The 114,532-nt window shown below is 74.4% G+C and carries 103 protein-coding genes, 1 rRNA gene and 2 pseudogenes; 19 read left to right on the forward strand and 87 right to left on the reverse strand.

Annotated elements, in window-relative coordinates:
* The 13 genes from A3CO_RS0128130 to A3CO_RS34695 form a co-directional block, all read right to left on the reverse strand.
* Positions 1 to 173 (reverse strand): 16S ribosomal RNA (locus A3CO_RS0128130); the annotation flags it as partial.
* A gap of 354 nt (positions 174 to 527) precedes the next feature.
* A complete protein-coding gene (gene tyrS, locus A3CO_RS0128135; protein WP_018335602.1) occupies positions 528 to 1,811 on the reverse strand; it encodes a tyrosine--tRNA ligase in 1,284 nt (427 codons plus the stop codon).
* A gap of 23 nt (positions 1,812 to 1,834) precedes the next feature.
* A complete protein-coding gene (locus tag A3CO_RS0128140) occupies positions 1,835 to 2,464 on the reverse strand; it encodes a DNA-3-methyladenine glycosylase (protein WP_018335603.1) in 630 nt (209 codons plus the stop codon).
* A complete protein-coding gene (gene argH, locus A3CO_RS0128145) occupies positions 2,461 to 3,927 on the reverse strand; it encodes an argininosuccinate lyase (protein WP_084682241.1) in 1,467 nt (488 codons plus the stop codon). Before argH ends, A3CO_RS0128140 begins: the two co-directional genes overlap by 4 nt.
* On the reverse strand, positions 3,924 to 4,541 hold the full coding sequence (locus A3CO_RS34685; RefSeq protein ID WP_018335605.1) for an arginine repressor: 618 nt from the start codon (positions 4,539 to 4,541) through the stop codon (positions 3,924 to 3,926). Before A3CO_RS34685 ends, argH begins: the two co-directional genes overlap by 4 nt.
* Complete coding sequence (gene argF, locus A3CO_RS0128155) at positions 4,538 to 5,527, reverse strand: ornithine carbamoyltransferase (RefSeq protein WP_018335606.1); 990 nt, start codon at positions 5,525 to 5,527, stop codon at positions 4,538 to 4,540. The genes A3CO_RS34685 and argF overlap by 4 nt, the downstream gene beginning before the upstream one ends.
* The gene (locus tag A3CO_RS0128160; protein WP_018335607.1) at positions 5,524 to 6,735 is read right to left on the reverse strand and encodes an acetylornithine transaminase; all 1,212 of its coding nucleotides are present in this window, start codon (positions 6,733 to 6,735) and stop codon (positions 5,524 to 5,526) included. Before A3CO_RS0128160 ends, argF begins: the two co-directional genes overlap by 4 nt.
* Positions 6,732 to 7,676 (reverse strand): acetylglutamate kinase, encoded by a 945-nt coding sequence (gene argB, locus A3CO_RS0128165; RefSeq protein ID WP_018335608.1) that lies wholly within the window; start codon positions 7,674 to 7,676, stop codon positions 6,732 to 6,734. The genes A3CO_RS0128160 and argB overlap by 4 nt, the downstream gene beginning before the upstream one ends.
* Positions 7,673 to 8,833, reverse strand: coding sequence for a bifunctional glutamate N-acetyltransferase/amino-acid acetyltransferase ArgJ (gene argJ, locus A3CO_RS0128170; protein ID WP_018335609.1), 1,161 nt, complete (start codon positions 8,831 to 8,833; stop codon positions 7,673 to 7,675). Before argJ ends, argB begins: the two co-directional genes overlap by 4 nt.
* Positions 8,834 to 8,873: 40 nt before the next feature.
* A complete protein-coding gene (argC, locus tag A3CO_RS0128175) occupies positions 8,874 to 9,905 on the reverse strand; it encodes an N-acetyl-gamma-glutamyl-phosphate reductase (protein ID WP_018335610.1) in 1,032 nt (343 codons plus the stop codon).
* Between the two features lie 35 nt (positions 9,906 to 9,940).
* Entirely contained in the window at positions 9,941 to 11,875 is a 1,935-nt protein-coding gene (locus tag A3CO_RS34690; protein ID WP_018335611.1) for an NAD(P)/FAD-dependent oxidoreductase, read from the reverse strand.
* Between the two features lie 227 nt (positions 11,876 to 12,102).
* Entirely contained in the window at positions 12,103 to 13,746 is a 1,644-nt protein-coding gene (locus tag A3CO_RS0128185; protein ID WP_018335612.1) for a class I adenylate-forming enzyme family protein, read from the reverse strand.
* A gap of 78 nt (positions 13,747 to 13,824) precedes the next feature.
* Positions 13,825 to 14,799 carry a winged helix DNA-binding domain-containing protein gene (locus tag A3CO_RS34695; RefSeq protein ID WP_051086130.1) on the reverse strand — a complete coding sequence of 325 codons (975 nt, stop codon included), beginning with the start codon at positions 14,797 to 14,799 and terminating at the stop codon, positions 13,825 to 13,827.
* Positions 14,800 to 14,837: 38 nt separating this feature from the next.
* Here A3CO_RS34695 and A3CO_RS0128195 point away from each other — a divergent pair, with 38 nt between their 5' ends.
* Complete coding sequence (locus A3CO_RS0128195; RefSeq protein WP_018335614.1) at positions 14,838 to 16,523, forward strand: alpha-keto acid decarboxylase family protein; 1,686 nt, start codon at positions 14,838 to 14,840, stop codon at positions 16,521 to 16,523.
* Here A3CO_RS0128195 and A3CO_RS0128200 read toward each other — a convergent pair.
* Positions 16,496 to 17,305 carry a hypothetical protein gene (locus A3CO_RS0128200; RefSeq protein WP_018335615.1) on the reverse strand — a complete coding sequence of 270 codons (810 nt, stop codon included), beginning with the start codon at positions 17,303 to 17,305 and terminating at the stop codon, positions 16,496 to 16,498. The genes A3CO_RS0128195 and A3CO_RS0128200 overlap by 28 nt on opposite strands.
* A 39-nt stretch (positions 17,306 to 17,344) precedes the next feature.
* On the opposite strand from A3CO_RS0128200, the gene A3CO_RS0128205 reads away from it, so the two are divergent.
* Positions 17,345 to 17,929 carry a TetR family transcriptional regulator gene (locus tag A3CO_RS0128205; protein WP_157647891.1) on the forward strand — a complete coding sequence of 195 codons (585 nt, stop codon included), beginning with the start codon at positions 17,345 to 17,347 and terminating at the stop codon, positions 17,927 to 17,929.
* A gap of 104 nt (positions 17,930 to 18,033) precedes the next feature.
* Here the strand turns inward: A3CO_RS0128205 and pheT are convergent, their stop codons facing one another.
* The 7 genes from pheT to uvrA all read right to left on the reverse strand — a co-directional run bounded on the left by pheT (position 18,034) and on the right by uvrA (position 27,198).
* Positions 18,034 to 20,544, reverse strand: coding sequence for a phenylalanine--tRNA ligase subunit beta (gene pheT / locus A3CO_RS0128210; RefSeq protein ID WP_018335617.1), 2,511 nt, complete (start codon positions 20,542 to 20,544; stop codon positions 18,034 to 18,036).
* Between the two features lie 36 nt (positions 20,545 to 20,580).
* Complete coding sequence (gene pheS, locus A3CO_RS0128215; protein WP_018335618.1) at positions 20,581 to 21,648, reverse strand: phenylalanine--tRNA ligase subunit alpha; 1,068 nt, start codon at positions 21,646 to 21,648, stop codon at positions 20,581 to 20,583.
* A gap of 45 nt (positions 21,649 to 21,693) precedes the next feature.
* Positions 21,694 to 22,542 (reverse strand): TrmH family RNA methyltransferase, encoded by an 849-nt coding sequence (locus A3CO_RS0128220; RefSeq protein WP_026205090.1) that lies wholly within the window; start codon positions 22,540 to 22,542, stop codon positions 21,694 to 21,696.
* Positions 22,539 to 22,934, reverse strand: coding sequence for a 50S ribosomal protein L20 (rplT, locus tag A3CO_RS0128225; RefSeq protein ID WP_018335620.1), 396 nt, complete (start codon positions 22,932 to 22,934; stop codon positions 22,539 to 22,541). Before rplT ends, A3CO_RS0128220 begins: the two co-directional genes overlap by 4 nt.
* A gap of 70 nt (positions 22,935 to 23,004) precedes the next feature.
* Entirely contained in the window at positions 23,005 to 23,196 is a 192-nt protein-coding gene (gene rpmI / locus A3CO_RS0128230; RefSeq protein ID WP_018335621.1) for a 50S ribosomal protein L35, read from the reverse strand.
* Positions 23,197 to 23,312: 116 nt separating this feature from the next.
* The gene (gene infC / locus A3CO_RS0128235) at positions 23,313 to 23,900 is read right to left on the reverse strand and encodes a translation initiation factor IF-3 (RefSeq protein WP_085942421.1); all 588 of its coding nucleotides are present in this window, start codon (positions 23,898 to 23,900) and stop codon (positions 23,313 to 23,315) included.
* A 400-nt stretch (positions 23,901 to 24,300) separates the two neighbouring features.
* Positions 24,301 to 27,198 (reverse strand): excinuclease ABC subunit UvrA, encoded by a 2,898-nt coding sequence (gene uvrA, locus A3CO_RS0128240; protein WP_018335623.1) that lies wholly within the window; start codon positions 27,196 to 27,198, stop codon positions 24,301 to 24,303.
* A gap of 358 nt (positions 27,199 to 27,556) precedes the next feature.
* On the opposite strand from uvrA, the gene A3CO_RS0128245 reads away from it, so the two are divergent.
* Positions 27,557 to 28,234: an MBL fold metallo-hydrolase gene (locus tag A3CO_RS0128245; RefSeq protein WP_018335624.1), complete on the forward strand. Its 678-nt coding sequence runs from the start codon at positions 27,557 to 27,559 to the stop codon at positions 28,232 to 28,234.
* A 51-nt stretch (positions 28,235 to 28,285) separates the two neighbouring features.
* Here A3CO_RS0128245 and A3CO_RS0128250 read toward each other — a convergent pair whose 3' ends face one another.
* Together A3CO_RS0128250 and A3CO_RS34700 are read right to left on the reverse strand one after the other, a co-directional pair.
* Entirely contained in the window at positions 28,286 to 29,551 is a 1,266-nt protein-coding gene (locus A3CO_RS0128250) for an EAL domain-containing protein (protein WP_018335625.1), read from the reverse strand.
* 69 nt (positions 29,552 to 29,620) lie between these two features.
* Positions 29,621 to 30,958 (reverse strand): sensor domain-containing phosphodiesterase, encoded by a 1,338-nt coding sequence (locus tag A3CO_RS34700; RefSeq protein ID WP_018335626.1) that lies wholly within the window; start codon positions 30,956 to 30,958, stop codon positions 29,621 to 29,623.
* Between the two features lie 151 nt (positions 30,959 to 31,109).
* Here A3CO_RS34700 and A3CO_RS0128260 point away from each other — a divergent pair, with 151 nt between their 5' ends.
* The gene (locus A3CO_RS0128260; RefSeq protein ID WP_018335627.1) at positions 31,110 to 31,517 is read left to right on the forward strand and encodes an RNA-binding S4 domain-containing protein; all 408 of its coding nucleotides are present in this window, start codon (positions 31,110 to 31,112) and stop codon (positions 31,515 to 31,517) included.
* Between the two features lie 4 nt (positions 31,518 to 31,521).
* Here the strand turns inward: A3CO_RS0128260 and A3CO_RS34705 are convergent, their stop codons facing one another.
* From A3CO_RS34705 to nadA, 6 genes are all read right to left on the reverse strand, one after another.
* On the reverse strand, positions 31,522 to 32,532 hold the full coding sequence (locus A3CO_RS34705) for a GH12 family glycosyl hydrolase domain-containing protein (RefSeq protein ID WP_018335628.1): 1,011 nt from the start codon (positions 32,530 to 32,532) through the stop codon (positions 31,522 to 31,524).
* A gap of 127 nt (positions 32,533 to 32,659) precedes the next feature.
* Positions 32,660 to 33,586 carry a GH12 family glycosyl hydrolase domain-containing protein gene (locus A3CO_RS34710; RefSeq protein WP_018335629.1) on the reverse strand — a complete coding sequence of 309 codons (927 nt, stop codon included), beginning with the start codon at positions 33,584 to 33,586 and terminating at the stop codon, positions 32,660 to 32,662.
* 10 nt (positions 33,587 to 33,596) lie between these two features.
* Positions 33,597 to 34,700: an NAD(P)/FAD-dependent oxidoreductase gene (locus A3CO_RS0128275; protein WP_018335630.1), complete on the reverse strand. Its 1,104-nt coding sequence runs from the start codon at positions 34,698 to 34,700 to the stop codon at positions 33,597 to 33,599.
* Positions 34,701 to 34,806: 106 nt separating this feature from the next.
* On the reverse strand, positions 34,807 to 35,679 hold the full coding sequence (nadC, locus tag A3CO_RS0128285) for a carboxylating nicotinate-nucleotide diphosphorylase (protein ID WP_018335632.1): 873 nt from the start codon (positions 35,677 to 35,679) through the stop codon (positions 34,807 to 34,809).
* Positions 35,680 to 35,761: 82 nt separating this feature from the next.
* Positions 35,762 to 37,420, reverse strand: coding sequence for an L-aspartate oxidase (gene nadB, locus A3CO_RS0128290; protein WP_018335633.1), 1,659 nt, complete (start codon positions 37,418 to 37,420; stop codon positions 35,762 to 35,764).
* Complete coding sequence (gene nadA / locus A3CO_RS0128295) at positions 37,417 to 38,469, reverse strand: quinolinate synthase NadA (RefSeq protein WP_018335634.1); 1,053 nt, start codon at positions 38,467 to 38,469, stop codon at positions 37,417 to 37,419. The genes nadB and nadA overlap by 4 nt, the downstream gene beginning before the upstream one ends.
* A 256-nt stretch (positions 38,470 to 38,725) precedes the next feature.
* Here nadA and A3CO_RS0128300 point away from each other — a divergent pair, with 256 nt between their 5' ends.
* Positions 38,726 to 39,370: an NUDIX hydrolase gene (locus A3CO_RS0128300; RefSeq protein WP_084682250.1), complete on the forward strand. Its 645-nt coding sequence runs from the start codon at positions 38,726 to 38,728 to the stop codon at positions 39,368 to 39,370.
* 71 nt (positions 39,371 to 39,441) lie between these two features.
* Positions 39,442 to 40,233 (forward strand): LON peptidase substrate-binding domain-containing protein, encoded by a 792-nt coding sequence (locus A3CO_RS0128305; protein WP_018335636.1) that lies wholly within the window; start codon positions 39,442 to 39,444, stop codon positions 40,231 to 40,233.
* A gap of 40 nt (positions 40,234 to 40,273) precedes the next feature.
* Here A3CO_RS0128305 and A3CO_RS36410 read toward each other — a convergent pair whose 3' ends face one another.
* The 9 genes and pseudogenes from A3CO_RS36410 to A3CO_RS0128355 all read right to left on the reverse strand — a co-directional run bounded on the left by A3CO_RS36410 (position 40,274) and on the right by A3CO_RS0128355 (position 49,455).
* A complete protein-coding gene (locus A3CO_RS36410; protein WP_018335637.1) occupies positions 40,274 to 40,927 on the reverse strand; it encodes a DUF2567 domain-containing protein in 654 nt (217 codons plus the stop codon).
* Entirely contained in the window at positions 40,924 to 41,166 is a 243-nt protein-coding gene (gene bsaP, locus A3CO_RS0128315) for a biotin synthase auxiliary protein BsaP (RefSeq protein ID WP_018335638.1), read from the reverse strand. Before bsaP ends, A3CO_RS36410 begins: the two co-directional genes overlap by 4 nt.
* Positions 41,163 to 42,203: a biotin synthase BioB gene (gene bioB / locus A3CO_RS0128320; protein ID WP_018335639.1), complete on the reverse strand. Its 1,041-nt coding sequence runs from the start codon at positions 42,201 to 42,203 to the stop codon at positions 41,163 to 41,165. The genes bsaP and bioB overlap by 4 nt, the downstream gene beginning before the upstream one ends.
* Complete coding sequence (gene bioD, locus A3CO_RS0128325) at positions 42,200 to 42,946, reverse strand: dethiobiotin synthase (protein WP_018335640.1); 747 nt, start codon at positions 42,944 to 42,946, stop codon at positions 42,200 to 42,202. Before bioD ends, bioB begins: the two co-directional genes overlap by 4 nt.
* Positions 42,947 to 43,438: 492 nt before the next feature.
* A pseudogene (locus A3CO_RS39880) lies at positions 43,439 to 43,582 on the reverse strand (diaminopimelate decarboxylase); the annotation flags it as partial.
* Between the two features lie 99 nt (positions 43,583 to 43,681).
* Entirely contained in the window at positions 43,682 to 43,885 is a 204-nt protein-coding gene (locus A3CO_RS0128335; protein ID WP_157647894.1) for a hypothetical protein, read from the reverse strand.
* A 22-nt stretch (positions 43,886 to 43,907) separates the two neighbouring features.
* Positions 43,908 to 45,116, reverse strand: a complete 1,209-nt coding sequence (locus tag A3CO_RS0128340; RefSeq protein ID WP_018335643.1) for an 8-amino-7-oxononanoate synthase — start codon at positions 45,114 to 45,116, stop codon at positions 43,908 to 43,910.
* 112 nt (positions 45,117 to 45,228) lie between these two features.
* A complete protein-coding gene (locus A3CO_RS0128345) occupies positions 45,229 to 47,685 on the reverse strand; it encodes a SulP family inorganic anion transporter (protein WP_018335644.1) in 2,457 nt (818 codons plus the stop codon).
* Between the two features lie 462 nt (positions 47,686 to 48,147).
* Positions 48,148 to 49,455 (reverse strand): adenosylmethionine--8-amino-7-oxononanoate transaminase, encoded by a 1,308-nt coding sequence (locus A3CO_RS0128355; RefSeq protein ID WP_018335646.1) that lies wholly within the window; start codon positions 49,453 to 49,455, stop codon positions 48,148 to 48,150.
* 36 nt (positions 49,456 to 49,491) lie between these two features.
* Here A3CO_RS0128355 and A3CO_RS0128360 point away from each other — a divergent pair, with 36 nt between their 5' ends.
* Positions 49,492 to 50,334: a PaaX family transcriptional regulator gene (locus A3CO_RS0128360; protein ID WP_018335647.1), complete on the forward strand. Its 843-nt coding sequence runs from the start codon at positions 49,492 to 49,494 to the stop codon at positions 50,332 to 50,334.
* A 101-nt stretch (positions 50,335 to 50,435) separates the two neighbouring features.
* On the opposite strand, the gene A3CO_RS38520 is transcribed toward A3CO_RS0128360, so the two are convergent.
* The 9 genes from A3CO_RS38520 to A3CO_RS34725 form a co-directional block, all read right to left on the reverse strand.
* Positions 50,436 to 51,137, reverse strand: coding sequence for a (2Fe-2S)-binding protein (locus tag A3CO_RS38520; RefSeq protein WP_157647895.1), 702 nt, complete (start codon positions 51,135 to 51,137; stop codon positions 50,436 to 50,438).
* The gene (locus tag A3CO_RS38525; protein ID WP_018335649.1) at positions 51,134 to 51,661 is read right to left on the reverse strand and encodes a hypothetical protein; all 528 of its coding nucleotides are present in this window, start codon (positions 51,659 to 51,661) and stop codon (positions 51,134 to 51,136) included. Before A3CO_RS38525 ends, A3CO_RS38520 begins: the two co-directional genes overlap by 4 nt.
* A complete protein-coding gene (locus tag A3CO_RS0128380; protein ID WP_026205096.1) occupies positions 51,658 to 51,957 on the reverse strand; it encodes a hypothetical protein in 300 nt (99 codons plus the stop codon). Before A3CO_RS0128380 ends, A3CO_RS38525 begins: the two co-directional genes overlap by 4 nt.
* 5 nt (positions 51,958 to 51,962) lie before the next feature.
* Complete coding sequence (locus A3CO_RS0128385) at positions 51,963 to 52,433, reverse strand: hypothetical protein (protein WP_157647896.1); 471 nt, start codon at positions 52,431 to 52,433, stop codon at positions 51,963 to 51,965.
* 168 nt (positions 52,434 to 52,601) lie between these two features.
* A complete protein-coding gene (locus A3CO_RS0128395; RefSeq protein WP_026205097.1) occupies positions 52,602 to 54,257 on the reverse strand; it encodes an FtsZ/tubulin family protein in 1,656 nt (551 codons plus the stop codon).
* 153 nt (positions 54,258 to 54,410) lie between these two features.
* Positions 54,411 to 54,710, reverse strand: a complete 300-nt coding sequence (locus tag A3CO_RS0128400) for a hypothetical protein (RefSeq protein ID WP_018335654.1) — start codon at positions 54,708 to 54,710, stop codon at positions 54,411 to 54,413.
* Between the two features lie 7 nt (positions 54,711 to 54,717).
* Entirely contained in the window at positions 54,718 to 56,295 is a 1,578-nt protein-coding gene (locus tag A3CO_RS0128405) for an FtsZ/tubulin family protein (protein ID WP_018335655.1), read from the reverse strand.
* A gap of 127 nt (positions 56,296 to 56,422) precedes the next feature.
* Positions 56,423 to 57,448 (reverse strand): aliphatic amidase, encoded by a 1,026-nt coding sequence (locus tag A3CO_RS0128410; RefSeq protein ID WP_018335656.1) that lies wholly within the window; start codon positions 57,446 to 57,448, stop codon positions 56,423 to 56,425.
* 134 nt (positions 57,449 to 57,582) lie between these two features.
* Entirely contained in the window at positions 57,583 to 58,065 is a 483-nt protein-coding gene (locus A3CO_RS34725; RefSeq protein ID WP_018335657.1) for a MarR family winged helix-turn-helix transcriptional regulator, read from the reverse strand.
* Between the two features lie 96 nt (positions 58,066 to 58,161).
* Here A3CO_RS34725 and A3CO_RS0128420 point away from each other — a divergent pair, with 96 nt between their 5' ends.
* Positions 58,162 to 59,289, forward strand: coding sequence for a substrate-binding domain-containing protein (locus A3CO_RS0128420; protein WP_018335658.1), 1,128 nt, complete (start codon positions 58,162 to 58,164; stop codon positions 59,287 to 59,289).
* On the opposite strand, the gene A3CO_RS0128425 is transcribed toward A3CO_RS0128420, so the two are convergent.
* Positions 59,276 to 59,629: a hypothetical protein gene (locus tag A3CO_RS0128425; RefSeq protein WP_018335659.1), complete on the reverse strand. Its 354-nt coding sequence runs from the start codon at positions 59,627 to 59,629 to the stop codon at positions 59,276 to 59,278. The two genes, A3CO_RS0128420 and A3CO_RS0128425, sit on opposite strands and share 14 nt — an antisense overlap.
* A 145-nt stretch (positions 59,630 to 59,774) precedes the next feature.
* Here A3CO_RS0128425 and A3CO_RS0128430 point away from each other — a divergent pair, with 145 nt between their 5' ends.
* Positions 59,775 to 60,191: a group I truncated hemoglobin gene (locus A3CO_RS0128430; protein WP_018335660.1), complete on the forward strand. Its 417-nt coding sequence runs from the start codon at positions 59,775 to 59,777 to the stop codon at positions 60,189 to 60,191.
* A 2-nt stretch (positions 60,192 to 60,193) separates the two neighbouring features.
* Here the strand turns inward: A3CO_RS0128430 and A3CO_RS34730 are convergent, their stop codons facing one another.
* From A3CO_RS34730 to A3CO_RS0128445, 3 genes are all read right to left on the reverse strand, one after another.
* A complete protein-coding gene (locus tag A3CO_RS34730; protein WP_018335661.1) occupies positions 60,194 to 60,598 on the reverse strand; it encodes a VOC family protein in 405 nt (134 codons plus the stop codon).
* A 10-nt stretch (positions 60,599 to 60,608) separates the two neighbouring features.
* Positions 60,609 to 61,448, reverse strand: coding sequence for an amidohydrolase family protein (locus tag A3CO_RS0128440; RefSeq protein WP_018335662.1), 840 nt, complete (start codon positions 61,446 to 61,448; stop codon positions 60,609 to 60,611).
* A gap of 71 nt (positions 61,449 to 61,519) precedes the next feature.
* On the reverse strand, positions 61,520 to 62,344 hold the full coding sequence (locus tag A3CO_RS0128445; protein ID WP_018335663.1) for a class II aldolase/adducin family protein: 825 nt from the start codon (positions 62,342 to 62,344) through the stop codon (positions 61,520 to 61,522).
* A gap of 57 nt (positions 62,345 to 62,401) precedes the next feature.
* Here A3CO_RS0128445 and A3CO_RS0128450 point away from each other — a divergent pair, with 57 nt between their 5' ends.
* Genes A3CO_RS0128450 through A3CO_RS0128460 form a run of 3 tightly spaced genes read left to right on the forward strand, consistent with a single transcriptional unit; the run spans position 62,402 to position 65,290 of the window.
* Positions 62,402 to 63,457, forward strand: coding sequence for an LLM class flavin-dependent oxidoreductase (locus A3CO_RS0128450; RefSeq protein ID WP_051086137.1), 1,056 nt, complete (start codon positions 62,402 to 62,404; stop codon positions 63,455 to 63,457).
* Positions 63,458 to 63,464: 7 nt separating this feature from the next.
* Positions 63,465 to 64,502, forward strand: coding sequence for an LLM class flavin-dependent oxidoreductase (locus A3CO_RS0128455; RefSeq protein WP_026205100.1), 1,038 nt, complete (start codon positions 63,465 to 63,467; stop codon positions 64,500 to 64,502).
* Positions 64,499 to 65,290 (forward strand): crotonase/enoyl-CoA hydratase family protein, encoded by a 792-nt coding sequence (locus A3CO_RS0128460; RefSeq protein ID WP_018335666.1) that lies wholly within the window; start codon positions 64,499 to 64,501, stop codon positions 65,288 to 65,290. Before A3CO_RS0128455 ends, A3CO_RS0128460 begins: the two co-directional genes overlap by 4 nt.
* Positions 65,291 to 65,449: 159 nt before the next feature.
* Here A3CO_RS0128460 and dnaE read toward each other — a convergent pair whose 3' ends face one another.
* From dnaE to A3CO_RS0128620, 32 genes and pseudogenes are all read right to left on the reverse strand, one after another.
* The gene (dnaE, locus tag A3CO_RS0128465; protein WP_018335667.1) at positions 65,450 to 68,992 is read right to left on the reverse strand and encodes a DNA polymerase III subunit alpha; all 3,543 of its coding nucleotides are present in this window, start codon (positions 68,990 to 68,992) and stop codon (positions 65,450 to 65,452) included.
* 289 nt (positions 68,993 to 69,281) lie between these two features.
* On the reverse strand, positions 69,282 to 70,124 hold the full coding sequence (gene dapA, locus A3CO_RS0128470; protein WP_018335668.1) for a 4-hydroxy-tetrahydrodipicolinate synthase: 843 nt from the start codon (positions 70,122 to 70,124) through the stop codon (positions 69,282 to 69,284).
* A gap of 52 nt (positions 70,125 to 70,176) precedes the next feature.
* Positions 70,177 to 71,154 carry a malate dehydrogenase gene (locus A3CO_RS0128475; protein ID WP_018335669.1) on the reverse strand — a complete coding sequence of 326 codons (978 nt, stop codon included), beginning with the start codon at positions 71,152 to 71,154 and terminating at the stop codon, positions 70,177 to 70,179.
* A gap of 106 nt (positions 71,155 to 71,260) precedes the next feature.
* The gene (locus A3CO_RS0128480) at positions 71,261 to 72,535 is read right to left on the reverse strand and encodes an NAD(P)/FAD-dependent oxidoreductase (RefSeq protein WP_018335670.1); all 1,275 of its coding nucleotides are present in this window, start codon (positions 72,533 to 72,535) and stop codon (positions 71,261 to 71,263) included.
* A 169-nt stretch (positions 72,536 to 72,704) separates the two neighbouring features.
* Positions 72,705 to 73,388 (reverse strand): hypothetical protein, encoded by a 684-nt coding sequence (locus tag A3CO_RS34735; RefSeq protein ID WP_018335671.1) that lies wholly within the window; start codon positions 73,386 to 73,388, stop codon positions 72,705 to 72,707.
* Positions 73,389 to 73,504: 116 nt separating this feature from the next.
* Positions 73,505 to 74,440, reverse strand: a complete 936-nt coding sequence (locus tag A3CO_RS0128490; protein WP_018335672.1) for an RluA family pseudouridine synthase — start codon at positions 74,438 to 74,440, stop codon at positions 73,505 to 73,507.
* Positions 74,440 to 75,060: a signal peptidase II gene (lspA, locus tag A3CO_RS0128495; RefSeq protein WP_018335673.1), complete on the reverse strand. Its 621-nt coding sequence runs from the start codon at positions 75,058 to 75,060 to the stop codon at positions 74,440 to 74,442. Before lspA ends, A3CO_RS0128490 begins: the two co-directional genes overlap by 1 nt.
* Positions 75,061 to 75,109: 49 nt before the next feature.
* Positions 75,110 to 76,597 carry a potassium/proton antiporter gene (locus A3CO_RS0128500; RefSeq protein ID WP_018335674.1) on the reverse strand — a complete coding sequence of 496 codons (1,488 nt, stop codon included), beginning with the start codon at positions 76,595 to 76,597 and terminating at the stop codon, positions 75,110 to 75,112.
* A gap of 69 nt (positions 76,598 to 76,666) precedes the next feature.
* On the reverse strand, positions 76,667 to 77,476 hold the full coding sequence (locus tag A3CO_RS34740) for a class I SAM-dependent methyltransferase (protein WP_157647897.1): 810 nt from the start codon (positions 77,474 to 77,476) through the stop codon (positions 76,667 to 76,669).
* Positions 77,477 to 77,520: 44 nt separating this feature from the next.
* On the reverse strand, positions 77,521 to 79,500 hold the full coding sequence (locus A3CO_RS0128510) for a hypothetical protein (RefSeq protein WP_026205101.1): 1,980 nt from the start codon (positions 79,498 to 79,500) through the stop codon (positions 77,521 to 77,523).
* A 71-nt stretch (positions 79,501 to 79,571) separates the two neighbouring features.
* The gene (gene wag31 / locus A3CO_RS0128515; RefSeq protein WP_018335676.1) at positions 79,572 to 80,510 is read right to left on the reverse strand and encodes a DivIVA-like cell division protein Wag31; all 939 of its coding nucleotides are present in this window, start codon (positions 80,508 to 80,510) and stop codon (positions 79,572 to 79,574) included.
* Positions 80,511 to 80,895: 385 nt separating this feature from the next.
* A pseudogene (locus A3CO_RS39240) lies at positions 80,896 to 81,249 on the reverse strand (cell division protein SepF); the annotation flags it as partial.
* A gap of 703 nt (positions 81,250 to 81,952) precedes the next feature.
* Positions 81,953 to 82,702 (reverse strand): YggS family pyridoxal phosphate-dependent enzyme, encoded by a 750-nt coding sequence (locus tag A3CO_RS0128525; protein WP_018335678.1) that lies wholly within the window; start codon positions 82,700 to 82,702, stop codon positions 81,953 to 81,955.
* A complete protein-coding gene (pgeF, locus tag A3CO_RS0128530) occupies positions 82,699 to 83,409 on the reverse strand; it encodes a peptidoglycan editing factor PgeF (RefSeq protein ID WP_018335679.1) in 711 nt (236 codons plus the stop codon). The genes A3CO_RS0128525 and pgeF overlap by 4 nt, the downstream gene beginning before the upstream one ends.
* Positions 83,410 to 83,448: 39 nt before the next feature.
* Positions 83,449 to 84,699 (reverse strand): cell division protein FtsZ, encoded by a 1,251-nt coding sequence (ftsZ, locus tag A3CO_RS34750; protein ID WP_018335680.1) that lies wholly within the window; start codon positions 84,697 to 84,699, stop codon positions 83,449 to 83,451.
* Positions 84,700 to 84,943: 244 nt separating this feature from the next.
* Positions 84,944 to 86,425, reverse strand: a complete 1,482-nt coding sequence (locus tag A3CO_RS36415; protein ID WP_018335681.1) for a polysaccharide lyase family 20 protein — start codon at positions 86,423 to 86,425, stop codon at positions 84,944 to 84,946.
* Complete coding sequence (locus tag A3CO_RS0128545; RefSeq protein ID WP_018335682.1) at positions 86,409 to 87,710, reverse strand: hypothetical protein; 1,302 nt, start codon at positions 87,708 to 87,710, stop codon at positions 86,409 to 86,411. The genes A3CO_RS36415 and A3CO_RS0128545 overlap by 17 nt, the downstream gene beginning before the upstream one ends.
* Before the next feature lie 351 nt (positions 87,711 to 88,061).
* On the reverse strand, positions 88,062 to 88,730 hold the full coding sequence (locus A3CO_RS0128550) for a cell division protein FtsQ/DivIB (RefSeq protein WP_018335683.1): 669 nt from the start codon (positions 88,728 to 88,730) through the stop codon (positions 88,062 to 88,064).
* Between the two features lie 209 nt (positions 88,731 to 88,939).
* Complete coding sequence (gene murC, locus A3CO_RS0128555) at positions 88,940 to 90,406, reverse strand: UDP-N-acetylmuramate--L-alanine ligase (protein WP_026205104.1); 1,467 nt, start codon at positions 90,404 to 90,406, stop codon at positions 88,940 to 88,942.
* 11 nt (positions 90,407 to 90,417) lie between these two features.
* Positions 90,418 to 91,581 carry an undecaprenyldiphospho-muramoylpentapeptide beta-N-acetylglucosaminyltransferase gene (gene murG, locus A3CO_RS0128560; RefSeq protein WP_018335686.1) on the reverse strand — a complete coding sequence of 388 codons (1,164 nt, stop codon included), beginning with the start codon at positions 91,579 to 91,581 and terminating at the stop codon, positions 90,418 to 90,420.
* Between the two features lie 7 nt (positions 91,582 to 91,588).
* Positions 91,589 to 92,812, reverse strand: a complete 1,224-nt coding sequence (ftsW, locus tag A3CO_RS0128565; protein ID WP_245561628.1) for a putative lipid II flippase FtsW — start codon at positions 92,810 to 92,812, stop codon at positions 91,589 to 91,591.
* A gap of 110 nt (positions 92,813 to 92,922) precedes the next feature.
* Positions 92,923 to 94,497 (reverse strand): UDP-N-acetylmuramoyl-L-alanine--D-glutamate ligase, encoded by a 1,575-nt coding sequence (gene murD / locus A3CO_RS0128570; RefSeq protein WP_425393431.1) that lies wholly within the window; start codon positions 94,495 to 94,497, stop codon positions 92,923 to 92,925.
* Positions 94,490 to 95,557, reverse strand: coding sequence for a phospho-N-acetylmuramoyl-pentapeptide-transferase (gene mraY / locus A3CO_RS0128575; protein WP_018335689.1), 1,068 nt, complete (start codon positions 95,555 to 95,557; stop codon positions 94,490 to 94,492). Before mraY ends, murD begins: the two co-directional genes overlap by 8 nt.
* A complete protein-coding gene (locus A3CO_RS0128580; protein ID WP_018335690.1) occupies positions 95,554 to 97,008 on the reverse strand; it encodes a UDP-N-acetylmuramoyl-tripeptide--D-alanyl-D-alanine ligase in 1,455 nt (484 codons plus the stop codon). The genes mraY and A3CO_RS0128580 overlap by 4 nt, the downstream gene beginning before the upstream one ends.
* Positions 97,005 to 98,465 carry a UDP-N-acetylmuramoyl-L-alanyl-D-glutamate--2,6-diaminopimelate ligase gene (locus A3CO_RS0128585; protein WP_157647912.1) on the reverse strand — a complete coding sequence of 487 codons (1,461 nt, stop codon included), beginning with the start codon at positions 98,463 to 98,465 and terminating at the stop codon, positions 97,005 to 97,007. The genes A3CO_RS0128580 and A3CO_RS0128585 overlap by 4 nt, the downstream gene beginning before the upstream one ends.
* 262 nt (positions 98,466 to 98,727) lie before the next feature.
* On the reverse strand, positions 98,728 to 99,300 hold the full coding sequence (locus tag A3CO_RS0128590) for a hypothetical protein (RefSeq protein WP_018335692.1): 573 nt from the start codon (positions 99,298 to 99,300) through the stop codon (positions 98,728 to 98,730).
* A gap of 50 nt (positions 99,301 to 99,350) precedes the next feature.
* Positions 99,351 to 101,261, reverse strand: coding sequence for a peptidoglycan D,D-transpeptidase FtsI family protein (locus A3CO_RS0128595; RefSeq protein ID WP_084682252.1), 1,911 nt, complete (start codon positions 101,259 to 101,261; stop codon positions 99,351 to 99,353).
* Positions 101,261 to 102,028, reverse strand: a complete 768-nt coding sequence (gene ftsL, locus A3CO_RS37745) for a cell division protein FtsL (RefSeq protein ID WP_157647899.1) — start codon at positions 102,026 to 102,028, stop codon at positions 101,261 to 101,263. Before ftsL ends, A3CO_RS0128595 begins: the two co-directional genes overlap by 1 nt.
* A complete protein-coding gene (gene rsmH, locus A3CO_RS0128605) occupies positions 102,025 to 102,984 on the reverse strand; it encodes a 16S rRNA (cytosine(1402)-N(4))-methyltransferase RsmH (protein WP_026205105.1) in 960 nt (319 codons plus the stop codon). The genes ftsL and rsmH overlap by 4 nt, the downstream gene beginning before the upstream one ends.
* Before the next feature lie 301 nt (positions 102,985 to 103,285).
* Positions 103,286 to 103,717, reverse strand: a complete 432-nt coding sequence (mraZ, locus tag A3CO_RS0128610; protein ID WP_018335696.1) for a division/cell wall cluster transcriptional repressor MraZ — start codon at positions 103,715 to 103,717, stop codon at positions 103,286 to 103,288.
* A gap of 502 nt (positions 103,718 to 104,219) precedes the next feature.
* Entirely contained in the window at positions 104,220 to 104,624 is a 405-nt protein-coding gene (locus A3CO_RS0128615) for a DUF3040 domain-containing protein (RefSeq protein WP_018335697.1), read from the reverse strand.
* A 258-nt stretch (positions 104,625 to 104,882) separates the two neighbouring features.
* Complete coding sequence (locus A3CO_RS0128620) at positions 104,883 to 105,650, reverse strand: class I SAM-dependent methyltransferase (protein WP_245561629.1); 768 nt, start codon at positions 105,648 to 105,650, stop codon at positions 104,883 to 104,885.
* 59 nt (positions 105,651 to 105,709) lie between these two features.
* Between A3CO_RS0128620 and A3CO_RS0128625 the strand changes: the two genes are divergently transcribed.
* Complete coding sequence (locus A3CO_RS0128625; RefSeq protein ID WP_157647900.1) at positions 105,710 to 106,576, forward strand: ParA family protein; 867 nt, start codon at positions 105,710 to 105,712, stop codon at positions 106,574 to 106,576.
* A 2-nt stretch (positions 106,577 to 106,578) separates the two neighbouring features.
* Here the strand turns inward: A3CO_RS0128625 and A3CO_RS34765 are convergent, their stop codons facing one another.
* Both A3CO_RS34765 and A3CO_RS0128635 read right to left on the reverse strand, forming a co-directional pair.
* On the reverse strand, positions 106,579 to 107,127 hold the full coding sequence (locus A3CO_RS34765; RefSeq protein ID WP_018335700.1) for an SAV_6107 family HEPN domain-containing protein: 549 nt from the start codon (positions 107,125 to 107,127) through the stop codon (positions 106,579 to 106,581).
* A 26-nt stretch (positions 107,128 to 107,153) separates the two neighbouring features.
* Entirely contained in the window at positions 107,154 to 107,444 is a 291-nt protein-coding gene (locus tag A3CO_RS0128635; protein ID WP_026205106.1) for a hypothetical protein, read from the reverse strand.
* Positions 107,445 to 107,745: 301 nt separating this feature from the next.
* On the opposite strand from A3CO_RS0128635, the gene A3CO_RS0128640 reads away from it, so the two are divergent.
* Entirely contained in the window at positions 107,746 to 108,444 is a 699-nt protein-coding gene (locus tag A3CO_RS0128640) for a GNAT family N-acetyltransferase (RefSeq protein ID WP_018335702.1), read from the forward strand.
* 47 nt (positions 108,445 to 108,491) lie between these two features.
* Positions 108,492 to 109,163 carry a DUF3153 domain-containing protein gene (locus A3CO_RS0128645; protein ID WP_018335703.1) on the forward strand — a complete coding sequence of 224 codons (672 nt, stop codon included), beginning with the start codon at positions 108,492 to 108,494 and terminating at the stop codon, positions 109,161 to 109,163.
* A gap of 6 nt (positions 109,164 to 109,169) precedes the next feature.
* Here the strand turns inward: A3CO_RS0128645 and metF are convergent, their stop codons facing one another.
* Positions 109,170 to 110,057, reverse strand: coding sequence for a methylenetetrahydrofolate reductase [NAD(P)H] (gene metF / locus A3CO_RS0128650; protein ID WP_026205108.1), 888 nt, complete (start codon positions 110,055 to 110,057; stop codon positions 109,170 to 109,172).
* A gap of 132 nt (positions 110,058 to 110,189) precedes the next feature.
* On the opposite strand from metF, the gene A3CO_RS0128655 reads away from it, so the two are divergent.
* From A3CO_RS0128655 to A3CO_RS0128670, 4 genes are read left to right on the forward strand one after another with little or no spacing between them, the layout of a single operon-like run.
* Positions 110,190 to 111,317 (forward strand): polyprenyl synthetase family protein, encoded by a 1,128-nt coding sequence (locus tag A3CO_RS0128655; RefSeq protein ID WP_018335705.1) that lies wholly within the window; start codon positions 110,190 to 110,192, stop codon positions 111,315 to 111,317.
* Positions 111,317 to 112,795, forward strand: coding sequence for a phytoene desaturase family protein (gene crtI, locus A3CO_RS0128660; RefSeq protein WP_018335706.1), 1,479 nt, complete (start codon positions 111,317 to 111,319; stop codon positions 112,793 to 112,795). Before A3CO_RS0128655 ends, crtI begins: the two co-directional genes overlap by 1 nt.
* Positions 112,796 to 112,826: 31 nt before the next feature.
* On the forward strand, positions 112,827 to 113,846 hold the full coding sequence (locus tag A3CO_RS0128665) for a phytoene/squalene synthase family protein (protein WP_033415150.1): 1,020 nt from the start codon (positions 112,827 to 112,829) through the stop codon (positions 113,844 to 113,846).
* 5 nt (positions 113,847 to 113,851) lie between these two features.
* On the forward strand, positions 113,852 to 114,202 hold the full coding sequence (locus tag A3CO_RS0128670) for a hypothetical protein (RefSeq protein WP_157647901.1): 351 nt from the start codon (positions 113,852 to 113,854) through the stop codon (positions 114,200 to 114,202).
* On the opposite strand, the gene A3CO_RS0128675 is transcribed toward A3CO_RS0128670, so the two are convergent.
* Positions 114,171 to 114,530, reverse strand: coding sequence for an Rv2175c family DNA-binding protein (locus A3CO_RS0128675; RefSeq protein WP_018335709.1), 360 nt, complete (start codon positions 114,528 to 114,530; stop codon positions 114,171 to 114,173). The two genes, A3CO_RS0128670 and A3CO_RS0128675, sit on opposite strands and share 32 nt — an antisense overlap.
* Positions 114,531 to 114,532 lie beyond the last annotated feature (2 nt).

The raw sequence follows: 114,532 nt of genomic DNA on the forward strand, positions 1-114,532 counted from the left end.
ATATCCGGTATTAGACCCAGTTTCCCAGGCTTATCCCAGAGTGGAGGGCAGGTCACCCACGTGTTACTCACCCGTTCGCCGCTCGTGTACCCCGAAGGGCCTTACCGCTCGACTTGCATGTGTTAAGCACGCCGCCAGCGTTCGTCCTGAGCCAGGATCAAACTCTCCAACAAAAAACGTTAGAGACAACCAAGTCCCTGACAAAAACTAGCTACTCAAAGAAACCCCAACAAAATTGGGGCCAGAACACACAAAACGTCAGCACACTGTTGAGTTCTCAAAGGACGACCACACGAACCCGCCCACACCCACCAGATGCGGCACCGCTCGGTGTCCCGATCGAGTCACACCCTACCAGACCGACTGGAGGGCAACCTCTCGAACCTATCCCGCCGCCCGGCCCGGAGGCAACCCCCTCGCCCTGGCGACATCGAGAACATTACACGGGCCCTGAACGCCCTCTCGAGGGGGGTCCCCCTTCGACGTTCCCGCAGGTCGGGCGGTGTTCCCCGCCCGACCCACGGTCGTCACCCCGCGGACACGAGCTCCACGCCCGCCGTCGTCCGCTTCCCGCGACGGACCACGAGCCAGCGGCCGTGCAGCAGATCGGTCTCCGCCGGCGTCCAGTCCTCGGCCTCGACCTTGGCGTTGTTGACGTAGGCGCCGCCCTCGGCGACCGTCCGGCGGGCCGCGCCACGACCGGTGGCGAGGCCGGTGCCCACGAGCAGGTCCACGATCGTCGGGTTGTCGCTGCGGGGCACCGTCGTCGACGGCACCTCGGCCAGCGCCGCCGCGAGGGTGGCCGCATCGAGCTCCCGGAGCTCCCCCCGCCCGAACAGCGCCTGGCTGGCGGCCTCGACCCGGGCGACCTCCTCGGGCCCGTGGACGAGTGCCGTCACGGACTCCGCGAGGGCCCGCTGAGCGGCCCGCGCCTGTGGCTTCTCGACCGTCAGCCGCTCGAGGTCCTCGATCTCCTCGTGGGAGAGCCACGTGAAGGCCCGCAGGTACTCCCCCACCTTCGCGTCCTCGGCGTTGATCCAGAACTGGTAGAAGGCGTACGGACTCGTCAGGGAGGGGTCGAGCCAGACGGTGCCCGCCTCGGTCTTGCCGAACTTCGAGCCGTCGGCCTTGGTGATGAGCGGCGTCCCGAGCGCGTGGACCGAGCGGCCCTCCACCCGGTGGATGAGGTCGATCCCCGCGGTCAGGTTGCCCCACTGGTCGCTGCCGCCGGTCTGCATCGTGCAGCCGTAGCGGCGGTACAGCTCGAGGAAGTCGTAGGACTGCAGGATCTGGTAGGAGAACTCGGCGTAGCTGATGCCCTCGTCGGACTCCATGCGCCGGCTCACGGCCTCCTTGGCGAGCATCCGGCCGACCCGGAAGTGCTTGCCGAGGTCGCGGAGGAAGTCCAGGGCCGAGACGCCCTCGGTCCAGTCCAGGTTGTTCACCAGGAGCGCGCCGTTGCTGCCGTCGAAGTCGAGGAAGGGCCGCAGCTGTGCGCCGATCTTGTCCACCCAGCCGGCGACGAGGTCCCGGTCGTTGAGCGTCCGCTCCGACGTCGGCTTCGGGTCGCCGATGAGCCCGGTGGCCCCACCCACGAGTGCGATGGGCCGGTGTCCGGCCTGCTGGAACCGCGCGAGGGTCAGCCACTGCAGCAGGTGCCCGATGTGCGCACTCGGCGCCGTGGGGTCGATGCCGGAATAGAGGGTGACCGTCCCCGCGTCGAGGTCGCGGCGCAGGGCGTCGAGGTCGGTGCTCTGGGCGATCAGACCCCGCCAGGCGAGGTCGTCGAGGATGTGCGGTGCGGTCACCACCCCATTGTCCCCGGTACGCCGCGCTACCAGTCGGGACCGTCCGCCCGGGCGCGTCCGGCCTTGTACGGCGTGACCGCGGGCGACCCGGCCACCCACAGCCGCCAGGGCCGCTGCTGGGCTGCCGCCACGCCGACCCGCGGGCCGGTGCGGACCGACCCGTCGGGCACGCCGGTCCCCCGCTCCAGCCGCACCGGCGACGCCGGGTCGAGGACGTCGAGGCCGTTGTGTTCCCGAGCCAGGCCGAGCAGCGTGCACAGCCGGGCGGGACCCCGGGCGAGCTCGGCGTCGCGCCCACGGGCGGTCGGCCGACGGACGTGGGCCACGGCCGGGTCGGAGAGCACCTCCCCCGCCCGGAGCAGCACCGCGCCCGGTCGGCCGTCGACGAGCGCGACGACGTTGGCGCAGAAGTGCATTCCGTAGACGAAGTAGACGTAGAGATGTCCGGCCGGACCCCACATCACGTCGTTGCGGGGGGTGCGGCCGCGGTAGCAGTGCGAGCCCGGGTCGTCCTCCCCGCGGTACGCCTCGACCTCGACGATCCGGACGCGCACCTCGCCCTCCGGCACCCGGGCCACGAGCTCGGTCCCGAGCAGGTGCCGGGCCGCCGCCAGCGGGTCGACGGCGAGCTCGGCACGGTCGAGCGGTGCGGTCACCGCCGGTCGATCGGCCGGGCCGCCCAGGCGCGCGCCTCGATCACGGCGCCGACGATCCGGTCGTACTGCTCGGCGACCCGCTTCGGGGCCGTCCCGCCGTGGGCGTCGCGGGAGGCGATCGACCCCTCAACGGTGAGCACGGTCCGGACGTCGGGGGTGAGGGCCGGGTCGCAGGCCTGCAGCTCGTCGTCGGTGAGCTCGTCCAGCCCGACTCCGCGCCCCTCGGCCGTGCGCACGCACGCGCCGGCGGCCTCGTGGGCCCGGCGGAACGGGACGCCCTGCCGGACCAGCCACTCCGCGATGTCGGTGGCCAGGCTGAACCCGGCGGGCGCGAGCTCGGCGAGCCGGTCGGTGTGCACCGTCAGCGTGCGGATCATGCCGGCCATCGCGGGCAGCACCATCGCCAGCTGCGCCGCCGAGTCGAACAGCGGCTCCTTGTCCTCCTGCAGGTCGCGGTTGTACGCGAGCGGCAGCGCCTTCAGCGTCGTCATCAGGCCCGCGAGGTTCCCGACGAGACGCCCGGCCTTCCCCCGCGCCAGCTCCGCGACGTCGGGGTTCTTCTTCTGCGGCATGATCGACGACCCGGTGGACCACGCGTCGTCGAGCGTCACGTAGCCGAACTCCGCGGTGGCCCAGAGGATCACCTCCTCCGCGATCCGGGAGAGGTCGACCGCCACCATCGCCAGGACGAAGGCGCCCTCCGCGGCGAGGTCGCGCGAAGCGGTGCCGTCGATGGAGTTGTCCACGGCGTCGCGGAAGCCGAGGTCCCGGGCGACGGCCGCGGGGTCCAGGCCCAGCGAGGTCCCCGCGAGCGCGCCGGAGCCGTACGGGGAGAGCCCGAGTCGGCGGTCGAGGTCGCGACAGCGCTCGACGTCACGCAGCAGCGCCTGGGCGTGCGCCCCGAGGTGGTGGGCGAGCAGCACCGGCTGGGCGTGCTGCAGATGGGTCCGCCCGGGCATCACGGCGTCCGGGTGGGCGCGGCCCTGTCCGACGAGGGCGTCCACCACGTCGCACACGCCCCGGGCGAGCTCCCGGAGGCGGTCGCGCAGCCACATCCGCAGCTGCGTCGCAATCTGGTCGTTGCGCGAGCGCCCCGCGCGCAGCTTGCCGCCGAGCTCGGGTCCGACGCGCTCGATGAGGCCGCGCTCCAGCGCGGTGTGCACGTCCTCGTCGGCCTCGGCCGCCACGAAGGCGCCGGAGGCCACGTCGGTCTCGAGCCGGTCGAGGCCGTCGAGCATCCCCCGGAGCTCGTCGTCGTCGAGCAGGCCGGCGCCGTGGAGGACCCGGGCGTGCGCCCGGGACCCCGCGATGTCGTACGGCGCGAGTACCCAGTCGAAGTGCGTCGACTTCGACAGTGCCGCCATCACCGCGTCCGGCCCCGAGGAGAAGCGTCCACCCCAGAGGGCCGCTGAACCGCCGGTCGAGCTCCGCTGCGCTGCGTCTCTGCCCGATCCCGCCGTCACCGCAGTCCCTCTCCCTCGTCCTGTCGTGTCCGCGCCGTCCGCGGCGTCGGTCTCGTCGCCAGCCCGACCAGGACCGCGGCCAGACCGGCCCCGTCGAGCGGCTCCCGTGCCACCACCACGACCGTGTCGTCCCCCGCGATCGTGCCCACCACCTCGGCGAGCGCGGCCCGGTCCAGGGCGCTCGCCAGGTAGTGCGCCCCGCCGGGCGGGGTGCGCAGCACGGCGAGGTTGCCGGAGTGGTCGGCCGAGACCAGCAGCTCCGCGAGCAGCCGAGACAGTCTGTCGGTCCCGCCGGTGACGCCGCGTACCGGGCTGCCGTCGTCGGGCACCACGTACCGCCCGACGCCGCCGTCCGCGCCCCGCAGCTTCACCGCCCCGAGCTCGTCGAGGTCCCGCGACAGCGTCGCCTGCGTGACCTCGACGCCCTCGCGCGCGAGCATCGCGGCGAGCTCGCCCTGGCTGTGCACCTCGACGCTGCTGATCAGCTCGACGATGCGGGCCTGCCGTGCGGCCCGGCTGGTCCCCGGACGCAGCCGCTCGAGCCGTTCCCGGGCCACCCGGGGATCGGGTGCGGCTCCGTGGTCGGTGTCGAGCGCCTCGTCCGGGTGCGTCATCGGCCGAGCAGCCAGGTCAGCAGCGCCTTCTGGGCGTGCAGCCGGTTCTCGGCCTCGTCCCAGACGGCCGAGGCCGGGTCGTCGAGGATCTCGGCCGTGATCTCGTCGCCCCGGTGGGCGGGCAGGCAGTGCAGGACCGTGGCACCGGGCGCGGCCCGTGCGAGCAGCTCCCCGTCGATGCGGCACGGCCGGAACGGGGCGACCCGGTCGAGCCCGTCGTCCTCCTGCCCCATCGAGATCCAGGTGTCGGTGACGAGCACGTCCGCGTCGGCCGCGGCGGCCAGAGCCGACGCCCGGCCGTCGACCCCGACGACCGCCGCCGACCCGCCGGTCTCCTTCGCCCGGGCCTGCGCGTCGGCGACCACCGTCGCGTCGGGCTGGAAGCCCGCGGGGGCCGCAATCCGCACGTGCATGCCGGCGGTGACACCGCCGAGCAGCAGTGACTGCGCCATGTTGTTGGCCCCGTCGCCGAGGTAGGTGAGCGTCAGACCTGCCGCCCGACCGTGCCGCTCGACGACGGTCTGCAGGTCGGCCAGGACCTGACACGGGTGGAAGCCGTCGGTCAGCGCGTTCACCACCGGGACGCCCGCGTGGGCGGCCATCTCCTCGATGCGTTCGTCTGCACTGGTGCGCCACACGATCGCGTCGACGTAGCGCGACAGCACCCGGGCGGTGTCGGCGATGGTCTCGCCGCGACCGAACTGCGCGTCGCGGCCGTCGATCATGACCGGCATGCCGCCGAGGGCGGCGATCCCGACCTGGAACGACACGCGCGTCCGGGTGGACGGCTTGTCGAAGATGACCGCGACCGCGCGCGGGCCGGCGAGCGGCCGGTGGCCGTACGGGTCGGCCTTGATCGCGGCGGCGAGCTCGAGCACCTCCGCCTGCTCGGCCGCCGTGAGGTCGTCGTCGCGGAGCAGGTGGCGCGGGCGCCGCGCGGTCGCGGACGCCGCACCGGTCGCCGTGCGCGGCGGGGCGGCGGTCACGACGTCCCCTCCGCGCTCGCGGCACCCTGCGACAGGATCTCGGGGAAGGCCGTCAGGAACCCCTCGAGCTGCTGGTCGGTGACGACGGCGGGCGGGGCCAGCCGCACCCGGGCGGGGACCGCCCCGTTGATCAGGTACCCGGCCTCCAGCGCGGCCGCCGTGACCTGCGGCGAGGCGGGTGCGGTGAGCGCCACCCCGACGAGCAGACCGGCGGCGTCGACGTGGTCGACCAGCGGGTGGTCGAGCCCCTCGATGCGGGTGCCCAGGTCCTTGCCGAGCGCGTCCGCGCGGTCGAGCAGGCCGTCGGCGACGATCGTGTCGAGCACCGCCAGGGCCGCCGCGCAGCACACCGGGTTGCCGCCGAAGGTGGTGCCGTGCTGCCCGGCGCCGAGCAGCTCGGCCGCCGCGCCGATGCCGATGCAGCACCCGAGCGGGAGGCCCCCACCGAGGCCCTTGGCCAGCGTGATGACGTCCGGGACGATCCCCGCCCGCTGGTGGGCGAACCACACGCCGGTGCGGCCGATCCCGGTCTGCACCTCGTCGATCACCAGCAGCGTGCCGGACGCCGAGGTGATCTCGCGGGCGGCCTGCAGGTAGCCCTCGGGCGGGATGATGACGCCGGCCTCACCCTGGATGGGCTCGAGCACGACCGCGGCCGTGTCGGTGTCGACCGCGGTCCGCAGCGCCTCGACGTCGCCGTAGGGCACGAACTCCACCCCGGGCGGCATCGGCTCGAACGGCTCGCGCTTGGCGGGCTGCCCGGTGAGTGCGAGGGCGCCCATGGTGCGGCCGTGGAAGCCGCCCTGGGCGGACACGATCTTCGGTCGGCCCGTCCGCCGGGCGATCTTGAAGGCCGCCTCGTTCGCCTCGGCGCCGGAGTTGCACATCAGCACGCGGCCTCCGGACACGCCGAGCAGCGACAGGAGGCGCTCGGCGAGCTCGACGGTCAGCGGGTTGATGACGAGGTTCGAGGTGTGGCCGAGCGTCGCGACCTGCCGGGACACGGCCTCGACCACCGCCGGGTGGGCGTGACCGAGCAGGTTCACGGCGATGCCGCCCAGCAGGTCGAGGTACTCGCGGCCGTCGGCGTCCCAGACGCGGGCCCCCTCGCCCCGCACGAGGCTGACCGGCGGGGTGCCGTAGTTGCCCATCATGGCGTCGGACCAGCGACGACGGAGGTCCTCACCGGTCGGTGCAGTGGTGGTCATGCGGGGGGACCTCCTTCGTGTGGGTGCGGGAGCGGAGCCGGGGCGAGCGGAGCGACGGGGGAAGGGACGACCATCGTCCCGACGCCCGTGCTGGTGAAGACCTCGAGCAGCACCGAGTGCGCGACCCGCCCGTCGATGACGTGGGCGCGCGGGACGCCGCCCTCGACCGCCCGCAGGCAGGCCTCCATCTTCGGGATCATGCCGCTCGACAGACCGGGCAGGAGCTCGGCGAGCTCCGTCGCGTCGATCTCGGACCGCAGGCTGGAGCGGTCCGGCCAGTCGGTGTAGAGCCCCTCGACGTCGGTGAGGACGACGAGCTTGCGGGCCCCGAGTGCCACGGCGAGCGCTCCGGCGGCGGTGTCGGCGTTGACGTTGTGCACCACGCCGTCGACGTCGGGCGCGACGGTGGAGATGACCGGGATGCGACCGCCCGCCACGAGGTCGAGCACGGCGGCGGGGTTGACGTCGACGACGTCCCCGACGAGTCCGACGTCGACCTGCTCCCCGTTCACCGAGGCGGTGCGGCGCGCGGCGGTGAACAGCTGCGCGTCCTCCCCGGACATGCCGACCGCGAGCGGTCCGTGGGCGTTCACCAGGCCGACGAGCTCGCGCCCGACCTGGCCGACGAGCACCATCCGGACGACGTCCATGGTCTCGGGAGTGGTGACGCGCAGACCGCCACGGAACTCCCCGGTCATGCCCAACCGGTCGAGCATCGCCGTGATCTGCGGGCCGCCCCCGTGCACCACGACGGGACGGATCCCGGCGAGGCGCAGGAAGACCATGTCCTCCGCGAAGGCGCGCCGCAGCTCGTCGTCGACCATGGCGTTCCCGCCGTACTTGACGACCACGACCGCGTCCTGGAACTCCCGCAGCCACGGCAGGGCCTCGGCGAGGACGGCCGCCTTGGCCTGCGCGTCCTCGTGCACGGTGCTGGTCATGACGAGTAGGCGCTGTTCTCTTCGACGTAGGCGTGGGACAGGTCGGTGGTCAGCACCGTCGCGGTGCCGGCGCCGAGCCCGAGGTCGACCTCGACGGTGACGTCGCGGCCGGAGAGATCGGCCTTCGACCGGTCCCCCACCGCGGCCGCCGCGGCGCACAGCAGCACGTTGTTGACCGTCACCGACAGCGTCTCGGGCTCCACCCGGGCCTCGCTGGCCCCGACGGCGGCCGCGATCCGTCCCCAGTTCGGGTCGGAGCCGAAGAGCGCCGTCTTCACCAGGCTGTCCCGCGCGACGGCCCGTGCACCGACGAGGGCGTCGGCATCCGAGGCCGCGCCGGTCACGGTGACGACGATGCGCTTCGTGACCCCCTCGGCGTCGGCCTGCAGACCGCGCGCGAGCTCGGCGCACACCTCGCGCAGCTCGGCGGCGAAGGTCGCCTCGTCGGGGGCCACCCCGGAGGCGCCGGAGGCGAGCAGCAGCACGGTGTCGTTGGTGCTGGTGGACCCGTCGATGTCGAGCCGGTCGAACGTCATGGCCGTGGCCGCCCGCAGTGCGCGGTCGGCGACGCCGGCGTCGAGCTCCGCGTCGGTGGTGACGACGACGAGCATCGTGGCGAGGCTGGGCGCCATCATCCCGGCGCCCTTGGCGAACCCGCCGACGGTCCAGTCGTCGCGGGAGCGGACGGCCTGCTTGTCGACGGTGTCGGTGGTGAGGACCGCGGTGGCGGCGAGGGACCCGGCCTCGGCGTCGGCGCCGAGCGACCCCGCGGCGTCGTCCACCCCGGCGAGCAGGGAGGGCATCGGGAGGCGCTCCCCGATCAGCCCCGTGGAGCAGACGGCGACCTCGATCGCACCGCACCCGAGGACCTCGGCGACCTTCTCGGCGGTGCGGTGGGTGTCGCCGAACCCGTCCGGACCGGTGCACGCGTTGGCGCCGCCGGAGTTGAGCACGACCGCCCGCAGCGCGTGCTCCCGCAGCACCTGCTGCGACCACAGGACCGGGGCCGCCTTGACCTGGTTGCGGGTGAACACCCCGGCCGCGGTGTGTGACGGCCCGTCGTTCACCACGAGGGCCAGATCGGGACGGTCGCCGTGGGCGCGCAGGCCGGCACGGACTCCGGCGGCGCGGAAGCCGGCGGCGGCGGTGACGCTCACGACGTGCTCCGGGGATGGTCGGCGGACGGGACGGGGACGGTCACGGGGCGAGCCCCGCGGTGGGCAGACCGAGGGTCTCCTCGAGGCCGACGGCGACGTTCACCGATTGGAAGGCCCCGCCGGCGGTGCCCTTCGTCAGGTTGTCGATCACCGCGGTGGCCACGAGCCGGCCCGCGTCGGCGTCCACCTCGACCTGCACCTGGACCGAGTTCGACCCCAGGACGCTCTTGGTGGCGGGCTGGACGCCCTCGGGCAGCAGGTGCACGAACGGCTCGTCGTCGTACGCCTTGGCGTAGACCCGCCGGGCCTCCGCGGCGTCGATCGCGGGGTCGGCCAGCGGGGCGCTGACGACCGCGAGGATGCCGCGCGGCATCGGGGCGAGGACCGGGGTGAACGACACACGCACCGCCCCCGCCCCGAGGTCGGAGAGGTTCTGGACGATCTCGGGCGTGTGCCGGTGAGCGCCGCCGACGCCGTAGGCCGTCGCGGAGCCCATGACCTCCGACCCGAGCAGGTGGGCCTTCGCGGCGCGGCCGGCGCCGGAGGTGCCGGAGAAGGCGACGACGCTGATCTCGGGCGCCACGATCCCGCCGGCGACGGCCGGCAGCGCGGCGAGCGTCGCCGTGGTCGGGTAGCAGCCCGGGACGGCGACCCGGCGGCTGTCCCGCAGCGCATCCCGCGCCCCGGGGAGTTCCGGCAGGCCGTAGGGCCAGTGCCCCGCGTGCTCGCCGCCGTACCAGCGCTGCCACGCCGCCGCGTCCCGCAGCCGGTGGTCCGCCCCGCAGTCGACCACGAGGACGTCGTCCGGCAGCTGCGCGGCGAGCTCCGCCGAGCGACCGTGCGGCAGGGCGAGGAACACCACGTCGTGCCCCGCGAGGGCGTCCACCGTGGTCTCGACGATCGGCCGGTCGGCCAGGGGGGTGAGGTGGGGCTGGTGGGCACCGAGCAGACTGCCCGCGGAGTCCCCCGCGGTCAGCGCGCCGACCTCGAGCTCCGGATGGCCCAGCGCGAGCCGCAGGAGCTCACCTCCGACGTAGCCGCTGGCTCCGGCCACCGCGATCCGCATGCGCATGACTATGCACGATCACGGAATTCCATGCAACGTGGTCAGCGGAACTCGTGTCGCCCCGGCGTCAGCCAGGTGAGCGCCGGCTGGTCCCCGGTCGCGGGTGCCCGGACGACCTCCGGTCCACCCGTGCCGGCGGGTGCGGGCGTGGGCGTGGGCGTCGGGAACGACGGGTGCGGCTCGCGCAGGGTAGGGCCGTCGATGACGGCCGGGTCGACCACGGTGGGGGTCGGCGCGGCGGGCGCCGCCGCACCCGTCGTCGGGACCTCGCCGCAGGCAGCGACCGGAGAGGCCACCGGGGCCACCGGGGCCACCGGGTCCCCGTCGCCGCGACGGGGCGAGGGCGCCACGGCGCCCGCCGCCACCGGGTCCCGGCCGAGCAGGGCGGTCGCGACCCAGTCGAGGACGATCCGCGCCTTGCGTTCGGCGGTCGGCATGGCCCAGAGGTGGTAGGCGCGGTGCAGCGCGTAGGCGGGCCAGCCCATGAGGCGCACCCCGCGGATCTCCGCGACGCCCCGGCGGCGGCCGAGTCCGGCGACGACCCCGGCCGAGGCGTGCTGGTAGGGCTGCAGCGGGCGGCCGCCGAGGTGGGCGACGACGTTGCCCGCCAGCACCCGCGCCTGACGCACCGCGTGCTGGGCGGTCGGCGCGGTGAGCACCTGCGGGTTCTCGTCGGCGAGCAGGGCGCCGCGGGCGAGGTCCGGCACCGCGGCGCCGTCCCCGGCCGCGAACACGTGCGTCCGGCCGATGACCTGCAGCATCGCGGTGCACCGCACCTTGCCGGTGCGCTCGAGCGGCAGGTCGGTGCGCTCGAGCAGCGGGTGCGGCCGGGTGCCGGCGGCCACGACGACCGTGTCCGTCGGGACCGTGGTCCCGTCCGCGAGCCGGACCACGCCGCCCTCGGCGGACACCAGACCGGCGCCGACGCGGACCTCGACGCCGCGCCGGGCGAGCCGGCCGTGGACGCGGGCCGCGGTCGGCTCGCTCACCTCGGGCATGATCCGCTTCGCGGCCTCGACGAGCACCCACCGCAGCTCGTCGGGGTCGATCCCGACCTGGCGTCCCGCGCGCCGGGCGAGGTCCTCGAGCTCGCCGAGGGCCTCCACCCCCGCGAAGCCGCCCCCGACGACGACGAAGGTGAGCAGCCGCGCCCGCCGTGCGGCCTCGGCCGGGGTGGTCGGCACGACGGAGGCGGCGGCGTCGAGCCGGGAGAGCACCTGGTCGCGCAGCGCCGCGGCGTCCGACACGCTGCGGAAGGTGAACGCGCACTCGGCGAGCCCGGGCACCGGCAGCTCCCGCGCCACGGCGCCCGGCGCGATCACGAGCACGTCGTAGGGGATCTCCTTCGAGAGCCCGTCGGGCAGCGAGACCACGGCACGACGGCGGGCGTCGTCGATCGCGACGACCGACCCGGTGACCACGTCGCAGCGGTCGAGCACCCGGCGCAGCGACACGGTGAGGTGCCGCGGGGCGATCGAGCCGCCCGCCGCCTCGGGCAGGAACGGCTGGTAGGTCATGTGCGGCTGCGGGTCGACCACCGTGATCGAGCCGACGGGGGTCGACGCGCGGTCCCGCGGGCCTCGGCGCCGACCGCGGTGCCGCCCGTCGCCGGAACGCCCGAGACGCGCCTGCAGGGCCCGGGCCGCGACGAGCCCGACGTACCCGCCGCCGACCACCAGGACCCGGGCGCCCGGCACGAAGTCCCCGGTGTCGGGGTGGCCGGGCAGGACGCCCGGCGACCGCAGCACGGTGCCGCCGGCGAGCGCCGCGCCGCCGCCCAGCGCGACGACGGCGAGCCCCGCGGCGAGCCACCAGCCGACGAGGCCCGCCGCCCACAGCCCGAGGATCAGCGCCGGCCCGGTGAGTACGCCGAGGAGGGCGACGAGCCGGGTCGGCGTGCGGGGGCGGCGGCCCGTCGGGGACCACTGGGTCGGCACATCGGGCACGCCCGGGTACTGCGCCGGGTACTGCGGCATCGCGTGGGCTCCTGTCGGGGGCAGGACGGGGTGGCTGTCGTCCACCGACCGGGCGGACCCGGGGGGAGCCGGTGGACGACTGCTCACGCTAGGCACACGGACGCGTGCGGAGCGCGCAGCTGAGAAGGGCTCGGGCCCTCGCCGCCCGACGCCGTCCGGCCCGCGCTCAACTGCGCCGGATTGGTCCGCGCGGAGCAGTGCCCTGCAGCGAACGCGCGTTCGACCTCTCAGGAAGCGGCGTCACTCCACGCCGGACCGCCGGCCGCGCCGAGGAGCGTGTCGCGGAGATCCCGCTTGAGGACCTTGCCCGCCGCCGACATCGGCAGCGCGTCCACCACGAAGATCCGTCGGAGCCGCTCGTAGGGCCGGACGGCTCCGTTGATCGCGGCCGCGAGGTCGGCGACCACGTCGGGACCCGACCCCGCCGAGAGGACCACGGCCGCCGTCGGGAACTCACCCACGGCGTCGTCGGGCAGGCCGACCACCGCCGCCGTCAGGACCTCCGGGCGGGCGACGAGACGCTCCTCGAGCTCGCGCGGGTAGACGTTGTAGCCCTTGAACAGCAGCATGTCCTTGACGCGGTCGACCACGGACACGAGCCCGTCGGCGTCGACGATGCCGATGTCCCCGGTCCGCAGCCAGCCATCGACGAGCGTCTCGGCCGTCTCGTCGGGACGGTCGTGGTAGCAGCGCATCACCTGCGGCCCGCGCGCCCAGATCTCGCCGCGCTCCCCCACGCCGACCGGGTCGTCGCCGGGGCGCCCGGAGCCCACCTCGAGCAACGCGAGCTCGGTGTCGGCGATCGGGACGCCGACGGTGCCGATGCGCCGGTGCGCGGACCGCGCCGACGGCGAGGTGCAGAGCGCCATCGTCGCCTCGGTGAGCCCGTAGCCCTCGAGGACGATCGCGTCGGGCATCAGGGCCGCGATGCGTTCGGCCTGCGCGACCGCCATCGGGCTCGCGCCGGAGGTCACGGACCGGACGCTGGAGAGGTCGCGGGTGCGGGCGTCGGGGTGCGCGAGCAGCGCGTGGTACATCGCGGGCGCCCCGGACAGGGTGGTCGCGCGGTGCCGCTCGACGTCGGCCAGGTAGACGGCGGGGTCGAAGCGGTCCTGGACGACGGCCGTGGTTCCGGTGACCAGACCGATGGTGAGCCCGTTGGTGCCCATGGCGTGGAACCACGGCGCGACGGCGAGGGCGACGCCCTGCCCGAGCCGCACCGGGTGCTCCTCGGGCGGCGAGGTCTGCTCGACGGTGATGCCGCCGTGGACGTCGGGGGCGGGGACCGTGCCGGAGCCCGACGCCGCGTACTGCAGGACGTTCGCGACGACGTTGGCGTGGGTGAGCTCCACGCCCTTCGACCGCCCCGTCGTCCCGCCGGTGTAGGCGAGGTGGGCCAGCGCGACGGTGGGGTCGAGCTCGACGTCGGGCGGGGCGTCGGCCGGGCCGGTGGGCAGGTCGAGGTGCCGGCCGTCGGTCCCGATGACGTTCGTGAGGGTGGTGTCGCGACTGACGACCGCGACGGCCCCGGCGTCCTCGAGCTGGGCCCGCAGCAGGTCCGGCGGGAGGGCCAGGCTCGCGAGCGCGACGGTGGCACCGGCCAGCAGGATGCCGTGGTAGGCGACCGGCCAGACCAGCGAGTTCGGCAGGTGCAGCCCGACGACGTCGCCCGGCCGGATCCCGCGCGCCACGAGCGCGTGGGCGACGGCGCACGCCTCGGCCCACAGGTCGCGGAACGTCAGCGCGTCGTCGTGGTGCACGAGGGCGGCGCGGTCGCCGTACCGCCGGGCGGCGCCGTCGAGCAGGGCCCCGACGGGGACCACGGGGAGGTCGATGGAGATCGGGGAGCGCAGCGTCGAGCCCGTCGTCATGAACCGGGAGTCTGCTCCTCCACGACGTGGATTTCCTGCCACTGGACGCCAGCAACGACGCTTCGCTGCCACGACGGATCAGAACAGCGCCCGCTCCACCCGACGGTTGCGGCCGCTCCCCTTCCACGCCCAGGTCCCGACGATCCGGCCGTCGCGCACCACCGTCGGGCGGAACACCCCGTTGCCCCCGGGGACGATCGCGTCGGCGTGCGCCGGGTCCAGCACCTGCGAGCGATCGGCGTAGCCGAGGACGAACTCGTCGAAGCCGGGCAGCAGGAGCTCGTCGGGGACCTCCGCGGCCGCGAGGCGGTCAGGCGTCCCCGGGTCGTGGAGCAGGCCGTCGGTCTCGGCGAGGTCGGGGCGGGCGCCGTCGATCGCGGTCGTGACGTCGGCCGCGGGCAGCCCCGTCCACCGGGCGAAGTCCTTCCGGTCCGCCGGGCCGTGGGAGCGGAAGTAGCGGCGGGCCCACTCGACGAGGGCCTCGTCGCGGTCGAGCCGCCGGGGCGTCGGCACCCACTCGTCGAGCAGCACGAAGGCCTGCTCCTTCGGTCCGGCGAACGGCCCCTGGACGAGCAGGCCACGCTGGCAGAGGACGCTCAGCGCGTGGTAGGCGCGCGAGCCGGAGAGGTCGAGCCCGGCGTCGGCCCAGCGCGCGGCCATCTCGGCCCGGGTCCGCCGCCCACCGCCGCGCAGCACCTCGGCCGCGACCTCCCCGGCCCGCTCGAGGGTGTCCTCCGCGAGCCCGAGCCCAGCGCGCCGCTTCGCCGCCGCGGCCAGGGGGCGGGGCGTGCCGAGCGGCAGCATCCAGGCGAGGTCCTCGGCCGCGACCACGTGCAGGGTGCCGCGCATCGGCCACGACCGGACGATCCGTCCGTCGTCGAACGCCCGACGGACCGCGTCGACGTCGCCCGCCGTCGTCCGCAGCGCGATCGACTCCAGGACACCCGGCAGGTCCTGCCCCTGGGCGCAGCCCAGCCAGGCCGCGGCGTCCGCGGGTGTGACGCACCGCTCGCCCACCAGACGCAGGGCGGCGAGCCGGAGGAGTCCGACCATGTTCTTCACGACCCCGGATCCTGGCAGCATCGGCCGACATGACCTACTGCGTCGCCGACTACCTGGCCGACCGCCTCGCCGAGGTCGGGGTCGAGCACGTCTTCGGCGTGCCCGGCGACTACAACCTCGCGATGCTCGACCACGTCGTCGGGCACGATCGGCTGCAGTGGGTCGGGTGCGCCAACGAGCTCGACGCCGGGTACGCCGCCGACGGGTACGGGCGGCTGCGCGGGATGGCGGCCCTGGCCACCGCGTTCGGCGTCGGCGAGCTGTCGGCGATCAACGCGGTGGCGGGGAGCTTCGCCGAGCACGTGCCCGTGGTGCACGTCGTGGGCGCGCCGTCGACCGACCACCAGTCGGCGCACCGGATGGTCCACCACTCGCTCGGCGACGGGGTCTTCACCCACTTCATGACGATGCACGAGGGCATCACCTGCGCGCGGGCGGCGCTCACCGTGGAGTCGGCCCGCGCGGAGATCGACCGGGTGCTCGTCGAGGTGCGCGACCGGCACCTCCCCGGCTACCTCCTCATCCCGACCGACGTCTCCGCCGCCGCGGTCGACCCGCCGTCGGGAAGCCTCCCCGCGCCGGTGGACCACACCGACCCGGAGGCGCTGGCGGGCTTCGTCGAGAGCGCCCGCGCGCTGCTGGAGAAGGCGGGCTCGGTGGACCGGGTCGGCGTGCTCGCGGGCCTGCTCACCCACCGCGTGGGCGGGCGGGAGGTGCTGCGGGACCTGCTGGACGCCGGGCCGCTGCGCCACGCCACCGACGTGTGGTCGAAGAGCCTGGTGGACGAGAGCGTCGAGCACTTCGTCGGCACCTACGCGGGCGCGGCGAGCGCCGAGGAGGTCCGGGCAGCGGTGGAGGACGCGGCCGCACTCATCGTGGCCGGGGTCTACTTCACCGACCTGACCAGCGGGTTCTTCACCCAGCGGATCACGCGCTCGCGGACGATCGAGCTCGGCGCGCGGACGGCGAGCGTGGGCGCCGCGACGTTCTCGCCGGTCGAGCTGCCGACCGCCCTCGCCGCGCTGGTCCCCCTGGTCGCGGAGCTCGCGGCCCGGGGCGGGGTCACCGCGCCGCGTCCCGCGCCGGCCCCGGTCCTCACGGCCTCCGACGCCTCCGAGCCGCTCTCGCAGGACGCGCTGTGGGCCGAGGTGGCGGACTTCCTGCGCGAGGGCGACGTGGTGCTGGCCGACCAGGGCACGTCGTTCTACGGGGCGAGCACCCACCGGCTGCCGCGCGGCGTGGACTTCCTCGGGCAGCCGCTGTGGGCGTCGATCGGCTACACGCTGCCGGCGACGCTCGGGGCCTGCCTCGCGCAGCCCGACTCGCGCGGCGTCCTGCTCATCGGCGACGGCGCCGCGCAGCTGACGGTGGCCGAGCTCGGCACGATCGTCCGCGAGGGGCTCGCGCCGGTGATCGTGGTGGTCGACAACGACGGCTACACCGTCGAGCGCGCGATCCACGGCCCGGCCGAGCCGTACAACGACATCGTCCGCTGGGACTGGACGGCCGCCCCCGCGATGTTCGCCCCCGGCGGCGGGGCCACGGCCCGGCGCGCGAGCACCGTCGGCGAGCTCCGGGCCGCTCTACGCGCGGCGCGGGAGGACCCGACGACGACGGCGATCGTGCAGGCGGTGGTGCCGCGCGACGACGTGCCGCAGCTGCTCGCCGACCTCACCAAGGCGCTGGGTCAGGCCAACTCCGACGCCAGCTCCTGAGCGAGGAACTCCACGGTCATCGCGTCGACCTGCCGCGCGGCGTCGGTCTGCGGGGCGGGCTCGACGCCGGGCTCGTCCGCGAGGGCGTGCCCCATGTCGTTGACGACCCGCAGGTCGGCCCGGACCCCCTGCTCGCGGCGCATGTCGCGCAGGCGCCCGGCCGGGTAGAGCACCGCGTCGAGGTCGTCGTCGCCGCCGACGATGCACCGCACGGCGGTGGCGCCGAACTCGTGGGACCGCCACACCAGGTCCATCCGGTCGGCCACCGCCTCGGACTCCGGCGTCCACCGGTAGTCCACGCCGAACTCGCGCGCCAGGACGTCGACCAGCGGCCGCAGCTGGACCAGGGGGCTGATCAGGACCGCGGCCCGTGCCTCGACGACCTTCCCGACGACGACCCCTCCCGCGACCCCCGCCCCCGCCGAGCCGCCGACCACGGCGACCGGTCCGTCGCCGATCCCCTGCGCGGCGCGGACCTCGTCGAGCAGGCCGGGGAGCTCGGCGACCGCCTCCTCGTTGATGCGGCCGTGCAGGTTCAGCACCGGCTCCTCGTAGCCGAGCCGCATGACCTCCTCCTGACCCGGCGAACGCTCGCCGCACAGCGGCAGGCCGGGGTAGAGCCGCCACACGTCCAGCCCTGCGAGCGGCAACGCGGCCGCGAAGGCCCGTTCCGTGCGCGGCGCGTCCATGAGGTGCCAGGCGATGACGAGCGGCGCGTCTGCCCGTCCCGACGACGGCGGCTCGAGCACGTACGGGACTCCGGCGGCGGAGGTGCTGTACATAGTCCAATACCGTAGCTGGACGCTGTACAGTTGGGAAGCGTGAGAACCCCCGGGCAGCGGGCCGGTCTGACCCGACCCACCGTCGTGACCGCGGCGCGCGAGGTCCTCGACGACGGCGCATCGTTCTCCATGCGCGCCGTGGCCGGACGCCTGGGGGTCGCCCCGAACGCCCTGTACAGCCACGTCGCCGGCCGGGACGCCCTGCTCGACGCCGTGCTCGACGACCTGCTCGCCGCCCTGCCGTCGCCGGTCGTCGGGGATCCACGGGCCGGGCTGGTGGACCTGATGACCGCCACCCACGACCTGCTCCTCGCCCACCCGGGCCTGGTCCCCCACTTCGTGGCCCGGCAGGGTTCGCGCGGCCCGAACGCCCAGCGGCTCGGCGAGAGCATGCGCTCCTGTCTGGCGGCGGCGGGCGTGCTCGACCGCGCCGCGCAGGACACCGCGATCCGTGTCCTCGTGGTGCACGCGATCGGCAACGCCGCCCTCGGGGTGACCGCGGACGGTGCCCCGCTGCCGCCGGACGTCCTGCGCGCCACCTACGCCGCGGGGTTGTCGTGGCTGGTCGACGGGGCGCTGGGGTCGGCGGCGGCCGTCGAGCGAAGGGCACCGTCGGTCGGGTAGACCGACCGTGGGCGCCCTTCGCCACCGGGGTCCGCCCTGGCCGAAGGGGCCCTTCGCTCGATCTATCCGACCGGAGGTGCCCTTCGCTCGACCGCGGGAAGCGCTCAGGCGCGCAACGTCGCCCCGTGCCGCTCCCCGGCGAGCGCGATCGCCGCGTCCCGGGCGGCGCCGGCCTCCTCGAGGGTCAGCGTCCGGTCGGGCGCGCGGAGCCGCAGCGCGAACGCCAGCGACCGCCGGCCCTCCCCCACCTGGGCACCCGAGTAGACGTCGAAGAGCCGCACGTCCTCGATCAGCTCGCCGCCGCCCTCGACGAGGTCGGCCTCGATCGCGGCGACCGGGACGTCCTGCGCCACGACGAGCGCGACGTCGAGCAGCACCGGCGGGAAGGGCGACACCTCCGGGCGCGCGAGCACCTCGCGCACCGGCAGCCGGTCGAGCTCCAGCTCCATCGCGCACGTCCGCGGCGGCAGCCCTAGCGCCTCCAGCACCTTCGGGTGCAGCTCGCCGGCGTGCCCGACGAGAACGCCGTCGACGTGCAGCGCCGCGCAGCGCCCGGGGTGCCACGGCGCGTGGCGGTCGTTCGACACCGTGGGCGTCGCCCCGTACACCGCGGCGACGGTGCGGGCGGCCTCGACCGCGTCCGCCCACGTCGACGGCCGGCCCTCGCCCCACCAGCCCTTGGGCTCCCACGCGCCCGTGAGCACCGCGCCGACCCGCAGCGGCTGCGCCGGCAGCGCCTCGAGCAGGGCGGCGATCTCCGCGTCGGAGGGTCGCGCGTCGGTCCCGACGACGGGTGCGTCCGCCGGCTCCCCGTCGGGGCGGGCCACCTGGCCGACGTGGAAGAGCGCGAGGTCGCGCAGGCCGCGCGAGACGTTGCGGACGACCGCGTCGAGCAGGCCCGGCAGCAGCGTCGTCGCCATGAGCGAGCGGTCGGCGTCGAGCGGGTTCGCGAGCCGGACCGCGGTGCGGCGCGAGTCGTCGTCGTCCAGGCCGAAGGCGTCGAGCACGGCCGGCGACATGAACGGCGAGGGCAGGACCTCCTGGAAGCCCGCGTCGGCGAGCGCGTGGGAGACCTGCCGACGCCGGCGCTGCGCCATCGTCAGCCCGGTGCCGCCCGCGAACACCGGGAGCACCGACGGGATGACGTCGTAGCCCTCGAGGCGCAGGACCTCCTCGACGAGGTCGGCGGGGCGGGTCAGGTCGGGCCGCCAGGTCGGCGGGACCACGGCGACGCCGTCACCCCCGACGTCGACCCCGCAGCCCACCTGGACGAGGCGCCGCACGCTCGCGCCGCGCGGGTAGGTCACGCCGGCGACGCGGTCGGGCAGGTCGAGCGGCATCGTGATCGTCGGGGTCGGCGCCTCGATGCCCGCCGCGAACGGGCCGACGTCGGTGACGCCGCCCTCGATCGTCGCGCCCCCGTGGTGCGCGAGCAGCGCGGCGGCGCGGTCCGTGGCGGCCCGCGCCACGGCAGGGTCGACCGCCCGCTCGAAGCGGCGCGCGGCCTCGCTCGGGAGCTTGTGACGCCGGGCCGTGCGCGCCACCGACGCCGGGTCCCAGGTGGCCGCCTCGAGCAGCACGTCGGTGGTGGTCGGGGTGACCTCGGTCGACGCCCCGCCCATGACGCCCGCGAGCCCGATCGGGCCGGAGTCGTCGCTCACCACGACGTCGTCCGGGTCGAGGGCGCGGCTGACGTCGTCGAGCGTCGTGATCTTCTCGTCGGCGCGGGCCCGCCGGACCACGACGTCGCCGGTCACCCGCGTGGCGTCGTAGGCGTGCATCGGCTGGCCGAGCTCGAGCATCACGTAGTTCGTCACGTCGACCGCGAGCGAGATCGGACGGATGCCCGCGAGCAGCAGCCGGCGGATCATCCACCACGGCGACGGCGCCGTCGGGTCGAGGTCGGTGACCCGGCGGGCGACGAAACGACGGCAGCCCGACGACGGGTCGACGACGACCGGGTAGCCGGCCTCCCCCGTCGTCGGGACCCCGTGGTCGATGGCGGCGGGGTCGCCGAAGGGTGCGTCGTACGCGCCCGCGAGCTCCCGGCCCATGCCGCGGATCGACAGCGCGTACCCGCGGTCGGGGTTGACCGCGATGTCGAGGACCGCGTCGGCGTCGCCCTCCGCGAGCCCGAGCAGGGGCGCGGCGTCGGTGCCGGGCTCCGCCGTGTCCGGGGGCAGCACGAGGATGCCGGCGTGGTCGTCGCCGAGGCCGAGCTCGTCGAGGGCGCACAGCATGCCGTCGGAGACGCGGCCGTAGGTCTTGCGGGCGGCGATGGCGAAGTCGCCGGGCAGCGTCGTGCCGGGCAGCGCCGCGACCACGAGGTCGCCGACGGCGAAGTTCGTGGCGCCGCAGACGATGCCCTGGGGCGCCGCCGGGTCGCTCCCCCGCGTCCCGACGTCGACCCGGCAGAACCGGATCGGCTTCTTGAACTCGGTCAGCTCCTCGATCTCGAGGACCTTCCCGACGACGAGCGGGCCGGGGACGGCCTCGAGCGCCACGACGTCCTCGACCTCGAACCCGACGCGGATCAGGGCCTCGGCGAGGTCGTCGGCCGAGGGCTGCTCGGTCAGACCGACGTGCTCGGTGAGCCACGAGACGGGGACGCGCACGGGAGAATCAGACCTTCCGGTGTCGGGCGGGGACGATCAGGGCTCGACGGCGAACGCGCTGGTGAAGCGGACGTCGCCCTCGACCATGTCGCGCATGTCGGGCAGCCCGTTGCGGAACATCAGCGTCCGCTCGAGGCCCATGCCGAACGCGAAGCCGGAGTAGACCTCGGGGTCGACCCCGCAGGCGCGCAGGACGTTCGGGTCGACCATGCCGCAGCCGCCCCACTCGACCCAGCCGGCGCCGCCCTTCTTCTGCGGGAACCAGACGTCGGGCTCCGCGGAGGGCTCGGTGAACGGGAAGTAGGACGGCCGCATCCGGATGCGGGAGTCCGGCCCGAACATGGCGCGGGCGAACGCGTCGAGCGTGCCCTTGAGGTGGGCCATCGTCAGGCCCTTGTCGACGGCGAGGCCCTCGATCTGGTGGAAGACCGGCGTGTGGGTCGCGTCGAGCTCGTCGGTGCGGAACGTGCGGCCCGGGCACACCACGTAGACCGGCAGGTCCCGCTCCAGCAGGGTGCGGATCTGGACCGGCGAGGTGTGGGTGCGCAGCACCTGCTTCGCCCCGGGGGGCTGCACGTGGAAGGTGTCCTGCATCGTGCGCGCCGGGTGGTCGGGCAGGAAGTTCAGGGCGTCGAAGTTGAACCACTCCGACTCGACCTCGGGGCCCTCGGCGACCTCCCAGCCCATCGCGACGAAGACGTCGGCGATGCGCTCCGAGGTCTGGGTGAGGGGATGGCGGCTGCCGCGGGCGTGGCGCGTGGTCGGCAGCGTGACGTCGACGGCCTCCTCGCCGAGGACCCGCTCGTCGCGCTCGGCCAGGAGCACCGCGTGCCGCGCGTCGTAGGCGCCCTGCACCGCCACGCGCGTCTCGTTGACCCGCTTGCCGGCGTCGGCCTTGGCCTGCGGTGGCAGCGACCCGATCTCGCGCCGGGCCAGCAGCACCGGCGACCGGTCGCCCAGGTGGGCGGGCTTCAGCGCGGTGAGGGCCTCGAGCGTGCTCGCGCCGGCGAAGGCACTGGTCGCCTCGTCGCGCGCGGCCTCGAGGGACTCGGGGGCCAGCGCGGAGACCTGCTTGGGGTCGAACGAGTCGTTGGTGCCGGACATGCTCGGCGGACGCTCCTGCTCTGGGACGGTCGGTGCGATCCGAGTCTATCGAGGGGGTCCGACAGGGTTCGCAACCTGCGTCCCGCTGCGCTCCGTCTCCTGCGCCCGCACCGACGCGTAGAGGCAGACCGCGGCGGCCGTGGCGAGGTTGAGGCTCTCGGCGTGGCCCCGGATCGGGACGCGGACCCGGTGGTCGGCCTGCGCGGCGACCTCGGCCGGGACCCCGTGGGCCTCGCTCCCGAAGACCCAGGCGGTCGGACGTGCCAGCAGGTCGTCCGTGTCCGGGCCCAGCACGGTCTCCCCGCCACCGTCGGCGACGACGAGGGCGAGCCCGGCTTCGCGGAGCCGGGAGAACCCGACGTCGGGAAAGCGCTCGCGCAGCACCGGGAGGTGGAAGAGGCTCCCCATGCTGGCGCGGACGCACTTGGGGTTGTAAGGGTCGACGGAGTCGCCCACGAGGAGGACCGCGTCGGCACCCGCGGCGTCGGCCGTGCGGATGACGGTGCCCGCGTTGCCCGGGTCGGCGACGTCGACGAGGACGGCGACCAGGCGTGGCTGCGGCGGGAACTCGGCCCGCGGCTGCCGGCACACCAGGACGAGGCCCTGCGGGCGCACGGTGTCGGTGAGGCCCGCGATCGCCTTCTCGCTGACGAGGGCGATCCGGATCCCGGCCTCCCGGGCCCGGATCAGCAGGTCGCGCTCGCGGTCGGCGACGTGCTCGGTGACGAAGAGGTCGGTCACGGCGCCCGGGTCGGTCTCCGCCCGGGTCACCGCGTCGTACGCCGGCCGGACCCCCTCGAGGAGGAAGCGGCCGGTGTCCTCACGCGCCGCGCGCCGCAGCAGCTTGCGGGCTGCGGCGACGCGCGGGGTGCGTTCGGTGAGGAGCTCGGTCAGGCGGCGTCCTCGGTCTTCTCCGCGCCCTTGGGCACGTCGGCCACCGCGGCGCGGGCGGTCTCGACCAGCGCCGCGAAGGCGGTCGGGTCGGAGACGGCGATCTCGGCGAGGACCTTGCGGTCCGCCTCGATGCCCGCGAGCTTGAGGCCCTGCATGAACCGGTTGTAGGTCATGTCGTTGGCCCGGGCCGCCGCGTTGATGCGGGTGATCCAGAGCTGCCGGAAGTCGCCCTTGCGCTGCTTGCGGTCGCGGTAGGCGTAGGTCAGCGAGTGGAGCTGCTGCTCCTTGGCCTTGCGGTAGAGCCGGGAACGCTGCCCGCGGTAGCCGCTGGCGTCCGCGAGAACGGTACGGCGCTTCTTCTGGGCGTTGACTGCGCGCTTGACGCGTGCCACGTCGTCCTGCCTTCGATCGTGTCGGGAACGGTCACCGGGGCGTCACGGCGACCGGGTGGTCAGGGGCTGCTCAGATACCGAGCATCTTGCGGATGCGGCGGTCGTCCGACTTGGCGACCTCCGTCTGACCCGCGAGGCGGCGCGTGTGCTCGCTGGACTTCTTCTCCAGCAGGTGGCGCTTGCCGGCCTTCTCGCGCAGCAGCTTGCCGGTGCCCGACACCTTGATGCGCTTCTTGGTCCCGGAGTGGGTCTTGTTCTTCATCCGTCCTCGTCCTGGTCGTCCTGCCGTCCCGGTGTCCTCGAGTGCGACCCGGGCGGGGGCGGCTCCCGCGTCCGCGGTGCGGGCCGTACCGGAGGGTACGGCCCGCCTCCGCGACGTCAGGAGGTCGGCGTGGGCTCCGCGGCGGCCTCGTTCTCCGCCTGGGCCGCAGCCTGCTGCTTGGGCGTCTTCGCGACCTTCTTGTTGGGCGCGAGCACCATGGTCATGTTGCGGCCGTCCTGCTTCGGTGAAGCCTCGACGAACGCGAGATCGCCGACGTCCTCGGCGAGCCGCTGGAGCAGCCGGAAGCCCAGCTCCGGGCGGGACTGCTCGCGACCACGGAACATGATCGTGACCTTGACCTTGTGCCCCTGACCGAGGAAGCGGGTGACGTGACCCTTCTTCGTCTCGTAGTCGTGCGGGTCGATCTTCGGCCGGAGCTTCTGCTCCTTGATCACGGTCTGCTGCTGGTTGCGACGCGACTCGCGGGCCTTCTGCGCGCTCTCGTACTTGAACTTGCCGAAGTCCATGAGCTTGCAGACCGGCGGGCGCGCCTGCGCCGCGACCTCGACGAGGTCGAGGTCGGCCTCCCGGGCCAGCCGCAGGGCGTCCTCGATGCGGACGATCCCCACCTGCTCGCCGTTCGGACCGACCAGACGGACCTCGGGCACGCGGATGCGCTCGTTGATGCGCGTCTCTGCGCTGATGAGTTCTCCTCGGGTTCGACAGTGTTTCCGGCCGCAACCCGGCGAGAGGTGTCCTTGTTCCCTCACGACGCCGGGCCCCGCGCCGTCGTGCTCGTGGCGGGGGCCCTGACTCGTACCGATCGGACTCGTTGTCGGATCTTTCCCGACGACGGGTCTTGTTTCGGCCGTCCCTCGCGGGACGGCTGAAGACCGGGACCCGGCCACCGGGGGCGGCTCGGGTGGGAGACGGGCTCCACTTGCCGCTCGACGGACACGCAAGCACCCGTCGAGCTGGTCGCTCACCGGGACTCTACCACCGGGCGCGTGTCGGACTCCCACGGCGCGTCCCGGCCTCCGCCGAGACTCACCTCAGGCAGGTTCGACGGCGTCCCGGGATGCCTGGCGTCACGCTCGTGCCGGGTCAGCCCGCCTTCGCGCGCGTGCGCTTGGCCGGCGCCTTCTCCGGGGTGACCAGCTCGGCGAGGAACTGGCCGGTGTAGCTCTCCGGCACGGCCGCGATCTGCTCGGGCGTGCCCTCCGCGACCACCGTGCCGCCGCCGTTGCCGCCCTCCGGGCCCATGTCGACGACCCAGTCGGACACCTTGATGACGTCGAGGTTGTGCTCGATCACCAGCACGGTGTTGCCCTTGTCGACCAGCCCGTTGATGACGCCCAGGAGCTTGCGGATGTCCTCGAAGTGCAGCCCGGTGGTGGGCTCGTCGAGGATGTAGATCGTCCGGCCCATCGAGCGCTTCTGCAGCTCGGACGCCAGCTTCACGCGCTGCGCCTCACCGCCGGAGAGGGTGGGCGCCGGCTGCCCGAGACGGACGTAGCCCAGCCCCACCTCGGTCAGCGTCTTGAGGTGCCGGTGGATCGCCGTGATCGGCTCGAAGAACGCCGCGGCCTCCTCGATCGGCATGTCGAGGACCTCGGCGACCGTCTTGCCCTTGTAGTGCACCTCGAGCGTCTCGCGGTTGTAGCGGGCGCCCTTGCACACCTCGCACGGGACGTAGACGTCCGGGAGGAAGTTCATCTCGATCTTGATCGTGCCGTCGCCGGCGCACGCCTCGCAGCGGCCGCCCTTGACGTTGAACGAGAACCGGCCGGGCCCGTAGCCACGCACCTTCGCCTCGTTCGTCGAGGCGAACAGCTTGCGCATGTGGTCCCACACGCCGGTGTAGGTCGCCGGGTTGGAGCGCGGCGTGCGCCCGATCGGCGACTGGTCGACGCGGACCAGCTTGTCGAGGTGCTCGAGCCCCGTCACGCGGGTGTGCCGGCCCGGCACCTGCCGCGCCCCGTTGAGCTTGTTCGCGAGCACCGTCGCCAGGATGTCGTTGACCAGCGTCGACTTCCCCGAACCCGACACCCCCGTGATCGACACGAGGCAGCCGAGCGGGAACGAGACGTCGACGTCGTGCAGGTTGTGCTCGCGGGCACCGACCACCGAGATCTGGCGCTTGCGGTCGCGCGGCCGGCGGATGTCGGGCACCGGGATCGAGCGGCGCCCGGACAGGTAGTCGCCGGTCATCGAGTCGGTGTTGGCCAGCAGCTCCTCCACCGACCCGGAGTGCACCACCTGACCGCCGTGCTCCCCCGCACCCGGGCCGATGTCGACCACCCAGTCGCTGGCGCGCACGGTGTCCTCGTCGTGCTCGACGACGATGAGCGTGTTCCCGAGGTCGCGCAGCCGCGTGAGGGTGTCGATCAGCCGGCGGTTGTCGCGCTGGTGGAGCCCGATCGAGGGCTCGTCGAGCACGTAGAGGACGCCGACCAGCCCGCTGCCGATCTGCGTGGCGAGGCGGATGCGCTGGGCCTCGCCGCCGGACAGCGTGCCGGCCGCGCGGGACAGCGAGAGGTAGTCGAGCCCGACGTCGAGCAGGAAGCCCAGACGCGCCTGGATCTCCTTGAGCACCGCCCCGGCGATCACCTGCTCCCGGGCCCCGAGCACGAGTCCCTGGAGGAAGTCCGCGCAGTCGGCCACGGAGAGCGCGCAGACCTCGGCGATCGATCGGTCGCCCTGCGTGTCGTGGCGCAGGGTCACCGCGAGGATCTCCGGCTTGAGCCGCGTGCCGGAGCACGTGGGGCACGGCACCTCGCGCATGTAGCCCTCGTAGCGCTCGCGGGCGCTGTCGGACTCGGCCTGGTCGAGCCGCCGCTCGAGGAACGGCACGACGCCCTCGAAGGCGGCGTAGTAGGAGCGCTCGCGGCCGTAGCGGTTGCGGTAGCGCACGTGCACCTGGTCGGTCGACCCGTGCAGCACGGCCTTCTTCACCGACGCCGGCAGTTTCCGCCACGGCGTGTCCATGCGGAAGCCGACGGACTCGGAGAGGGCGGTGAGCAGGCGCTGGAAGTAGTCGGCCGTCTGCCCCATGTTCCAGGGGGCGATGGCCCCGTCGGCCAGGGAGAGCTCGTCGTCGGGGACGAGGAGCTCGGGGTCGACCTCCATCTTCGTGCCGAGGCCGCTGCAGGCCGGGCACGCGCCGTAGGGCGAGTTGAACGAGAAGGCGCGGGGCTCGAGGTCGTCCACCGCGAGCTGGTGGCCGTTCGGGCAGGCCATCTTCTCGGAGAAGCGGCGCTCGCGCTCCGGGTCGTCCTCGTCGAGGTCGACGAACTCGAGCACGAGGATGCCCTCGGCGAGACGCAGCGCGGTCTCCACCGAGTCGGTGAGGCGCTGCTTGGCGCTGGCCTTGACCGACAGCCGGTCGACCACCACCGCGATGTCGTGCTTCTCCTGCTTCTTCAGCGTCGGCGGCTCGGACAGCGGATAGACCGTGCCGTCGACCAGCACGCGGGAGTAGCCCTGCCCCTGGAGCTGGGCGAACAGGTCGACGTACTCGCCCTTGCGGCCGCGCACGACGGGGGCGAGGACCTGGAACCGGCGCCCGGACTCCATGGCGAGGACCTGGTCGACGATCTGCTGCGGGGTCTGCTTGGAGATCACCTCGCCGCACGTCGGGCAGTGCGGGGTGCCCGCCCGGGCGTAGAGCAGCCGCAGGTAGTCGTAGACCTCGGTGATCGTGCCGACGGTCGACCGCGGGTTCCGGCTGGTCGACTTCTGGTCGATCGACACCGCGGGCGAGAGCCCCTCGATGAAGTCGACGTCGGGCTTGTCCATCTGCCCGAGGAACTGGCGCGCGTAGGCCGAGAGGGACTCGACGTAGCGCCGCTGCCCCTCGGCGAAGATCGTGTCGAACGCGAGGCTCGACTTCCCGGAGCCGGAGAGCCCGGTGAACACGACGAGGCTGTCGCGCGGCAGGTCGATGTCGACGCCCGTGAGGTTGTGCTCACGGGCGCCCTTGACGACGAGGCGGTCGGCCACGGATCAACTCCCCAGGGCGATCTCGGACAGGGCGGTGCTCGCCTGTCATACCCCCGGGCACCGACAACATCGTCCGGCAGCGACTCGCGGGGGTTCACCTCCACTGTAGGAGCCGGTGTCCAGGTCGCCCGCCGGGCCCGGATCCGGGCGGTCAACGGCCGCTCCACGACGGCGGGCGCGGACACACCCCGTCGTCGGGAGGGGCCATGTGCGGTGAACGGACGAGCGGGTACGCCTCCCGGGTGACCACCACGGCCCGCCCGCTCCCCCGGACCGGCTCCGGACCGGCGGTCTTCCCGACGACGGGTCCGGACTCGGCGACGCATGGGTGTCGGGGTGACCGGGCAGACTGTCGGGCGTGGAGCTCCTCGACACCTACACCGGCCACGTCGACCCCGAGGGCCCGGCCGCCCGCCGCGACCTCGGCCCCGTCGCGATCACCAAGGTCTCCGTCGGCCCGATGGACAACAACGCCTACCTGCTGGTCGACAAGGCCACCGGAGCGACGTTGCTGATCGACGCCGCGAACGAGGCGGAGCGGCTGCTCGACACCGTCGACACGGTGGCCGACCGCGGGAACACGAAGACGATCATCACCACCCACCAGCACTGGGACCACGTCCAGGCCCTGGAGGCGATGACGCAGGAGCTCTCGCCGCAGACCTACGCCCACGAGCTGGACGCCCCGGAGCTCCCGGTGGCGCCGGACCACACCGTCGGCGACGACGACGAGGTCCGGTTCGGCGAGTCGTTCGTCGAGGTCATCCACCTCGACGGGCACACCCCGGGGTCGATCGCCCTGCTCTACCGCGAGCCGGAGGGCGGCGCCCACCTGTTCACCGGGGACTCGCTCTTCCCCGGCGGCCACGGCAAGACCGCCACGGTCGACCACCACAACGCGCTGATGAACGACCTCGAGCGCAAGGTCTTCGATCGCCTCGACGACGACACCTGGGTCTACCCCGGCCACGGCGACGACACCACGCTCGGCGCGGAGCGCCCGCAGCTGCCGGAGTGGCGCGAGCGCGGCTGGTAGGACTCCCGACAGCGCGGCGAGCACGCCGACAGGGGGTGTCGGACGTCCCGCTCAGTTGCCCGGCATCGCCGCCCCCGGCGCCGGGACGGTGCGGCTCATCAGCGAGCGGGCGAGTTCGAGGACGAGGTCGCGCTCGTAGACCACGGCGTACTGGTACTCGCCGCCGAACGTCTCGCGGGCGACGAGGGCCGCGCTGACGTGCGGGCCGACGACGATGACGTCCCACTCGGCGCGCAGCGGGTCGCCCCCGCCGAGGTCGGCGCCACGTACCCCGGGCAACGGCTCCGGGCCGGCGCCGAGGAGTGCGACGAGGCTGGTCTCGGCGCCCGCGCGGACGTAGCGGTCGGCCCGCGCACCGGAGGGGACGCCGCCGGGTCCGACGGTGGCGAGGGTGACGGTCGGTCCCTCGGCCGTGAGTGCCCGACGCTCGAGCAGTTCCGCGGCGAGCGAGACCTCGGAGAGCCCGCCGTGCCGCATCGGGCGGCTGCGCGACACCGTGGCGAAGGGGCTGCGGCGCGTGGGTCCCTCGGGGGCGCGGGCCAACGGCGCGCTCACGGGCAGGATGCGCCGGGGGTCGGGCCCCAGCAGACCGGGCCGGCCGTAGTACCAGCCCTGGCCGAGGGTGGCGCCGAGGGCGCGGGCGGTCCGCTCGTGCTCGGCGGTCTCGATGCCCTCGGCGAGCACGATCGCGTCGTTCTGCTCGGCGTAGGCGAAGACCGCAGTGGCGATCCGGGCCGCGGCGTCGTCGTGCGGATCCTGGATCAGCCGCTGGTCGAGCTTGACGACCTCGGGCCGCAGGAAGGGCATCAGGGCGAGCGAACTCGGGTGGCTCCCGACGTCGTCCAGGGCCACGGCGATCCCGACGTGGCGGAGCCGCGTCGCGAACCACTGCACCCGCGCCGGGTCGGCGGTGAGGGCCCGTTCCGTGAACTCCATGACGAGCCGGCCGCCGCGGGCCGCGAACTCCTGCGCCTCGGGCGGCGGCGGGCCGACCGGGATGCCGTCGGGCTCGACGTTGAGGAAGAGGGTGCTCGGGCCGTCGTCGCCCGCGGCGAGGGTGGCCTCGAGGGCGCGGATGCGGCAGAGCTCGTCGAGCTCCGCGAGGCGCCCCTCGACCCGGGCCCGCTCGAAGAGCTGCTCGGGCCGGGCGAGCGAGCCCGCCGGACCTCGGGTCAGCGCCTCGTGGGCGATGACGCCGCCGGTGGAGAGGTCGACGATCGGCTGGAAGGCGGTGACCAGCGACTCCATCGCGGCGGTGAGCTCGTCCCCGGCCTCGGCGGCGGCCCGCGCACCGCTGACGCGCCAGATGTCGGTCACGACTCAGCCCCTCGGTACTCCGGTGTCCGCTCTCCGTACCGCGCACGCTACCCGGATGATCCGTTGGAGCTAGCGGCGCACCCCGGACGGGACCCGGACGGACGCCGAAGACGACGCTCCGGACGCGGGCGACGCCGAACGGGGGACGACGCGCGCCATGAGCGACCGGGCGACCTCGAGCACCATCGGGCGGTCGTGGGTGAGGACGTAGTCGAACTCGCGGGTGGGGTCGGTCGGGTCGGCGTGCGGTTCGAGGTCGCGGGCGACGAGGGCGGCCGCGAAGTGCGGGCCGACCACGACGACGTCCCACTCCCCGTGCACCGGGTCGTCCGGCACGAGGTCGGCGCCGCGGACCCCGGGTTCGGGCTCCGCCTCGACGCCGCGCCCGACGACACCGACGAAGGCCGCCGACGCGGCCAGCGCCCGGTAGCGCCGACGGGATGCCGGGGTCAGGTTCACCGCGTCCTCGTAGGCGGCCAGCACGACGGCGAGCTCCCCCTGCTCGGCGGCCTGCCGCTCGAGGTGGCGGCTCACCGCCACCAGCAGGGCCTTGGACGCCCGCCGCGGCGTGCGCACCCGGGCGACCGTCGCGAACGGGCTGCGCGCCACCGCCTCGGCGACCGGGCGGCGCAGGACCGGCGGCCGCCACGGCGGGGCCAGCCCGGCCAGGTGCTCCGCGGGCGCCGGGAGCCCCACGTGCCAGCCCTGCACCAGGGTGGCGCCGAGCCCGCGCGCGGTGGCGAGGTGATCCGCCGTCTCGACCCCCTCCGCGAGCACGACGGCGTCGCTCTGCTCGGCGTAGGCGGCGACCGCGGACATGATCTCGGCGACCTCCCGCGGGTCCCGGCCCTGCACCAGCGACAGGTCCAGCTTGACGATCTCGGGGCGCAGGAACGGCATGAGGGCGAGCGAGGCGGGGTCCGCGCCGACGTCGTCGAGCGCGATCCGGAAGCCGTGCGCCCGGGCCTGCTCGGCGAAGACGAGCAGGCGGGCGGGGTCCGCGGTGAGGTCCCGCTCGGTCAGCTCGAGGACGAGGCGGACGCCGCGGTCGAGCAGGGCGACCGCCGCGGGGCCCGGGTCCAGGACGGTCGGAGCGGCGAGGGGCTCGACGTTGACGAACAGGCCCAGCGGGCCGGCGAGCCCGGCCGCGGCGGCGACCTCGACCGCCCGCCGCCGGCACAGCTCGTCCAGGTCGCCGAGGCGGCCGACGGCCCGGGCGACGGCGAACATCCGGTCGGGCCGACGCAGCGGGCCGTCGACGGGTCCGCGCGCGAGCGCCTCGACCCCCACGACGGTGCCGGTGGCGACGTCGGCGATGCGCTGGAAGACCGGGTCGACGGTGCCCGCGGCCAGCAGGTGGTGGAGCGCGGCCTCCTCGGCCGGGGACGCGCCCGGGTCCTGCGACACCCGCGCTCCCCTCCCCCGGTGACACGAGTGGTAACGACCGTACGCGGCCTGCTCCGGAAGGGCGATGTGGCCGGAGCGGCGGCCGGTCCGGCGGTCACGCGGTGAGCACGTCCTCCCCGGCGGCGGGCCGATGGGCCAGAATGGGAGAGGTATGGACGGGACGACGCGCGTGGACCGCTGGCTGTGGGCGGTGCGGCTGAGCAAGACCCGGGCGGACGCCGCGACGGCGTGCCGCGGCGGGCACGTCCGGGTCAACGACAAGCCCGCGAAGCCCTCGACCCCGGTGCGCCCCGGCGACACGGTGCGCACCCGGCTCTACGACATCCCGCGCATCGTCGAGGTGGGCACCGTCATCGAGAAGCGGGTCGGGGCCCCGGTGGCCGTGACCTGCTACGTCGACCACACCCCGCCACCGCCGCCGAAGGAGACCGTGGTCGCGGTGGCGCAGCGCGAACGCGGCGCCGGCCGCCCCACCAAGCGCGACCGACGCCGTATGGAGGCCTTCGAGCAGGCCTCGCTGCTCCACACCGTGGACCACGAGCTCGAGCCCGGGGACTGAGCTCCTACTGGCCGTTGCGGGTCACCGAGAACGACGTCGTCTCCAGCCCGTCGCCGCCGATCCACGGCTCGAACCCGGCCTGGACGCTCGTGAGGTACCAGCCCTCCTTCGCCTGGCCGCGCTTCTGGGCGTCGGTGACGAAGTCGGTGATGCTCATGTCCTTCACCTCGTTCGTCGGCTGCTGCCGCACGTAGGAGATGGTCGGCAGGTCGGCCTTGCCGAGCCAGACGTCGTAGCCCACGCCGTCGACCGTCGCCGTGCCGACCTTCTTGCCGATCGGCTGCACCCGGTCGGTGTGCTTGAGCCAGACCATCAGCTCCAGGCCCGTCGGGCGGCCGTCCTTGCGGGCGGTCGGGTCGAGCCAGATGTCGTAGGAGACGTTGTAGTCACCGGTCGCCGGGGTCTTCGTCGACCAGGAGGTCCGCAGGTCGCCGAGGTCGGCGATCGGGCGCGGGAACGGCGTGCCCTTCGTGCAGTTGCCGTAGTTGCAGCCGAAGACCATGGACGGGTACGACGCCGGGCCGCTGGTCTTGTTGTGCTTGGCCTCGACCCGGAAGCCGGTGTCGAAGGCGTAGATGCACTGCGGGGTGCTCGCGCCCCACAGGTCGTTCTGCACCTCGTAGCGGCCGCCCTGGACGGCGGTGGACCCGAACTTGTCGCACACCTTCTTCTCCGCGCGCCCCGCGGAGGCGGTGGTGGCGGTGGTGGCGGTGGTGGTGGTGGTGGTGGCCCCGGCCGCGTCGGTGGTGATCACGGCGGCGGGCACCGGCGCGGCGGTGGCGGCGGTGGCGGCGGAGGCCCCGTGCGGCAGCCCGGTCAGCACCGCGAGCGCGACGAGCGCCAGTCCCCCGCCGAGCGTGCGCACGGCGTCGGCGCGGCGACCGGCGCGTCGTCCGTGACGCGGCCCGTGGGCCGTCCACGCCGCCATGCGGCGGGCCGCACCCGGGCGCCGGTGCCGCCCGACCTGCTGTCGGGCTTCCGGCGTCTCGTTCGCCGTCGATGACCGACCGTTCATCCGCGCCGTCCTCCCCGTTGGACCGTTCAGCGCGCAGGAACGTACGTTCGGCGCAGTCCAGCGCGCCAGGCGGCGTCAGCCGTTCGGGCGGATGCGTGAGCTCTTCACACCCACTCGGGTGAGGAGTTCAGACCCCGTTGCGGGTGGCGTTGAAGGCGTCGGTGGACAGGCCCGTCCCGCCGACCCACGGCTCGAAGCCGGCCTGGAGGTTCGTGAGGTACCAGGAGGGCTGCACGACGCCCTGCCGCTGGGCGTCGTGGACGAAGTCGGTGATGGGCAGGTCGAGCACCTGGCGGACCGACTGCTGGCGCACGTAGGAGATGACCGGGACGCCGTTGTTGTCGCCGGTGAAGACGTCCCACGCGGCGCCGCCGAGGTTCACGGTGCCGCGCTTCGAGCCGATGGGGTCGATCCCGCCGGCCCGGACCGTCCAGATCATCAGCTCGGCGCCGGTGTTGTCGCCGTCGCGGCGCGGGGTCGGGTCGAGCCAGATGTCGTAGGAGGCGTTGTAGCGCCCGGAGTCGGGCACGGTCACCGCCCAGCTGGAGCGCACGTCGCCGAGATCGGACAGCGGCCGCGGGAACGGGGTGCCCCGGGTGCAGGTGCCGTGGTTGCAGCCCCACACGATGCTCGGGTAGGCGGCCGGCCCGGAGTCCTTGTCGTGGTTCGCCTGCACGCTGAAACCGGTGTCGAACGCGGTGGTGCACTGCGGGGTGCTCGCGCCCCACGCGTCGTTCTGCACCTCGAAGCGGCCGCCCGCGACCGGCACCGACCCGAACTTCTCGCACACCCGCGGCCCGGTCCGGTTCGCGATCGCCGAGAGCGGCGCGAGCAGCTGCGGGACGGCGGGCGCGGCGGGCAGGGCCGGCAGCGGGGCGGGGAGCGGCGACGCGCCCGCGAGGGGCTGCGACCCGGCGTCGGCGGTGTGGTCGACCGTGATCGGCGGGACCGTCTCCTGCGGGCCCCCGCAGGCGGCCAGCAGGATGAGGAGCACGGCGGCGGCGACCACGAGCAGGCGTCGGGACGAGGTGGTGGCCTCCCGGGACTGACCCATACGGGGGAGGCTAGAGGAGGCGGTCCGGGTGGTACGCGGCGGCCTCGACGCCGTGTCGTCGCAGGTCGTCGGGCACGGACCGCCCCAGCAGCACGGCGGCGGCGAGGGCGGCGGCCGCGGGAGCCGTCTCGATCCCCGACCCGCCCTGCCCGGCGACGACGGCGAGGCCGGGTGCCCGCTCGCCGACCACGAGTGTGCGGTCGGGGGCGAAGGTGCGCTGCCCCGCCCAGCTGGTCACCACCGAGCGCAGACCCAGCGTGGTCACCGCGTCGACCCGCTCGAGCGCGAGCGCCACGTCGAGGTCGTCGGCCCGGGCGTCGCCGGGCTCCTGCGGGGTCTCCTCCGAGGGGCTGACCAGCAGGTACTGCCCCTCGGGCTTGGCGTACCAGGCGTCGGAGACGCTGACCGCGAACGGGTCGTCGGGCCGGACGTCGGCCCGGACGATCGCGATGGTGCGCCGGTACGCCTGCAGGTCCAGCGGGGGCGCCCCGGCGAGGGCGAGCAGCCGGTCGGTCCACGCCCCGGCGGCCAGGACGACGAGACCGGTGTCGAGCTCGTCGTCGGGAAGGGAGACCCGCCACCCGGTGCCGCGGGAGACCATCCCGACGACGGGTGCCCCGGTCCGGATCGTCCCGCCCGCGGCGCGGAAGCGACGGCGGTAGTGCTGGTGCAGGCCGATCGGGTCGGCGTCCTGGGCTTCGGCCACCCACCCGGCGGCCCGCACGACGTCGGGTCGCAACGCCGGCCAGCGCCGGACGGCCTCGGCGGCGTCGAGTTCCTCGACCGGCCCGAGCGGCAGGATCTCCTCGCGCAGCAGCCGCTCCTCGTCGGCGGTCGTCGCCACGTGCAGCACCGGCCGTGGACGCAGGAAGGGGTGGCCGGCCTCGACCGCGAGCGCGTCGAACCGGTCGCGGCTCGCGGCCACCAGCGACCGCATCGCGGGGGCGCCGTGGCCGGGGATGTAGCTCGCCGCCGACCGTCCGGTGGTGTGGCGGGCCAGCTCCGGCTCGGCCTCGAGGAGCACCGGCCGCTCCACGCCCGCGGCCGCCAGTTCGGCCGCGACGGACATGCCGCCGATCCCGCCGCCGACGACGACCGCCCCGGCCGTCGTCATGCCACGTCCTCGCGCAGCACGATGGCGTACGCGCTCGGCCACCACGAGAGCTCGTCGAGCCGCGTCGACCGGGGGACGCCGCGGAAGTCGGGCACCTCGATCGTGCTCACGTCCGCAGGTCCAGCCCCAGGTCCAGCGCCGGGGACGAGTGGGTGAGCCCGCCGACGGCGAGGTAGTCGACCCCGGCCCGCCCGTAGGCCGCGGCGGTGTCGATCGTCAGCCCACCCGACGCCTCCAGCCCGCAGTCCGGGGCCCCGGCGTCGCGCCGCCGGACCGCCTCGGCACAGTCGGCCGCGCTGAAGTTGTCCAGCAGGATCAGCTCCAGGCCCAGCCCGAGGGCCTCGTCGAGCTGGTCGAACGAGTCGACCTCCAGCTCGCACGGCAGCTCGGGGGCGGCCGCCCGCGCGGCGTGCACCGCGGCCGTGACCGATCCGGCCGCCGCCACGTGGTTGTCCTTGATCAGCAGGGCGTCGCCGAGCGACATCCGGTGGTTGACCCCGCCGCCGCAGCGCACCGCGTACTTCTGCAGCGCCCGCAGGCCCGGCACCGTCTTGCGGGTGTCCCGGATACGGGCGGGGGTGCCGGCGACGGCGTCCACCCAGGCGCTGGTGGCCGTCGCGACCCCGGAGAGCTGGCAGAGCAGGTTCAGGGCCGTCCGCTCGGCGGTGAGCAGGGTCGTGAGCGGCGCCCGCACGGCGAGCGCCACGTCCCCCGCGGCGAGGCGCGACCCGTCGTCGCGCACGGAGAGGATCTCCAGGTCGGGGCCGCAGACCCGCTCGAGCACCCGCACGGCGACCCCGACGCCCGCCAGCGTGCCCGCGGGCCGCGTCCGGAACTCCCCGACGGCGACGGCCCCGTCCGGGACGCACGCCGCGGTGGTCCGGTCCGGGCCGTCGCGCAGGTCCTCGTCGAGCGCCCGGTCGACGACGGCGTCGATCTCGGCGGCGTCGAGCCCCTCGGGGAGCAGGACGGCGGTCATGCGGCACCTCCGGCGATCGTGAGGGGAATTTCCGAGCGCTCCTGCGGCACGAGGGCTCCCCTCACACGGGAGGGCGCAGCGGTCATGCGGCACCTCCCAGAGCCGTGTCGAGCGGCGCGACGCGCAGTGCGCCGTCGTCGAGCGTGACCGCGACCGACGTGCCCTGCCACCGGTCGTCGCGGCGCGGGAAGTCGCGGCGCAGGTGGCAGCCGCGGGACTCGGTGCGCCACCCCGCGGCCGCGAGCACGGCGCCCGCGGCGAGGGTGAGCGCGGCGTCCTCGACGGCCGCGCGGGTGTCGAGGGCCCGGAACGCGGTGGACGCCTCGATCGCGTCGGAGGTCGCGGCCAGCCCGGCCGCGTCGCGTCCGACGGCCGCCCCGCGGCTCATCGCGCGCTGCAGCGTGGTCCGGTCCGCCGCAGGCGCCTTCCCGACGACGGGCTCCCCCGCGACGAGCACGGGCCGCGGACCCGCGAGGGCGGCGGCCACGTCCGCCCCGGCCCGGCGCCCGACGACGAGCCCCTCGAGCAGGCTGTTCGACGCGAGCCGGTTGGCACCGTGCAGCCCGGTCCGGGCGACCTCGCCTGCCGCCCACAGGCCCGGCACTCCGGTGCGCCCGGTGGTGTCGGTGACGACGCCGCCGCACGCGTAGTGCTGGGCGGGGCGCACCGGGATCGGGTCGCGGGCGAGGTCGACCCCGATCGCGTCGCACGAGGCGGCGACGGTCGGGAAGCGGCGACGCACGTCGGGCACCGCCGTGGCGTCGAGCAGCACGTGGTCGGCGCCGGTCCGGGCGAGGACCGCCGTGATCGCGCCCGCCACGACGTCACGCGGGGCGAGGTCGCCGCGCGGGTCCACCTCGTCCATCACGCCGCGACCGGAGAGCTCGACGAGGTGCGCCCCCTCGCCGCGCAGGGCCTCGGTGACGAGCGGCGCGCGCCCGACGAGCCCGGGGACGAACAGCGCTGTGGGGTGGAACTGCACGAACTCGACGTCGGCCAGCGCCGCTCCGGCACCGAGGGCGAGCGACCAGCCGTCGGCGGTGGCGACGGCCGGGTTGGTGGACGACTCGTAGAGCCCGCCGATCCCGCCCGTGGCGAGCAGGACCGCCGGCGCCGCGACGACGCCGAGGCGCCCGTCGGCGGTGACGACCTCGAGGCCGCTCACCCGCCCCCGGTCGCGGCACACGGCGACCGCGGTGTGGTCGGCGAGCACCGTGACCTCGCCGGGCAGGGCGGCGAGCAGCGCCCGCTCCACCTCCGCGCCGGTGGCGTCACCGCCCGCGTGGATGACGCGCGTCGTGCCGTGGCCCCCCTCGCGCGTGCGGGAGAGCCGGGTGCCCTGCACGTCGAACAGCGCGCCGCGCGAGCGCAGCTCGGCCACCGCGTCGCGCCCGCCCGCGAGGATGTCGCGGGTCGAGGCCTCGTCGACCAGGCCACCGCCGGCGCCGAGGGTGTCGGACACGTGCGCGTCGACCGTATCGCCGGCGATGTCGCCCAGCACCACGGCGATCCCGCCCTGCGCCCAGCGCGTGGACCCCTCCGACGGCGCGTCCTTCGTCACGACGACGACCCGCAGCCCCCGTCGCGACGCCTCCGCCGCGGCCGAGAGGCCCGCGACACCGGAGCCGACGACGACGAGGTCGGCGGCCGCGGCCCAGGGGTCGCCGCGTTCCGGACGAACGGGTCGTTCGTCCGCTCCAGGTGCACGAACGACCCGTTCGTCAGGTCCGGAGGTGCTCACTCCCCACCCCCGGGCTTCCCGATCTCGATCATCCGCTGCACCGAGGCGCGCGCCTTCAGGGCCGTCGCCGGGTCCACGTGCACCTCGTCGCGACCCTCCTGCAGCGAGCGCAGCAGCGCGCCCGGCGTGATCGTCTTCATGTAGCCGCACGCGGCCCGGGCGTTCACCGGCCGGAAGTCCACGGCGGGGTTCGCGCGGCGGAGCTGGTGGAGCATCCCGACCTCGGTGGCCACGAGCACGGACGACTTCGTCGTGTTCTTCGCGGCGTCGAGCATCCCGCCGGTCGACAGGATGTGGACCTGCTCGGCGGGCACGGCGCCCTCCCCGGCGAGGTAGAGCGCCGAGGTGGCGCACCCGCACTCGGGGTGGACGAACAGGTCGGCGTCCGGGTCGGCCTGCGCCTGCGCGGTGAGCTCGGCACCGTTGATGCCCGCGTGGACGTGGCACTCGCCCGCCCACACGTGCAGGTTCGTCCGGCCGGTCTCGCGGCGGACGTGGGCGCCGAGGAACTGGTCGGGCAGGAACAGCACCTCGCGGTCGGGGTCGATCGACGCGACCACCTCGACGGCGTTCGACGAGGTGCAGCAGACGTCGGTCTCGGCCTTCACGGCCGCCGTCGTATTGACGTAGGAGACCACCACCGCGCCCGGGTGCTCGGCCTTCCAGGCCCGCAGCTCGTCGGCGGAGATGGAGTCGGCGAGCGAGCAGCCGGCCCGGGCGTCGGGGATCAGCACGGTCTTCTCCGGCGCGAGGATCTTCGCCGTCTCCGCCATGAAGTGGACACCGCAGAACACGATCGTCGAGGCGTCGGAGGCGGCCGCGAGCCGGGAGAGCGCGAGCGAGTCGCCGGTGTGGTCGGCGACGTCCTGGATCTCCGGGCGCTGGTAGTTGTGCGCGAGCACCACCGCGTCCCGGGCCCGGGCGAGCTCGCGCACCTGCGCGGCCCAGGCCTCCACCTCGTGCGGCTCGGAGAGCGAGCGCGGCTCGACGAGGTCCGTCGGCGGCTGGTGCACGGCCCCATCGGTGACGGCGCTGTCGGTGACGGTCATGGACGGTCCTCCCCCGACCCGACCCACCCCCTGTCGGCGTACTGCTCCGCCTGTCGGGACAAGGGCCTGCCGGTTCTGTCCGAGGTTTTCGCCTGTTGGTCGAAAACACGGGCGACGGTACGCGGCGTGCCCGCGCTGCGCCAGCTGTCCGAGCGGTGGGGATGACGGAGCACACACCTGGTCACGGACCGCTACCGTGTGGCACGTGGAGGCCGAGGGCCTGATCGCGCACGACGTGCTGGCCGTCGTGCTGCGGATGGCACCCAGCTCGCCCGAGGTACTGCTCTGGCAGCGGGCGCGCGAGCCGCACTCCGGGCGCTGGGCCCTCCCCGGCGGACGTCTCGGGGCGACCGAGGACGTCGAGGTGTCGGTGCGCCGTCACCTCGCCGAGAAGGTCGACCTCGGCGAGGTCGCGCACGTCGAGCAGCTCTCCGTGTTCTCCGACCCGCACCGCGGGCCCGCACCCCGGCGCGTCGCCACCGCGTTCCTCGGGCTCGTGCCGAGCGACGCCGACCCGGCCGTCCCGGCCGACACCGCGTGGCACCCCGTCGACGCCCTCCCGGAGACCGCGTTCGACCACGGCGAGATCACCCGGGACGGCCTCGAGCGGCTGCGGGCGAAGCTCTCCTACACGAACATCGGGTTCGCCCTGGCGCCGGAGGTCTTCTCGATCTCCGAACTGCGCCGGCTCTACGCGGCCGCGCTCGGTCACCGGGTGTCCGCGACGAACCTGCAGCGCGTGCTCACCCGGCGCGGGGTCCTCGTCCCCACCGGCACCACCGCCGCGCCCGGGCCCTCGGGCGGACGGCCTGCAGCGCTCTTCCGGTTCTCCGAGCGGCGGCTGCGGGTGACCGACCCGTTCGCCACGCTCCGTCCCCCCGAGGGCGCCCGGGACTGCTAGCGGTACCGCAGGCGTGACGCCCGTACCGTCCGCGCACGCTCACCCGGCGACGGGGGCGTCCGGGCCGTAGCGTGAGCGCCGTGCCCGAGACGCTGCCCCTCTTCCCGCTGGGCACGGTGCTGCTGCCCGGGGCACCGCTCCCGCTGCACATCTTCGAGCCGCGCTACCGCCAGCTGACGATCGACCTGGTCACCGGGGCCTTCCCCGGCAAGCAGTTCGGCGTGGTCGCCGTTCGCGAAGGATGGGGTCCCGACGACGGGACGGACGGGCTCCACGAGGTCGGCTGCACCGCCGCGCTGCGGGAGGTCCGGCGCCTGCCCGACGGCCGGTTCGACATCCTCACGGTGGGCGACCGGCGGTTCCGGCTGCTGTCGGTGGACGCCACGTCGGCGCCCTACCTCACGGCGAGCATCGAGTGGCTGCCCGACCTCGAGGGCGACGACCCCGCCGCCCTCGAGCCCCTGGAGCGCGCCGCCCGCGCCGCGCACCGCCGCTACTGCACCACCGCCTGGAGCTACCGCCGGCGCGCCGAGCGGGACGTCGACGAGGTCAGTGACCTGACCGACCTGACCGACCTCACCGACGCCGAGGAGGAGCTCGACGACGACGGCCTCGACGACGCGCAGGCCCCGCCGGTGTCGACCGAGCGGACCGACGTCGACGTCACCGTGCTGCCGCACGTGCTGGCCGCCGACTGCCTGCTCCCCCTCGCCGACCGGCAGGAGCTGCTCGAGCAGACCTGCCCGAGGGCCCGCCTCGAACTGGTCTCGCACGCCATGAGCCGCGAGGCGACCCTGCTCGGCCGGCTCGGCGCCGTGTGGGCCCCGACCGCCAAGTTCATGGTGCCCACGAACCCCAACTAGGTGCTCCGCACGTGAGCGGAAGAGATCGCTGGAGCGACCCTCACTGCTCACCTTCCGGACGGCACATGTCGTCCTCGCCCAGCGCGATGGCGCACAGCAGGTAGGCCAGGACCGCCCCGAGACCGGCCCCGACGACCGTCCAGAAGGAACCGATCGTCGGCGGGACGGTCGAGAGCGTGGCGGGGATCGGGGCGCCCGCCGTGGCGCTGCCGGTGGCCTCCGCGCGGTCGAGCAGCACCCCGATCGGGGACCGGTCGGTCAGCGGCCCGGCCAGGCCGGTCCCGACGACGGCTGCGAGCCAGGCCCCCGCCGTCGTCGCGATCCCGATGCCGATCAGGAGGACCGGGCCGCGCCGGTCGACGCGCCGCCAGGCGAGCGCCCCGACCACCACGCCGTACGCCGCGGCCAGCAGGAAGAAGATCGCGGTCGCGTCGAAGACGTGGTCGCCCTCCGCCGCGAGCGGCGAACTCGCGCCGCTCGCCGTCGTCACCGTCGCCTGCCCGGGCGCGACGAGCGCCCAGAGCAACCCGAGCAGGACGCCCGCCAGCGCGACCACGACCATCGTCAGGACCGTGGGGCGCAGGTCGCCCAGGACCTCGCCGCGGGACAGCAGCCCGCGCGGCTCCTCCGGGACGAACTCGTCCAGCCCGGTCGAGCCTTGCCGCGCCCCGTCTCCTCCGGTGCCGACGCTCACCGCTGCGCGGCCTCCGCACTCGTCCGCTCGCCGTGGCGACTGCACCGCGCGGTCCAGCCCATCGGGTCGACCTGTACGACCATCTTGCGGGCGCACTCGGCGCAGTACCGGGGAGGGTCGATCAGCGACAGCCGCGCCCGGCAGCGCTCGTGGTCGCCGGACGCGGTCTCGCCACCGCAGAAGGAACAGAACATGGTGGACAACGCCTCCGGTTCCAGCTCCGCCCCGCTCCGTGTCACAGCGTGTCGTTCAGCGCCTTGATCGGCATCTTCAGGGTCTCGAGCATCTCGAGGTCCTGCTCCACCGGGCGGCCCAGGTTGGTCAGGTAGTTCCCGACGATGATCGCGTTGATCCCGCCGAGCATGCCCTGCTCGGCGCCGAGGTCGCCGAGGGTGAGCTCGCGGCCGCCGGCGAAGCGCAGCACCGTCTTCGGCATCGCGAGGCGGAACGCCGCGATCGTCAGCAGCGCGTCCGGGCCCTGCGGCACGTCGAGGTGCGCGAACGGGGTGCCCGGGTTCGGGATGAGGAAGTTCATCGGGACCTCGTCGGGCTCCAGCTCGGCGAGCTGCACGGCGAACTCCGCGCGCTGCGCGAGCGACTCCCCCATCCCGACGATGCCGCCGCAGCAGACCTCCATGCCCGCGGCCCGCACCATCTGCAGGGTCTCCCAGCGCTCCTCCCAGGTGTGGGTCGTGACGACCTCCGGGAAGTGGCTGCGCGCGGTCTCGAGGTTGTGGTTGTAGCGGTGCACGCCCATCGCGGCGAGCCGGTCGACCTGGTCCTGGGTCAGCATCCCCAGCGAGCAGGCGACGTTGATGTCGACCTCGGCGCGGATCGCCGCGACGCCGACCCGGATCTGCTCCATCAGCTTCTCGTCCGGCCCGCGGACGGCGGCGACGATGCAGAACTCCGTCGCGCCGGTCTTCGCGGTCTGCTTGGCGGCCTCGACGAGCCGGTCCTTGTCGAGCCACGCCGCGCGCACCGGGGAGTCGAACAGGCCGGACTGGCTGCAGAAGTGGCAGTCCTCCGGGCACCCGCCGGTCTTGAGGCTCACGATGCCCTCGACCTCGACGTCCGGGCCGCACCAGCGCATCCGCACCTCGTGGGCCAGCGCGAGCGCCTCGGTCAGCCGCTCCGCCGGCAGCTGCAGCACCTCGAGCACCTGCGCCTCGGACAGCCCCTCGCCGCGCTCGAGGACCTGCTCCCGGGCGACGGCGAGGATGTCGCCCCGCTCGCCCGTGGTCCCGGTGGCGGTGTCGGTGCTCGCCGTCGTCACGCGTCGCTCCTGGAGTTCGGGGGTCGGACGGTCGGAGTCTGCCTCACTGCGACGGTCGCGTCCCACCGCCCACCCAGGACGGGATGGAGACCACACCGCGCCGCGGTTTCGAAGTCCTCCGGGTCGGCACCGCCGAGGTCGGCCGGGAGCACACCGAGCAGCGGCGCGCCGGTCACCTCGGGCAGGTCGTCGAGGTTGGTGCGCTCGGCGAGATCGGGCTCGGCGGGATAGGCGCCGACGACGACGCCCTCGAGCCGGATTCCCCTGGTCGCGAGCGCCTCGGCGGTCAGCGCGGCAGCGTTCAGCACGCCGAGTCCCGCGGTCGCGACGACGAGCACGGGCGCGTCCAGCGCGGTCGCCACGTCGGCGAGCGTCTCGCCGTCGTCGTTGATCCGCACGAGCAGGCCGCCCGCACCCTCGACGACCACGAGATCGGCGTCCCCGATCGCCCGCACGGACTTCTCGATCTCCTCGACGCGCAACGGCGGGAGTCCGCTGCGACGGGCGGCCGTCGCGGGCGCGAGGGGCTCGGGGTAGCGCGCGAGCTCGAGCGTGGCGACACGGCCGCCGGTGAGCCGCTCGACGTCCGCCAGGTCCCCGGGCGCTCCCGGCTCGATCCCGGTCTGCGCCGGCTTCACGACGACGACCCGTTCCCCGGCCGCCGCGGCCAGCGCCGCCACGGCCGCCGTGACGACGGTCTTCCCGACGCCGGTCCCCGTCCCGGTCACGATCATCGTGCGCACGGGACCGAGGGTAGGCGTCGGCGTTGCGGCGCCCTCCCGCCGTCGCGAGGTGCACACCACGCACGTCCCGGAGCCGCCGGGCCTGCGTCACGTCGCCCTCGCCCGACGCATGGCGCGACGATGTCCCGTGGCTCCCACTGGCTGCGAGCAACGGGACATCGTCGTCACCACCTCCGGCACGATCTCATCGAGCCGCGCGAAGTGCTCGCTCACCGACCACGTTGCGCGGCGCGATGAGATCTCCGGCCCGTCGGTATGCCCGGTTCCGACCGAAGGGCCCCCTCGCTCGATAGACCCGGCGAAGGGCGCCCCCGGTCCATCGGGCGCTGCCTGGCGACGGGCGCCCCCGGCCCGTCTATCCGACGGAAGGTGCCCTCCGGTCGACAGTGGGCAGCCCTCAGTCGCGGCCGAGCACCACCCCGCCGCACCAAGCGTCGTCGTCCAGCAGCCGTCCCGGGACCCGGCGTCCGGAACGCTCCGGGGCAGGCAGCAGTCCCGGGCCAGCAAGTCCGCGGTCGACTCCCGGCGGACCAGGACGCGGGCGACGCCCTCGCGCACGCCCACGAGCGGCGGCCGGCCGACCAGGTTGTACGCCGAGGCCATGCTGTGGTGGTAGGCGCCCGTGCCGGGCACGGCGCTCCAGGGTCACGACGACGAGCCTGCGCTCACCTCCCGCGCCCCGGTCCCGTCGTGGACGCGGCGTTCACGACGGCTGGTCGGGCTTTGACGGGTGGGCTACAGCCAATCGCGGACGCGGACGACGTTCGGGTCCGGCACGGGGCGCTCGGCGGCCTCGACGTCGGGGCGCGGCGTCCCGTCGACGTCGTGCACCGCGCCGCAGCAGCGGCAGCGCAGGTAGTCCGCGGCCTCGGCCAGCGGGCGACGGCAGCGGCCACAGTGCCAGAGCCGGAACGCCTGGCGGCTGTCCGTGACGGTCACCGCGATCTCCTCCACCATCGATTCAGAAGTGCTCGGCCCAGGATGCCATCCCGGGCCCCGCCGACCCCGCCGGGGACCCGCCCACGATCGGACCCAGCACCTCGTGCAGCACGCGGTCGACGAGCGCGAGGTCGTCGTCGGACAGGTCCGCCCGCGCGGTGAGACGCAGCCGCGACGTGCCCTCCGGCACCGACGGCGGGCGGAAGCACCCGGCGCGCAGCCCGGCCGCGGCGCACGCGTCGCGGGCGGCGACGGCGAGTTCGGGCTCCCCCAGCACCACGGGCACCATCGCCGCCGTCGGCTCCGCCACGCCCAGCGACGGGGCCGCGGCGCGCGCCGACGCCGCGACGGACGCCGCCGCGTGGTGCAGCGCCGAGACACGCTCGGGCTCGGTCCGGAGCACCTCGAGCGCGGCGAGCGCGGCGCCCACGCTCGTCGGGGCGAGCCCGGTGTCGAAGATGAATGCCCGGGCGGCGTCGACGAGGTGCGCGATCACGGCGGTCGACCCGAGCACCACCCCACCCTGCGACCCGAGCGACTTCGACAGGGTCGCCGTCGTCACGACGTCGAGCTCCCCCGCCAACCCCGCCTCCGCCACGAGGCCCGCGCCGCCCGGGCCGCGGACACCGAGGCCGTGGGCGTCGTCGACGAGCAGCACCGCGCCCCGCGCCCGGCACACGGTGTGCAGCGCGCGGAGCGGGGCGAGCCCGCCGTCGACCGAGTCCACGCCGTCGGTGACCACGAGCCGACGCGCCTCCGGGGCGTCCGCCAGCACCGCGTCGACCTCGTCCGGCCGCGCGCAGCGACCCACGACCACGCGGGCCCGCGAGAGCCGCGCCGCGTCCACCAGCGAGGCGTGCGCGGCGACGTCGCTGACGACCACCGCGCCCCGCCCGGACAGCGCGGTCACCGCGCCGAGGTTGGCGGTGTACCCGCTGGAGAACACGAGCGCGTCCGGCGCACCGACGAACTCGGCCAGCCCCGCCTCGAGCTCGGCGTGCAGTCGGGTCGAGCCGGTGACCAGCCGCGAGCCCGTGGACCCGGCGCCCCAGGTCCGGGCCGCCGCCACCGCGCCCTCGACGACCCGCGGGTCGCGGGCGAGGCCGAGGTAGTCGTTCGACGCCAGGTCCACCAGCGGCTCGACCACGTCGCGCGAGGTCAGGACCCGACGCAGGCCGGCCGCACGCCGCTCCTGCGCGGTGTCGGCCAGCCAGGCGAGGGGATCGTCCACGGACGGACAGCCTAGGCGCCCCGCCGGCACCGGCCCGGCGTCGGGAACCTCCCACGCCGATGACAGGGAAGCGTCGTTGCTGCCACCGGGTGCAAGCAACGACGCTCCGCTGTCACGAGAGCGGGCCCACCGGGAACACCGACGTCGCCGGCTCGGGGCGGGCCCCCGTCGCGCCCGCACCGAGGCGGTCGGTCGAGGCCGGGACGAAGCGGTCGCCGTCGAGGACGTGCATCCGGGCGGTCGGGATGTCGAAGAACAGCCCGACGAGGCGGACGCGGCCCTCGGCGACGGCCGCCGCGACGCCCGGGTGCCGGGCGAGGCGGTCCAGCTGCACGGCCACGTTGACCATGGCGAGCTGGTCGACGTCGCCCCGGCCGCCGGTGCGCGCGTGCTCCCCGACCGGGTGCTTCGCCGCCCACCGCGCCTGCGACTCCTGGGCGCCGGCGAGCCAGCGGCCCAGGGCGGAGTCGCCGGTGACGTCGCGGTTGACGGCCTGCATCGCGCCGCAGCCGGAGTGGCCGCAGACCACGAGGGTGGGCACCCGCAGGACGTCGAGGGCGTACTCGACGGTGGCGCCCACCGAGTCGTCCGCCTCGGTGCCCAGCGGCGCGAGGTTGCCGACGTTGCGCACGGTGAACAGGTCGCCCGGGCCCGACGAGGTGATCACGTTGGGCACGACCCGCGAGTCGCTGCAGGTGAGGAACCAGGCGTGCGGGGCCTGCCCGTCGGCGAGGTCGGACAGGTACGGCGCCACCAGGCCGGCCGCCCGGCGGTGGTACTCGCGCAGGCCGGTGAGGATCGGGTCGACCGGCTCCGACGTGCGCGGCTCCGCCCCGTCGTCGTGGTGGCCGTGGCCCCAGCCCTCGCCGTCCGTGGCGTCGTGGCGCGACTGCCACACCGACCACGGAGAGAGGAACCGCGGCACGGGACCGGGCCGCCGGTCCCCCGGCCCGCCGGCGGTCGACTCGCGGCGGGCGACCAGGCCCATCGTGCCGACCTCGTCGACGCGCACGGTGCCGCCGGCGAGCCGGTGGCGCTCCTCCCACTCCGAGAGGTGGTCGTAGGCGGCGTGGTCGAGGTAGTCGGTGACGAGGTCGACGACGACGTCGGCGCCCTCGGGAATCTGCGCGAGCCGGCGCGAGAGCCGCGGCACGGAGAGGAAGCACAGCGCGCCCTCGACGACGACGTGCCAGGTGCCGCCCTCCTTGCGCCAGGAACGCGACGGTCCGGTCTCCTCCGGACGGGGCTCCTGGACCTCGATCGACGCCCACACCACGCGGCGCAGCACCATCAGCAGGGCGAGGCCGAGACCGAGGAGGACACCGGTGAGCAGGTCGACGAAGACCACGCCGAGGATCGTCACGACGTAGACCGGGAGCTCGCCGTGGCGGTGCAGCTCCCGCATGTGCCCGACGTCGACGAGCCTCGTGCCGATGTGGACCAGCAGCCCGGCGAGCACGGCCATCGGGATCTGCTGGACGAGGCCGAGGAGGGCGACGGAGAAGACCACGACCCAGACGCCGTGCAGCATCGCCGAGGCCCGCGTCCGGCCACCGGCGGCGACGTTGGTGGAGCTCCGGACGATGACGCCGGTGATCGGCAGGCCGCCGAGCAGCCCGGACAGGGTGTTGCCGGCGCCCTGGCCGACGAGCTCGCGGTCGAGGTTCGTCTGCGAGCCCGGACGCATCCGGTCGACGGCGACGGCGGAGAGCAGGCTCTCGATCGACGCGATGATCGCGACGGTGAACACGCCGACGAGCACGCCACCGAGGTCGGAGGTGGGCACGATCGGCAGGGCGATGGCGTCGAGGACGTCGCCGCCGATCTCGACCCGGACGACGGGGAGCGCGAACACCGACGCCACGACGGTCAGCGCGACGACCGCCAGCAGCGGCGCGGGGATGCCCGTGATCCAGGACGGCACCGCCTTCGGCAGCCTCGGCCACACCACCAGGACCGCGATGACGGCGAGCCCGAGCAGGGTGGCCGGGCCGGACGCGGCGAGCAGCTGCCCGGGCAGCGCGACCACGTTGGCGAACGCGTCGCCCTGCTGCTCGCCGCCGAGGACGACGTGCAGCTGGCCGAGCACGATCGTCACGCCGATGCCGGCGAGCATCCCGTGCACGACGGCGGGTGAAATCGCGAGCGCCGCCCGGCCCACCCGCGTGAGACCGAAGCCGATCTGCAGGAGTCCGGCGGCGACGGTGATGGCGCACGTGACGCCCCAGCCGAAGCGGTTGACCAGGTCGGCCACGATCACGGTGAGGCCGGCGGCGGGGCCGCTCACCTGCAACGCCGAGCCGCCGAGGGCCCCGGCGACGATGCCGCCGACGGCCGCGGCGATCAGCCCTGCGGTCAGCGGCGCGTCGGAGGCCACGGCGATGCCCAGCGACAGGGGCACCGCGACCAGGAAGACCACCAGCGAGGCCGGCAGGTCGTGGCGGATGTTCGCGCGCAGGCTCGCGAGGGCGGCGGCGGGACCGCGCGACCCGCCGCGTGGCGCGGGAGGGGGTGGGGCGGGGGTCGTGACGTCCGACGCGCGGGGCGTCGGCGGATGGGGAGCGCTCATGGGCGGGTTCGTCCTCCGGACGGATCGTCTCGACCACGGGTCGGCGGCGGCGTCCTCGCCGGCCCCGACCCGTGGCCCGGGGCGGTCCGAGCGGTCCTGAAGCTCTCGCCGTCGTCTCCGACGTCGACAGCGGCAGTCGTCTCGGCTGTCACTGCGTGTGGTGGCGGCCGCTCGTCGGGACCGGGGTCCGGACGGGGCGCCGGACGCAGTGTGCCGTGGTCCGATCCTCTCCCGGCCGGTTCACCCGCCGTTCACGTGACGCGCGGTACCGGGAACCGGCCATCGTCACCGCGCCCGGCCGCGGGGGGTGAGTTGCGGGCCGTCGAAGATCACGCAGCGCGCCACTCGTTTGTTCGGCCGCGTGAGGTAGGTCGCTGCGGTGCGCCGATCAGGTGAAGATGCGCTTTACCTTGTCTTGGGTGAATTCAGGGTCGCGCTTTGTCTCCCGCCGGGTCGACGAGATCACCCCGCGGCCGCGGCCGCGACGACGCCCGCCGCGATGCGCTCGACGTCGTCCGGGGCGGCCACGAAGGGCGGCATCGTGTAGATCAGGTCCCGGAAGGGCCGCAGCCACACCCCGTGACGCTCCGCCGCGGCCTGCGCGGCCGGGACGTCGACGGCGTGGTCGAGCTGCACCACGCCGATCGCGCCCAGGACCCTGACGTCACGCACCCCCGCCGCCCCGCGGGCCGGGCCCAGACCTGCCGTCAGGACGTCGCCGATCCCGTCGACCTCGCCGCGCCAGTCCCGGCGCAGCAGCTCGGTGACGCTCGCGAGCGCGACCCGGGCGGCGAGCGGGTTGGCCATGAACGTCGGGCCGTGCATGAGGCCCCCGCCGCCCGCCTCCTCGCTGACCGCGGCGGCGACCGCGCCGGTGCAGAGCGCGGCGGCCATCGTCAGGTAGCCGCCGGTGAGAGCCTTCCCCACGCACATCACGTCGGGCGCGACGCCGGCGTGGTCGGCCGCGAAGAGCTCGCCCGTGCGCCCGAAGCCGGTCGCGATCTCGTCGAACACGAGCACGAGGTCGTGCCGGTCGGCGATCTCCCGCAGCGCCCGCAGGTGCCGCGGCGAGTGGAAGCGCATGCCGCCCGCACCCTGCACCACCGGCTCGACGACGATCCCCGCGAGCTCGTCGGCGTGCCGCTCGGCGAGAGCCGCGAGGTGCTCGTCGTAGGCCGGGTCGTAGGCGGCCGGCGGGGCGTCGGCGAACACCTGCTCGGGCAGGAAGCCCTGCCAGAGCGCGTGCATCCCGCCGTCGGGATCGCAGACGCTCATCGCGGCGAACGTGTCGCCGTGGTAGCCGCCGCGCCACGTCATCATCCGCGTGCGGCCCGGGCGGCCGCGGGCGCGCTGGTACTGCAGGCACATCTTGACCGCGACCTCGATCGAGATCGACCCGGAGTCGGCCAGGAAGACGTGCTCGAGCGGCGCCGGGGTGATCTCCACGAGGCGCGTCGCGAGCTCGACCGCCGGGTGGTGGGTCAGCCCGCCGAACATGACGTGGCTGAACGCGTCGGCGTGCAGCGCGGCGTCGAGCGCGGGGTGGCGGTAGCCGTGGACGGCCGCCCACCACGAGCTCATCCCGTCGATCAGCTCGCGCCCGTCGTCGAGGGTCAGCCGTACGCCTCGTGCGTCGGTGACGACGAGCGGGTCCGTGCGGCCCGGCATCGGGCCGTAGGGGTGCCACACGTGCCGGCGGTCGAGGGCGCGCACCGGGTCCGGGTCCGAGGTCGAGGGCGGGCGGAGCGACGGGAGGGGACGGCCTGACACCCCTGCGACGGTATCGCTCACCTACGATCATCGACCATGACGGCGGGGGCGGCGGGCGACGCGTTCTCGCGCCGCCGTGAGGTCGCGGCCACCAGCGCCCGCTCGCTGCTGCTCACCGTGCTGGGCGAGTTCGTGCTCCCCGCGGGCGAGCCGGTCTGGACCCAGACCCTGCTCGACGCGCTCGGCCGCGTCGGCGTCGAGGAGAAGTCGGCCCGCCAGGCGCTGGCCCGGACGGCCGCCGACGACGTGGTGGTCTCCGAGCGTTCCGGACGACGGGTGCGGTGGTCGCTGACCGACTCCGGCCGCCGGTTGCTGTCCGAGGGCGCCGCCCGGATCTACGGGCACGGCACGCCGCGCGAGGCGTGGGACGGGCGGTGGCTGGTGCTCGTCGTCAGCGTCCCCGAGGCGCAACGGGCGCTCCGCCACCAGCTCCGGACCCAGCTCGCGTGGGCCGGCCTGGGATCGCCCGCACCCGGGGTGTGGGTGTGCCCGGACGCGTCACGGGTCGGCGAAGCGCACCGGGCGCTCGTCGACGTCGGGCTCGACTCGTCCGCGCTCGTCGTGGTCGGCGGCACCCACGGCGGGCTGTCCGACGCCGAGCTCGTGGCCCAGGCGTGGGACCTGCGCGAGGTCGAGGCGCGCTACGCGGCGTTCGTCGACCAGTTCGCCGACCTCGCGCCGGAGGCGGACGGCGGGGTGCTCGCCGCCCAGGTCCGGCTCGTCGACGCGTGGCGGCGCTTCCCGTTCCTCGACCCGCAACTGCCGGCCGAACTCCTGCCCGGGGACTGGGTCGGCGCCCGCGCGGCCGAGGTGTTCCACGCCCGCCACGAGGCGTGGGCGCCCGGTGCCCAGGCGGCGTTCGCGGCCCTGGCGGGCTGAGCCCCTCCCGGGTTGGCAGCGAAGCGTCGTTGCTGGCGTCCAGTGGCAGGGAAACCACGTCGTCGGGCGCCCCGACCCGCACCGACCCGTCGTCGGGCCGGTCAGGGCGCACGCCTCCCCCGCCGGACGTCGGCACCGGCCCGGTACGCGCCGAGCGGACAGTCGCGGCAGGTGTGCCCGCCGGGGACGCGGTAGGCCAGGCAGCAGGTCCGGCGACGGTGCTCGGGCGGACCGCCCTGCACCCCGGCCAGCGGGCGCACGGCGAGGAGCCCGCCGACGAGGTCGCGCACGGCCTCGCACCGCGCGGGGTCCGTGCGCTCCACCACCCGCCCCACCTTCACCACGGTCGCCACGACCTCGCCCCACAGCAGCGGCTCGGAGACCCCCGTGACCGCCCGGAGGGCGTCGACCAGCGCGCCGAGCGGGCCGAGCACCTCGCGGGCCACCTCGTCCGGCCGGGGGCTCGCGACGACGCGCGGTCCGTCGGTCCACCAGCCGCCGTGCTCGGGCCCGCGCCAGCGCAGGTCGCCCTCGGCGAGCAGGAGCAGGACCCCGTGGAGCGCGGCCGCGCCGAGGACCGGCGCGACCAGCCGTGCCGTCCACGCCCCGTGCAGCCAGGACGCCGCGACCCGGTCCTCGCCCGTGCCCAGCCGCTCCCGGCCGTGGGCCACCCGGTCCCGCAGGAGCGCCGGTTCCGCGACGAGACGGGCGAGCGGGACGGCCGCCGCGTCCACGGGCCCGGTCGAGAGCGCGAAGGCCGGTCCCAGCGCGGCGAGGTCCGCGAGGACGGCGGACGTGCTCACGGCAACGCGCCGGCGGCGCACCAGTCCCGGGTCGAGCGGTGGCGGCCCAGGCCGAGGACGACGAACTCGTCGGCCCGCCCGACCGACTGCACCCCGAGGTAGCGCAACGCCTGGACGATCGGGCTGCCGCTCGCCGGGTCGGGCGTCGAGACCGGGAACGGGTCCTCGGGCAGCAGGAGCTCCGGCCCGTAGACCGGTCGGCAGTCCAGCCACGCCGCGGCGGACTGCCGGCCGAGGCCGCCCGCGTACTCGGCCTCCACGTAGACGACGGTGCCGCGGCGCGAGGACGCGGTGAGCACGGCGGCGACCCCGGAGGACAGCCGGTCGAACGCCCACTCCGCCTCGATCGGGAAGCCGGGCAGGTCGATCGCGGCGAACAGTTCCTCGCACAGCGGCAGCAGCGCGAGCTCGGCCCCGTCGAGCAGCGTCGGCCGGGCGTGCGGGAACCGCTCCACGACGGGCTCGAGCACCTCGGGTGCGGCGATCACCCCGTGCAGCTCGTAGGTGCTGCCGACGGCCGTCACTCCAGGATCCCCAGGTGCTTGAGGACGTGCGCGACCGACGTCGCCCGGACGTCGGCCACCATCGTCCGGTACTCCTCGGCGAACAGACCGGCGTGCCGGGTCATGCGGTCCGACTCGACGAGCGCGACGGCCTTCTCCAGGTGCGCGCGGGCCAGCCGGTCGTGCCACAGGGAGTGCCGGATGTGGACGAACTCGTCGTCCACGGCAGTGATCCGCAGGGTCTTGCCCCCGGCCACCGTCGGGATCTCCCCGCCGTCGCCGAAGTCGCGTTGCAGGCCGGTCCAGTCCAACGGCACGGTGGTCACTCCCTCGGCGTCGGGTCGCCGACGTGGCGGGTGGCGAGCTCGGACATGTGCTGCAGGACCGCCGCCCGGCGGCGCGCCGCGGTCGGGACGTCGCACCGGGAGCGGGCGGCGAGCTCGTCGTCGTCGACCCCCTCCACGCAGCACAGGACGAAGTCCGTCTGCAGCGCGCGCGGCAGGTCGGTGAGGGCACCGCGCAGTGGCCCGAAGGACGCGCGGCAGGTCCGGCCGGCCTGCGCGTCCGCGATCCCCGCCTCGGCGAGCTTCGCGATGCGCCCGGAGTAGGGCAGGCCCCAGTAGCGGAACACCCCGGGTCGCGCGACGAGCCCGCCCGCGACACGGACCGCGACCCCGGCCGCCGCCTCCGGGTCGCCGAGCCGGACGCGGCAGGTGTACGAGACCGCCTCGTAGGTGGCGGTGACGCGGTCGATCCACGCCGCGTACTCGGGGACGAGATCGTCGCGGTCCACCACGGTGCCCTAGCCCGCGGCGATCGCCGCGACGACGGTGGAGAGCTGCACGCGCTCACCGCGCAACCAGCTCGGCGGGGACGGGGCGATCGAGGTCACGCGGCATTCCTCTCCGGATGCTGCCGGGGCGCCCCGCCGACGGCGCGGCACCCCGGGACGATCGACGGGTCAGGGCGTCTCGACGAGCGTCTGGACCATCGGCGCGATGTGCGCCTGCTGGACCTCGGTGATGTCCGCCGACGGCGTCGCGTCGCCACGGATCGCGGCGTGCGGCACCACCACCCAGCACGCGCAGCCCCAGATGCACTCGCCGGCCATGCCGTCGAAGCGGATCGACTGCTCGGAGAGGATCACCCCGAGGTCGAGCAGCCACGAGTGCATCATCAGCTTCGTGTCCCAGTCCTCGATCTGGTCGTAGGCGTCCCGGGCCTCGTAGAAGGCCGTGAGGTCCGTCTTCGCCACGCCGGGGATGATGATGTTGGAGTAGACGGTGAGCTCGTCGAAGAACTCGCCGTTGCTCGTGACGAGGGTGCCGTCGTCCCCGTCGAGGAGGTACTCACCGAGCACCGACTCGAGCTTCTTCTGCAGCGTGTCGTTCCACATCTCGCGCGGACCGACCGTGTTGCACTCGATGTAGTCGGTCTTGAAGCCCTCCTTCAGCCCGGAGAACTTCGGGATGTAGTCGATCCACTTGGTGACGACCTCGCGCCACCGGCTCCGCGGCTGGCCGGGCAGCACCTCGACGCCGGGGTGGGTGTACTTCGCGACGTCGTAGATCGTCCACGTGCGGTCGCCGGAGATGTTGCGCTCGTGCGGGGCGCCCGTGAAGCCCGCGGGACGCAGCATCTTGAACAGCAGCCGGCCGTAGTCCTGCACGACGAACCGGGTGAACGAGTCGTCGACGAACTTGCGGGTGACGCCCTTGCGCAGCCCGTCGCGGATCGCCGGGGTGCCGGTCTTGGTGTAGGAGCCCAGGCGCTGCCACGCGTGCTCCTGGGGCAGGGCGAGGAACCCGCCGGTGAAGGGGTTCTTGTAGAGGTCGCCCCAGACCGCCATGACGCCCTGGTTCTTCTCGTCGTCGAGCATGCAGTCGATCTCGTTGATGACGGGGTAGAGCGCGGCCTTGCCGCCCGCGTGCTCCTCGTCGCCCGAGAACGGCATGACCCCGACGCCGATCACCGGGATGCGCCGGCCGAGCTTGACGTTCGACAGGTGACGCACCATGTCGACGACCATGCCCGAGCCGGTGCCGCCGGCCAGCGAGAAGAAGACCAGCACCATCGAGGGGAGCTTGGTCTTGTTGATGGAGTCGACGAAGAGGTCGAGCTCCTTCTCCAGGGTCTTGTCGCCGCCGTAGTAGTAGTGGCCGTAGATGGCCTTCGCGATCGCGCGCGGGCAGGTCTCCCCCGGCTTCGGCATCTCCATGTCGGCCGGCAGCCACGGCTCGTAGTTCGGGTTCCAGTAGTACCGCGGGTACTCCATCTTCAGGTACTCGCGCCAGCGGTTGAGGCTGGTCCGGAGCTCCTCGGAGCTGGGCGTCTCGAGGGCCACCGTCCGCACCTGGTGACGGTCGGTCGGGATCTCGCGCTCCTGCAGGCGCTGGGTGAACCCGCCCGCGTACTCCTTGAGCTCGTGCATGTCCTGCTCGCCGATGTCGACGGCGAGGCCGGTGAAGCGGGCGCGCGGGTCGTCGAGCTGGTCCTCGATCTCGCCGGTACGCAGCAGCGCCTCGACCATGTAGGCGCCGGTCTTGCCGATCCCCAGGGCGTGGATGCAGTGCGGGGACTGGCTGCCGGTCGCGGAGTGGTAGAGCGACATTCCCATGGTGGAACCTTCCTGTTGCGGGCGCGCGGCAGCGCGCCCGGTGCCGCCGGGGCGGTGGGCCCGGAGGGGCCCGGGTGGGCCTGCGGGTGGAGGGCGTGACGGGGCCCGCTCGGACCGGGCCCCGCCACGCGGGAGGTCGACCGACGCGGCCCGTCAGTCGACGTAGCCGAGGTCCTTGAGGACCGTCGCGGCCGTCGTCGGCCGTTCGTCGGCGATGAAGGTGCGGTAGTGGTCGATCACCGAGGCGTAGTCGCGGGTCATGCGGCCCTCGTCGAGCAGCGCCATCGCCTTCTCGAGGTAGGCCCGGGTGAGCTTGTCCGACCAGAGGCGGTGGGACACGTAGATGTACTCGTCGTCGGCGCCGGTGACCTGCAGGGTGCGGGCCCCGGGCATCGAGGGCAGCTGCGCCCCGCCGCTGTAGCGGGCGACGATCTCCGACCAGGGGACGGCCATGACGCGCTCAGCCGGTGACGAACGGGGCGATGGGCTCCGGCTCGGCGAGCGAGTCGACGACCGCGTCCGCGGCCGGCGACGCCGCCTCCCCGCGGATCGCGGCGTGCGGGACGACCACCCAGCAGGCACAGCCCCAGATGCACTCGCCGCCCATGCCGTCGAACCGGATCGAGGGCTCGCAGAGCATGACGCCGAGGTCGAGCAGCCACGAGTGGATGAGCAGCTTGTCGTCCCACTCGAGGGTGTCGTAGTAGTCCCGGGCCGGGACGAAGGCCGCGAGGTCCAGCTTGCTCGCCCGGGGGATGACGACGCTGACGAGGTCGTCGGCGCCCGGGAGCCCGAGGACGACCGGGTCGACCCGTCCCGTGGCCGCCCCCGACACGGCCGCGGACACCGAGTCGGCCGCCGACGGGTCGAGGTCGCCGGTGAACACCCGGGCCTCCAGGTACTCCGTCGAGAAGCCCTTCACCAGCCCGGAGGTGCCCAGCGAGTCGACGTCGGCGAGCTTGCGCACCGCGAGCATGTTGATCCAGCGGTCGCCCTGCTCGCCGCGGATCGCGGGGTGCCAGGCGTCGGCGGGGACCGCGAGCCAGTTCAGCGCCTTGAGCGTCTCGTAGAGGTGCACGCTCGCGTCGCGGGTGAGGAACGAGCCGATCCCCGCGTCGACGTAGGCGTGGGTGGCGGCGAGGTCGTTCGTCATCGCCTGCACGTCGTTCTGGTCGACCATGAAGAAGCCGCCGGTGAAGGGGTTCTTGTAGAGGTCACCCCAGACCGCCATGACGCCCTTGTTCTTCTCGGTGTCGATCATGCAGTCGAGCTCGTTGATCACCGGGAACAGCGAGCCGTCGGCGTACTCGGCCGGGTCGGCGGCGTTGGGCAGGATGCCGAGGCCCACCACCCAGGGCCGGCGGCCCAGCTTGATCGACGACAGGTGGCGGGCGATCTCCACGACGATGCCGCTGCCGACGCCTCCGGCCATCGAGAAGGCGACCACCACGAGGGGGGTGGCCTCACTTGCCATGACGCTGGCGGCGAAGTCGTCGAGCGCGCCCGCGATCTCCCGGCCCTGGTAGTACTCGGCGCCGTAGATCGCCTTCGCGACGGCGCGGGAGTAGTGGCCGTCGGAGGGGGCGATCTCGACGTCGGCCGGGAGCCACGGCTCGTAGTTCGGGTTCCAGTAGTACCGCGGGTACTCCATCTTCAGGAACTCGCGGTAGCGGTTGAGCGCGTAGGAGAGGTCGGCGTGCGTCGGGACCGGCAGCGCGACCGTCGCCACGTGGGACTGCTCGGCGGGGAGCGCGGCGGCCGCGTCGCGCACCTGGGCGAGGTCCTCGTCGCCGATGTCCACCGCGAGCGCGGAGAAGCGCGTGCCCGGCTCGGAGAGGAAGCCCTCGGGCTGGTTGCGCATGATCGAGGTGATGAGGTCCGCCCCGGTGGCGCCCAGCCCGAGCACGTGGAGGGAGAACGGCCCCTCGTGGTCGCCGGCGCGGTGCACCCCCTCGGAGCGCAGCGCCTCGATGCGCGCCATCGCGGTGTCGCCGTGGTCGTGCTCGTGGTCGTGCTCGTGGTCGTGCTCGGCGGCCATGGCCGGGTCCTCCTGGATGCGGATGCGCTACGGGACGGGGACGGCGGGGCACGCGGGCGCGCGCCGTCCGCGGACCGGCCGCGGCGTCGTCGCCGCCCGGGTCCGCCGGTGTGCCTGCTGCAGGGGGTCAGGCCCCGTTCGGGATGCCCTCGACCGGGGCCTCGGGGGTCCCGATGTACTCGCGGGTCATCTCCTCGACCTGCTTCTGGGCGAGGGCCGGATCGGTGACCCAGGTCTTGTAGAAGTCGAACGGGCATTCCGCGACGCCCTTGTCGCCGTCGCCGGACTGGATCACCCCGGTGTAGCCACGGTGCAGGAGCTTGAAGAGGTGGTTCTGCGACTGCCAGTTCTTCCGCGCGTCACGGATGAGCGAGATCGACAGTTCCGCGTACTGCACGCCCATCTCCTCGGTGCCGCACTCGCCGAGGGTGCGGCCGTCGAACCCGACCACCGCGGAGTGCCCGAAGTAGGAGTAGACGCCGTCGAATCCGGTGGCGTTGGCGACGGCGACGTAGACGTTGTTCGCCCACGCCATCGACTTCGCCATCATGATCTGCTGTTCCTTCGCGGGGTACATGTATCCCTGCGGCCGGACGACGAGCTCGGCGCCCTTCATGGAGCAGTCGCGCCAGATTTCGGGATAGTTGCCGTCGTCGCAGATGATCAGTGCCAGCTTCAGGCCCTTGGGCCCGTCCACGACGGTGGTGTGCTCCCCCGGGTACCAGCCCTCGATCGGCACCCAGGGCAGGATCTTCCGGTACTTGTTGACGATCTCGCCCTCGGCGTTGATCAGCACCAACGAGTTGTACGGGTTCTTGTGCGGGTGATCCTCGTGGCGCTCCCCGGTGAGGGAGAAGACGCCCCAGACCCCGGCCGTGCGGCACGCCTCGGCGAAGATCTCGGTCTCGAAGCCCGGGCACGAGGCGGCGTTGTCGAACATCTCCTGCCGGTCGTACATGATCCCGTGCGTCGAGTACTCGGGGAAGATGATCAGGTCCATGCCGGGGAATCCCTGCTTGATCCCGACGACCATGTCCGCGATCTTCTCGCAGTTCGCGCGGATTCCCTCCCGATCGTGCAGGCGCGGCATCGTGTAGTTCACGACCGCGACGCCGACGCCGTCGTGGCTGCTCGAGATGTCTCCGTGCCGCATGCCCGTTCCACCCGTCGTCCGTGGGGAATCCACCCGCTGGTGGAACCGACCGTACGAGCCGGGGCAGCAATCACAATATTTCCGAAGTAGAAGTAACTCAGGCGAAACCTGATGTCAGGGGATCGACCCGTAGATCAGGAGGTGGGAGTCCGGTCCTCGCCGCCGATCGCGCTCTCGAGGCGCATCAACAGCCCGAAGAGGTCGATCCGGTCGGTGGTGCCCAGGTCCGACAGGACGGTGCCGAACGCCGCGTCGAGGTCGGCCGCGGCCGTCGCGACCAGCCGGTGGCCCGCCGGGGAGACGTGCACGAGGACGCGACGGCGGTCCCAGTCGTCGCTGCGGCGGAAGGCGAACCCCTCGGCGATCAGCTTGTCGACCATGCGGGTCGCGGTCGGTGCGGGCACCGCCGCGCGCGCCGCGATCTCGCCCATGCTGTGGCCCGGGGCGTCGAGCCCGTCCTCGCCGACGCCCTCGTCGAGCAGCATCAGCGTCCGCCACTGCTCCCGGCTCAGGCTCGAGGAGGCGGTGATGCGGGCGAGGCAGGCGTTGACGGTGCGGTCGGCGAGGTCGAGGAGGTCCACCACCCGCTGGCCGGTGGTCCGTGGCCGACCGCCCATCCTGGCCTCCCGGGTTTGACCTGCTCGAAACGATACAAGGATCCCGGAAAGCGGCCCGTCGGCGCCATACTGCGAGCGACCTCGAATCGCCCGGGGGTGCTCACCGTGGCCGATCTCCCGTCCCTGCCGCCGACGATCCCGGCTCCGCGGCGCGCCGACGACGAGGTCCGCGTCGCCCTCGTGACGCCCGCGCAGGGTCCCGCGGGCATGTTCGGCCTCTCCTGCCGGATGTGCGCGGAACTCGCCGCCGCCGAGGTGAACGCCGCGGGCGGACTCCTGGGCCGGCCGTTGACGCTGCACCACGTCGACGGCGGCGCGCCGCCCGGCGCCGTGGCCGAGCAGGTCGCCGCCCTGGTGCGCGCGGGCGAGGTCGACGCGGTGGTGGGCTGGCACATCTCGGCGGTCCGACGCCGCCTGGCCCCGCGCGTCGCCGGTCAGATCCCGTACGTCTACACCGCGCTCTACGAGGGCGGGGAGCGCACGCCCGGCGTGTTCGTCACCGGCGAGACCCCGGCGAACCAGCTGGCGCCGGCCCTGGACTGGATGCGCTCCGAGCTCGGGGTCCGCCGGTGGGTCGTCGTCGGGAACGACTACGTCTGGCCCCGGGCCTCGGCCGCGGTCGCGGCCCGCTGGGCCCGGAGCCACGACCGCCCGCTCGCGGACCAGATCTTCGTACCCCTCGGCACGCGCGACTTCGCCCCGGTGCTGCGCCGCGTCGAACTCAGCGGCGCCGACGGCGTGCTGATGCTGCTCGTCGGGGAGGACGCGGTGCACTTCAACCGGGCCTTCGCCGACGCCGGCCACCACCACCGGCGGACCCGCCTGTCCACGCTGATGGACGAGACGATGCTGCTCGCCTCCGGCGCCCGCGCCACGCAGTGGCTCTACTCCGCGGCCGGGTACTTCGAGGACCTCGCGACCAGCGACGCCCTCGAGTTCACCTCGCGCTTCGGCGACCGGTTCGGGATGCGCGCACCGGTGCCCTCGAGCCCGGGCGAGTCCTGCTACGAGGGCATGAACCTCTACGCCGCCCTGGTCCGCCGCGCGGGCTCCGTGCGTCGCGAGGACCTGCTGGCGGTGAGCGAGGCGGTCCACTTCGGCGGGCCGCGGGGCGACGTCGTCGTGCGGGGCGCCCACGCCGTGCAGGACGTCTACGTCGCGGAGGCGCAGGGCGTGCACTTCGACGTGCTCGACCGGCTCTCCAGCGGGGTCAGGGAGAACTGAGGTAACCGAGGTCGGTGAGGACCACCGCCGTCAGGTTCGGCACCCGCGTGCACCCCGTCTCGACCCGCGGTCCGGAGGCGTAGTACCGGCGCAGCCCCTCGGCGAAGGCGATCGGCGTCGCGGCGAGCCGACCGTCGCGGAGCAGGGCGAGCGCGTCGTCGAGCTCCGCGCGGGAGACGCAGTCGCGCCACAGCCGCTGGGACAGACAGATCCGGTCCTCGTCGACCTCCTCCACCTGCACGCGGGAGGACCCCTGCAGGGACGCCAGCGACGGCCGACCGGCGTAGCGCGCACGGACCTGCTCCCAGTCGAGCCGACCGTTCCCGTCCTGCGTCGTCATGCTCCCCATGCAACGGGAGCCGGGCCGCGGCCGTCGTGACGATCGCGTAAAACTACTTCCAGATCGGAAGTAGTGCTCTGGCGCGACGGTCGCCGAGCTGGGCAGGCTCGGGTCGACCACCACTCTCGTGCTCGGGGGAGACGACATGACCGACAGCCTCTACACCCGTCTCGGCGGGACCTACGCGATCGCGGGCGCGGTCGACGTCCTGGTCGACCGCCTGTTCGAGAACGCCGGCGTCATCGCGAACCCGGGTGTCGCCGAGCACCACGTCGCGGCCAACGGCCCGGGCTACAAGTTCCTCGTCACGGCGTGGTCGATCGAGGCCGCCGGCGGACCGAAGTGCTACCCGGGCCTGGACATGATCGCCGCCCACACCTCGCTGCACATCACCGACGAGCAGTTCAACGCCGTGTCCTTCGAGATCGAGGCCACCCTGCGCTTCCTGGGCGTCCCCGAGGCGGAGACGAAGGAGTTCATGGAGATCATCGAGCACTACCGCCCCGAGGTCGTCGCGCAGCAGAAGGTCGAGCAGGCCGGCACGCTGGAACCTGCGGCCTGAGGTCAGGGCGTCGGCAGCCAGATCTCCCAGGCGATCCCGTCGGGGTCGGCGAAGGAGATGAAGGACGCGTAGCCGATGTCGCGGACCGGGCTGTGCTCGACGCCGTGGGCGGTCAACTGCTCGCCCCACGCGTCGAGGGCGTCGCGGTCCGCGACGGTCAGCGCGACGTGGTCGAGGCCCGTGCGCTGCGGACTGAACCGCTCCCCCGACCCGTCGAGCGGCTCGTGGATGCCGAGCGTGATCCCGGAGTCGGCATGGCGCAGCAGCTGCCGCGGATGGCGCGCCTCGGGCGGCCCCTCGAGCCGGTCGGTGACCGCCTCGAACCCGAGGACCCGACCGTAGAACTCGGCGCTCGCCGCCATGTCCCGGACCACGAGCGCCACGTGGGCGATGCCGCTGAAGCTCATGCGCGCGGGACTACCCCGCGAGACCCGGGAAGACGCGCGCCGCGTTGCCGCCGAGGACGGCGTCGGTGAGGTGCTCGGGCAGGCCGAGGTCGCGGACGGCGGCGATGTTGCGCGACGGGCTCGCGGCGGGTGAGTCGGTGCCGAAGATCGACTTGGCGGCCACGCGCTCCAGGCCGGAGCTCGCGTAGTAGGTCGGCAGGCGCTTGGGCGGCAGACCGGCGAGGTCGAGCCAGAGGTTCTCGCGCGTCAGGGCGAGGGACGCGGCGACGTCGTAGCTCCAGCCGCGCCCGCCGTGCGCGAGGACCACGACGAGCTCCGGGAAGTCGCGCATCACGTCGTCCATGAGCACCGGGTCGCCGTGCTTGGAGGACGCGCCCGGGAAGAACGACGGGCCGGTGTGGACGATGACCGGGACGCCGCGCTCGGCGCAGCGGGCGTAGGCAGGGTAGAGCTCGCGGTCGTTCGGCGCGATCCCGGCGTGCACGGGATGGATCTTCAGCGCGACGGCGCCGTGGTCGAGCTGCCGGTCGAGCTCCCGGGCCACCGGGTGGTGCACGTGCGGGTTGACGTTGGCGACGATCCGGAAGCGCTCCGGGTCGTGCTCGACGATCGGGAGCATGTCCTCGACGGTCTGCCAGCCCGTGGCCTTCGGGCTGTACTCGCAGAACAGCAGCACCCGGTCGACGCCCTCGTCGGCGAAATACGCGCTGACCCGCTCCGGGATCGGCGCCCCCTCGTCGTCGTACATCGCCGCCCACGCCGCGGTGTCGCCCGCCGGGCCGATCCACGTCTCCCACGACACCTTCAACCGGGCGAGGTGGGCGACGTGGACGTGGGCGTCGACGATCATGTGCCCTCCGGGCTCGTGAGCAGAAAGTGGCGTTATAGCACCACCAAGTGCTCACGAGCGCGGAGCGCACCTCAGTCGAACAGGTCCGGGTCCGTGCGCACGATCTCGTCCCAGATGGGCTGGAAGGAGAACCACCCGGCGTACTCGGAGCCGGTCTGCTCGGCCGAGAACTTGGCGTTCTCGTGGTCGATCTGCGTCGGGGTGCCGGCGGCCTCGGCGAGCAGCTGGGCCTGGCAGTTGCGCTCGGTGTTGATGAACCACCAGGCCGCCTCGGCGACGGTCTTGCCGACCGAGAAGATGCCGTGGTTCTGGTGGAACACCATCTTGCGGCCGGTCAGCCCGGTGGCCAGGGCCCGCCCGACCTCCGGGTCCAGCACCACCGCGCCGCGCCCCTCGGACACCACACCGTGCTGCTCGTAGAGGGTGCAGGCGTCCTGGGTGATCGGGTCGAGCGGGCGGCCGAGCGAGGACCACGCCTTGCCGTACACCGAGTGCGCGTGGGCGGCCGCCACGATCTCGGGGTGCGCGTGGTGCACCGCGGAGTGGATGACGAAGCCCGCCTGGTTGACCGGCTTGTTCCCGTACACGACGTCGCCGTCGTGGTTCACGGCGATGAGGTCGGAGACCCGGATGTGCCGGAAGCTCATGCCGAACGGGTTGACCCAGAACATGTGCGGGTCCTCGGGGTCGCGCACCGTGATGTGTCCGGCGATCCCCTCCCCGAAGCCGAACCGCCCGAACACCCGGAACGCGCCCGCGAGCTGCTGCTTGCGGTGCAGCCGCTCCTCCTCGACGGTCGCGAACGTCGGCGGCTGCGGCATCTGGATCCCCTCCTGCGAGGGGCGGAAGCCCGACATCTCGTCGGAGCTGGGGCGGTCCTGCGTCGGTGCGGCCATGCCTCGACGGTGCGCCGCCGCCCGCGCGCGGGTCAAGAGGGGGGCATGATCGGGGGCATGCCCGCACCCGGCACCCCGCTCGAGAAGCTCGGCTTCCTCACGATCGGCACCTTCTCCCCGGACGACCCGCGCCCCGGCCACGAGAGCCTGCTCCAGGAGATCGTGCTGGCCGAGGAGCTCGGGTTCGACTCGGTGTGGCTGCGCCACCGCCACCTGCAGCACGGGGTCTCCTCCCCCGTGACGCTGCTCGCGGCGGCCTCGCAGCGCACGTCGCGGATCGAGTTCGGCACCGCGGTGACCCCGCTCGGCTGGGAGAACCCGCTGCGCTACGCCGAGGACCTCGCGACTCTCGACGTCCTCTCCGGCGGCCGCATGAACCCGGGCCTCTCGGTCGGCCCGCCCGGGCACTTCGACGACGTGAAGCACTCGCTCTACCCCGACACCGCCGACGCCGAGGACTTCACCTACACCCGCGTGGAGCGCCTCCTGTCGCTGCTGCGCGGCGAGCCCGCGAGCACGTTCTCCGGCGTCCAGGGCATCGAGGTGTTCTCCGACCACGTCCAGCCGCACGCCGTCGGCCTCGCCGACCGCGTCTGGTACGGCGCGGGGAGCGACCGCTCCGCCGTCTGGGCCGGGGAACACGGACTCAACCTGCTGACCTCGTCGGTGGTCCGCGTGGGCGAGGACGAGGAGCCGGACTTCGAGGGCATCCAGTCCCGCACCATCCAGGCCTACCGCAAGGCCCTTCCCGACGGCAGGTCGGGCCGGGTCTCGCAGGGGCTCGTCGTCATCCCGACGGACTCCGCCACGTCCGAGCAGGTGGCGAAGTACTCCGAGTACGTCGAGGGCAGGACCCCGCGGACGTCGTCGCCGCAGGGCCCGGGGCGGCTGCTGTTCGCCCGCGACATCCTCGGCACCTCCGAGGAGATCGCGGCGGCGCTCTACGCGCACGCGGCGTTCCGGGAGGTCACCGAGGTGGTGTTCGCCCTGCCGTTCGGGTTCGCGCACGAGGACTACGTCCAGATCCTGACGGACATGGCCACGCATCTCGGTCCGGTGCTCGGGTGGCCGGGCGTGGCGAGCGGAGCGACGGGGGGTCGTGCCGGGGCATGATCTGTCCATGCCCGAACCCGGTGTGCCCCTGGAGCGGCAGGGCTTCCTGACCCTCGGCACGTACGACGGCGCCGATCCAGCCCCCGGCCACGAGTACCTGCTGCGCGAGATCGTCCTGGGCGAGGAGCTCGGCTTCGACTCGGTGTGGCTGCGGCACCGCCACTTCCAGTCCGGCATCTCCTCGCCGATCGCGATCCTCGCGGCGGCCTCGCAGCGGACGTCGCGGATCGAGTTCGGCACCGCGGTGACGCCGCTGGGCTGGGAGAACCCGCTGCGCTACGCCGAGGACCTCGGCACCGTCGACGTCCTCTCCGGCGGCCGCATGAACCCGGGCCTGTCCGTCGGCCCGCCCATCCACTGGGACGACGTCAAGGCCGGCCTCTACCCCGACACCGCCGACGTCGAGGACCTGACGTACCACCGCGTGGAGCGCCTCCTCGCGATGTTGCGCGGCGAACCCGCGAGCACGTTCGCGGGGGTCGACGGCATCGAGTCCTTCTCCGACTACGTGCAGCCGCAGTCGCCGGGGCTCGCCGACCGCGTCTGGTACGGCGGCGGCAGCCGTCGCTCGGTGCGCTGGGCCGGCGAGCAGGGGCTCGCCATGCTCACCAGCAACGTCATCCAGTCCGAGGGGCACGACCTCGGCGACGACGCCGCCCGCGTCTTCCCTCTCATCCAGGCCGAGCAGATCGAGCTGTTCCGCTCCGTCCACCCGCTCGGCGCGGCGGCCCGCGTGTCCCAGGGCCTCGTCGTCATCCCGACCGACTCCGCGACCGCCGACCAGAAGGCCCGCTATGCCGCCTTCGTCGAGCACCGGACCCCGCGCACGGCGGTGGCCCACGGTCCCCGCCAGATGCTCTACGCCCGCGACCTCATGGGCCCCTCCGAGGAGATCGCGGAGGCGCTCTACGCGAACCCGGCGTTCCGCCAGGTCCGCGAGGTGGTGTGGGCCCTGCCCTTCACCTTCGAGCACGCCGATTACGTGCAGATCCTCACCGACGTGGCGACGAAGCTCGGCCCGGCCCTGGGCTGGAGCCCGCGGTGAGCCTCGTTCCCGACGCCGGGTCGGTGCAGGTCTCGCACGACGGTCCCGTCACCACCGTGACCCTGCGCCGCCCCGAGCGGCGCAACGCCGTCGACGGCCCGACGGCGCTGGCCCTCGCCGAGGCCTTCCGGACGTTCGACGCCGACGAGTACGCCTCGGTGGCCGTGCTCCACGGGGCCGACGGCGTGTTCTGTGCGGGCGCCGACCTGACCGCGGTGGGGAGCGCGTCCGGCAACCGCACGGACCCCGACGGCGACGGCCCGATGGGCCCGACCCGGCTGCGGCTCTCGAAGCCGGTGATCGCCGCGGTGTCGGGTCACGCCGTGGCCGGCGGACTTGAGCTCGCCCTGTGGTGCGACCTGCGCGTGGCCGACGAGACCGCCGTGTTCGGCGTCTTCTGCCGCCGCTGGGGCGTGCCGTTGATCGACGGCGGGACCGTCCGCCTCCCCCGCCTCATCGGCGCGAGCCGGGCGATGGACCTGGTGCTGACCGGCCGGGCCGTCGACGCCGCGGAGGCGCTGGCGATCGGGCTCGCCAACCGCGTGGTCCCGGCGGGCGAGGCGCTGTCGTCCGCGCAGGCCCTGGCCCGGGACCTGGCCGCCTTCCCGCAGGTCTGTCTGCGCGCCGACCGGGCGTCGGTGCTCGGCCAGGAGGGGCTCGACGAGGAGTCCGCGCTCGCCGCCGAGTTCTCGGGCGGCATGGCGGCGCTCCTCGCCGAGGGCGTGCCCGGCGCGGCGCGCTTCGCTGCCGGGGCGGGTCGGCACGGGAGCTTCGACACTCCGGGCTGATCCCGGCGTGACGTGCTCTCTGGGAGCGGGCCCACCCGCTCACCCGTGGGCGAGACGCACACCAGACATGCCGTACGGCCCACGAAGTTGCCTCACGTCGCCCTCGCGCACCTGCGCACCCGATCGTGGAGCCGGCCCGACAGACCGGCGCCCTCGACGTCAGCTCAGGCAGCGAGGGCCGAGCAGGGCCTTGAGGTCGCCCATGAGGGCGCCGGAGTTGGTGACCTTCAGCCCGTCGTCGAGCCGCAGCACGTGCGACGCGCCGTTGGCGGCGAGCAGTGTCAGGTGGACCTCGCTCGGACCGGGGTGGGCGACGAGGACCTCCTTGAACTTCCCGACCCGCTCCGGCGTGCAGCGCGCGCTCTCGATCGTCACCCGCACCGGCGGGGCGGCCTGCGCCCCGGTGGAGAGGTCGGGTACCGCGAGGTCCTCCACGAACAGGCTGACGCGGTCGTCCCGCTTGTTGACCTTCGCCTTCAGCAGCACGATCGCGTCCTCGGAGACGTCGATCGACACGGCCGCGTAGGTCCGCGGGAAGAACAGCACCTCGATGCCGGCGGCGAGGTCCTCGATCTGGGCCGAGGCCCAGGGCTCGCCCTTCTTGTTCACCCGCCGGTTGACGTTCGCGAGGATGCCGCCGACCGTGATCGACGCGCCCTCGGGGACGTCGCCCTCCAGGATCTTCGTGATCGGGGTGTCGGCTCGGCTCGCCAGCACGTGCTCGATGCCGTTGAGCGGGTGCCCCGAGACGTAGAGCCCGAGCATCTCCCGCTCGAGGGCGAGCCGGTGCTTCGGCTCCCACTCCCCCTCCGGCACCTTGACGTCGAACATGCCGGTGGTGTCCGCCTCCTCGGCGGCCCCGTCGTCGTCGAAGCTGCCGAACAGGTCGAACTGGCCGTCGGCCTCGGCCCGCTTGGTGGTCATCACCGCGTCGATCGCCTCGGCGTGCACCAAGGCGAGGCCCTTGCGCGGGTGCCCGAGCGAGTCGAACGCGCCCGCCTTGATGAGCGACTCGACCGTCTTCTTGTTGCAGACCTGCTGCTCGACCTTGCGCAGGAAGTCCGAGAAGTCGGTGAAGTTGCCCTTCTCGCGACGGCTGCCGACGATCGACTCGACGACGTTCGCGCCGACGTTGCGGATGGCGCCGAGACCGAAGCGGATGTCGCTGCCGACCGGGGCGAAGTCGCGCACCGAGTCGTTCACGTCGGGCGGGAGCACCGTGATGCCCATGCGCCGGCACTCGGCGAGGTAGATCGCCGCCTTGTCCTTGTCGTCGCGGACGCTGGTGAGCACGGCGGCCATGTACTCGGCGGGATAGTTGGCCTTGAGGTAGGCGGTCCAGTAGGACACGACGCCGTACGCCGCGGAGTGCGCGCGGTTGAACGCGTAGTCGGAGAACGGCAGCAGGATGTCCCACAGCGTCTTGATCGCCGCGGCCGAGTAGCCGTTGTCCTTCATGCCCTGGGCGAAACCCTCGTACTCCTTGTCGAGGATCTCCTTCTTCTTCTTGCCCATGGCGCGACGAAGCAGGTCGGCCTTGCCCAGCGAGTAGCCCGCGAGCTTCTGGGCGATCGCCATGACCTGTTCCTGGTAGACGATCAGGCCGTACGTCTCGCCCAGGACGTCCTTCAGAGGCTCCGCCAGCTCCGGGTGGATCGGCGTGACCTCTTGGCGCTTGTTCTTGCGGTCCGCGTAGTCGTTGTGGGCGTTCGCGCCCATGGGGCCGGGGCGGTAGAGCGCGCCGACGGCGGAGATGTCGTCGAACTCGGTGGGCGCCATGCGCCGCAGCAGGTCGCGCATCGGGCCGCCGTCGAGCTGGAAGACCCCGAGCGTGTCGCCGCGGGAGAGCAGCTCGTAGGTGGCCGGGTCGTCGAGCCCGAGGTTGTCGAGGTCGAGCGGCTCCTTGCCGTTCAGCGTGATGTTCTTGAGCGCGTCGTCGATGATCGTGAGGTTGCGCAGGCCCAGGAAGTCCATCTTCAGCAGCCCGAGGGTCTCGCAGACCCCCATGTCGAACTGCGTGATGATCGCGCCGTCGGCCTCACGCCGCTGGATCGGGATCACGTCGATGAGGTTCTCCCTCGACATGATCACGCCGGCGGCGTGCACGCCCCACTGGCGCTTCAGCCCCTCGAGGTCCCGCGCGGTGTCGACGATCTCCTTGACCTGCGGGTCCGACTCGTAGAGCGCCCGCATCTCGGCGGCCTCGGAGTAGCGCTTGTGGCTCGGGTCGAACACGCCCGACAGCGGGATGTCCTTGCCCATGACGGCGGGCGGCATCGACTTGGTGATCCGGTCGGCCACCGCGTAGCCGGGCTGGCCGTAGAGCACCCGCGCGGAGTCCTTGATCGCGGCCTTCGCCTTGATCGTGGAGTACGTGATGATCTGGGCGATCTTCTCCTCGCCGTACTTCTCGGTGACGTAGCGGATCATCTCGCCGCGCCGGCGCTCGTCGAAATCCATGTCGATGTCGGGCATGGAGACGCGCTCGGGGTTGAGGAACCGCTCGAAGATCAGCTTGTGGTGGATCGGGTCGAGGTCGGTGATCCCCAGGACGTACGCGACGAGGCTGCCCGCCGCGCTGCCTCGACCGGGCCCGACGCGCAGGTTGACCGAACGCGCGTAGTTCAGCAGGTCGGCCGTCACCAGGAAGTAGCCCGGGTAGCCCATCTGCATGATGACCGAGACCTCGTACTCGGCCTGCTTGCGGTAGGTGTCCGGGACGCCGTTCGGGAACCGCCAGTGCAGGCCCCGCTCGACCTCCTTCACCAGCCACGAGCCCTCGGTCTCGCCCTCGGGCACCGGGGCGACCGGCTGCAGGTCGCGGCCCTCGGTGAAGGTGATGTCGACCCGCTCGGCGATCGCCAGCGTGTTGTCGCAGGCCTCGGGGAAGACCGGGTCCCACTGCGCGCGCATCTCCGCGGCCGACTTCAGGTAGAAGTCCTGCGCGTCGAACCGGAAGCGGTTCGGGTCGTTCATCGTCTTGCCGGTCTGGACGCAGAGCAGCACCTCGTGGGGCTTCGCGTCCTTCGCGTAGGTGTAGTGCAGGTCGTTCGTCGCGAGGCCCGGCAGGTCGAGCTTCTTCTTCAGGTCGTAGAGGTCGTCGCGGACCCGGCGCTCGATCTCGATGCCGTGGTCCATCAGCTCGCAGAAGAAGTTGTCGCGGCCGAAGATGTCGCGGTAGTCGCTCGCGGCCTGCATCGCGCCGTCGCGGTCGCCGTACTGGAGCAGGCGCGCGACCTCGCCCGACGGGCACCCCGTCGTCGCGATGATCCCCTTGCCGTAGGTCTCCAGGAGCTCCCGGTCCATGCGGGGCTTGTAGTAGTACCCCTCGAGGCTCGCGAGGCTGGAGAGCCGGAAGAGGTTGTGCATCCCCTCCGTGTTCTCCGCCAGGAGCGTCATGTGGGTGTACATCTCGCCCGGGTTGTCCTGGTCGGCCTTGACGCCGTTCAGGGTGGCCCGCTTGCGCTCGTGCCGGGAGCCCGGCGCGATGTACCCCTCCATGCCGATGATCGGCTTGACCCCGTGCGCCTTCGACTTCTTCCAGAACTCGTAGGCGCCGTAGGTGTTGCCGTGGTCGGTCATCGCCAGGGCCGGCATGCCCATGCGGGCGGCCTCGGTGAACAGGTCGTCCAACCGCGCCGCGCCGTCGAGCATCGAGAACTCGGTGTGGGTGTGGAGGTGGACGAACGAGTCGTCGGACACGCCAGGAACCTCCCCGCAGGCAGCCGGTCAGGACGCGGGCCACGCTACCCGTCGGGTCCGACAGTCTCGGCGCTCACTCGGGCGGCGGGACGTCGGCCCTGCTCACCGCACCCGGACGGCGTGTCGGCGCCCCGGCGGGCCGCCGGCGCGTCGCTCGGACCCGCACGGACAGCGCACCGAGCCGTCGCACGAACCGGGCCACGCCACGGCGGAGGGCACTCTCGGACGACGAGACCGACCGAAGGGGCCCCTCGCGCGGACCCGCACCACCCGCCGTCGGGAAGGAGGGCTACAGCAGCCCCGCGCCCTCCAGGGCGGCCCGCACCACGGCGGCCTCGTCCTCGGACGCCTCCACCAGCGGGAGACGGAGCTTCGGCCCGCACAGGCCCAGCATCGCCAGGGCGGCCTTGACCGGGATCGGGTTCACCGTCACCGAGAGCGCGTCGAGGATCGGCTTGAACACCGTCTCGAGCTCGGCGCGGTGCTCCGGCTCGCGGGCCATGCGGGCCATGAGGTCGCCGCAGACGTGCGAGGCGACCGAGATGACCCCGCACTCCCCGAGGTCGAGCACCGGGGCGTACAGCTCGTCGTTGCCGGCGTAGATGCCGAGCCCGTCGACCTTGGCGAGGTTCGCGTTGGCGGCCTGCTTCACGTAGTCGACGTGCTCGATCTGGGCCAGCTCGGCCAGCTCGTCGTTCGGCACGTCCCGCGAGACCCGCGAGGGGATGTTGTAGAGCACGATCGGCTTGTCGGTCGCCTTCGAGACCTCGCGGTAGTGCGCGGCCAGGCCCCGCCGGTTCGGCCGGTTGTAGTACGGCGTCACCGACAGGATCGCGTCCACGCCCGCGGCGGTGGCCCGCTCGGTCATCTCGACGGCGTGGCGGGTGTCGTTCGACCCGGCGGACCCGACGATCGTCACGCCGGCCGGGCGCTCGGTGCACGCGAGCTCCACGAGGCGCATGTGCTCCTCGATGGAGAGCGTGGGCGACTCACCGGTGGTCCCGCACACGACGATCCCGTCGGAACCGTGCGCGGCGAGGTGGTGCATCAGGTCGACGAAGGTCTTCTCGTCGACGGCGCCCTGCTCGTCGAAGGGCGTGACGATGGCGGTGAGGACGGTTCCGAGCGACACCCCGACAGGTTGCCCTGTCGGGGTGCCGGCCGTCGACACCGGGTGGCCGGTCCTAGACCAGGCCGAGCTTCTTCACGGCCTCGCGCTCCTCGGCGAGCTCCGCGGTCGACGCGTCGATCCGCTCGCGGGAGAAGTCGGAGATGTCGAGGCCCTGGACGATCTCCCACTTCCCGTCCCTGGCGGTGACCGGGAAGGACGAGACGAGGCCCTCGGGGGTGCCGTAGGAGCCGTCGGAGACGATCGCGGCGGAGGTCCAGTCGCCCTCGCGGGTGCCGTTGACCCACGTGTACACGTGGTCGATCGCCGCGGCGGCCGCGGACGCCGCGGACGACGCGCCCCGGACCTCGATGATCTCGGCGCCGCGCTTCGCGACGCGCGGGATGAACTCGTCGGTCAGCCAGCCCTGGTCGATCTGGTCGGCCACCGGCTTGCCGTCGATGAGGACGTTCGAGACGTCCGGGTACTGCGAGGCGGAGTGGTTGCCCCAGATCGTGAACTTCGAGATCTGGCCGACGCCGACGCCGAACTTGTTGGCGAGCTGCGCGAGACCACGGTTGTGGTCCAGCCGCGTCATCGCCGTGAAGCGGTCCTTCGGGACGTCCGAGTTGGACGCCGCGATGAGGGCGTTGGTGTTCGCCGGGTTGCCGACGACGAGCACCTTCACGTCGTCGGCCGCGCCGTTGAGCGCCTCGCCCTGGGGCTTGAAGATGCCGCCGTTGGCCTCGAGGAGGTCGGCGCGCTCCATGCCCTTCGTGCGCGGGCGGGCGCCGACCAGCAGGCCCACGTTGGCGCCCTCGAAGGCCTTCGTCGCGTCGTCGTAGACGTCCACGCCGTCGAGCAGCTCGAACGCGCCGTCCTCGAGCTCGAGCGCCGTGCCCTCGGCGGCCTTCACGGCCTGCGGGATCTCGAGGAGCTTGAGCCGGACCTTGCGGCCCTCCCCCAGCAGCTGGCCGGAGGCGATACGGAACAGCAGCGCGTATCCGATCTGACCGGCGGCACCGGTGACGACGACGTTGACGGGCGAGGCCATGCTCAGTCTCCAGACGATGAGGACCCTGATCTTCCGGGCCGCCAGCCTCCCACGTCCGGCCAGGGGCGACGCGGCGAGGCATGTCACCCCACCGCGCCGGCCCCGATCAGTCCCCGACGACGAGCTGCGAGCGCCGCTGACCGATGTACCGGAAGGTCAGGGCGAGCGAGACCATGATCCGGTTGCGGTTGCCCAGCAGCGCGAAGATGTGCACGAACATCCACGCCAGCCAGGCGATGGTGCCCGTGAGCTTCGGGCCGTGGGCGATCTCGGCCACGGCGGCGCGGCGCCCGATGGTGGCCATCGTGCCCTTGTCGAAGTACTTGAACGGCGCCGGCGCCCGTCCCTCGATCAGGGCGAGCAGGTTCTTCGCGGCCTGCGCGCCGGTCTGGATCGCGGGCTGCGCGAGCTGCGGGAGCGGGTTGTCGTCGATGACGCCGATGTCGCCGGCGACGAAGACCTCGGGGTGCTCGGGGACCCGCAGCTGCGAGTCGACGACGATGCGGCCGCCACGTCCCTGGGTCAGGCCCCACTTCTTCACGGTGTCGTGCGCGGCGACGCCGGTCGCCCAGATGGTCATCTGGGCCGGGATCTCCTCGCCGTCCTTGAGCACGACGCGGTCGGGCCGCACCTCGGCCACCGCGGTGCCCAGGCGCAGCTCCACGCCGCGCTCGCGCAGCTGGTTGGCCGCGTACCGCCGCAGCTTCGCGTCGAACGGCCCGAGGACCTTGTCGGTCATCTCGAGCAGGATGACCTTGACGTGGTCGGGGTCGAGCTCGGGGTACCGCGTGGGCAGCATCGAGTTGCGCAGCTCGGCGAGCGTGCCGGCCATCTCGACGCCGGTGGCGCCCCCGCCGACGACGACGACCGACGCCCCGTCGGTCTCGCCCGTCGCCGAGATGTGGTCGAGATAGCCCATCATCCGGTCCCGCACCGCGAGCGCCTCGCCGCGCGTGTAGATCGGGTAGGCGTTCTCCCGGGCCCCGGGGACGCCGAAGTAGTTCGTCGTGACGCCGTTGGCGAGGATCAGGTAGTCGTAGGTCAGGTCCGGCCCGACGTCGAGCGTGACGACCTTCGCCTCGGGGTCGATCTCCGTGACGACACCCTTGCGGAAGGTGACCCACGTCGAGCTCTTGCGCTCGACGCCGGAGACGAACGAGCGGGCGCCGTAGGTGATGTCGCCGGGGTTCAGCGCTCCGGTGGCCACCTGGTAGAGCAGGGGCTGGAAGGTGGAGTAGCTGTGCCGGTCGATGAGCGTGACCCGCACCGGGGCCTTGCGCAGCGACCTCACCGCGGAGATCCCGGCGAAGCCCGCTCCCACGACGACGACGTGAGGACGCGTGTCCGTCTCCGCCGCCCCCTTCGACACCGCGGCACTCATCAGCCCTGCGCTCCTCTCCCCTTCGCGCTGGCCGATTCGATTCAGAGCGGCCCAGCACGCGTGTTCTGACTACCCTCCATGCTCCCCCGTCACGCCACGCGGTGGGGCGTCGCCCCGTGAAGCGCACGTCACGTCGTGTCCCCGCTCACGCCCGGGACACCGGCGTGCGTCACCCGGTCGAGGGCACCGGTCCGTCGTCGGGAACGGGCCCGACGACGGGTCCGTCGGCCCGTCCGGCGCCCTGCTCGGGCAGCAGCGGCGACACCGCGAGGCCCGACCGTGCCGTCCCCGGCGGCGCGACCTGCACCGCGCGCACCCCCGGTCGCGCCCGCAGCGCGGGGACGTCGGCCGGCGCGACCCGGACCACCACGGCCACCAGGCAGGCGCAGTCCGGCCGACCCAGCGCCGCGGCCTCGGCGGCCGCCACCGCGGCCCGTCGCGTCCCGGCCGGTGCGACCATCGCGTCCTGCGCGGCCTGCCCGGCCGCCGTCGTCACCGCGGCACGCAGCGCCGCCTCGGGTGGGGCGGGTTGGAGGTCGACCTCCCGCAACGCCGTCTGCACCCGGGGGAACGGGACCCGCACCACTGCCTGCAGGGGGGTCACCGCCCCGCCGTTCCCGACCGCGGGTGCGGCGGCCGCCGGCGTCAGGCCCGTGTCGAACTCCACGAGGGCGGGCCGGGCCGACGGGTCGGCCGGGTCGGGGACGACGGCGGCCCGCGCCAGGTAGGCGGTCACGTCCTCCCCCGGCTCCGGGCCCAGCCGCACCGCGTCGGTCGACGTGGTACCTCCGTCCGGCCCGTCGCGCTGCGAGCCCGCCACCCACGCCGTCACCAGGAGGACGACCAGCAGCACCGCCGCCCCGATCGCGTACCGCGGCCAGCGCGGCTGCTCCTCGTCGTCGGGACCGGCCTCGTCGTCGGGACCGGCCTCGTCGTGGGGACCGGCCTCGTCGTCGGGACGGCGCTCGCTCAGTTCGAGGCCCGGAGCACGTCGAGGGCGTGGGCGAGATCGGCGGGTGGTTCGCTGACGAACTCGACCCACCGGCCGTCGGCGGGGTGGTGCAGGCCGAGGCGGTGCGCGTGCAGCCACTGGCGGGTGAGCCCGAGCCGCTTGGAGAGCGTCGGGTCGGCGCCGTACCCGGAGTCGCCCACGCAGGGGTGGCGCAGCGCGGAGAAGTGCACGCGGATCTGGTGGGTGCGCCCGGTCTCGAGCTCGACCTCGAGCAGCGAGGCCGCCGGGAACGCCTCGAGGGTCCGGTAGTGCGTGACCGACGGCTTGCCGTCGGTCATCACCGCGAACCGCCAGTCGTGCTTGGGGTGGCGGTCGATCGGGGCGTCGATCGTGCCGTCGCTGGGGTCGGGGTGGCCCTGGACGACGGCGAGGTAGGTCTTGGCGACGGTCCGCTCGCGGAAGGCGGTCTTGAGCACCGAGTAGGCACGCTCGGACTTCGCCACGACCATGACGCCGGTGGTCCCGGCGTCGAGCCGGTGGACGATGCCCTGCCGCTCGGCCGCGCCGGAGGTGGCGATCGAGACGCCGAGCGCCGCCAGCCCGGCGACGACCGTCGGCCCGGTCCAGCCCGGGCTCGGGTGCACCGCCACACCGACCGGCTTGTCCACCACCACGATCTCGTCGTCCTCGTGGAGCACGACGAGGCCCTCCACGGCCCGCGCGGTGACGATCCGCTCGGCGGGCTCCCGCTCCGGGTCGGGCAGGTCGACCTCGAGCCAGCTGCCCGCCACGAGCCGGTCGGACTTCCCGGCCACGGACCCGTCGAGGCGCACCGCGCCGTCCTCGGCGAGCGCGGCCACGACCGTCCGGGAGAGCCCGAGCATGCGGGAGAGCCCGGCGTCGAGCCGCAGCCCGTCGAGCCCGTCGGGCACCGGGAGCGTGCGCAGGGTCATCAGGTCTCCCCCGCGCCGACCGCCGCGCGGCCGGACCGGGACCCGTCGATCTCGATGCCCCACAGTGCGAGGCCGACGAGCAGCGCACCGCCGAGGCAGATCGCGGAGTCGGCGGCGTTGAACACCGGCCACCACCCCACGGAGACGAAGTCGACCACGTGGCCCTGCAGCGGACCGGGCCCGCGGAAGAACCGGTCGATGAGGTTGCCCAGGGCGCCGCCGAGCACGAGCCCCAGGGCGACGGCCCAGCCCCGGGAGCGCATGCGCCGGGCGTACCGCGCGATCCCGACGACGACGGCGACCGCCACCAGCGTCAGCAGCCACGTCATCCCCGTGGCGAAGGAGAAGGCCGCACCCGGGTTCCGGACGAGGACCAGGCTGATGGTGCCGTCGAGCAGCAGCGGGATGCGCTGCCCGTCGGCCAACGCGGCGACGATCGCGATCTTGGTGGCGAGGTCGACGACGACGACCACCACCGCGACGGCGACCAGCAGCGGCAGCCGACGTCGGGCGGGTGCCGCGGGCGGTGCCGCGGGCGCGGTGTCGTCGGACCCGGGGGTGTCGGCCCCGACGGTGCCGGCCGCGTCGGTCGCGGCGGTGCCGTCGCTCGCGTCGGTCATGTCCCCATCCTCCCCCGCCGCGCGGCGAGCTCGCCGTGAGGCCCCTCGCTCACGGCGACGGCGACGTGCCGGAGTCGCCGCGCCAGCGCGCGAGGCGACCCGACCGGTCCACGGCCCGCAGCCGGTCCTCGGCGGCCTCGCGTGCCGTGGTAGTGGCGACGACGAGGAGCTGGTCGCCCTCCTGGATGCGGGTGTCGGCCTGCGGGGTGAAGCTCGCGCCCCGGCGCACCACCAGCGACAGCCCCGTGCCCTCCGGCAACCGCAGCTCCCGCACGTAGACGCCGTGCATCCGCGAGCCCTGCGGCACCGTCATCTGCAGCAGGTCCGCCCGCAGCGCCTCCAGCGGGGCGGCGTCGACCTCGATCTCCTGCACCGGCGGCTTGGCCAGGCCGAGGGCCTTCGCGACGGCGGGGAGGGTCGTCCCCTGCACGACGGTCAGCACCACCACCAGCACGAACACGGCGTCGACGAGCTCACGGGCGCCTGGCAGGCCGCCGGTGAGCGGGACGAGCGCGAGCACGATGGGGACCGCTCCGCGCAGGCCCGCCCAGGACAGGAACGCCTGTTCCTGCCACGGCACCCGGAACCACACCGCGGCGGCCACCACCGAGAGCGGACGGGCGACGAGGAGCAGCACGGCCGCGGCGATGACGGCGGGCACGACGGCCCCGAGCAGCCGGTCCGGGGACACGTACAGGCCCAGCAGCACGAACAGCCCGATCTGGGCGAGCCAGCCGAGTCCCTCGGCGAAGGACCGGGTGCCCTCGCGGTGGGGCAGGGCGCCGTTGCCGAGCACGAGCGCCGCCACGTAGCAGGCGAGCAGCCCCGACGCGTGGAGGCTCTGCGTGAGGGCGTAGGCCCCGACGCAGACGGCGAGCGTCGCCAGCGGGTAGAGCCCGGTGGCGGGGAGCGCCGCGCGCCGGAGCCCCGCGGCGCCGAGCCGCCCGATGAGCAGGCCGAGGACCCCACCGAGCAGGAGCTCGTAGACCACGAGCAGGGGGTCGGTCCAGGAGATCGCGGTGCCGGCGGAGAGCAGCAGCACGGCGATGAACGCCGGGGCGTCGTTGAGGCCCGACTCCAGTTCCAGCGCGCCCACCAGCCGCCCGCCGAGCCCGAGCCCGCGCAGCACGCTGAACACGGCCGCGGCGTCGGTGGAGGCCAGCACCGCGCCCCACAGGAACGCGACGCGCAGGTCGAGACCGAGCAGCCAGTGCAGCGCGTAGCCGGTCACGGTGATGCTCACGGCGACCGAGACCGTCGACAGCGCGACCCCGAGCCCGAGGGCGGGCCGGACCGTCGACCAGCGGGTGGAGAGCCCCCCGTCGGCCAGGATCAGGACGAGCGCGGCGACCCCGAGCGCCTGGGTGAGCACGGCGTCGTCGAAGCGGATGCCGAGGCCCGCCTCGCCGATGAGGACGCCAATGCCCAGGTAGAGCAGCAGCGAGGGCAGACCGAGCCGCGTCGAGAAGCGGACGGCGACGACTGCGAGCAGCACGACGGCCGAGCCGATCCCCAGCAGCAGCGGCAGCCGGTCCACGCGCCGCGATCACCCCTGTCGTCACCCGCCCCGACCCGAGAGGGGATCGTAGCGTCGGGCGGGTCGACCTCAGGGCCGCCAGCTGAACGTCACTCGCTCCGCGGGTGGTGCGGTGGGGCCGTCGTGCGCGGCGAGGGCGGCCGCCACCTCGCCCGCGCGCTCGGGCGGCAGGCACAGCCGGCGGGTGACCCGGACGACGCGGGCGTCGGGGTCCTCCGGCGGCCGCGGGTCCGCGGTCCAGCGCTGCACCTCCGGCTCGACGCCGAGCTCGGTCAGCACCGCGAGCGCGTCGTCGGCGGTCGGGGGCGCGGGGCGGCGGACCCCGTGGAACCGCTGCCAGAACGGGTCGAGCCAGGCCTGCGGGTGCGTCGCGTGGAGCTCCATGACGACGCCGCGGCGGGCGGCGGCCCCCAGCCCCGCCGCGAAGGCGGCGAGGTCGGCGGTGTCGTAGCCGACGTGGTGGCACAGGACGAGGTCGGCGGTGCCGGTGTCGGGCAGCGCCTCGGGCCACGAGCCGAGGACCGCCTGGTAGGGCATCCCCCACTCCAGGCACGCCCCCACGAAGGCGGCGAGCATGTCCGACGCCGGGTCCACCCCGACCACGTGGCGCGCCTCCCCGACCAGGGCGAGCGACGCCGCCCCGGCCCCGCACCCGACGTCGAGCACGGTCCGCTCGGCCGACTCCGCCAGCACCGCGACCCCGACCCGGCGCGACGGCGTGTCCGGCGGGTCGGCCACCGGCCGGAACCGCTCCGGGTCCTGTCGGTAGGGACTGGCCGGGGCGTGGGCGAGGATCTCGTCCGGGACCGCGCGCGCCGCCATCAGGGCGGACCAACGAGCGGCGGCGGTGCCGGGCTGCGTGCCGGTCGGGGTCTCCACGACGACCATCTGATCACGCGGGGCCCGCCGCCCGCTCCACCCCGTCAGCGGCGGCTGTCCGCCCCGTGCTGCTCGGCGAGCGACCGGACCGGGGTGCACCACGAGCAGCCGGTGAACCCGAGCTCGATCGCCTCCGACACGGGCAACGGGATCACCTCGCGACCGAACAGGTAGCCGCAGCGCCCGAGGTGGAAGCGCGGCTCCTCGTCGATCACCAGCACCTCGTCCACCCGGGCGGCGACGACGTCGAGGCTGGCCCGGTCGGGCTGCTCGTCGTCGGGCTCGGGGGCGCGGGCCGGCGGCGGGGTCATCGGCGGCGGCGTCATCGGCGGCGGCGTCATGGCCGGCGGTGCCTGCCGGTCGTGGCCGTTGGTCCCCGTGCGCCCCGCGTCCGCCCCGTGAGCCGTCCGCTCGGTGGAGTCCGCCTGGTCGCGGCCCTGCGCGGGCAGGGTCTGGGACGGCGGGGTCTGGCTCGGCGGGGTCTGGGCCTGCGTCGCCGTGGCGTCCGCGTCGCCGTCGGCGGCCGGCACGCGCGGCGGCGGGCCGTCACCGAGGCGGGTCTGCGCCGGCTGACCGAGCCCCTGCTGCGGCTGGCCCTGCGGCGGCTGGCCCTGGGGCGCGTACCCCTGGGACGCCTGGCCCTGGGGCGCGTACCCCTGGGACGCCTGGCCCTGCGGCGTCTGGCCCTGCAGCGGCTGCGATGCCGGGGCCTGGCCCTGCAGTCCGTGCCCCTGTCCCTGGAGGGGCTGGGACGGCGGGGCCTGCACACCTCGGTCCTGGACCGGCTGGGACGGCGGTCCCTGGCGCGGCACCTGGCCCTCCTGGGGCACCTGGTCCTGCTGGGCGGGTCGGCCGGGGAACTCCTGCGGCGGTCGCCCCGGTTGCTGTCCGGACGGACCGGCGGCGTCCCGCTCCGGCGAGCCGGGCGTCTGACCTGCAGCGTCGTCCGCGGCACGGCGCCCGTCCTGGACGGCACCGGCACCGGCACCGAAGGCACCCGGGGCGCCCGTGCTGTTGCCCGGCCGGTCCTGGCCCTCCGGGCGCCGGACGGCGTCGGAGTCGGAGTCGGACGGCGCGTCCGCGGACTCGTCACGGTCGTCCGGGCGACCCGAGGGAGCGTCCCGCCGCATGCGCTCGAGGGCGTCCGCGGAGATCCGGTTGGTCGCGTCCTGCTCGTCCTCGCGGTCGTGGCCGGCGGCAGCAGCGGCCACACCCACGGCACCGGCCGTCCCGGCCGCGACGGTGGCCGCGGTCAGTCCCTGCCCGTCGACGCGGGTCGCGTCGGCATCGGCGCCGTGGACCGTCGCCGTCTCCCCGCCGGTCGTCTCCGGGGCGGACGCGGCGGCGTCGCGCGGCGGCTGGCCGGGCTGCTGCGGTCCTCCGGGGCGACCGGGACCCTGGGGGCCATTAGGACCCTGCGGCGCACCGAGACCCTGCGGCCCGCGCGGGCCCTGCGGCGGCATCCCGCCGGGACGGCCACCGGGACCGGCGGCCGGGGTGCCCGGGAGGGGCACCAGACCGAGGAACCGGGAGCCCTCGGGAGCGTTCGGCACCCGCGACGGGTCGTGCCCGAGACGACCCGACGCCGAGGCACGCAGACCCCGCGGGATTCCGCGGGGTCGGGCGGGCGGCGGGGGCATCGGTGCCCGGCCGTGCTGGCCGGGGCCGCCCTGCGGCGGCGCGCCCTGCGGCGGGCCGGCGAACGGACGTCCACCGGGACCGTTCTGCGGCACGGGCCCCGACGCCGGAGCTGCGGTACCGGGGGCCGACGGCGGCCCGGGCTGCTGGGCCCACGGTTCCTGGCCCGGGGCACCGGTTCCACCGAGAGCGCCGACCGCGGCCGGCGCGGCCGCCGGCTCGGCCGCCCGCGCCCTGCGACGCCGCATGACGTCGGCGATCAGCAGGGCCGCGGCCACGGCGCTCGCCGCGACCGAACCCCACGCCCAGGCTGCCGTGGCGGTGACCACGGCGACCACGAGCAGCGCGAACGCCACGACGACGCAGAGCAGCACGAGCAGTAGCACGTTCGACCCCTCACCTGGCGGGTCGGGTCACCGATCGGAAGCCTTCCCCTGCCCCGACCGGATCGCCCGACTCAGCTGCCGGCTTCGGCCCGGGAGCCGTATCCGCTGGTCGCGTACCCACCCGAACCGTTGCGGCTCGCACCGTCGGCCGGCGCCGCCGACCCACGACCCTCGAGGTCGCGCAGCTGGGACTCCAGGTACGTCTTGAGCCGGGTCCGGTACTCCCGCTCGAAGGTGCGCAGCTCGTCGATCTTCTTCTCGAGCCCGCTCTTCTGCTGCTCGATCAGGGTGATCGTCTCGTTGTGCTTTCGCTGCGCGTCCCGCTCGAGGGTCGAGGCCTTGTCGCGGGCCTGCCGCTCCAGGGTCTCCGCCCGGGTCCGGGCGTCGTTGAGCATCGTCTCGGCGCGGCTGCGGGCCTCGTTGACCATGCTGTCGGACTTGGTGCGCGCCTCGGAGAGCAGCTGCTCGGACTTGGTCCGGGCGTCGGACAGCATGCCGTCCGCCTCGGACTTCGCCTCGGCGGTCAGCCGGTCGGCCATCTCCTGGGCGAGCCCGAGGACCTTCGCGGCCTGGACGTGGTGGTCACCCCCGGCCATCGGCGAGGGATCGGCGCCGTAGGGCGGCGGCACGATCGACTGCTGCGGCTGCGGCACGGGCTGCTGGGCCACCGGCATCGGCTGCTGGACCGTGCGCGGCGCGTCCTCGACGGGACGCTGCTGCGGCGGCTGCACCATCGTGGTGGCCGGCGCGGGCGGCTGCGACTGGCTCGGCTGCGACGGGGCCTGGGCGGCCTTGCTACGGGCATCGTCCAGGTCGGCGTGGGCGCTCGAGAGCTGCTGCTCGAGCTGCTCGACCTGCTCGCGGAGATCGTTGTTCTCCTCGAGCAGTCGCCCGAGCTCGGCCTCGACGAGGTCGAGGAACGCATCGACCTCGTCCTCGTTGTAGCCCCGTTTGCCGATGGGCGGCTTGCTGAACGCGACGTTGTGGACGTCGGCGGGGGTCAGCGGCATCGGATCTCCTCAAGCACTCCTCGGCTGCGGAACCCCAGGTACCTCGGGCTCTTCGAGCTCCGCGACACGCAGAGTATGACCTCTGCGAGCAGGTGAACCATAGTGGACGGGTCCAGGGCTGCGCTGCGAACGACGCCCGATCGGTGACACAGCGCCACGGATCAAGGCCATGCCACTCACACGCGTACCTCGCGACACGCCAGAGAGCGATCGGCCGGACGGTGCGGGACCGCTCACCGAAGTCGACCGGCCGTAGCGGTCCGACTTCCCCTGCTCCACGCGGCACCCCTGGGCCGGACGGACGCTCAGCGCCCCCGTCCGACCACCCACCGCAATCGCCCGGGGAGGTCTTGCCCGCTCTCAGCTTCGGCTCAGGAAGAGCGGGTCAGGACGTCTCCGCGAACTTGCGCCGCTCGGTCGCGGAGACCTCGACGTTGGGCGGTGAGAGAAGGAACACGCGGTTGGTGACCTTCTCGATCGAGCCGCGCAGGGCGAAGGCCAGACCCGCCGCGAAGTCGACGAGCCGCTTGGCCGCGGCGTCGTCCATCTCGGTGAGGTTCATGATCACCGGAATGCCGTCCCGGTAGCGCTCACCGATGACCCGGGCCTCGTTGTAGCTGGTGGGCCGCAGCGTGGTGATCTCGGGGACCGCCGGGGTGTCGGTGGCCTTCGCCGGGGCGGCCTCGACGGCCCGCACCGGGCGCACCGGCTCCTCGGACAGCGCCAGGGCCGCCGCGCCGGACGCGCGCAGCGCCTCGGAGCCCGACCCGCCGGCGGCGAGCGACCCCGAGAGCGACCCCGAGGACCCCGACGACGAGCTGCCGACGGCGGCGAGGGCGCCGGAGCGCGACCGCGACGTGTGGTTCGGGCCGGTGTTCTGCTCCCAGCTACGACCCCGGGTGCTCGAGCGGACGGACACGTCGGCCTCCTCGTCACGGTCACCGGACGTCGTCCGGTCGTCGGCGGCGAGCCGCGGGAGGTCGCGCTCGGTGCGCCCCTCGGACTCGGGGTCCCGGGGCCGCGGCGTGCGGACCCGGTCGTCGGACAGCGCCCGCTCGCGCTCCGGGGTCCCCCGGCGCTCGTAGCGGTCGGCACGCTCGGTGCGGTCGGCACGCTCCGACCGGTCGGACTCGTACCGGTCGTCGTACGAGTCGTAGCGCTCCTCGAAGCGGTCGGACTCGTACCGGTCGGCCTCGTGGCGCCGGCGGCCGTAGCGGTCGCCCGCGTAGGCGTCGTAGCGGTCCCCGGCACGGGAGGGGCGGTCGCCGTACGGGTCGTGGTCGCCGTACCCGTCGTAGGCGTCCAACTCGTCCGCGGGCACCATGCCGAAGTACGCCTTCACCCGGTGCAGAGCGGTCATGGCAGCCCTCTCCCCTTCACCGCCGACCGACCCGCGAGACAGCCGACTTACATCCGTGTCATTCACTCACACGGAACGCTAGCTACCGGGCGCCGAGGAGAGCCGTTCCGACACGCACACACGTCGATCCGTGCTCGATCGCGGCCTCGAGATCGCCCGACATGCCCGCGGAGAGTGTCGTCGCCTGCGGAAACGACCGCCGCACCCGATCGGCGACGACGGCAAACGTGCCGAAGGCCTCGGCCGGGTCCGCGTCGCGCGGGGCCACCGTCATCACGCCGTCGAGGGACAGGTGGGCGCAGCGCTCGACACGCTCGGCCAACCCCTCCACGTCGTCGACCCCCACCCCGCCGCGGCCCTCGGCGCCGTCGAGGCTCACCTGGACCAGCACGTGCAGCGGCCCGGACCGCTCCCCCGCCTCCCGGGCCGAACCGGCCGCGCGGTCCAGCGCGTCGACGAGGCGCGGCGAGTCCACCGAGTCGACCGCGTGCGCCCAGCGGGCGAGCGAGCGCGCCTTGTTCCGCTGCAGCCGCCCCACGATCCGCCAACGCGCGGCGGCGTCGGGCCGCAGCGTCGTGAGCTCGGCGGCCTTCGCCGCGCCCTCCTGCTCCTTGTTCTCCCCGAACTCCGCGAGCCCGAGGTCGACCAGGAGGGCGACGTCCGACGCCGGCCAGGTCTTCGTGACGGCGAGCAGGCCCACCTCGGCGGGGTCCCGCCCGGCCGCGCGGGCGGCCGCGTCGATCCGGGCCCGCACGTCCTCCAGGGCACGGCGCAGGACCTCCCGCCGGGCGGTGTCCCCCGTCGCCGGCTCCGCTGCCTCTCGTGCGGTCACCGGCGGTCGTACTCCCACCAGACGACGCCCGCGAGCCGCCCGGTGGGCCGGGTCCGGCGGTGACTGAAGAGCTGGTCGTCCTCGAGGGTGCAGCGCCCGTCCGCGTCGACCGCGGTCACGCCCTCGCCGCGCAGCTGGCGCACCAGTCCGGCGCGCAGGTCCAGCGAGGGGGTCCCGATCCGGGTGGTGGCGGCGCTGCCGGGCAGGGCGGCGTCGACCTCGTCGCGCATCTCCTCGGGCACCTCGTAGCAGCGCCCGCAGACGCTCGGGCCCAGCAGGGCGTCGATGCGGCCACGCTCGGCGCCGAGCTTCTCCATGGTCGCCAGGGTGGTGGGCAGCACGCCCGCCGCGGCGCCGGTGCGGCCCGCGTGCGCCGCCGCGACCACGCCCGCCTCGGCGTCGGCCAGCAGGACCGGCACGCAGTCGGCCACGACGACGGCGAGCGCGAGGCGCGGCTGCTCGGTCGCCAGTGCGTCGGCCGTGGGGATCCCGTCCTGCGGGCCCTCCACGACCGTCACGTCGGTGCCGTGGACCTGGTTCATCCACGCGACCCGGGTCGGGTCCAGCCCGATCCCCCGGGCCAGACGTTCCCGGTTCGCGGCGACCGCCGCCGGATCGTCCCCGACGTGGTCGCCCAGGTTGAAGGAGTCGTACGGGGGCCTCGACCGGCCGCCCGCACGCGTGGTCAGGACACGACGTACCCGCACGCCACCCATCGTCCCAGGTCCCGCGAACCCGCCGAGGGCTCAGCGCATGAACGAGGGGACGTCCACGTCGTCGTCCTCGGCCTTCTTCGCCGGCTTCTCCGGGGCCGGCTCCGGCTCCTTCGTCGCGGCGTCCTGCCGGGCCGCCTCGAGCTCCTCCGGCTTCGGCACCGGCGTGGCCGGCGTCGTCGGGGCCTGCGCGACGGCGGGCGGGATCACCGGCTGCGGCTGGCTCGGCGGCTGCTGGTGCCGCGCGCCGGAGTCCCCGGAGGCGATGGGACCGCGGCCCGGGGCCTGCCCGCGCGGCTGACTGATGGCGCTCGGCACCGCCTTGGCGTGGGGCACGGTCCCGGAGTCGAAGCCCGCGGCGATGACGGTCACGCGGACCTCGTCGCCCAGGGAGTCGTCGATGACCGTCCCGAAGATGATGTTGGCGTCGGGGTGCGCCGCCTCCTGCACCAGCGAGGCGGCCTCGTTGATCTCGAACAGGCCGAGGTCCGAGCCGCCCGCGATGGAGAGCAGCACGCCGTAGGCCCCGTCCATCGACGCCTCGAGCAGCGGCGAGTTGATCGCCTTGCCCGCCGCCTCGACGCTGCGGCCGTCGCCGCGCGCGGACCCGATGCCCATGAGGGCACTGCCCGCGCCGGACATGACGCTCTTGACGTCGGCGAAGTCGAGGTTGATCAGACCCGGCGTCGTGATGAGGTCGGTGATGCCCTGGACACCGGAGAGGAGCACCTCGTCGGCGGACCGGAACGCGTCCATCAGCGAGAGCGACACGTCGCCGAGCTGCAGGAGACGGTCGTTCGGGATCACGATGAGCGTGTCGCACTCGTTCCGCAGCTCCTGGATGCCGTTCTCGGCCTGGGTGGCCCGGCGCTTGCCCTCGAAGGAGAACGGGCGGGTCACGACGCCGATGGTCAGCGCGCCGAGCTTGCGGGCGATGCCGGCGACCACGGGCGCGCCGCCGGTACCGGTCCCGCCGCCCTCACCCGCCGTCACGAAGACCATGTCGGCCCCCTTGAGGACCTCCTCGATCTCCTCGGCGTGGTCCTCGGCCGCACGGCGCCCCACGTCGGGGGCCGCGCCGGCGCCGAGACCACGGGTGAGTTCGCGGCCGACGTCGAGCTTGACGTCCGCGTCGGACATCAGGAGGGCCTGGGCGTCGGTGTTCACCGCGATGAACTCGACCCCCTTGAGGCCGACCTCGATCATGCGGTTGACGGCGTTGACGCCGCCGCCACCGATGCCGACGACCTTGATCACGGCCAGGTAGTTGTGCGGGGGCGTCATGGGACCGCCTTTCACTGCGGAGTTCGGCGACACCGGCCGACACGCGGGGCCGACCCTCACCCTCGACCTCGAGTGGAGGTCTATGGTCGAGGGCTCCCCGTTCCGGTGTCCGCGTGACCGTAGGCAGCCGACGCCGCGTGATGCACGCAGGCGCGCCGGGCGTGTCCCGCGTCGATGTCACCCGTCTGCCCCAACCGGTGCGAACCCTGGATGACGGGTCGAGAGTTCCCGCCGCCCACCGCCGTCAGCCGGCGACCGAGGCGTACGACGTGCCGAGCCTCGCGTCGGACAGCTCGTAGGTCGCGGGCTGGCCGATGGCCGTGTCGCGGTAGAGACCCAGCTTCCAGTAGCTGTAGTTGCCGGGGTAGAGCGTGCCGCCCGGGGGCCGGAAGCCCGCGACCTTCTGCTGCCCGTCGACCCAGGCGTCGACGACGCTCTTCGCGCTCGTGCTCGAGAACGTCACGTGCAGGACCAGCGTGGTGACCTTGCCGGTGACGGCCGGGGCGATGACCTTGTCGAAGTTCTTCGACCCGCCGGGGCGGTCGAAGCCGCCGGAGAGGATGAAGTTGCCGTTGCCGATCCGTAGCTCCAGGGGCGGGCTGCCGGTGCCCTCGTTCTTGAACTGCGTGATCAGCTGCCAGGTGTTCGTGTCCACCGGGAAGCCGTCCGCGAGGCGCACCGAGAGCCGGATGTAGCGGTCCTGCCCCTCGGTGAAGTTGTCGACGTTCGGCTCGATCTCCGAACGCTTGCCGCCGCCCGGCATCGTGAAGCGCAGCGCCTTGCGCCCGGCCAGGTCGGTCGCCGGGACCACGGTCGGCGTCTTCGCCCCGACCATGTTCCAGGGCGTGTCCTTGAACATGCCCAGGCCCTGCGCGGTGATGTTGGCGTCCCAGAGGGCCTTCGGGGCGGGCGCCGGGGCCGGGGTGGTCCCGGACGCGGGGGTGGGACGGATCGGGATGGTGGTGGTCGACGACGGGGCCGGGGTCGTCGTCGAGGGGCGGACCGTGGTCGTCGGGGGCACCGTCGTCGCCGGCGGTGCCGTGGTCGTCGTCGGAGCGGCGGCGGTCGTCGCCGCGGGGGCCGCCGTGGTGCTCGGCACGGGTGGCGCGGTGGCCGAGGCGGGCGCCGCGGACGTGGTCGACGTGGTGAGCCAGAGCCGCTGCACGGCCGGGCTGACCGCGTCGGTGCCGCCGAGCAGGACGATCCGCGCCTGGACCTGGGTGGTGAGCGCGGGCAGGACGGTGCGGACGTCGTCCTTCGTCGGCAGCCAGCGGCTCCACGAGCCGTCGGGGAGCACCCCGCGGACGTCGACGCGGGCGGCCGTGCCCGGCGGGAGGTCGGCGGTGAGCTCGGTGGTGATCGCGTTGGTGGCCGCGGCCGGCCGGCGCGGGGCCAGGACCATGACGCCCTCCGACCGGGTCTTGGCCGTCGAGGGCACCGCGAGCCGCAGGGCCCCGTCGACGAGCCGCACGTTCAGGTCGTCGCCGCCGGACACGGCGAGCTCGGCGCCCCAGCTCTCCCCGGTCGGGACCGCCGCGGCGGAGGCCGCGAGGCCGATGACGGCGGCGAGCAGCGCGCCCACCCCCGCCGTCAGGACCCCGCGACGACGACGGCGGGTGCGGCGCTCGCGGTCGGCGGCGGCCGTCGGGGGCAGCGCCCCGGCCCCGGCGTGCGGGGAGAGGGGGCGGTCGGGCAGGGGTTCGAGGAGATCAGCAGGGCGCGACACGGGGGGCCTCCACGGCGGCGGCGGGGACGTACTGCTGGGGACCGATCTGCAGCCACTGGCTGCTCGTGCCCTGCGAGCCGGAGCGCGACTGTCCGGCGGCGGTGCAGGTGACGGCCATCCGCGCGCCCCCGGCCACGGCGCCGACCGACGACGACGCGTCGGTGGGCGCGGAGCGGACGACGAGGGTGGCGGCCCCGGTGGGACGGGCGAGGGCGGAGGGCCCGGTGCCGGTCCACTGGTAGGTGACGGTCACCCAGCTGTTGTCGGCCAGCTGCAGGTCGTCGTAGTAGGTGCCGTCGGCGAGGTCGATGCCGGCGGGGTTGGCGACGCGGCGGCCGAAGCCGTCCTTGCCGCCGTTGTAGCCCTGCTGGAAGGCGGCCTGGGACTCGGGGAAGCCGCGGGCGAGGTCGCCCCACTGCTGCCGGGTGCCGGGCGCGCTCCAGTAGTCGTCCTGGATGTTCCAGGGGCCGACGTCCCACACCGGCGACCACGCGCAGCGGCCGTTCGGGGCGCAGATCTTGACCGTGTAGTCGCCCGTGTCCCGCGGCGCGAGACCGCGCCGGGAGGGCAGCGCCACGAAGTGGTCGCGCGGGACGATCACGTGGCCGTTGGCCGTGGTGTTGCCGACCAGACCGATGCGGGTGGCGAACACCCGGCTCGTGAGCGGCGCGACCTTCGCGGGCGACGGCGGCACCGTGGGGACGGTGGTGGGGGCCGGCGTGGTGGTCGGGGCGGTCGTGGCGGGGACCGGCGTCGTCGTGGGCGCCACCGGGGTGGTGGGCGTCCCCGCGAGCGGCTTGCTGAGCTCGGTGGTGAACCACAGGCGCTGCAGCGCCGGGCTCGCTCCGAAGTCGCCCGCCACGAGCGTCACGCGCACCTGCAGGTCGATGGTGGGCGCAGCCAGGACGGCCGGGGCGGCCCCGCTCGCCGTGCTCCACTCGCTCCAGGTGCCGTCGGACTTCACGCCACGGACGTCGACGACGACCTGGCCGCCGGGCGGCACGTCGGCGGTCACCTTCGCCGTGATCCGGTCGACGGGGGTCGCGACGCGGTAGGGGGCGAGGTAGAGCTCGCCCTCCGTCCGCGGCGAGCGCGCGCTCTGGGCGCGGACGACACCGTCGGCGAGCCGGATCGCGCCGGCGACCGCGACGACGTTCGTGTCGTCGCCGCCCTGCACCGAGAGCTCGGGCACCCACGTCTCCCCCGGCGAGGTCGCCGAGGCCGCGTGGCCCAGGGACAGCGCCAGGACACCCGCCATCGCGGCGGCGGCGAGGGCCGTCGCCACCGTCCGCCGCCTCCGCGGTGGTGCCGCACCCCTGGGGTCGCGGCCCGTCCTCTTGGTCATCGCGCTGCACCTCTCCCACCGTCGTGACGACGCGAGGGAGTTGACGCTGCGTGACACATCTGGGTCAAGCGAAACGCGTGGTGTGCACGTGAGTGATAACCGGAGTGGTGAAACCCGTCGGCGCAGGTCACACGCTTTTCACCAGTCCCCCGACGGGGTGGTCCTCACCTCGGACGGGGGACGGTGGGGCCCGGTTCGCCACCGTCGGTGCCCCCGACGACCGGGGACACGGTGACGGGCCGTGACACTTCCAGTGGTGATCGAGGGTTCGGCGGTCGCGGTGCGGGACCGTCAGCCGACGACCGGCAGGTCCGGCGAGGAGACGTCGTACACCGAGCCCGGCCGCGTCAGGAGCGGGCCCAGGACGGCGGCCTTGCGCTCGTCGTCGGTGTCCGCGCCCCAGCGCACGGTCCGGCCGTCGAGGACGAACGACACGTCGAAGGCGCCGGTCGCCCGCAGCTCGGAGACCTGCCCGCGCAGTGCGGGCGGGAGGGCCTGCAGCACGCGCACGGCCGCCACCGTGGACGGGTCCGTCGGCGACGCCGCCACCCCGGGCGGCAGCACCAGCCGGGGCACACCGGCGGGCGCGGCGGGCATCGCGCGGTAGACGAACCCGGTGCCGTCGAGCAGCCCGACCCCGCCCGGGGCGGGCACCGCGGCGACCGGTTCCCGCTCGGTCACCGTCACCGTCACCGTGCCCGGCAACGAGCGCCGCACGTCGACCGACGCGACCCGCGGGATGGCCGTGACGCGGGCGTCCAGGTCGGCGGTGGAGAGCCACAGCAGCGAGGTGTCGGGCGGGACGGCCGCGGCCTGCTGCACCGCCGGGAGCGTCTCCGGGGAGGCGCCCGTGACCTCCACGCCGCGGACGTCGAAGGCGGGCGAGAAGCCGAGGAGGTAGATCAGCCCGCCGAGGACCAGGACGGTCAGCGCGCCGACCGTCCAGCGCCGCCGCAGCATGCGCCGGCGCGCCGCCCGGGCCTCCAGCGCGGCGTGGTCGCGGGGACCACGGTCGCGCGGGGGCCGTGACGACGGGCGGCGGGCCCGGCCGTCCCGGCCACCCTCCCCGCGCGGGCGGCCGCCCTCGCCGCGGGCGCGCCCGCCCGCGCGACCCGACCTGCCGTCGGGAACGCCGGACCGGGAGCGACGCGTCGAGGGCGGCAGCGGACTCAGCCCCCGACGGGCGCGGGCGACTCGCGCCCCTCGATCTCGGTGAGCACCTCGGGACCGAGGACGGTGACGTCGCCGGCGCCCATCGTGATCACGAGGTCGCCGGGCCGGGCGAGGTCGGCCAGCAGGCTCGGGACGGCCGCCCAGGACGGCTCGTAGTGCACGTGCTCGGCGGGCAGCGCGACCTGACGGGCGATGAGGGCGCCGTTCACCCCGGGCTCCGGCTGCTCGCGCGCCCCGTAGACGTCGAGCAGCACCACCTCGTCGGCCAGCGAGAGCGCCTCGCCGAACTGCTCGGCGAAGTCCCGGGTCCGCGAGTAGAGGTGGGGCTGGAACGCGACGATCAGCCGGCCCCGCTCCCCCAGCACCGGGCGCGCCGCGCGCAGCTGGGCGGCGACCTTCGTGGGCGCGTGGGCGTAGTCGTCGTAGACGCGCACGCCGCGGGCCTCGCCGCGCAGCTCGAAGCGTCGACGCACCCCGGTGAAGGAGGCGAGCCCGCGCAGGAGCGTCCCCAGCGGCGCGCCGAGGTCCAGCCCGGCCAGCAGGGCGGCGCAGGCGTTGAGCGCCTGGTGCTCCCCCGCGACGCCCAGCCGCAGGGTGTGCTCGGCACCGTCCACCCGGATCCGCAGGACGCCGGTGGAGGCCTCGGCGCGGTAGTCCAGCACCGTGACGTCCTCGGGGGCCGTGGCGGCGCGGCCGTAGCGGCGCACCCGCACGCCGGCGGCGGCCGCCCGGTCGCCGAGCGCCGCGGCGCCGGGGTCGTCGGCGCAGACCACGAGGGCACCGCCGGGCTCGATGCGAGCGGCGAACGCGTCGAAGACCGCGACGTAGGCCTCGACGGTGCCGTGGTGGTCGAGGTGGTCGGGCTCGACGTTGGTGACGATCGCGACGGCCGGCGAGTAGGCCAGGAACGAGCCGTCGGACTCGTCGGCCTCGGCCACGAACACGTCGCCGTGCCCGTGGTGGGCGCTCGAGCCCGAGGCGAGCAGGTCGCCGCCGATCATGAACGACGGGTCGGTGCCGCAGGCCTGCAGCGCGACGACCAGCATCGAGGTGGTCGAGGTCTTGCCGGCACTGCCCGAGACGCAGGCGGCACGGTGGTCGGCCATCAGCTCGGCGAGCACGGCGGAGCGGTGCAGCACCGGGATGCCGCGGGCGGCGGCCTCGAGCAGCTCCGGGTTGTCCGGGTTGGCCTGGTGGACGGCCTTCGTGGTGACGAGCGCGGTGGGGCCGCCGGGCAGCAGGTCGAGGTTCGCGGCGTCGTGGCCGACCGAGACCTCGGCGCCGAGGGTCCGCAGCGCGAGGACCGCCCGCGAGTCCTTCGCGTCCGAACCCGACACCATGGCGCCGCGGGCGACCAGGATCCGGGCGATCCCGCTCATCGCGGCGCCCCCCGCGCCGATGAAGTGCACGCGTGAGAGCAGCCGCGGCAGTTCCGGGACGACCGCCTGCTCGCCCGGCTGCATGATCTCCTCGCTCACCGCTGCGTCCCCCCTGCTCCCTCGGCCGCCTCCAGCACCATGCGCGCCAGTGTCTCGTCCGCGTCCGCATGGCCGGTACGGCGGGCTCCCGCGCTCATCGCCGACAGCCGTTCCCCGCTGGTCAGCAGGGGGACGACGAGCTCGACGACCTTCTCGGGCGTCAGCTCCTCGTCCGCCACGAGCACGCCCCCGCCGTGCTCCACCACGGGCAGCGCGTTGAGGCGCTGTTCCCCGTTGCCGTGCGGCAGCGGGACGTAGATCGCGGGCAGGCCGACCGCCGACACCTCGGCCACCGTCATCGCCCCCGACCGGCAGATCGCGAGGTCCGCGGCGGCGTAGGCGAGGTCCATCCGCTCCAGGTAGGGCACCGCCACGTACGGCGGGGTGCTCGCCCGCGCGGTCGAGCTCCGCTCCGCTGCGTCTCCGCCCGGGACGTCCACGGTGTTCTTCGGCCCGTGCGCGTGCAGCACACCGATCCCGGCGCGGGCGAGCTCGGGGGCCGCCCCGGCGACGGCCGCGTTGAGCGAGCGCGCCCCCTGCGACCCACCGAAGACGAGCAGGGTGGGCGCGTCGGGGTCCAGCCCGAAGTGGGCCCGCGCCTTCGCCCGCAGCGCCTCGCGGTCGAGCGTGGTGATGGCGCGGCGCAACGGCATCCCGATCACGGGGCCGTCGAGCCCGCTGCCCGGCACCGCCGCCGCGACCGCCGCGGCGTGCCGGGCGCCGACCTTGTTCGCGATCCCCGCGCTCGCGTTGGCCTCGTGCACGACGACCGGCACCCGCGTGCCGGGCAGCCGGGAGGCCAGGTAGGCGGGCAGCGCCACGTAGCCGCCGAACCCGACGACGACATCGGCGTCCACGGCCTTGAGCACCTGCCGGGTGCGCCGCACGGACTTCACCACCCGCCACGGCAGCGCCGCGAGATCCCTGGACGGCTTGCGCGGCAGCGGGACCGGCGGCACCAGCTCCAGCGGGTAGCCGCGCTTCGGGACGAGGGTCGTCTCCAGCCCCCGGGCCGTCCCCAGGGCCGTCACGCGGGCGTCCGGGCGCAGCCGCCGCACCGCGTCGGCCAGGGCGAGCGCGGGCTCGATGTGACCGGCGGTCCCGCCGCCGGCGACGACGACGGACAGCGGACGGCGGGGACTGCGGGGACTGTCGGACACACGACTCCTACGTGGTGCGGGCGCGCCCCGGCTCGGGCGGCGGCAGGCCGAGGGCCCGCGCGAGGCGGCCCTGGCCGTGCGCGCGCAGCGCGGCGGCGGCGTCGGTCTCGTGGCGGGCGAAGTTCGCGAGCAGGCCGCCCGCGAACAGGGCGAGGGCGAGCGACGTGCCGCCGGAGGACACCAGCGGCAGCGGGATGCCCGTGACCGGGAGCAGGCCCACGACGTAGCCGATGTTGATGGCCGCCTGGACCACCAGCCACACCGTCAGCGTCGCGGCCACCACCCGGATCCACGGGTCCACCGAGCGCGCGGCGATGCGCAGCCCGGTGTAGGCCAGGGTGACGAACAGGGAGATCACGGCGGACGCCCCGAGGAACCCGAGCTCCTCGCCGATGATCGCGAAGATGAAGTCGTTGTCGGCGTTGGGCAGGTAGCTCCACTTCGCGCGGCCCTGCCCGAGGCCCTGCCCGAACACACCGCCGTCGGCGAGCGAGTACAGCGCCTGCCGGGCCTGGTAGGCCGGGCCGAGCGGGTCGGCGTTCAGGGGGTCGAGGAACGCGGTGAGCCGGCTCTGCCGATAGCTCGCGGCCACCCCGAGGACGACGACCCCGACGACGCCCAGCGTGCCGAACAGCGCCAGCAGGCCGAGCGGGGCGCCCGCGAACCACAGCAGGCCGACGACGATCACGCCGAGCGAGATCGTGGTGCCGAGGTCGGGCTGCAGCATCACGAGCACGAAGATCAGGACGGCCACGGGGACCATCGGCAGCAGCGCCTGCCGCCACCGGCGCGGGGCCGGGCGGTGCCGGACGAGGACGTGCGCGCCCCACAGCGCCAGCGCGATCTTGGTGATCTCACTGGGCTGCAGGGACAGGCCCGCCACCCGGAACCACGACCGCGACCCGTTGACCTGCGCCCCGAGCCCCGGCACGAGGACCAGCGCGAGCAGTACCAGGCAGCCGGCGAGCAGCCAGGGGCTCGCGGCCCGCCAGCGCCGCGGCGGGACGCGCAGGCCGACCCAGAACAGGCCCGCACCGAGCACGGCGAACGCGAGCTGGCGGAAGAACACGCCGTAGGACGACCCGCCCGCGGCGTACGCGTTGACCGAGGACGCGGACAGCACCATCACGAGGCCGAGCGCGGTCAGCAGCCCGAAGACCGCCAGCACGAGGTGCAGCGAGGTCAGCGGGCGCCCCAGCCACGCCGACAGCGCGCCACCGAGGGCCCGCACGTCCGGCGGGGCCTGCCTCGGGCGGCGCCCGCCCGTCAGCCGTGGCCCACCGCTGACGTCGGCCGTCAGGGGCGCGCCACGCTCACGGGTGGACGGGGACCGCCGCCCGGTCACGACGACGGGTCCGCGGCCGGCTCGACGAGGTCGTCCCCCGTCACTCCGCTCGCCCCGTCGGCGCCCGGCTCGGGCGCGGTGTCGGGGTCCAGCCCCGGCTCCGCGGCCGGGCCGTCCGCACCGGCGACCCGCTGGGCGGCCGCGGCGAACGCGTCGCCGCGTGCCGCGTAGTCGCGGAACATGTCCATCGAGGCGGCCGCGGGGGCGAGCAGCACGACGTCGCCGGGCCGGGCCATCGTCGCGGCCGACCGGGCCGCCGCCAGCATCGGGTCCCCTGGGGTCATCGCCCCATCGTCGCCCCCGCCGACGTCGTCGACGGGCACCTCGGGGGCGTGTCGGGCCAGCGCCTCCAGGAAGCGGGCCCGGTCGGCGCCCAGCAGCACCGCGCCGGCGAGGCGCCCGGCGTTGGCGAGGACCAGGTCGTCCACCGACGCGCCCTTGAGCAGCCCGCCCGCCACCCACACCACGCGGGCGTGCGCGGCGAGCGACGCGGCGGCCGCGTGCGGGTTGGTGGCCTTCGAGTCGTCGACCCAGCGAATCCCGCCGGACTCGGCGACCACGGCGCCGCGGTGGGCGCCCGGGGCGTAGGCGCGCAGCCCGGCGGCGACCGCGTCCGCGGGGACGCCGTACGCGCGGGCGAGGGCGGCCGCGGCGAGCGCGTTGGCCTCCCCGGGCGGGCCGGCCGGCACGATGTCGGCCACCTCGGCCAGCACCACCCCGCGGCGGTCCTCACCTCCGGCGTCGTCGAAGGCGCGGTCGAGGAGCCGCCGCACGCCGCGCGTGGTCTCGACGCCCAGCTCCCCCGGCCGCGGCTCGCCGCGGGTGAACCCGACCCGGCGTCCGGGCGCCGAGCGCAGCAGGCCCGCCGCCCGCTCGTCGTCGAGCCCGCCGATCGCGATCCGGCCCCGGAGCACCCGCGCCTTGGCCGCGGCGTAGGCCGCCATCGAGCCGTGCCAGTCGAGGTGGTCGTCGGCGACGTTGAGCACGGCCCCCGCGAACGGCGCGACCGTGGGCGACCACTCCAGCTGGAAGCTCGACAGCTCCACCGCGAGCACCCGGTGCCCGGCACGCAGCGCGTCGACGACCGGCAGCCCGATGTTGCCGCACGCCACGGCGTCGAGACCGGCCGCCAGCAGGATCGCCTCGAGCATGCCGGTCGTCGTCGTCTTGCCGTTCGTGCCGGTGACCGCGAGCCACACCGGCGGCCCCTCCGGGCACACCGCGGGGTCCTGCCCGAGCCGCCACGCGAGCTCCGGCTCGCCGATCATCTCGACGCCCGCGTCCCGGGCGGCGAGGGCGAGCGGCGAGTCGGGGCGGAACCCGGGGCTCGTGACGACGAGGTCGCAGCCCGCGGGCACCGTCGCGAGGTCGGTGGTGGAGGCGACCGCGCGGTCGGCCAGCGTCGCGAGCTGCGCCGGGTCGGCGTCCGCCACCGTCACCCGCGCCCCGAGCTCCAGCAGCACGTCGACCACGGACGCCCCGGTGCGCCGGGCCCCGGCGACCAGGACGTGGTGGCCGGTCCACGCCGCACCCACCCCGCCGCTCCGCTCGCCCCGGCCGGACTCAGCCACCGGAGGCAGCCAGCCACTCGCTGTAGAACAGCCCGAGGCCCAGCGCACAGCAGATGGCGGCGAGCAGCCAGAACCGGATGATCACCGTGGTCTCGGCCCAGCCCGCGAGTTCGAAGTGGTGGTGGAAGGGCGCCATGCGGAACAGGCGCCGTCGCGTCGTCCGGAAGACCGCCACCTGCAGCACCACGGAGAGCGCCTCGACGACGAACACGCCGCCGAGCACCACGAGGAGCAGTTCGGTCCGGGTGACCATCGCCAGCCCGGCGAACAGGCCGCCCAGGGCGAGCGACCCGGTGTCGCCCATGAAGATGCGGGCGGGGGCCGCGTTCCACCACAGGAACCCGATGCAGGCGCCCATGCCCGCGGCCGCCACGAGCGTGATGTCGAGCGGGTCGCGCACCTGGTAGCAGCCTGCCTCGATCGCGGTCCCGCAGTCGTTGCGGAACTGCCAGAACGAGACGATGAGGTACGTCGCGAACACCATGGCCGAGATGCCCGCCGCCAGCCCGTCGAGGCCGTCGGTCAGGTTCACGGCGTTCGAGGCGGCCGTGACGATGAGGTAGCAGAACAGGACGAACCCGACGCTGCCGAAGCCGACCACCGCGATGTCCCGGACGAACGACAGGTTCGTCGAGGCCGGGGTGAGCCCCTGCTCGTCGACGAACTGCAGCGCGAGCACGGCGAAGATCACCGCGGTGACGAACTGGCCGACGAGCTTCGCGGTCTTGTTCAGGCCCAGGTTGCGCTGGCGCCGGATCTTGATGAAGTCGTCGAGGAAGCCGACCACCCCGAGCGAGGTCATCAGCAGCAGCACGAGCAGGCCGGACGCCGAGATCGACACGTCCGCGGCGAGGTGGGACGCGAGGTAGCCGACCCAGATCGCGATGAGGATCGCGACCCCGCCCATCGTCGGGGTGCCGCGCTTGCCCTGGTGGCTCTGCGGGCCCTCCTCGCGGATCTCCTGGCCGAACCCCTGCCGGATGAACAACCGGATCACGTACGGCGTCAGCAGGATCGACACCGCCAGGGCGAGCCCGGCGGCCACCAGCACGCCCTTCATCGCTGCGCCACCGCCTCGAGCAGCGCGCTCGCGACCGTCTCCAGCCCGGCCGACCGGCTCGCCTTCACGAGCACGACGTCGCCGGGCTCGGCGTGCACGGCCTCGACCGCACTCGCGGCGTCCGGCACCAGGTCGGAGTCCAGGCCGGCCGCACGGGCCGCCTCGTGGACCCCGCGCGCGGCCTCCCCGACGACGACGAGGCGGTGCAGGCCGGTGCTCGCCGCGAGGCGACCCAGCTCGGCGTGCGCGGCGTCCGTGTCGTCGCCGAGCTCGGCCATCGCGCCCAGCACGGCGGTGTGGCGGCCGCCCATGGCCGCCAGGGTGGCCAGCGCGGCGCGCATCGACTCGGGGTTCGCGTTGTAGGCGTCGTTGAGCACCCGGACCCCGTCCGCGCGCTCCCCCACCTCCATGCGCCAGCGGCTGCGCGGCACGGCCTCGCCCAGCGCGGCGGCCACCGTCCCGACGTCGAGGCCCCTCCCCGTCGCTCCGCTCGCCCCGCCCGTGGTCGCCTCGAGGGCGATCGCCGCGGCGACGAGCGCGTTGTCGACCTGGTGCGCCCCGCGCAGCCCGAGGGCGACGTCGGCCTCACCGACCGGCGTGACCAGGCGGAACCGGGGACGCCCCTCGTCGTCGATCGTCTCGTCGACGGCCCGGACGTCCGCGCCGGCGGCGCGCCCGGCGTGCACCACCCGCGCGGCGGTGCGCGCCCGCATCGCGTCGACCACCGGGTCGTCGGCACCGAGCACGGCGACCCCGTCGGCCGGCAGGGCCTCGACCAGCTCGCCCTTGGCCTGCGCGATCGCCTCGCGGGAGCCGAACTCGCCGAGGTGCGCCGACCCGACGTTGAGCACGGCGCCGATCCGCGGCGGCGCGACCCGGCACAGGGCCGCGATGTGGCCGCGGCCGCGCGCGGAGAGCTCGAGGACGAGGTGCTTCGTCGTCGCGTCGGCCCGCAGCACCGTCCAGGGGTGCCCGAGCTCGTTGTTGAAGCTGCCCGGGGGCGCGACGGTGGTCCCGTCGCGCTCCAGCAGCGTCGCGACCAGGTCCTTCGTGGAGGTCTTGCCCGACGAGCCGGTGAGGCCGACGACGTCGAGCTGTGGGAGGGCGTCCACCGTGTGGCGGGCGAGGGTCTGCAGGGCCACCAGCACCGCGGCGCCGGCCGCGTCGTGGGCGGCGTCGGGGACGTGCGCGTCGGCGGGCAGCGGCTCGACGAGCACGGCCGGCGCGTAGACCTCCCGCGCGGCCAGCACCCCGGCCGCCCCGGCGGCCACGGCCGTCGTCGCGAACGCGTGCCCGTCGACCCGCTCGCCCGGCAGCGCCACGAACAGTCCGCCGGGGGTGACCGCGCGGCTGTCGAACTCGACCGTGCCCGTGACGCGCTCGTCCCCGGTCGCGCGGTGCAGTCGCCCGTCGACGAGGCGGGCGAGCTCCGCGAGGGTCAGCTCGATCACGCAGGGTCCTCCTGGATGGCGGTCGTGAGTTCGTCCACGTCGGAGAAGGGCAACGTCTCCGCCCCGACCTTCTGGCCGGGCTCGTGGCCCTTGCCGGCGACCACGACGACGTCGCCCGGTCGCGCGGCGGCCACGGCCGCCCGGATCGCGGCGCGTCGGTCGCCCTCCTCGGCCACGATCGCACGGGCGTCGGGCGCCGTCCGCGCCCCGTCCAGCATCGCGGCCCGGATCGCGGCCGGGTCCTCGGTGCGCGGGTTGTCGTCGGTGATCCAGACCAGGTCGGAGAGCTGTGCGGCGAGCGCGCCCATCACGGGCCGCTTCTCGCGGTCGCGGTCGCCGCCGCACCCGAGCACCGTCAGGACCCGGCCGCGGTCTCCCGCGTCGCCGCGCTCGCCGGGGCCGACCTGCGTCCGCAGCGTGCGCAGCAACGCCTCGACCGCGGCGGGCTTGTGGGCGTAGTCGACGACGGCGAGGAACGGCTGCCCGGCCTCGACGCGCTGCATCCGCCCGGGGACGGTCACCGCCGCGAGCCCCGTGGCCAGCCGCTCCGGGTCGAGCCCGACCGCGTGGCCACACGCCAGCGCGACGAGGGCGTTCGCGACGTTGAAGCCGCCGGGCAGGCGCAGCGACACCGGCAGGGCGAGCCCCTCCGGGCCGAGCGCACGGAACGTCTGCGAGCCGTCGGGGTGGGCGACGACGTCGGCGGCGGTCCAGTCGGCCGGGCCGGTGGTGCTCACCGTGGTCGCCGCGACGGAGTCGGCGAGCCGCTTCCCCCACGCGTCGTCGACGCAGACGACGTGCCGGTCGGCCCGCCCGTCGAACAGGCGCGCCTTCGCGGCGAAGTAGTCCTCCATCGTCGGGTGGAAGTCGAGGTGCTCGGCCGAGAGGTTGGTGAACGCGCCGACCGCGTACCGCGTCCCCCCGACCCGGCCCTGCGCGAGCGCGTGGCTCGAGACCTCCATCGCCGCGTGGCTCACGCCCTGCTCGACCATCGCGGCGAGCAGCGCCTGCAGGTCGGGCGCCTCGGGGGTGGTGAAGGCACTGGGGACGCGGCGGCCGTGCATCCGCGTCTCCACGGTGCCGATCAGCCCGGTGGTGCCGCCGGCCGCGGCGAGGGCGGCCTCGAGCAGGTAGACCGTGGTCGTCTTGCCGCTCGTCCCGGTCACCCCGAGCAGGGCCAGGTGCGACGACGGGTCGCCGTAGAGCCGCGAGCACGCGGGGCCGAGCGCCTCGCGGGGCTGCGGGTGCACCAGCGTCGGCAGGGTCCCGACGCCGGGTCGGGTCGCCCCGGCGGGGTCGGTGAGCACGGCGACGGCGCCCCGGGCGAGCGCCTGGTCGGCGAAGTCGGCGCCGTGGGCGCGCGCCCCGGGGAGCGCGGCGAACAGGTCCCCGGGCCGCGCCTCGTGGGCCCGCAGCGTGGCACCCGTCGTCGTGACGTCGCCGGCGGCGCCGCGCATCTCCGGCGCCGTCCCGGTGGCCTCGGCGATGCGCGCGGCGAGGGCCTCGAGGGCCGTGGGGACCACGGTGCGGGGCCGGATCACGCCCTCCTCGCCGGTCGGGCCGGTGTCGCCGGGGGACGCGCTCGGCGAGGTCTCCGTCGGCCCCGGGAGGGGCCCCACGGCGGTCCGGCTCGGAGCGGGCGGCACGGGCGGAAGGCTACTCACCGTCCCGATCGGTCCCGCCCGCGCCCTCCCGCCGGCGACACGACCGCGGGCCACCTCACCGCCCGTCGTCGAACCCGTGCAGGTGGGCCGTCACGGCCGCCGTGGCCCGGTGGGCGTCGCCGGTGGCGAGCAGGTCGAGCAGGGCGCCGCGCAGCACGGCGAGGAGCAGGGCGCGCTCGGCGACCCCGGCCGGGGTCGACACGCGGTCGGTCGGCTGGTGGGCGGCGAGCAGGAGGTCCCAGTCACGGACGGTGTCGCGGGCGAACCCGGCCCACGGGCCCGCCCCGTCCCCCAGCGACCGGCTGTAGGACCCGAGCCACAGCCGCAGCACCGGGCGGTGCGCCGGGGCCGCGAGCCACTCCCACAGCACCCGCCCGACCGTGGCGAGCCCGGCGTCGTCGGGGAGCGCGTCGAGGGCCCGCAGCTGTTCGGTGCGGGCCCGCGCGAGCAGCGCGCGGACCAGGCCGTCCTCGGTGCCGAACCGGTCGAGCAGGGCCCGCGGCTCGGCCCCCACCATCGCGGCGAGGGCCGGGAGCGACGGCTCCGCCCCGTCCGCGCCCAGGAGGCGGCCGTAGGTCGCGTCGAGCAGCTCCGCCCGCCGGCGGGAATCCTCGTCGGTCACCGTCACGGCGGTCAGTGTGCGCGAGCCGGTCGGCGGCGCCGTCGCCGCCCGCCCGTCTACGGGCTGAGCTGCAGCGGCACCTGACGCGGGGGCGCGGTCGACACCGGCACGTTGCCGTGCGCGGCGAGGTAGGAGCCGATGTCGTGGAACAGCGGCGCCGCCGAGTCGCCGCCGGGCGGGGCGTCCAGCATGAGCGCCACGACGTAGCGCGGGTGCTCCGCGGGGAACATGCCGGCGAAGGTGATCCAGTAGATCGACTTCGCGTAGCAGCCGCAGCCCGGGTCGACCTGCTGCGCGGTGCCGGTCTTGCCCGCCACCGGGTAGCCGTCCATCGCCGCCTTCGCCCCGGTGCCCTCGTTGGGGCTCTTCCCGGACTGGGTCACCGACTGCAGCATCTGGCGCATCGTCTCGGCGGTCTGCGGCGACATCGCGCGGACCGGCTCGGGGGCCGGCGCCGGGGTCCGCACGCCGTCGGGGGCGACCGTCGCGGAGATGACCCGCGGCGGCACGCGCACCCCGTCGTTGGCGATGGCCTGGTACATGCTGGCCATCTGCAGCGTCGTCATCGACAGCCCCTGGCCGATCGGCAGGTTGCCGAACGTGGAGCCCGACCACTGGTCCCGGGCCGGCACCGAGCCACCGCTCTCGCCCGGCAGCTCGACGCCGGTCTTCGACCCGATGCCGAGCTTGCCGAGCATGTCGGCGAACCGGTCGGGCCCGACCTGCTGGGCGGTCATCAGCGTCCCGACGTTCGAGGACTTGCCGAGGATGCCGTTCATCGTCATCGGCACCGGGCCGTGGACCCAGGCGTCGTTGATCGTGCGGTCGGCGACCTTGATGCTGCCGGGCACCGTGAGGACGTCCTCGGGCTTGATGAGCCCGGCCTCGAGCGCCGCCGAGAACGTCACCGCCTTGTTCACCGAGCCCGGCTCGAACGGCGTGGTCACGGCGGGGTCGCCGGACACCGGTGCGCCGCCCGCGCCGGCGTTGGCCAGCGAGAGGATCTGCCCGGTCTGCGAGTCCAGCACCACCGCGCTGCCGTCCTTCGCCCCGGTGCGCGCGACGTAGGCGGACAGCTTCTGCTGGACCGTGTACTGCAGGTCGGCGTCGAGGGTGAGGACGATGTCGGTCCCGGCCTGGGCGGGCTGCTCGGCCCGGGTGGAGCCCGGGATCACGGCGTCGCTGCCCTCGGCGGTGTCGACGATGCGGAAGCCGTCCTGGCCGGCCAGCACCTTGTCCTCGGCGCTCTCCAGCCCGACGTTGCCGTTGATGCGGCTCTTGTCCATCGACCAGGACGCGCTGCCGACGACCGACCCGCCGACGTCCCCGGCCGGGTACTGCCGCGACTCGCGGTCCTCCTGGGCGATCTCGGGGAACTGCGCGCGGATCGTGCGGGCGGCCGTGGGGTCCACGAGCGGCGCGAGCACGACGTAGCTGCGGTCGCTCATCAGCGCGGCGTAGAACGGCGCGGGGTCGGTGCGCAGGATCGCGCCCATGCCCTGCGCGATCGCGGCCTTGCGCTGCTCCGGGGTCGGGGCGCCCGGGGTGTTGCGGATCTCCGGGCTCGACCAGTCGGCCGTGATCCGGCGCGGGTTCGCGACGAGTGCCTTCGCCTCGACGGAGAACGCCAGCGGGGTGCCGTCGCGGTCGAGGATGGCGCCGCGCTCGGCCGGCACGACCAGCCGCGTCATGCGCTGCTTCGCGGCGTCCGCGGCCAGGTCGCCGGCGCTGATGGCCTGGACCTGGACGAGCTTGCCCGCGGCGATCACGAGCAGCACGACGAGCAGCAGGCGCCCGACCCGCAGGCGGCGGCGCGGGTCCGGCGGCCGCGGCGCCCGGGGGCGGCGGGGCGGACCGCTGCGGGGCGGCGGCGCCGGTCGACGGGGCGGGAGCGGACGGTCGTCGCGGGGGCGCGCGCTGGGTACGCGGGACGGGGGCCGCGTCAGGGTCGCGGGCGGGCGGGCCATCAGCGGCCGCCCGTGGCGCCGGCGCCGGCCGGGGCGGGCGCCGGGGCGCCGCCGGCGGAGGACTGCACCCCGGTGGTGGGGTCGGACGCGAGGGCCTCGGGGTCGGGAGCACCCTGGGACCGGGCGTCCTGCGGGGTGGCCGCGGCGGGGACCGGGCTCGCGGGGTTGGCCGGGGTCGCGGGGTTGGCCGGGTTCGCGGGCACGGCCGGGTTCGCCGGGGCTCCCGGCGCGGCGGCGGGTGGGGGCGGCGGCGGGGCCGCGGCGCGGGCCTTCTGCGGGTTGCCGACGACCTGACTGCTGCCGTCGGGGTGCACGAGGATGACGGCGGGCGTGCCCGCGGGGACCATGCCGATGCGCTCGGCGGACGCCGCGAGGGCCGGGGCGGCCTGCATCGCCGCGACGTCGCGGTGGAGCCGCTCGACCTCCTCGGAGCGGTCCCGGGTGGCCTGGCGGGCGTCGTCGAGCCGGTAGGAGTCGGCCGCGGCGGCGGTGGAGAGCCACAGCGTCGCCACGAGCCCCGACGTCAGCAGCACCATGATGAGCAGGACGAACGGCGCCGTGCCACCCGCGGCCTCGGCCGTGGCGGCGGTGCTCGTCGCGCGGGGGCGCCGCGTCCCGGGGGCCGGGGCCCGCCGTGAGGTGGCACGGGCCCGGGCGCCGGCCTTCGTGGTGCCCGTCGACGGACCCTCGGTGGTCGTCGCGGTCCTCGTCGCCGTGGTGGTGCCGTGACCCGCCGTCGTGCGCTGGGTCAGGGTTGCCGAGCTCATGCCGCCTCCCGGACGCGTTCCGCCGCTCGCAGCCGCACCGAGGCCGCCCGCGGATTGGCGGCGATCTCGGCCTCGTCGGCCTTCTCCGCGCCGCGGGTGAGCAGCGCGAGTTCGGGTTGGTCCTCCTCGCGCAGCACCGGCATGTCCGGCGGCGCGGTGACCTGGGACCGCTGGGTGAGGACCCGCTTGACGATGCGGTCCTCCAGCGACTGGTAGCTCATGACGACGAGCCGCCCGTGCAGGGCGAGCGCGTCCACGGCGGCCGGGACGGCGTTCGCGATCGCGTCGAGCTCGCCGTTGACCTCGATGCGCAGCGCCTGGAAGGTGCGCTTGGCCGGGTGGCCGCCGGTGCGGCGGCTCGCGGCCGGGATCGCCTGCTCGAGGAGGGCGACGAGCTCCGCGCTGGTCCGCAGCGGAGCTCGTCGCCGGGCACGGACGACGGCCTCGACGATGCGTCGGGCCGCACGTTCCTCCCCGTAGTCGCGGAGCACCCGGACGAGGTCGCCGGGTGCGTAGGTGTTGAGGACGTCCGCGGCGCTCGGACCCGTGGTGGGGTCCATGCGCATGTCGAGCGGTGCCTCGCGGGAGTAGGAGAAGCCGCGCTGGTCCTCGTCGAGCTGCAGCGACGAGACGCCGAGGTCGAACAGGACCCCGTGCACCCGGGCGAGATCGAGCCGGTCGAGGACGTCGGCGATCTCGTCGAACACGGCGTGCACGAGGTGGGTGCGTCCGGCGTAGGGGGCCAGCCGCTCGCCGGCCAGCCGCAGGGCCTCGGGGTCGCGGTCGAGCCCGACGAGGGTCAGGTCGGGGTGGCGGGCGAGCAGCGCCTCGGCGTGACCGCCGAGCCCGAGGGTGCCGTCGACCACCACCGCGTCGGACCGGTCGAGCGCCGGGGTGAGGAGTTCCAGGCAGCGTTCGAGCAGCACCGGGACGTGGCGCTCACCCGTGGGGCGCATGTGGGTGAACGGCGGGGCGTCGTCGCCCGAGGGCCCGGTCGGGTCCATCCTCCGCCTCCACCGTGTTCCACTCGGGCGCTCGTCTGCTGCGTGCGGGCCGGCATGTCGGTCCGCCTGCGTGCAGGCCGGCGGGGACGCCGGCCTGCGCCCGGTGGGGCGGGGCGATGCCGTCACGTCCCGGCCCGCAGGGCGGGCGGACCTGGCACCGGGGAAGGTGCGCCAGGGCCGTCACCCTGCGGGTCGGGGCCTCACGGCACCGACGCCCCCACGCCTGGGCGTGGGTCGTACACGGTGGTCCTCGTCAGAAGACCCCGGGGAGAACCTCCTGCTGGGCCTGCGCGTAGCTGTCCTCGTGGGCGTCCTGGTAGGCCTGCCACCTCGCCGAGTCCCAGATCTCGAGACGGCTGACCGCCCCGATGACGGTGCACTCCCGGTCGAGCCCGGCGAACCGCCGCAGCTCGGCGTTGATGGGGATGCGCCCCTGGGAATCGGGCCGCTGCTCGTCGGTGCCGGCGAACAGGTAGCGCTGGTAGGCGCGCACCCGCTCGTCGGTGAACGGAGCCTCGGCGACCTTCCGGGCCATCTGCTCGAACTCGTCACGGGGGAACACGTACAGGCAGTGGTCCTGCCCCTTCGTGATCATCAGCCCCCCTGCGAGCTCGTCCCGGAACTTGGCGGGCAGGGTCAACCTGCCCTTGTCGTCCAATCGCGGGGTGTGGGTGCCGAGGAACACGGCCCCACCTCCCCGATGGGCCCCTATCGCCCCACTGCGCACCACAATACCCCACAGCGCTCCACCTTCAACCTCGCCGGGGCCGCGTGTACGCCCCGATCGGTGGAGTTCGCCCAGGTCAGTGCCGGTGGGGAGAGGTGGGGGACGTGGGGGAACCGCCCGTCGACCATCCCTGATCCACCTGGTCGGAGCAGGCAGTGACACGCCGTCCGGGCTGCTCCGGGGCAGTCCGGGGCCTGCTCGGGGCCTGCTCGGGGCCTGCTCGGGGGCTGTTCGGGTGCCTGGTGGGGAGAGGTGGGGGACCTGGTGGGGCCCGGTGGGGAGTCGGGTGGGGCCCGGTGGGGAATCGAAGTCGGCGAGAGTGACATCAGGCAGGCCCACGGCCCGCGGGACCTGCCTCATGTCGCCCCCGCGACGGCACGGACCGAGAGCGGAGCCCGGACACGCGAACGCGCCGCCGACCCTGAGCGGGTCGACGGCGCGTCGGAATGTCGGGGTGGAGCTACTCCTGCTCGAAGCGCTTGCGGAAGCGCTCCTCCATCTTCGTGGTGAAGCGACTCTTGTCCTTGTCGCCCGCCGCAGCACCCTTGCCGTCGCCCTCACCGGCGGCGGCCTCGCCCTTCTTCCCGGTCGCGGTGATCGCGAGGACCGCGCCGGCGAACATCATGAGGAAGCCGATCACGCTCACGACCGGGAATCCACCCGGGGAGAGCGCCTGGATGAACACGAGGCCCATCACGAGCGCGACGACCCCGACGAAGAAGAGCACCACACCCTGGATGCGGCGGCGGCGGGACGGTCGGCGCAGTCGGCCACCGCGGACGGTCGACGCGAACTTGGGGTCCTCGGCATAGAGCGCGCGCTCGATCTGGTCGAGCAAGCGCTGCTCGTGCTCGGAGAGCGGCATGGTTCTCCTCCGGCACCGGAACGAGAGCGAGGATCGATCCCTGGGGAAGGGACGATCGGCACATCGACGTGATGGCTGTCCTCATCGTACGAGCCGTCCGGCAGTCCGACTACCCGGACCGGTGTTCTGCGCCGACGATCATTCTTTCGGCCGGTGAGACGCCTGCCGCAAGGCACGCCGCGCGATCATCCGACCTCGCGCGGTGATCACGGGGCGGATCCACGGGCACGCCGCTCACACCGACCTCACGGCGCGGGGTCAGGCGACCCCACGGCGGGCGAGGACGTGGATCCGGGAGGCGAGGTCGCGCAGCGGCGGCGTGGTGGCCGCGAGCTCCTCGAGGGCGGCGAGGTCGGCCGGGGACCCGGCGTCCGGTGCGTGCTCGGGCACGAGATCGGCGAGGACCCGGTGCCCCTGGACGCGTTCCAGGGAGAGCGACCCCTCCTGCTCGACGAGGGCGGTGATCTCCGTGGTGTCCATCCGCCGCAGGAGCTGGTCCGCCGCACCCCAGCGCCCGGCCGGGTCGGCGAGCATGCGGTGGGCCTCCCCCACCCGTCCGCTCACCACGCGCGCGAGGACGGCGGCGTAGCGGTTGGCCACGAGGAGCGAGATGAGCCCGCCCGGTGCGGTGGCGGTCGCGAGCGAGTGCAGCGCGGCGGCCGGGTCGTCCACGTACTCGAGCAGGCCGTGCCCGAGGACCAGGTCGGCGCGGACCCCGTCGGTGACGTCGGCGAGCGCGTCGACGTCGGCCTGCAGGGCGCGGACGCGATCGGCGACCCCGGCGTCCCGGGCGCGGCTGCGCAGCACCGCCAGCGCGTTCGCGCTCGAGTCGACGACCGTCACCTCGCAGCCCTCGACGGCGAGCGGCACGGCCCACGCGCCGCTGCCCCCGCCCACGTCGAGCACGTGCACCGCGGCGTCGTCGGCGGACCGACGGGAGCGGACGGCGTCGAGCTCGTCGCGCAGGCTCGTCGCCACGACGTCGACGGCCGAGGGGACGGGCGCGCGGGCCGGGCGGGCGGTCACGGCCACACCGTAGTGCTTCACCCATCGGGTATCCGCGCGCGAGCCGGTACGTTGCCCCCGTGCATGTGACGGGTGTGCTCAGCCTCAAGGGCGGGGTCGGCAAGACCACCGTCACCCTCGGGCTGGCGGGGGCCGCCGCCAAGCAGGGACTGCGCACGCTCGTGGTCGACCTGGATCCCCAGGGCAACGCGACCACCGCGTTGGAGCCGGGCGAGAGCGAGACCACCGTCGCCGACGCCCTGGAGCACCCCTCCCCCGCCGTGCTCGCCAGTTCGATCGCCCCGAGCGCGTGGGACGACGCCATCGACGTCCTCGTCGGCTCGGAGGACATCGAGCGCCACAACCACCCCGACCCGGGCTCGCAGCGCCTCGGCCGGCTGTCCCGCCTGCTGGCCGCCCTGCCGCGCAGCACGGTGGCCGACCTCGACGAGACGGCGCCGCCGCGACGCGGCGCCACCGCGGGGGCGTCCCTGCCGCACTACGAGCTCGTGCTGATCGACTGCCCGCCCTCGCTCGGCCAGCTCACGCGGTCCGCCCTCGTCGCGGTCGACCGGGCGGTCCTCGTCACCGAGCCGACCATCTTCGCGGTGTCCGGCGTGCAGCGCGCCTTCGAGGCCGTCCAGGCCGAACGGGCCCACAACCCCCGGCTGCAGCCGCTCGGCGTCCTGATCAACAAGTACCGCGCCCGGTCGGCCGAGCACGAGTTCCGCGTGAACGAGCTCCGCGAGCTGTTCGGTCCGCTCGTGCTCTCCGGCGTGCTGCCCGACCGCACGGCCGTGCAGCAGGCGCAGGGCGCGGGCGTCCCGATCCAGCGGTGGGACACCCCCGGCGCCCGGGAGATCGCCCAGCAGTTCGACGTGCTGCTCGGCCGGATCGTGCGGGCGGGCCACAGCGCCCGCGAGCGACGCGGCCGCCGGACCGGCTGACCTCAGGACGGGCGCAGGCCCGCCACCGTCCGCGTCACGAGGGCGAGGAACAGGTCGGCCTGGCGCACCATGTCGTCCGCGTCGCGCTGCCCGACCAGCCGCGTCGCGCCGGCCTCGACCGCCGACCGCGTCGAGGAGTGCGCCGCGAAGAACGCCGCCCACTCGCCGTACTCCGGGGCGACCGAGCTGAGCAGCGTCCACGCGTCGGTGGGCCGGGAGGAACGTCGCGCCGTCGCCCGCACCGCCAGCACGGCGGCGGCCGAGCGGAGCGCCGACAGGTGGGCCAGGCGGAAACGCTCGGCCGGCGTGGACGCGCCCTGCGCCTCGCGCAGCCCCTCCCGGGCGGAACCCAGCAGCGTCACCACCGAGCGCGAGGGCGGCGGGGCGGGCGGCCGCGGTGTGGCGGCCGCACGCCGGCGGCCCTCGCCCCGGTGACCGGCGACCGGGGCCCGACCGGAGGCCGGGCCGCGACGCGGGCTGCGCGGGACGGGCGCGGAGGCCGCGCCGGTGTCGAACAGGTCGCCCGTGGTGGCGGTGGTCGTGGTGCTCACGGAGGTCTCCTCGGGGAGTGGGGTGGTCAGGTCAGCCAGCGGAGGTCCCAGACCCCCGGGCCGGAGCGCATGCGCAGGACGAATTCGCTGGCCGGCAGATGCGGCTCGTCGGAGCGCCGGGCGAGGACCCGCCAGCACCGGCACCGGTCGCCCCCGATCGGCATCGCGGACCGGAACGGCCATCGCGACTCCTCGATCCAGCGCTCCTGGACCTCGGTGACCAGGTAGTGGCTGTCCCGTCGGTTGGGTCGGCGCTGGAACTCGACGGGGTCCCCGTCGACGCACCGGACCTGCACCGGCGACGGGCTGCGAACCATGCGTCCTCCACGGGCGGCGCGCTCCTCCCCGCCCCGCCTCGTGCGGGAGCGGGCTGTGCCTGCCACCGTGGGGAAGCCGGCGGCCGGCGCGGCCGACGGGACGCTTCCCCACGCCCCGCCGACCGGCCCTGTCGAACACGTGTTCGACATCCACGAGTGAACCCTGCACCGGTGCGATCGTCAAGTCGTCCGGGAGTGGGCGTGATCCGCGACGCCCGGCGTGATGAGATGGGGCGATGGACCGGGAGGCAGTGGCGTCGGTGACACCCGCCCACGGGCTCCGACCGGCGCGGGCCGACCGGTGACGGCCGCACCGGAGGACCCGCACCTGGTCGACCTGGACCCCGCGGAGCTGGGCCGCCGTCTCGACGAGGCGCTGGACCTCTACGTCCGGGCCATGGGCTACCCGCCGGGCACCGCCCGCCAGCGGGCGCCGATGTGGCTCGAGCACGCCCGGCGGGTCGGCTGGCGCGCGGTCGGCGCGGTCGACGCCGACGACACCCTGCGCGGGATCGCGTACGGCTACCCCGGCGCCCCTGGTCAGTGGTGGTACGAGGAGGTGCGCCGCGGCCTGCGGCGCGCCCACCGGCCGTCCCGGGGATCCGGCGGCGGGCTGTTCGGCAACGGGCTCGGGCGCCTGCTCGGCGACCCCGGCGGGTCCGGTGGGTCGTCCGAGGCCCCCGACCTCGACCCGTGGCCCCTCGACGACGACCCGGACCGCTACCTCGGCGACTACTTCGAGCTGACCGAGCTCCACGTGCGTACCGACGCCCAGGGCCACGGCCTCGGGGAGGCGCTGCTGCGCCGCCTGCTGGACCGGGCGGACGCCGGGCACGTGCTGCTCTCCACCCCCGAGGCGCCGGCACCCACCCGCGCCTGGCTCCTCTACCGCCGCTGCGGTTTCCGCGACGTGCTGCGCCACCACCGGTTCTCGAGCGACCCGCGCCCGTTCGCGGTCCTCGGCCGCACGCTCCCGCTCGAGCCCGCCGACCGGCCCTGAGCGCGCGTCCGCCGGAGGGTGTCGGACCCGCCTGGCACGATGTCGGCGTGCCCACCCGCCGTCGCAGCTCCCTGGTCCTGTTCGCCCTCGTCCTGGCGCTGGTGGGCCTGCTGGGCACCGGGTGCGTCCGGGTGCGCGCCGGGCTCGCGGTGTCGCCGCAGGACAGGGTCTCGGGGACGATCGACGTCGGCACGCCCGACGGCACGCCCGCGGGGAACGGTCCGCCGTTGCAGGTGCCGTCCGACCTCTCGGGCGACGTCACGGTCACCCGCTACGAGCAGGACGGCTACGTCGGGTCGCACGTCGTGTTCCAGGACCTGTCGTTCGACGACGTGTCCCGGCTGCTCCCCCAGCTCAGCCCCAGTACGTCGTCGGCGATCCGGCTCCAGCTGCGCCGGGCCGGTGACCGGGTGGTGCTCTCGGGCCAGGTCGACCTGACGCGCGTGTCGCCGGAGAGCGCGGACGTCCAGCTCAAGATCGCGTTCCCGGGCACGGTGCGCCAGACCGACGGCACCCAGACGCAGGGCGTCGTGACCTGGACCTTCACGCCGGGCGCGGTGGGCGAGGTCAACGCGGTCGCCGAGTACCCCGACCCGAACGCCCCGTCGTGGGTGAGCTGGGCCCTGCTGCTCACCGCGGTGGTGCTGGTGGCGGCGGGCATCGTGTTCGCGCTCGCCGCCGCGACGCGCCCCCGGGTGGACCGGCGGGCGCGCCGCTGAGGCGGGTCAGGCGCCCGGGGTGGCCGCGACGCCGAGGCGCTGCACCACGTCCACCACGGCGGGGTGCCGGTTCATGCTGATGTAGTGGATGTTGCGGACGCCCTCGTCGTACATCCGCTGCGAGAGCTCGACGCACAGGTCGATGCCCGCGTCCCGGAACGCGGCGGCGTCGTCGACGAGCGGCTCGAGCCGCTCGGTCATGGCGGCGGGCAGTGCGGCCCCGGAGAAGTCCGCGCCCCGTTCCATGGCCTTGGGCGTGGTGATCGGCATGAGCCCGGGCATGATCGGGATCTCGCAGCCCGCGGCCGCGATGCGGTCACGCATCCGCAGGAACTGCTCGGCGTCGTAGAACATCTGGGTGATCGCGAACTCCGCGCCCGCCTTCACCTTCTGCACGAAGAAGCGCGTGTCGGCGTCCTCGTCCGCCGACCGCGGGTGCAGGTACGGGAAGGCCGCCACGCCCACGCAGAACGTGCCGAGGCGCCGGACCATGTGGACCAGCTCCTCGGTGTAGGAGAAGCCGGCGGGGTGCGGCACCCACTCGGCGTCCTTGTCGTTCGGGGGGTCACCCCGGATCGCGAGGACGTTGGAGATGCCCGCCTCGGCGTACGAGCCGATGACGTGGCGCAGGTCGTCCATCGAGGCGTCCACCGCGGTGAGGTGGGCCATCGCGGTGAGGGTCGTGTCGGTCGCGATGCGTCCGGTGGTGCGGACGGTGCGGTCCCGGCTCGACCCCCCGGCACCGTAGGTCACCGAGACGAACGCCGGGTCCAGCGGCTCGATCGAGCGCACGGTGTTCCAGAGCGTGCGCTCCGCCTCGTCGGTCTTCGGGGGGAAGAACTCCACCGAGAAGGTCGGCGTCCCACGCTGGATCCGCTCCATGACAGTGGCCATCCGGTGACCATACGTGGCCGAGCGGCGCGTGTGGGGCTTTCGTGTGACGGTCGACGCGAGGGGTTGCGCCCGCCCAGCCGGTCCGGCGCGGGTTCCCTACGCTGGCGATCGGTGACGGCGGGAGGAGATCGGATGACCGTGGGCCGGACGCTGTCCGCGCAGGACACGGGGCACATCGGGCAGATCGACGGGATCGAGGCCGACCTGCCGGCCGCGGTCACTGCGGAGCTCGGCCACTACCTCGAGGGACGTCGCGAGACGTGTGCGGACCTCGCGCCGGAGTTCGTCGACGCGGTCGACGACCTCGCGACGATGGCGCTCGGTGGCGGCAAGCGCCTGCGTCCCACCTTCGCCTGGTGGGGCTGGCGCGGCGCCGGCGGGGCGACCCGCCCCTCCCCCACCCCCGACGTCGTGCTGCGCGCCGTGGCCGCGCTCGAGCTCGTCCAGGTCTGCGCTCTGGTGCACGACGACCTGATCGACGACTCCGACCTGCGCCGCGGGATCCCGACGGTGCACGCGCGCTGGACGGCCCGGCACGCGGAGCGTGACTGGATCGGTTCCTCCGAGCGGCTCGGCGCCGCCGTCGCCATCCTCGTCGGGGACCTCGCGCTGGCCTGGTCCGACGACATGCTCCGGTCCGCCGGACTCACGGGCCCGGAGCTCACGCGCGCGGCCGCGGTGTGGGACGCCATGCGCACGGAGATGCTGACCGGCCAGTTCCTCGACGTCGTCGGGCACGCCACCGATCTGGCCACCCCCGAGGGCGTGCTGCGGATCAGCCGGTACAAGACGGCGGCCTACACCATCGAACGGCCGCTGCACCTCGGCGCCGCGCTCGCGGGTGCGGACGACGACATCGTCACGGCCTACCGCCGGTTCGGCACCGACCTCGGGATCGCCTTCCAGCTGCGCGACGACCTGCTCGGCGTCTTCGGCGACCCGGCCGTCACCGGCAAGCCCGCGGGCGACGACCTGCGCGAGGGCAAGCGCACGCTGCTCGTCGCCCTCGCCCGCCGCCACCCCGACCAGGACGCCGCCGCGCCCGTCGAGCACGCCCTCGGCCGCGAGGACCTGACCCCGACCGACGTCGACGCCGCGCGGCACGCTCTGGTGGAGCTCGGCGTCGTCGACGAGGTGGAGGAACGCATCACCACGCTCACCGCGTCCGCGCTCGACGCCCTGGCCGCCGCCCCGCTCGACCCCGAGGCCCACGAGCGGCTCAGCGGGCTCGCGGTCAAGGCCACGCGGCGGACGTTCTGATGGCCGGCGACCACGTCGTCGTCGTCGGTGCGGGCCTCGGTGGGCTCACCGCGGCCCTGCACCTGCGGGGCGCGGGACGCGAGGTCACCGTCGTCGAGCGGGAACCGTTCGCCGGCGGCCGCGCCGGGCGCATCGACCTCCCCGACGGCCGGGGAGGCGCCTTCCGGCTCGACACCGGCCCGTCGGTCATCACGATGCCCGACCTGCTCGAGGAGCCGCTGACCGCGGTCGGCGAGAAGCTGGGCGACCGCCTGGACCTGGTGCGCCTCGACCCCGCCTACCACGCGCGGTTCGCCGACGGCTCCGAACTCCGGGTCCACACCGACGGCGACGCCATGGAGCAGGAGATCCGGGAGAAGGTCTCGGCGCGCGACGCCGAGGGCTACCGCCGGCTGCGGACGTGGCTGACCGAGCTCTACGGCGTGCAGATGGCGACGTTCATCGACGCGAACTTCGACTCGCCGCTCGACGTCCTGTCCCCCGATCTCGTCCGGCTCGGGCTGCTCGGCGGCTTCGGCCGGCTCGGCCCGCGCATCAGCCGGTTCATCGACGACGAGCGCCTGCGCCGCATCTTCTCCTTCCAGGCGCTCTACGCCGGGGTGCCGCCGGCGAAAGCGCTGGCCGCCTACGCCGTCATCGCCTACATGGACACGATCGCCGGGGTGTACTTCCCGAAGGGGGGCGTGCGGGCCCTCCCCCAGGCGTACGCCGACGCCGCGACCGCGGCCGGGGTCACCTTCCGCTACGGCACCACCGTCACCGGGCTGACCCGGAGCGGGTCGCGGGTGACCACCGTCGAGACCGACGACGGCTCCATCCCGGCCGACGCGGTGGTGCTCACGCCGGACCTCCCCGTCGTCCACCGGATGCTGGGCCGGACCCCGCGCCGGGCCGTGCCGCTGCGCTGGTCGCCGTCCGCGTACGTGGTCCACCTGGGCCTCGACCGACCGGTGCCCGACCTCGGCCACCACACGATCTCCTTCGGCGACGCCTGGGCGTCGACGTTCGACGAGATCATCACCGACGGCCGGCTGATGTCCGACCCGTCGCTGCTGGTCACCCGCCCGACCGCGACCGACCCGACGCTCGCGCCCGCGGGCGGCGACTATGTCTCGGTGCTGGCGCCGTGCCCCAACCAGGCCACGGCGCCCGACCTCGACTGGGACCGGGTGGGACCGCGCTACCGCGACGAGCTGCTCGACGTCCTCGCCGGGCGCGGGATCGACCTCGGCGACCACGTCGTCGCCGAGCACCGCATCTCCCCCGCCGACTGGGCCGCGATGGGCATGGCCGCCGGGACACCGTTCTCGGCGGCGCACACCTTCGCGCAGACCGGACCCTTCCGGTCGAGCAACCGGATCCGCGGCGTGGACAACGCCTTCCTCGCCGGGTGCGGCACCACGCCCGGCGTCGGCGTCCCCACGGTGGTCGTCTCCGGCAAGCTGGCGGCAGCGAGGATCGTCGGGAAGCGTTCATGACGGGGCGGACGCAGCGCAGCGGAGCTCGACCATGACGACGGGCGTGGCCCTGCCGGCGCGCGGGGCGGCGGCCGAGCTGGACGCCGCCGGGATCACGACGCCGGCCCTGCGCGGCGCCTACGCCCGGTGCCGCGCGCTGAACGCCGAGCACGGCCGCACCTACTTCCTGGCGACCCGGCTGCTGACGCCCGCCCAGCGCCCGGCGATCCACGCGCTGTACGGGTTCGCGCGGATGGCCGACGACGTGGTCGACGCCCCGGGCGCCGCCACCGTGGCCGAGGTCGTGGCGCGCATCGAGGAGATCCGCGCGCGGATGCGGGTGGCACTGTCCGGGGACGCGGGCGAGCACGGCGACGGGGGGTGGACGGGCGACGTGCTGGCCGACGAGCCGGTCGTCGCCGCCCTCGCCCACACGGTGGAGCGCTACGCCATCGACCACCGGTACTTCGAGGACTTCATGGACTCGATGGCCATGGACCTCACCGTCACCGACTACCCGACGTTCGACGACCTCGCGGTCTACGTGCACGGGTCGGCCGCCGTGATCGGGCTGCAGGTCCTGCCGGTGCTGGGCACGGTCGTGCCCCGCGAGGAGGCCGAACCGTCGGCGGCCGCGCTCGGCGTCGCGTTCCAGATCACGAACTTCCTGCGCGACGTCGGGGAGGACCTCGACCGCGGCCGCGTCTACCTGCCGGCCGACGAACTGGCCGCCTTCGGCGTCGACCGCGAGCTGCTCGGCTGGTGCCGGGAGCGGGAGTACACCGACCCCCGCGTCCGGCGGGCGATCGCGCACCTCGTCGCCCGCACCCGGGCGATCTACCGGCGGGCCGACGCGGGGATCGCCCTGCTCGACCCGGTCTCCCGGCCCTGCGTGCGGACCGCGTCGGTGCTCTACGGCGGCATCCTCGACGAGATCGTCGCCGCGGACTACGACGTGCTCGCCCGCCGCGTGGTCGTGAGCAACGCCCGCCGTGCCGCCGTCGCCGGTCCGGGCCTGCTCCGCGCCGTCGCGGCCCGCCACCGACCCGGGGCCCGCCGCCGGACCCGGTGACCGGGATGCCCGACGAGCTCGTCCTCGCCTTCGACGGGGACTGCCACCGCTGCCGGGCCGTCGCCGCCGAGGTACGACGACGGGTCGCGGGACTCGACGTGCTGCCGCTCCGCGACTACCGCGTGCTCCAGTGGCGGGCCGAGGCCTACGGCGCGGACCCGCCGCACGCGCCGACGCTCCTCGCGGTGGACGTCGTGGACGGCGTGGACCGCGTCCGGGCCTGGCACGGGCCCGCCGTCGTGACCGGACTGCTGCGCACCCTCGGACCGCGACGCACCGCGGCCCTCGCCCCCGTCGTCGCGACCCTGCTCCGCCGGACCGGACCTAGAACGCCATCGCCTGGGCGCGGCGCTTGACCTCCCCGCCGCGGTCCGAGCGCAGCGCCTCGACGGGCGCCCCGGGCAGCGTGGGGTCCTCCTGGAAGAGCCAGCGGAGGATCTCGGCGTCGGTGTAGCCGCCGTCGCGCAGCAGCGTGATGAGGCCAGGCAGGCCCTTGACGACGCCGGTGTCGACGAGGAAGGCGGCCGGGACCACCCACTTGTCGCCCTCGCGGACGCCGAGGAGCTGGCCCTGCTTGATCATCTGGCTGACACGGGTGCGGGGCACGCCGAGTCGCTCGCCGGCCTCGGCGAGGGTGAGGGCGTCGATCTCGCGACCCACGAGAGCGGTCAGTGCGGCGGTCATCG

The organism is Actinomycetospora chiangmaiensis DSM 45062 (genome assembly GCF_000379625.1).
Classification (GTDB): domain Bacteria; phylum Actinomycetota; class Actinomycetes; order Mycobacteriales; family Pseudonocardiaceae; genus Actinomycetospora; species Actinomycetospora chiangmaiensis.

Bases quoted from the DNA above. Each gene is read 5' to 3' on its own strand.
- A3CO_RS34685 (WP_018335605.1), bottom strand. From the start codon at position 4,541: ATGACGCACCCGGACGAGGCGCTCGACACCGACCACGGAGCCGCACCC.
- A3CO_RS0128160 (WP_018335607.1), bottom strand. From the start codon at position 6,735: ATGACCACCACTGCACCGACCGGTGAGGACCTCCGTCGTCGCTGGTCC.
- argB (WP_018335608.1), bottom strand. From the start codon at position 7,676: ATGACCAGCACCGTGCACGAGGACGCGCAGGCCAAGGCGGCCGTCCTC.
- argC (WP_018335610.1), bottom strand. From the start codon at position 9,905: ATGCGCATGCGGATCGCGGTGGCCGGAGCCAGCGGCTACGTCGGAGGT.
- A3CO_RS34690 (WP_018335611.1), bottom strand. From the start codon at position 11,875: ATGCCGCAGTACCCGGCGCAGTACCCGGGCGTGCCCGATGTGCCGACC.
- A3CO_RS0128185 (WP_018335612.1), bottom strand. From the start codon at position 13,746: ATGACGACGGGCTCGACGCTGCGCTCCCCGATCTCCATCGACCTCCCC.
- A3CO_RS34695 (WP_051086130.1), bottom strand. From the start codon at position 14,799: ATGGTCGGACTCCTCCGGCTCGCCGCCCTGCGTCTGGTGGGCGAGCGG.
- A3CO_RS0128195 (WP_018335614.1), top strand. From the start codon at position 14,838: ATGACCTACTGCGTCGCCGACTACCTGGCCGACCGCCTCGCCGAGGTC.
- A3CO_RS0128200 (WP_018335615.1), bottom strand. From the start codon at position 17,305: ATGTACAGCACCTCCGCCGCCGGAGTCCCGTACGTGCTCGAGCCGCCG.
- pheS (WP_018335618.1), bottom strand. From the start codon at position 21,648: ATGTCCGGCACCAACGACTCGTTCGACCCCAAGCAGGTCTCCGCGCTG.
- rpmI (WP_018335621.1), bottom strand. From the start codon at position 23,196: ATGAAGAACAAGACCCACTCCGGGACCAAGAAGCGCATCAAGGTGTCG.
- A3CO_RS0128260 (WP_018335627.1), top strand. From the start codon at position 31,110: ATGGACGGGACGACGCGCGTGGACCGCTGGCTGTGGGCGGTGCGGCTG.
- A3CO_RS34705 (WP_018335628.1), bottom strand. From the start codon at position 32,532: ATGAACGGTCGGTCATCGACGGCGAACGAGACGCCGGAAGCCCGACAG.
- A3CO_RS34710 (WP_018335629.1), bottom strand. From the start codon at position 33,586: ATGGGTCAGTCCCGGGAGGCCACCACCTCGTCCCGACGCCTGCTCGTG.
- A3CO_RS0128275 (WP_018335630.1), bottom strand. From the start codon at position 34,700: ATGACGACGGCCGGGGCGGTCGTCGTCGGCGGCGGGATCGGCGGCATG.
- nadC (WP_018335632.1), bottom strand. From the start codon at position 35,679: ATGACCGCCGTCCTGCTCCCCGAGGGGCTCGACGCCGCCGAGATCGAC.
- nadA (WP_018335634.1), bottom strand. From the start codon at position 38,469: ATGACCGTCACCGACAGCGCCGTCACCGATGGGGCCGTGCACCAGCCG.
- A3CO_RS0128300 (WP_084682250.1), top strand. From the start codon at position 38,726: ATGGCACCCAGCTCGCCCGAGGTACTGCTCTGGCAGCGGGCGCGCGAG.
- A3CO_RS0128345 (WP_018335644.1), bottom strand. From the start codon at position 47,685: ATGAGCGCTCCCCATCCGCCGACGCCCCGCGCGTCGGACGTCACGACC.
- A3CO_RS0128360 (WP_018335647.1), top strand. From the start codon at position 49,492: ATGACGGCGGGGGCGGCGGGCGACGCGTTCTCGCGCCGCCGTGAGGTC.
- A3CO_RS0128395 (WP_026205097.1), bottom strand. From the start codon at position 54,257: ATGGGAATGTCGCTCTACCACTCCGCGACCGGCAGCCAGTCCCCGCAC.
- A3CO_RS0128400 (WP_018335654.1), bottom strand. From the start codon at position 54,710: ATGGCCGTCCCCTGGTCGGAGATCGTCGCCCGCTACAGCGGCGGGGCG.
- A3CO_RS0128405 (WP_018335655.1), bottom strand. From the start codon at position 56,295: ATGGCCGCCGAGCACGACCACGAGCACGACCACGAGCACGACCACGGC.
- A3CO_RS0128410 (WP_018335656.1), bottom strand. From the start codon at position 57,448: ATGCGGCACGGAGACATCTCGAGCAGCCACGACGGCGTCGGCGTCGCG.
- A3CO_RS34725 (WP_018335657.1), bottom strand. From the start codon at position 58,065: ATGGGCGGTCGGCCACGGACCACCGGCCAGCGGGTGGTGGACCTCCTC.
- A3CO_RS0128425 (WP_018335659.1), bottom strand. From the start codon at position 59,629: ATGACGACGCAGGACGGGAACGGTCGGCTCGACTGGGAGCAGGTCCGT.
- A3CO_RS0128430 (WP_018335660.1), top strand. From the start codon at position 59,775: ATGACCGACAGCCTCTACACCCGTCTCGGCGGGACCTACGCGATCGCG.
- A3CO_RS34730 (WP_018335661.1), bottom strand. From the start codon at position 60,598: ATGAGCTTCAGCGGCATCGCCCACGTGGCGCTCGTGGTCCGGGACATG.
- A3CO_RS0128440 (WP_018335662.1), bottom strand. From the start codon at position 61,448: ATGATCGTCGACGCCCACGTCCACGTCGCCCACCTCGCCCGGTTGAAG.
- A3CO_RS0128445 (WP_018335663.1), bottom strand. From the start codon at position 62,344: ATGGCCGCACCGACGCAGGACCGCCCCAGCTCCGACGAGATGTCGGGC.
- A3CO_RS0128450 (WP_051086137.1), top strand. From the start codon at position 62,402: ATGCCCGCACCCGGCACCCCGCTCGAGAAGCTCGGCTTCCTCACGATC.
- A3CO_RS0128455 (WP_026205100.1), top strand. From the start codon at position 63,465: ATGCCCGAACCCGGTGTGCCCCTGGAGCGGCAGGGCTTCCTGACCCTC.
- A3CO_RS0128475 (WP_018335669.1), bottom strand. From the start codon at position 71,154: ATGGCCTCGCCCGTCAACGTCGTCGTCACCGGTGCCGCCGGTCAGATC.
- A3CO_RS0128480 (WP_018335670.1), bottom strand. From the start codon at position 72,535: ATGAGTGCCGCGGTGTCGAAGGGGGCGGCGGAGACGGACACGCGTCCT.
- A3CO_RS0128490 (WP_018335672.1), bottom strand. From the start codon at position 74,440: ATGACCCTGCGCACGCTCCCGGTGCCCGACGGGCTCGACGGGCTGCGG.
- lspA (WP_018335673.1), bottom strand. From the start codon at position 75,060: ATGACCGACGCGAGCGACGGCACCGCCGCGACCGACGCGGCCGGCACC.
- wag31 (WP_018335676.1), bottom strand. From the start codon at position 80,510: ATGCCGCTGACCCCCGCCGACGTCCACAACGTCGCGTTCAGCAAGCCG.
- ftsZ (WP_018335680.1), bottom strand. From the start codon at position 84,699: ATGACGCCCCCGCACAACTACCTGGCCGTGATCAAGGTCGTCGGCATC.
- A3CO_RS0128550 (WP_018335683.1), bottom strand. From the start codon at position 88,730: ATGCTGCGGCGGCGCTGGACGGTCGGCGCGCTGACCGTCCTGGTCCTC.
- murC (WP_026205104.1), bottom strand. From the start codon at position 90,406: ATGCAGCCGGGCGAGCAGGCGGTCGTCCCGGAACTGCCGCGGCTGCTC.
- mraY (WP_018335689.1), bottom strand. From the start codon at position 95,557: ATGAAGGGCGTGCTGGTGGCCGCCGGGCTCGCCCTGGCGGTGTCGATC.
- A3CO_RS0128585 (WP_157647912.1), bottom strand. From the start codon at position 98,465: ATGCGCGGCGCCGCCGGCGACGTCACGACGACGGGTGCCACGCTGCGG.
- A3CO_RS0128595 (WP_084682252.1), bottom strand. From the start codon at position 101,261: ATGGCCCGCCCGCCCGCGACCCTGACGCGGCCCCCGTCCCGCGTACCC.
- ftsL (WP_157647899.1), bottom strand. From the start codon at position 102,028: ATGAGCTCGGCAACCCTGACCCAGCGCACGACGGCGGGTCACGGCACC.
- rsmH (WP_026205105.1), bottom strand. From the start codon at position 102,984: ATGCGCCCCACGGGTGAGCGCCACGTCCCGGTGCTGCTCGAACGCTGC.
- A3CO_RS0128615 (WP_018335697.1), bottom strand. From the start codon at position 104,624: ATGCCGCTCTCCGAGCACGAGCAGCGCTTGCTCGACCAGATCGAGCGC.
- A3CO_RS0128635 (WP_026205106.1), bottom strand. From the start codon at position 107,444: ATGGTTCGCAGCCCGTCGCCGGTGCAGGTCCGGTGCGTCGACGGGGAC.
- metF (WP_026205108.1), bottom strand. From the start codon at position 110,057: ATGGCCACTGTCATGGAGCGGATCCAGCGTGGGACGCCGACCTTCTCG.
- A3CO_RS0128655 (WP_018335705.1), top strand. From the start codon at position 110,190: ATGACCGTGGGCCGGACGCTGTCCGCGCAGGACACGGGGCACATCGGG.
- crtI (WP_018335706.1), top strand. From the start codon at position 111,317: ATGGCCGGCGACCACGTCGTCGTCGTCGGTGCGGGCCTCGGTGGGCTC.
- A3CO_RS0128665 (WP_033415150.1), top strand. From the start codon at position 112,827: ATGACGACGGGCGTGGCCCTGCCGGCGCGCGGGGCGGCGGCCGAGCTG.
- A3CO_RS0128670 (WP_157647901.1), top strand. From the start codon at position 113,852: ATGCCCGACGAGCTCGTCCTCGCCTTCGACGGGGACTGCCACCGCTGC.
- A3CO_RS0128675 (WP_018335709.1), bottom strand. From the start codon at position 114,530: ATGACCGCCGCACTGACCGCTCTCGTGGGTCGCGAGATCGACGCCCTC.